This is a genomic window from Microbacterium sp. NPDC089190 (assembly GCF_040701795.1).
In the GTDB taxonomy this organism is placed as follows: Bacteria; Actinomycetota; Actinomycetes; order Actinomycetales; family Microbacteriaceae; genus Microbacterium; species Microbacterium galbum.
In genome coordinates, this window is sequence record NZ_JBFBHF010000004.1 from 56,876 (window position 1) to 172,218 (window position 115,343).

Genomic DNA, 115,343 nt, shown 5'->3' on the forward strand with positions numbered 1-115,343 from the left:
GTGTCCGGCCGCGAGTCGGGCGGAGGCGTCGAGTCCGCGGGCGCGCGCGGCGAGGTAGCCCCCGGCGAAGGCGTCACCGGCCCCGACCGCATCGAGCACCTCGACGCGCAGCGCGGGTACGAAGGTGCGCCGCTCCGACTCGAAGACAGTGGCCCCGACGTCACCGTCTTTGACGACGAGTTCGGCCACCGCGGGCAGGAGGGCGCGCACGTCACCGTCGGTCGGGGTCGCCCACAGCGTCTCGGCCTCATCGCGACCGACGAAGACGACGTCGGCGCGGGCCGCGAGGGCGGCGAGCACGGCACCCGCCTCCGCCGCGGGCCACAGCGCCGCCCGGTGGTTCACGTCGAAGCTCACCGCGACGCCGACCGCGCGGGCGCGCGTGATGGCCACGTCGAGGAAGGCGCGCGCCGAGGCGGAGAGGGCGGCGGTGATGCCCGAGACGTGCAGCACGTCGACGTCGTCGAGCGCGAGGGAATCGGCATCCGTCGGGGCGAGATGCGAGGCGGCGGACCCGGCCCGGTAGTACCGCACCCCCCGTCCGGGGTCCTTGATGTAGAGCCCGGTCGGATGCCGCGCATCGCGCACCACGCCCGTGGTGTCGACCCCGCGCGCCGAGACCTGCCGCAGCACACGGTCGCCGAGGGCGTCGCGTCCGAGGCGGCTCGCCCATCGCGCCGTCATCCCGAGCGCCGCCGCGTGGGCGGCGACGTTGGACTCCGCGCCTCCCGCGTCGACGAGGAAGGTCGCGGCATCCACGACCCCTCCCCCGTCGGAGGGCGCGAGCATCGCCATCGTCTCGCCGACGGCGAGGAGCACGGGCGAGGGCGTGGGCGAGGGGGCGACCATCACCGCAGGTCGGTGATGGGGGCGGCATCCATGTCGTCGAAGGACTGGTTCTCACCCGCCATGGCCCACACGAAGGAGTAGGCGGCCGTACCGACGCCCGAGTGCAGCGACCAGCTCGGCGAGATCACGGCCTGGTCGTCGCCCACGATGAGGTGCCGCGTCTCGTCGCGCTCGCCCATCAGGTGCACGACGCGCGCGTCGGCGGGGAGGTCGAAGTACAGGTAGCACTCGGTGCGGCGGTCGTGGGTGTGCGCGGGCATGGTGTTCCACATCGACCCGGGATGCAGCTGCGTCACGCCCATGACGATCTGGCAGCTCTTCACACCGTTCTCGTGGATGTACTGGTTGAGGGTGCGGCGGTTGCTGGTGACCTGGTCGCCGAGCTCGCGCACCGTGCCCTCGCCGGGGGAGACGAGCGCCGACGGGTACGCCGTGTGCGCGGGGGCCGAGAACAGGTAGAACCGCGCCCCCTCGCCCGTCGCGGCGTCGGCGAAGACCACGTCGCGAACGCCTCGGCCGAGATACAGGCACGCGCCCGTGACGAGCTCGTACGCCTCTCCGTCGGCTGTGACCGTGCCGGGCGCACCGACGTTGACGATGCCGATCTCGCGGTGCTCGAGGAAGTACTCGCTGCGGATCTCGGGGTAGCCGGTGAGCGCGAGCTCCGAGCCCGCGGGCACGGCGCCGCCGAGAACGATGCGGTCGTGGTGCGTGTAGGTCAGCCGCACCTCTCCGGCGACGAACACGTCGTCGATGAGGAAACGCTCGCGCAGCTGCGCGGTGGTCATGCCCGGGATCTGCTCGGGGTGGGTGGCGTAGCGCTGGGGGATGGAGGCGGTCATGCGGTTCTCCTGGGGTCGAGCCCGGCGAGCCGGGCGGGTCGGGGGCCGGCCGGGCGTTGCCGGATGCGGCGGGGCGGGGCGCTCGGGTCGAGCGCGGGGCGGGGTGTCGCGCGGGGGAACGGCTGCTCAGGTCACCGCACGAGCCACCCGCCGTCGACGGGGATCACGGCCCCGGTGACGTAGGCGGCCGCGTCGGAGGCCAGGAACACGAACGCCCCCTGCAGGTCGGCGGGCGTGCCCCAGCGGCCGGCCGGGATGCGGCCGAGGATCGAGGCCTCGCGGTCCGCGTCGGCGCGGATGGGGGCGGTGTTGTCGGTGGCCATGTAGCCCGGCGCGATCGCGTTGACGGTGACGCCGGAGGCCGCCCACTCGTTCGCGAGCGCCTTCGTGAGTCCCGCCACGGCGTGCTTGCTGGCGGCATAACCCGGAACGAGGATGCCGCCCTGGAACGACAGCATCGACGCCACGTTGACGATGCGGCCCCACCCTTGCGCGATCATGCGTCGTCCGGCGGCCTGCGAGAGGTGGAAGACCGCGTCGAGGTTGACCGCGAGCACGTCGTCCCAGTCCTGCGCGCCGTGCTCGGCGGCGGGGGCGCGACGGATCGTCCCGGCGTTGTTCACGAGGATGTCGATGCGCCCGAGCACCTCGGCGGCCTCGTCGATCGCGGCGGCGAGTTCGTCGCGCGAGGCGGAGACGAAGTCGCGGTGGATCGTGTGCACACGTCGCCCGAGCCCGCGGACCAGCTCGGCGGTGTGCGCGGCGTCGCCCCGGTCGATGAGCACGAGGTCGGCGCCGGCCTCGGCGAGCGCGAGGGCGGCGCCCTGCCCGAGCCCGCGGCTCGAGCCGGTGACGACGGCGACGCGGCCGTCGAGGCGGAAGGTGTCGAGGATCATGCGGGCTCTCCCGGGGGTGCGATGAAACGGGTGGTGAGGTCGCCGAGGCCGCCCACGCGCACGGTCACCGCGTCGCCGGGGGCGAGGGGGCGGTGCGCCGCCTGCGCGGCGGGGAGCTTCTGCGGCGTGCCGGTGGAGATGACGTCACCCGGCTCGAGGGTCAGCACCTGGCTGAGGTGATGGACGACGAAGGCGACCGAGAAGATCGTCGTCGCCGTGGACTGCGAGACGGTGACCTCGCCGTCGCGCACGACCTCGACGAGCAGGTTCTGCGGGTCGACCTCGTCGGCCGTGACGATCCACGGCCCCAGCGGGGCGAAGCCGTCGAAGCATTTGCCCAGCGCCCACTGGCTCTGCTTGCGCTGCCACGATCGGTCGGAGACGTCGTTGAGCAGCGTGTACCCGGCGACGTACGACAGGGCGTCGTCGACGCTCACCGCGTGCGCGCGCCGACCGATCACGACGGCGATCTCGCCCTCGTAGTCGACGTCGTCGGCGACGGCGGGGATCACCACGGGGTCGTTGGGACCGCCGAAGGTGTTCGCCGTCTTGACGAAGACGTCGGGACTGGCCGGGTCGTCGGCGGTGGGGTCGACGCCGTCGGGCACGTGCCCGCGGTAGTTGTAGCCGAGGCAGAGCATCGTCCGCGGCGCCACCGGCGCCTGCAGCGTCGAGGGATCCAGCCGCGGCAGGGTCGCGGCATCCGTCCGCTGCACGAGGGAACGGATGCCGTCGAGCTCGGCGAACAGCTCGGGGACGGGGCGCGGGCCGAGGTCGAGCACGTGGTCGCCCGAAGGGCCCGGCACGATGGCCGCCGAGCGATCGTCGACGCGCGCGAGCCTCACCACACGGGCCGCCACTCGGGTCGGGCCGCGCGGGCGAGCGCCTCGAGGTAGAAGTAGTCGCCCCACAGGGTGCCCTCGTCGACGCCGACGTTCTTCGGCAGGTCGTACACGCTGTGCAGCAGCACCGTGTCGGCGTCCTCGGCCCGCTCCGGGGTGTACCGCGCGATGAGGGAGGCCAGGATCCTCTCCGCTGCGGCGCGCCAGCGCTCGGCACCCTCGGGATCGACCGCGGCGAGCTCGAACAGCCCGCACACGGCGATCGCGCCCGAGGAGCTGTCGCGCGGCGCATCGGCGTCGTCGCCGTAGACGAGGTCCCAGTAGGGCACGTCGTCGGCGGGGAGGTGGGCGAGGAAGTACTCGGCGCAGGTGCGCGAGGCGTCGAGGAGCGCGGCGTCGCCGGTCGCCCGGTGGTTCATCGCGAACCCGTAGATGCCCCACGCCTGTCCGCGCGCCCAGCACGAGTCGTCGAAGGCGCCCTGCTCGGTGGCGCCGCGCAGGGGCTCGCCGGTCTCGGCATCCCAGTAGAAGGTGTGGAAGGTCGAGCCGTCGGGACGCAGGATGCGCTGCCGCAGCTCGGCCGTGTGGCGGGCGACGACGTCGCTGTAGCGCGCGTCGCCGGTCTGCTCGGCCGCCCACGTCAGCAGCGGCATGTTCATGAGGCTGTCGATGATCGTGCGCCCCCGCTGCGCGGGATCGGCGAGGTCGCCCCACGCCTGGATGATCCCCGCCGACGGCAGGTAGCGGGTCATGAGGTGGTCGGCCGCGGCGAGAGCGCTCGCGCGGGCCTCGTCGTCGCCGAGCAGGCGCCAGGGCGCGACGCACGACAGCGTGTAGAGGAAGCCCAGGTCGTGCGTGTCGAGGTCGCGTTCCCCGCGCACGCGGCGTCCGAAGTCGGCGGCGTGCGCCAGGGCGGCGTCGCGGAACGCCTCGTCGCGGGTCAGCTCCCACGCGATCCACTGCATGCCGGGCCAGAAGCTGGTCGTCCAGCCGCGGTTCTCCCCCTCGGCGAAGCCGGGGACGGCCGGACGCAGCGGATAGCGGTTGGCGCGGGTGGTGTCGTCGGGGTAACGGATGCCGAACGCCTCGATGTTCGCACGGACGGTGTCGAACACCTGCGCGAGGGCGCGGTCGACGGCGGCTCGAGGGGTGTCGACGCGCGCGGCGGCCGCAGCGGTCGGAGGGGAAGTGGTCATGCGGGGGAAAGTCCTTCGGTTCAGACGGCGGCGACCGAGGAGTCGGCCGGAAGCACGGGGCGGAGGCTGAAGCGGGCGTTCGCCCACACGAGGTAGAGGGCGGGCGCGGCGGTCAGGCCCAGCGCCAACGCGGGCGAGGTGGTGAACAGCACGGCCTGACCCGCCAGCACCAGCACGCTGACCAGGCTCAGGTACCAGCGACGGACGGCCAGCACGGCAGCCGTGGACAGCAGGACTCGCAGCGGCGTCCCCGGAGCCTCGACCAGCGCGGTGAGCGCGACCGGCGCGGTGGCCACGACCAGCAGCGCGACCGTGCCGCACAGCGGCACGACGACGACGGCCCAGGATGCCGCCGACACGGCGCGCACGTCGACGAGCACGATCGCGAGGACGGCCGACGCCAGCGCACCGACGACGAGCGCCTTGCGCAGCGTCCGCCGCCAGCCGGCGAAGAAGGCGCGGACGACCCGCCCCTCGCCCATCCCGTGCGCACGGAAAGCGGTGAGGGCGCCGGCGAGCGCGGGGGCGCACAGCGGCAGGGCGATGAGCAGGAGCGGCCACGTCTGCGCGGGATCGGTGGTGAGCAGCAGGAGCACCAGCGGCGCGCAGGTGACGAGCAGGAGCACGTTCACCATGAGCCCGAGGTAGACCGTCGAGAACACGCTCGCGTAGGTGTCGTGGGGGATGCGGCGCATGATCAGCCCTTCATCCCGCTCGTCGCGATGCCCTCGACGAAGTACTTCTGTCCGAAGAGGAACACGATCGCGATCGGCACGACCGACATCGTCAGACCCGCGAACAGCAGGGCGTAGTTGGCGTCGTACAGCGTGCTGACGAAGCTCTGCAGCCCCAGCTGGATGGTCCAGAGGTCGGGGTTGCGCAGATAGATGAGGGGTCCGAGGTAGTCGTTCCAGGTGTTCACGAACGTCAGCAGCGTGAGGCTCGCGATCGCGGGGACCGACAGCGGCAGCATGATCCGCGCCCAGATCCCGTACTCGCTGAGCCCGTCGAGGCGGGCGGCTTCGGAGAGGTCTTCGGGGATCGTGTCGTAGTACTGCTTCATCAGGAACACCCCGAACGCGCCGAAGGCCTGAATGAGGATGATCGCCCAGAGGGTGTTCGACACCTTCAAGTTCGACAGCAGGATGAACTGCGGGATCATGTACGACTGCCACGGGACGGCGATGGTCCCGATGTAGACGAGGAACAGCACATCGCGGCCCGGGAAGCGCATCCGCGAGAACCCGTACGCGGCGAAGGAGCCGGTGAGCACCTGCAGGAAAGTGACCACCACGGCCAGGAGCAGCGTGTTGCGGATCCACGTGAGCATGCCGGACTGCGTCCAGATGTCGATGTAGTTGCTCCACACCCACGTCTCGGGGAACCACTTCACGGGGGCGCTGAAGACGTCGTTCGGCGTCTTGAGCGAGCTCATGATCATCCAGAAGAACGGCAGCAGGAGGGCCGCGGCCGCGACGATCATCACGGCGTAGCCGACGATGCGTCCCACGCGGCGGGCGGGGTGGGCACCGGCGACGGGTCGACGGCGCGGCGGCGTGGCCCCCGCGGTGACGAGCGTGCGGGTGGCGTCGGGAACGAGGAGATCGGTCATCAGGCGTCCCGCTTCTTGTTGATGAAGAACTGCACGAGCGTCACGACGATGCACAGGAGGAACAGCACGATGGATGCCGCCGAGGCGTAGCCGAACTGGTTCTCCTGGAAGCCCTTCTGGTAGATGAACTGCGACAGCACGAGCGTCGACTGCCCGGGGCCGCCCTGCGTCATGACGAGGATGAGGTCGAAGATCTTGAACGAGTTGATCGTGAGCATCACGGTCACGAAGAACGTGGTCGGACGCAGGCACGGCAGGGTGACGTTCACGAAGCGCTGCCAGACGTTGGCACCGTCGACGCGGGCCGCCTCATGCAGCTCGCGGGGCACGGTCTGGAGCCCGGCGAGGAACAGGATCATGTAGTAGCCCATGTCGCGCCACGTGCTGATGATGACGACGGCGGGCATCGCCCATTCCGAGGAGGTGAGCCATCCCGGCGGGTTCTGCAGGCCGAAGAAGCGAAGGATCTCGTTGATGGGCCCGTACTCGGGGCTGAAGAGCAGGTTCCACACCACCGCGATCGCCACGATCGAGGTGATGTAGGGGAAGAAGGCCGCGGTGCGGAAGAACGCCACCCCGCGCAGCTTGTTGTTCAGCAGCAGGGCGAGGCCCAACGCGACGATCATCGTCAGCGGGATGTGCAGCGCCGCGTAGTAGAGCGTGTTCAGCAGAGCGATGCGGAAGCTGCCGTCGCCGATGAGCCGTTGGAAGTTGGCGATGCCGACGAACGCCGACGAACCGAAGACGTTCCAGTTCGTCATCGACATGTAGAACAGCACGACGACGGGGACGAGCGTCAGGGCCGCGAAGCCCAGGAAGTTGGGGAGGATGAAGCTCCACCCGATGAGGGTGCTGCGCAGCGTCAGACGCGAGCGGCGGCGGGGCCGGCTCGGCTCGGTCTTCGACGCCCGGGGGCGCGTGTCGGCGATGGTCGCCATGGTGTCTCCAGATCGTGAGGGGTGACCGGCCCGGAGGGATCCGGGCCGGTCACCGACCTGCGGGGTCAGCCGACGCCGACCTCGCTCTTGACGCGGTTCTCGGCGGTGGTGATGGCGTCGTCGATCGAGGTCGATCCCGACATCACGGCGGTGTGCAGGTCGAGCAGGATGTTCTGCACAGCGGCGGTCTTCGCCGAGGTGGGGTTCTCCGGCTTGGTCTCGTGCGTCGACCAGGCGAACTTCGACAGCTCGTCGGTGGGCGCCCCGGCGACGGCGAAGTACGTGTCGGCGACGCTCGAGCTCGTCAGCGCCGGCGTGATGCCCAGGCCCGCGAGCACCTGCGCGCCTTCCTCGCCGGCGGCGAAGGCGAGGAACTTCTTCGCGGCGGCGAGCTTCGTGGCATCCGCCGCCTTGTTGATCGCGAAGCCGGTGGGGTCGCCGAACGTGACGGGGGTCTCCGACTCGCCCGTGGTGGAGGAGTCGTACTGCGGGATCGGGGCGAAGCCCCACGAGAACGGGTCCGCCTCGCCCTTGGCCTGCTGAGCGATGAGGGTCGCGACGTACCAGGTGCCCATGGGCATCATCGCGGCCTGCTGCTTGCCGAACTCGGCCTGGTAGGTGAGCTTGTTGGCGGTGACGGTGTTGTACTCCACCTGCGCGCCGGCCGACTGCAGGCCGAGCGAACGCTCGTAGTACGGCTTCAGGTAGCCGTAGTCGCCCGAGAGGATGTCGACATCGGGCGACTGCGCGTTCGCGAAGCCCTGGACGGTCGACTGCCAGCTGTGCTGGTAGGTGCCGAGGGCGGCGGAGCCGGCGGCGCCGAGCTTCGAGGTCAGCTGCTCGGCGGCCTTCTCGTAGTCGTCCCACGTCCACGAGCCGTCGGGCTCGGCGACGCCCGCCTGGGTGAAGAGGTCCTTGTTGTAGAACAGCACCCACGAGTCCTGGCGGTAGGGCACGGCCCAGGTCGCGCCGTCGACCTCAAACGCCTGCGCCCCGCCGATGTCACCGGGCAGCTCGACGTCGGAGACGTCGGCGAGCTGTCCACCGGCCTGGTAGGTGATGAAGGTCTTGAGGTTCTTCTGGGTGACGATGTCGGGACCCGAACCGGCGGCGAGGTCGGCCGTCATCAGCGTGTCGTAGTTGGCGGAGTCGTACTCCTTGACCTCGACGGTGATGTCGGGGTTCTCTTCGTGGAACTTGTCGGCGAGGGCCTGGAACTCGGGCGTCGTGCTGAGGCTCCACCCCGACATCGACAGCGTGACGGGGCCGCTCTGGGCGGGGGCCTCCGACGATCCGCCGCTGCAGGCGGTCAACGACAGAGCGGCGACGATGCCCACCCCGGTCGCGACGACGATCTTGCGCTTCATGCGTGCTGCTCCTTTGCGATTGCGTGCCGGGCACCGCTTCGGGCCCGGGAGTGCCGGTGCGCCCCGCGCGGGGCTCCGGAGTCTGTGAGAGGGGTGCGCGTGCGCCGGCCGTCGGGCCAGGTCACGTCGACGACGGTGTCCTCGCCCGCGCCTTCGATCGCGAGCCGCGGCTCGGCCGCCTCGGCGGTCGTGTCGCCCCTCAGGGTCACGAGCGCCGCGAACGGCACCCCGACCGCGGCGTCCCAGGTCAGGACGGGGATGGCGGCCGTCTCCCCGAGCGGGCTGGCCCCACGACGGACCGTCACGCGCGAGGTGGCCTCGGGGGTGAGGGCCCGGATGCCGGACACCCGGCCGTCCGCGTGCGCCTCGGCCGCGCCCGTCGAGGTCGCGTGCGCGGGCTCGGCACCCGCGAGCGCCCACCCGCCCATCCGCACGCGCAGCGCGTCGAGGTCGACGCCCGGAGCGACGTGATCGAGTCGCGCGATGCGCACCTCCCACGCGCCCCGCGCGAGCGAGGTCACCGTCATCCGCCCGAGGGACTGCGCCGCGCCCGCGAGGCCGGCACCGTGGCGGTGCGTCGTGGGGGTGACGTCGATGAGGTGCACGTCGGATGCCGACGCGGCGACGCCGACGCCCTCGTGCACCGTCGCGCCGAGCGGCTCGAGGGCGGTGCGATGCGTGGCGCGTCCCGCGGCGTCGACGAGGACGACGGCCTGCTCGAGCGGGTCGCTCCACGCGAGGTCGTCGAGCAGCGGGGCCGTTGCCGTGGAGTAGCCGATGCGCGCATAGAGCGGGGAGTCCGCCGTGCGCGTTCCGGGGCGTGCCTTGTCGGTGCCGTGGTTGATGACGCGCACGATGCCGTCGGCGCGCGTGGCCGACACGATCCAGCCCGCGGCGACGACGGCGCGGAGGTCGTCGGCCTCAGAGATCGGCAGGGGCTCGTCGGGAGCCGCCCAGACGTCGTGATCGGCGGGGAGCATGATGCCCATCAGTCCCTTGACCGCCCAGTAGGGCGATCCGGGACCGGAGTACGACTGAGCGAGAGCCGGCCACTCGTGGTGCCATCCGAGCGTCAGCAGGTGGTCGCCGTCGGGTGCGCCACGGGCGACGAAGTGGTCGACGATCGCACCGGCCGCGTGACGCAGACGCCCCGCGCCGAGCGACGGGACGCCCGCGACGGCCCCCGCCCAGAACGGCGCTGCGGCGGCGAAGCGGTAGATGAGGCTGCGGCCCTGCAGCAGGGGCGATCCGTCGCTTCCGACGAGGTGCACCGCATCGAGGAGGAACCGGTCCAGCCGTGCGACGTCGAGCGCCCGACGCTCGCCGGCCAGGTCGGCCGCCCCCGTCATGCGGGGCCAGAGCACGGGGTAGACGTGCAACGCCCAGCCGACATAGTGGTCGAAGGCGCGCTCGTCGCCGTCGGAGAGCCATCCGTCCTCGCGGACGAAGGAATCGTGGCGGGCGAGATCCGCGACGATGTCGGCGGCCGACCAGGGCCCGCCGACCGAGCGGAGGAACGTCTGCACGACGATGCGGAACCACACCCAGTTCGTCTGCGGGTAGGTCTCGTCGCCCACGACCGGGGCCAGGTAGGCGATGACTCGATCTCTCGTGCGTGCGTCGAGGGTGTCCCAGATCCACTCCCGCGTCAGATCGAGGGCGAGGGCGAGCGACGCGGCTTCCACCTTGGCCTGCGCGTGCTCGTCCATCCGCACCCATCGGTCGGCCGCGTCGGGGTCGACCCCTGTCCGCACGCCCTCGGCGAAGAAGGCGATCAGCTCGTCGACGTCCTGCCCGCGCGCCCCGGCGATGCGGAACCCGGCGAGGAGGAAGACGCGGGCGAAGCCCTCGAGGCCGTCGACGGCCGCACCGTAGCCCCCCTCGGCGCCCGGGAACACGATGCGCCCGCGCCCGGGGCTCGCGTGCCGCAACGCCGCGTCGAGCAGGGCGTCGGCGACGGCGAGCCAGTCGCTGCGCTGCCCACCGGCGAGGCGGGGAAGAGCGGAAGTCGCCACGGGTTCTCCTTCGAAGGCCGTCCGTCCACCCGAGCCATGGGGTGAACGAGTGCGAGCGTATCAATCAGAAAACAACACAGCAACATCTTTTCTGAATCCTAATGATCGTTTATGATCGTTTAAGCGATGCACCCCGTTCAAAGGAGACCGATGCCGTTCCCCACCGCCGCGTTCCGCGGCCCGCTCGCCGCGGTCGTCGAGAGCGCCGAACTGGTCACCCCCGATGACGCCCTCCCCGTCCCGCCGGCATACGTCCGCGCCGTCTGGGACCGCGAGCGCGGCACGGTCGACGGGGCCGCCGCGGACCGGGTCCTGACCCGCGCCCACGCCGAGCGCGCCACGCCCTGGCCGCAGCCCCGCGCGAGCGACGCGGCGCGCGTCCACCGAGACGGCGACCGCACCGCATGGGAGGACGCCGCCTTCGCGCGCCAACGGCGCCTCAGCCGCGCCGCGGTGGCCGCGGCGGTCACCCTCGACGACGACGCGATCGACGAGGTCGTGGACGGCGTGGTGCTGCTGTGCGAGCAGAGCTCGTGGTGCTGGCCCGCCCACGACGACACCCGACGGGTGCACGGGTCGGTCCTCGCGACCGTGACGGACCCGTTCGTCGACCTCGGCGCGGGCGAGGCCGTGGCTCAACTCGCGTGGATCGACCACCTCCTCGGAGCCGCCCTCGACGACCGTGCCCCCGGCATCCGCGCCCGGATCCGCCACGAGGCGCGCGTGCGCGTCTTCGAGCCGTTCCAGCGACGACGCGACTGGCACTGGATCGGCCTCGACGGCGACGTCCACAACTGGAACCCCTGGATCCACGGCAACGTCGTCGTCGCCGCCCTGCGCCTGCTCGACGCCCCCGCCGAGACCGAGGAGCGCGACCGGGTCGTCGGCCTCGCCGTCGAGGGACTCGACCGGTACGTCGCCGCCCTGCCCGCCGACGGCGCGATCGACGAGGGGTACGCGTACTGGTGGAACGGAGCGTGCCGCGCTCTCGAGGCACTCGACGTGCTCGCCCACGCGACGGCCGGTGCCGTCGACGCGACGGGCATCGCCTCGCTGCGCGAGACCGTGGCCTTCCCCCACCGCTCGCACCTCGGCGGCGACTGGTTCGTCAACCACGCCGACGGCCAGGCCCGGCCGCCCGCCGATCAGCCCTGGCACGCCCTGCAGCGGGCCGCCCGACGCTACGGCGATGACGACGCCGCCGCCCTGGCCGGAAGCCACCGGCATCCGGGATCACCCGCCGCGACGGAGCGCGAGGGCCTCGGCCGGCTGCTGCGCGGTCTCACCGATGCCGCCTGGGTGACGGCCTCCGCCGGCGCCCCTCCCCTTCCGCGCGACGTGTGGCTGCCCTCGACCGAAGTGGTGCTCGCGCGCGAGGCGGAAGGCTCCTCCGCCGGCCTCGCGCTGGTCGCGAAGGGCGGTCACAACGCCGAGCACCACAACCACAACGACGTCGGCTCGTTCCTCGTCGCCGTCGACGGCGTGCCGGTGATCGTCGACGCCGGTCGACCCACCTACACCGCCGCCACCTTCGGCCCCGACCGCTACGACATCTGGACCATGCAGAGCGGATGGCACAACGTGCCCGTCGTGCGCGGGCGCACGCAACCGGCGGGGAGGGATGCCGCTGCGCGCGGTGCCGCGGCCGAGATCGGCGACGCGCGGACGACGTTCTCGCTCGAGCTCGCGGACGCCTACCCCGAAGCCGGCCTCGCGTCGTGGCGGCGGCGCGCGACGCTCGATCGCACGCAGCATCGCGTCGAGATCGCCGACGCATGGGTCTTCGCCGACGGCGCTCCCACCGGCACCGACACGGTGCTCCACGTGCTCGTCGCGGGCGCTGTCCGGCTCGAATCGGGCGGTGCGCGCGTCACTCCGATCGGGGGAGCACGCCCGGTCCGTCTGCGATGGCCGAGTGACGTCGAGGCGACCGAGGAGGTGCGGGACCTCGACGATCCGATGCTCACCGAGGTGTGGGGCGAGCGACTCACGCGCCTCGCCCTTCCCCTGGCATCCCGCACACAGCTCCGGCTCACGGTAGAACTGGACACACCGATCGAGGACCTCCCATGACCGACACCACCGGGCATCAGCCCCTGGCCGCGGAACGCCGCGCCCACATCCTGAGCACGCTGCACAGCGACGGCGCCGTGCGCATCTCACAGCTCACCGAAGACCTGGGGGTCGCCACGGTGACGTTGCGCCGCGACCTCGCCCAGCTCGAGAAGGAGGGGGTGCTGCGTCGGGTGCACGGCGGGGCCGTGGCCGGAGAGAGCACACCGGCGCGCCCCGAGCCCTCCGCCGACGAGACGCAGGCCGGATCGATCGCCGTCCTCGTCCCCTCTCTCGCCTACTACTGGCCGGGGGTCGTGCGGGGGATGGAGACGGCGGCGCAACGCCTCGGCTACACGACGCTGCTGCGCGGAGCCTCGTACGAGCTGCAGGACGAACGTCCCGTGCTCGACCGCCTCGTCGCGAGCGGCGACGTCCGCGGGCTGATCGTCGCGCCGAACACCGACACCGCCCACGCCGGCGACGTCATGCGCTGGCTGGCCGACTGCCCCGTGCCGAGCGTCCTCGTCGAACGCGACGCCGTGCCCGGGGCGGGCGGCATCCCGATGGAGTCGGTGACGACCGACCACGCGCTCGGGGCCCTGCTCGCGGCCCGGCACCTCGCGACCCTCGGCCACCGCAAGGTCGGGCTGATCCTCTCGCGTCATTCCCCCACCTCCCGCAAGATCGCGGCGGGCTGGCAGACCGCGTGCGAGGAGCTCGCCCTCACCCCCGCCGACCACTTCGAGCAGACACTGCCCGACCGCACGAGCCCCGACTTCTCCGATGTGGTCAACGCGACCCTCGACTCGGCGCTCGCCACCGGCGTCACGGCCCTGCTCGTGCACTCCGACCCCGAAGCGATGGCCTTCGTCGATCTCGCGTTGACACGGGGGATCTCGGTGCCCGACGACCTGTCGATCATCGCGTACGACGACGAGGTCGCCCAGCTGTTCACCCCCGCCCTCACCGCCGTCAGTCCACCGCGCGCGAGCGTCGGCGAAGCCGCAGTCGAACTGCTCGCCCGGCGCATCGCCCAGCCCGACCGGCCGGTGCATCGCGTGCAGCTCAGCCCGCGCCTGAATGTGCGCGCCTCGACGGCCGCCCCGCGATCGTGAGCACGCCCTCGGCGCGCGACTTCTCGCCGTGGACGTTCGCGACCGAGGCCCCTCCCGAGGAGCGGGAGCGCGCTCGGACGCACCTCGCCGCGCTGAAGTCCGCGCATCCCGACTGGCTCATCGGCGACGACGTCTTCCTCTCGGAGCACGCCGGCCTCGATCCCGAGGCCTTCGCGATCGGCGACCGCTCCTACGTCGCCGCCGGCGCGTACCTCACCGGCACGGTCGCCATCGGGGCGGACTGCTCGATCAACCCGTACGCCGTCGTGCGCGGTGACGTACGTCTCGGCGACGCGGTCCGGGTCGGCGCCCACACCTCGATCATCGGCTTCAACCACTCGTTCGAACCGGGCACCGAGGTGTTCCGCCAGCCCCTGACCTCTCGGGGCGTGCGCATCGGGTCCGACGTGTGGATCGGCTCGCACGTCGTCGTTCTCGACGGCGTCACGGTCGGCGATCACGCGGTGCTGGCGGCGGGAGCCGTGGTGACGAAGGACGTCGCCGCCGGAGCGATCGTGGGCGGCAACCCGGCCCGCCTCCTGCGCTGGCGCGTCCCGCCCGAGCGGGCCGGCGACTCGCGGCGCGACGACCTCACCGCCTTCGCCGATCGCGCGCGCGACGAACTTCCCGCGGTGCTGGGCCGCGTCGCGGTCGACGGGGGCTTCCGCGATCGCCCCGACGCCGCCCCGACCCTGCGCGCAGTGTGCGACGCCGTCGAGCTCTCCGCCCTGCTGCACGACGCGCCTCCCCCGGGCGACGACCGCGCCGGATGGATCGAGGTGATCGCCGCGCAGCAGCGCCCCGCGACCGGTCTCACGACCGACGCGGCCACGCTGTGGGATGACCCCGACGCGGCGTACGGCGTGCTCAGCGCCGGGTACGCCCTCGACCTCCTGGGCGGCCGGTTCGCCCACCCCCTCGCCGACGTCGTCGACGCGGACGCGGCGGGCCTGATCGCACGGCTCGACGCCCTGCCGTGGGACACCGACCCCTGGCGCGCGGGACACCACGTCGACGCGATCGGCACGGCCCTGCACTGGAGCGGCCGACGGCAGGATGCCATTCCCCCGGGGGTCGCCGAGGCGCTGTTCGGGTGGCTCGCCCTCCGCGCCGACCCGGGCACGGGCATGTGGGGCCGCCCCGGCGTCGGGGGCGACCTCCGATTGCTCGTCAACGGCTTCTACCGTGCCGCCCGCGGCACGCTCGCCCAGGTCGGGCTCGACGTCCCGCACCCCGAGGCCGTGATCGACACGGTGCTGCGGCACGCGCGCGATGACAGGTGGATGCGCCGCGACCGTCGCAACGCCTGCACCGTGCTCGACATCGCGCACCCGCTGTGGCTCACCCGCTCGACCGGCTACCGCCGCGACGAGGTGCGCACCCTCGCCGACGATCTGCTGCGGCACGCCCTCACCGGATGGCACGCGGGTGCGGGCCTCTCCTTCCAGCTGGATGCCGGCGAACCCTGCCTGCAGGGCACCGAGATGTGGCTAGCGATCGTCTGGTACCTCGCCGATCTGCTCGAGTGCTCGGATGCGCTGCGCTATCGCCCGCGGGGCGTGCACCGCCCGGGGCCCGCTCCACGCTGACCGCGTCCCATCCCGAGGCCGGGTGACCAGCGTGGGAATGGCGCGGCCGCGCCGCTCGCTCGAGGGCGAACGACGCGGCCGCGTGTTCTCGGGGTCAGCTCTCGGTGGAGCCGGCTCCGCGACGGCGGCGCCACAGCAGCACCCCGCCGAGCAGGAGCAGCAGCACCGCACCCGCACCCGTGACGGCGACGCCCTCGGCGTGCATGCCCGTGTTCGCGAGCCCGCTCGAGGAGCCACCCGCCGTCGAGCCGGAACCCGACGACGAGCCGGAGCCGGCGGGCGAACCGGAACCGCCACCGGCACCCGTTCCGGAACCGCCACCGGCACCCGTTCCGGGATCGGTACCGGCACCCGGGCCGGTCCCCGTGCCCGGGTCGGTACCCGTGCCCGGGTCGACCGGTGCCGCCTCCGGCACGATCGACGCCGAGCGCGCGGACGCGGCGGTGAAGCCCTGCGCGGAGGCCGTGACCTCCACGGAGATCTCGCGGCCCTCGTCGGCGGCGGTCAGTACGTACGCGTCGGCCGTGGCCCCGTCGATCACCGCACCGTCGCGCAGCCAGGCGAACGAGAGCACGGCATCCGCCGGATCGGTCGCGGCCGTGGCCCGGACGGTCGAGCCGACGCGCGCCTCGCCGGTCACGACGGGGGTGCCGATGCCGACGGCGCGGTTGACGGTCACCGTGTACGAGCGCGTGGTCCCGTCGGGTGCGGTCACCCGAACGGTGCCCACGCCATCGGCGTCACCGGGCGGGGTGATCTCGACCGATGCATCCTGGTCGACGGCCAGGGCGTGCAGGGTCGGCCACGCCGCTCCGGTGGACGAAACGGTGTAGGCGAGGGTGCCGGGCGCGAAGCCCTCCACCGGAGCGTCACCGACGGTGAGGCGTGCGAGATCGGCGACACCGGCGGGCGACGCCGAGACGGCGTTGATCTCGACCTCCGAGACGATCATGTGCGTCTGCGGGCGCGCGTTCAGGATGACGCGTACCTCGTCGGCCGCACCCGTGACGGGAACGTCGACCTTCGGGGCGCCACTGGACGGGCTCGGAACGGCGACCTCGTCACCCTGCACCCACTCGCCTCCGCTCACGCGGTGGTCGACGCGCAGGGTCGTGGGCCAGCTGAGGGTCGTGCCGTCCTTGAAGAACTGCACCGACACCCGGCTGAGGGTCTCGCGCTGGGCGAGGACGTAGCTCAGGGTGTCCTGCGTGTTCTTCGAACCGCCGCGCCAGTTCGACCAGCCCTTGTCGGTCGTGATGCCGTTGATGGTGTTGGCGACGGGGTAGCCCGACTCGGTGTACGTCGCCGAGGGCGCGCTCTGCGGGGCGACGTTGCGCTCCGACGCGGCGGTGACGATCACCGTCAGCGTCGCCTCCAGACGCTCGCCCGCCGGGCCGGTCGCCACACCCGGCACCGTGACGGTGCCCGGCTGCGCGAGCGCGGAATCCGTCACGCCGTCCCAGTCCCACTCGACAGGGAGTGCGAAGCCGGAGCCCGAGGGATGCAGTTCCGCCTCGACCGTGGTGTCGGTCAGGCTCCGCACCGCCGAGACCGCGCTGCCCGCCGCCACGGTGACCGATGCCGGACGAGTGGCCGTGTAGGGACCGACCTCGACGGTGGCCGTCGCCTCGAACGCGCCGCCGAACAGGTCGGTGCCGGTTCCCCGGACCGACACGGTTCCGGGCTTCGACACGTCGACGTCGTCGAGCTGCCAGGTGACCGCGGCGGTGCGCTGGATGCCGCCGGCGTAGCGGACCGTCACGGTCGCGGGAAGCGTCGGGGTCACGCCCACCGCCGTGGCCGCCGACACCGGGTCGGTGCCGACGACGGTGGTACCGGCGATCTTCCACTGCTGATTGCCGCCGCCGTTGCTCGTCCACAGACCCACGGTCGCCCCGGGGGTGGTGCTGGCCTGGTTGACGTCGAGCACGCGTTCGCTCGCGACGTTCAGCAGCGAGTAGTACTGGCCGTCGGTCGTCGAGGCCATCCACTGCGTCGAAGGATCGCCCGCGGCTGCGGCCGGGTCGGAGTCGACGAGGGCGGTGCCGCCGGTGCGGGAGGCGAGGAACTTCCCGGTTCCGTTCTGGAGGGTGAAGCGGTGGCGGTTCGTGCCCTCGCCGTCGATGGTGCGCACGGTCCAGGACTGCGCCCGCGCCGCTTCGGCCGTGGTCGCGGTGGCGCGGATCGCGAGACCCGAGGACGCGTCCAGGGCGAGGCCGCTCTGCAGGCCCGTGATCTGCACCGTCTGGCCGCCGCGGAACGCCGCCGCATCGGCGGAGACGCCGGAGACACCGTCGATGACGAAGGTCGTGACCGACTTCGCCGGCACCGTGACGGTCGCCGTGCGCGTGGTCGGGTCGACGGCCACCTTCGCGCCCTCCTTCAGCGCGTTGACGGTGGGCTGCGCCGCCGTCGACTGCGTCGTCACGACGGGGGTGACCGTGGCGCCGGGAGCGATCGTCGCGAAGTCGCTCAGGTCGATCTGCACGGTCTTCTCCGATGCGTCGGAGTTGACGTGCACGATCGTCGCCCCCTGCCCGTCGGCGTCGATCGCCGCGGTGGACTGCGCGTTGTCGGTCGACATCAGGCGATCGCCCGGGTGGATGTAGTGGGTGAAGTTGCGGACGGTGTTGTACTTCTCGTTGGTCAGGACCTTGCACGACGGGTCCGCCTCGCCGTCGGCGATGCGGCGGAGCGACTTGCCCTCGGCGTTGCAGTCGAAGTCGATGTAGACGCTCCCCCAGTTGAGGTTCTCGACCTTCTGCATGTTGTAGAGGTCTTCGACCGGCTGCCAGAACACCCACGCGCTCGGCTCGAGCTCGCGGAGGTCACCGACGATGTGCTCGGCCATGCCGATGCCGTTGGTGATGTCGTTGGTCGTGAATCCCCCGGCGGTCCAGTTGCCCTCGACCTCGCTCATCCACAGGGGCTTGTCCGCGGCCTTGGCGATGTCACGCACCACCTGGCGCCCGCTCGTGCCGTAGGTGTGCACGTTGAGCTGGTCGACGAGGCTCTTCGACTGCGCCGACCAGGCGTTCCAGTTCGACGCGAAGATCCCGGGGTTGGTCTCGTCCATCGCCGAGATGACGGCATCCGTCGTCGTGCTCGGCTGAGCGAGCCGCGCGGAGAGCGCCTTCACCATGGCGTCCTGCGCCTGGGGGCCGATGTGCGCGCCCTCCTGGCGACCACCGGTGGGCCATTTCGCCCCGTTCGGGATCTGGGTCTGCCAGTAGTTCGTGTTGGGCTCGTTGAACGGGTCGATCGTGTCGAAGTGGATGCCGTGGGTCTTCTCGAGCTCGTCGACGACGTTGACGAGATAGCCGGCGAACTTGTCCATGTCGGCCGGAGCGAGCTGCTCGCTGGTGGCGTCGTTGATGCCGCCGGAGACGTAGCCGCTCTGCGTGAGGAAGTACGGCGGAGAGTTGCTGAAGGCCTCCCAGTGGGTGACCTTGTCCTTGAGCGCGTCGAGCCACCAGCGCTGCGCGGAGTCCGCGTCGAAGTCGTAGGCGTTCGGGTCGTCGGGGTTCCACGCGGCCTTGTACCGCGCGCGGTCGGCGTAGTCGGAGGTGATGGCCCCCTGGGCGTCGCTCGCCGTCAGGTCGGGGTTCCAGAACCCGGGCACGGCGCCTCCGGGGCGCAGGTACGCGGGCACGTCGGAGGCGTTGCCGCCCCCGATGTTGTACCGGGCGATGTTGAGGTTCAGGCCGTCCTCGCCGAACACCGCGTCGAAGAGCTTCTGGCGCACATCGGCCGGGTAGTTGCCGGTGGCGTTCGCGAACCACACCAGGCTCGTGCCCCAGCCCTCGAACGGCTCCGCCGCGGACGCGGGGTTGGGCGTGATCCGCACGGCGGAGGGGGGCGCGGCAGCGGCCGAGGCGGCGGGGGCCACGGTGGTGGCCGCGATCCCGCCGGCAGCCAGGGCGACAGCGCAGGTCATCGACAACAGTCGAGCTGACTTCATCGTCATTTCCGATCCGGCCGCCACAGTGCGGCCTCGCAGGTGGTGATGTTGACGTCAACATGTTGACGTCAACACCCAACCTAGCCGACGACCCGGAGTGGCACAACGCCTCCGGCGTGCGCTCAGCGAGCGGGGCCGGACGAGGCGCGCCGCACCAACGACGTCGGCACGAGCGTGCGCGCGTGCTCGCCGCCGGTGCCCTCGATGTCGGCGATGAGCGCCGTCATCGCCTCCTCCCCCACGCGCTCGAAGCGCTGGCGGACGGTGGTGAGCGGAGGCCAGAAGTTCGCCGATTCGGGCATGTCGTCGAAGCCGACGACGCTGACGTCGCCGGGCACGGCGCGCCCGGTCTCGTGGAGAGCGCGGATGACGCCGAGCGCCATCTGGTCGTTCGCCGCGAACACGGCCGTCACCTCGGGCATCGTGGCCAGCGCGAGGCCGATGCGGTGCCCCGACTCGGCCGTCCAGTCGCCGATCTGCACGTCGGGCACGCGGCATCCGCGCTGCTCGAGGGCCTCGCGCCAGGCGTCGCGCCGGCGCTCGGCCGCGAAGGACTCCGGCGGCCCCGACACGTGCCACACCGTCTCGTGGCCGAGGTCGAGCAGGTGCTCGGTCGCGAGCTTCGCCCCCTGCGCCTGATCGTTGTCGACGACCGCGTACGGGTAGTCGGCGCTGGAGTCGACGACCACGACGGGCAGCCCCGACGGGATCGACAGCTCGTTCTCGCCCAGGCGGTGCGTCTCGATCAGGATGACGATGCCGTCGACGGCGTGCTCGCGCAGACGGAGGAAGGCGCCCGACACGTCGGACTGCGACGCCGACTGCACGGTGATGAGGGTGATGGAGTACCCGGATGCCGCCGCCATCGAGGCGAGGGCGTCGAGGGTGCGGGTGTTGCCGTAGGAGCTCAGCGAGAACATGATCACGCCGATGCTGCGGAACCGCCCGGAGCGCAGGGCGCGCGCCGCGCTGTTGGGGCGGTACCCCAGGGCCGACATCGCGTCGAGCACGCGCTGACGCGTCTCGGGATCGACGTTCGCACGCTCGTTCGCCACGCGCGAGACCGTCTGGCCCGACACCCCCGCCGCCGCGGCAACGTCGGCCATCGACACCTCTCTCCGACGCTCGCGCGTCGGGATCGCGGTCGACGTCGTCGTCGTTTCGCTCATGCCTGCCCCCTCGGGATGTTGACGTTGACACCCTAGCGCGCGGGGGTTATGTTTACGTCAACATCTCGACGACCCGGCCGGGATGCGCACCAACGAAGAGGCACCGGACGATGACGACCACTGCGGCACCCCCGCCCGCCCTGCGTTCCCCGCGGCGCAAGCGACGCACCCGAATCGACGATCGAGGCTGGCTGTTCGTCGCCCCCTTCGCTCTCGTCTTCGCGCTCGTGTTCCTGGCGCCCCTGGCCTACAGCGTCTACCTCAGCCTGTTCCGCGACCAGCTGATCGGCGGCAACGCATTCGTCGGCTTCGAGAACTACATCACCGCCTTCGGCGACCCCAAATTCTGGGACGGCTTCGGGCGGGTGGCGGTGTTCCTCGTCGTGCAGGTGCCGGTCATGCTGCTGCTGGCTCTGGCCGCCGCGCTCGCGATCGACAGCGCCCGACTGCACGCGGCGGGCTTCTACCGCATCGTCATCTTCCTGCCCTACGCCGTGCCCGCGGTCGTCGCCGTGCTCATGTGGGGCTACATCTACGGCGACCAGTTCGGCCTGACCCGCAACCTCAACGACCTGTTGGGCGGACAGGTCGTCCAGCCCTTCCTCCCCGAGTGGATGCTGCTGTCGATCGGCAACATCGTCACCTGGCAGTTCGTGGGTTACAACATGCTCATCTTCTACTCCTCGCTGAAGACCATCCCCAGCGAGCTCTACGAGGCGGCGTCCATCGACGGCGCGGGCGCGTGGCGCACGATCTTCTCCATCAAGATCCCCGCGGTGCGCGGCGCCATCGTCATCGCCACGATCTTCTCGATCATCGGCAGCTTCCAGCTGTTCAACGAGCCCAACATCCTCAAGCCTCTGGCGCCGAACACGATCTCGACGTTCTTCACGCCGAACATGTACGCCTACAACCTCTCGTTCGCCGGCCAGCAGTACAACTACGCCGCCACGATCGCCATCATCATGGGCGTCATCACCGCGGTGATCGCCTACGTCGTGCAGCTGCGCGGCTCACGTCAGGAGACGCGATGACCACCGCGACCGCACCCCGCACCGACACCGTCGCCGTGACCACGCCCCGCAGCGGCCGGGCCGGCACGCGCTTCGCGCGCACCTCTCCCACGCACGGCAAGAAGTCGATCGTGCTGAGCATCGTCATGGGCCTGTACCTGCTGTACACGCTCGTCCCGCTGTTCTGGCTCGTCATCAACGCCACCAAGACGCAGCCCGACCTGTTCACGACCTTCGGCCTCGGGCCCGGCAACACCTTCGCGCTGTTCGACAACATCGCGCAGACGCTGACCTATCGCGACGGCATCTTCGTCCGCTGGCTCGGCAACACCCTGCTCTACGTCGTGGTCGGTGCGGGCGGCGCGACGCTGCTCGCCACTCTCGCCGGTTACGGTCTGGCGAAGTACAACTTCCGTGGCCGCAAGGCGGTCTTCGCCGTCGTCCTCGGCGCGATCGCGGTGCCGGGAACCGCCCTCGCGGTGCCGACGTTCCTGCTGTTCAGCCAGCTCGGGATCACCAACACCCCGTGGGCGATCATCATCCCCTCGCTCATCAGCCCCTTCGGTCTGTACCTCATCTGGGTGTACGCCACCGACGCCATCCCCACCGAGCTGCTCGAGGCCGCGCGCATGGACGGCGCGGGCGAGTTCCGCACGTTCTTCACCATCTCGATCCGCCTGCTCACACCGGGCATCGTGACGGTGCTGCTGTTCGCGGTCGTGGCGACCTGGAACAACTACTTCCTGCCGTTGATCATGCTCAGCGACCCCACCTGGTACCCGCTCACCGTCGGGCTCAACCAGTGGAACGCGCAGGCCATCGGCGTGGGCGCCCAGCCCATCTACAACCTCGTGATCACCGGGGCACTGCTGTCGATCCTCCCGATCGTCGCCGCGTTCCTCGTGCTGCAGCGCTTCTGGCAGTCGGGCCTGAGCGCGGGCAGCGTCAAGCAGTGATCCGCTGACCCCCCACCGCGCATCGCCCCTCCGCGGGACGTCGCACCTGCATCCGCAACACCATCCACAACAACGAAGTAGAGGAAACCGATGACATTCATGCGCAAGGGCTCCGCCATGCGGCGGACCGTCTTCGCCGTCGCCGCCACCGCCCTGTCGGTCGGCGCGCTCACCGCGTGCTCGGGCGGCAACGCCGGCGGCGCAGCCGCCGGTTCGGCCGACGACATCGAGAAGGCCCTCGAGGCCGGTGGCGAGCTCACGTACTGGTCGTGGACCCCGTCGGCCGAGGCGCAGGTCGCCGCCTTCGAGAAGAAGTACCCCAACGTCAAGGTGAACTACGTCAACGCGGGCACCAACACCGAGGAGTACACCAAGCTCCAGAACGCGATCAAGGCCGGCTCGGGCGCCCCCGACGTCGTGCAGATCGAGTACTACGCCTTCCCGCAGTTCGCGCTCTCGGACTCGCTGCTGGACCTGTCGTCGTACGGCTTCGCCGACCTCGAGGGCGACTACGCCACGGGCCCCTGGGGCTCGGTCGACTTCGACGGCAAGATCTACGGCCTCCCGCAGGACTCGGGCCCCATGGCCCTGTTCTACAACAAGAGCGTCTTCGACCAGTACGGCATCGCCGTGCCCACCACGTGGGACGAGTACTACGCCGCCGCCCAGAAGCTGCACGCGGCCGACCCCACCAAGTACATCACCGCCGACACCGGTGACTCCGGCTTCACCACCAGCATGATCTGGCAGGCCGGCGGCACCCCCTTCACGACCACCGGCGACGCGGGCACCGACGTCACCATCGACCTGCAGGACGCGGGCTCGAAGAAGTTCGCCCAGAACTGGAACCGCCTGATCGAGGGCGACCTGCTCTCGAGCACGCCCAGCTGGAGCGACGAGTGGTTCAAGGGCCTCGGAGACGGCTCGATCGCCTCGCTCGTCATCGGAGCCTGGATGCCCGGCGTCCTGGAGTCTTCGGTGAAGGACGGCGCCGGCAAGTGGGCGGTCGCCCCGATCCCGACTTACGACGGCAAGCCTGCGACGGCGGAGAACGGTGGCGGCGGCCAGGCCGTGACCAAGCAGAGCAAGAACCCCGCCCTGGCGGCCGGCTTCCTGAAGTGGCTGAACAACGACGAGGAGAGCCTGAAGATCTTCGCGGAGTCGGGCGGCTTCCCCTCCACCACCGCGCAGCTGAGCGACTCGTCGTTCGTCGACCAGAAGTCGGACTACTTCGGTGGCCAGCAGATCAACCAGGTGCTGACGCAGGCGTCGAGCGACGTGGTCAAGGGCTTCAGCTACCTGCCCTTCCAGGTCTACGCCAACAGCATCTACAGCGACACCGTCGGCCAGGCGTACGCCAACAAGAGCGATCTGAACGCCGGCCTCACGACGTGGCAGGACCAGCTCGTCCAGTACGGCAACGACCAGGGCTTCTCGGTCAACAAGTAAGAAGCAACTCCGGGGCGGGCCGCAGCGAAGGCATGCGGCCCGCCCCCTCCCTTTCCCTCCCGAGGAGAGCCATGAGCACCCCCACCCGCATCCGTGTCGACCGCGCCGCAGTCGGCTCCGAGGTCCCCCGCCGCCTGTTCGGCTCGTTCGTCGAGCACATGGGCCGCTGCGTGTACGACGGCATCCACTCCCCCGGCCACGACACCGCGGACGCCGCAGGCTTCCGTGCGGACGTGCTCGAGCTCGTCCGTGAGCTCGGTGCCACGGTCGTGCGCTACCCCGGCGGCAACTTCGTCTCGGGCTACCGCTGGGAAGACGGGGTGGGCCCGCGTGACGAGCGCCCCGTGCGCCTGGATGCCGCGTGGCACAGCACCGAGACCAATCAGGTGGGGCTCCACGAGTTCGCCGAGTGGGCGGATGCCGCCGGCCTCGAGGTCATGGAGGCGGTCAACCTCGGCACGCGCGGTGTCGCCGAAGCCGCCGACCTGCTCGAATACACGAACCATCCCTCCGGCACGGCGCTCAGCGACCGGCGCCGCACGAACGGACGCGAGGAACCGTTCGGCATCCGCCTGTGGTGCCTCGGCAACGAGATGGACGGGCCCTGGCAGATCGGCCACAAGACCGCCGACGAATACGGCCGCCTCGCCGCCGAGACCGCGCGCATGATGCGCTTCATCGATCCGACCGTCGAGCTCGTCGCCGCCGGCAGCTCGAACCACGAGATGCCCACGTTCGGGGAGTGGGAGCGCACGGTGCTCCGTCACACCGCCGGCCTCGTCGATCACATCTCGGTGCATGCGTACTACGAAGAAGACCCGGTCGACCCGGCGAGCTTCCTCGCGAGCGGCGCCGCCCTCGACCGCTACATCTCCGACGTCGTCGACATCATCGACGAGGTCGGCGCCACCACCCCCGACGGCGGGACGATCGGCATCAGCGTCGACGAGTGGAACGTGTGGAACCAGACCCGTTGGAACGAGGTCGACAAGCCCCGCGTCTTCACCGGTGACTGGCCCGTCGCCCCGCGCCTGATCGAAGACGACTACACCGTCACCGACGCCGTCGTCGTCGGCTCCCTGCTCATCACGCTCATCCGCCGCTCCGACCGGGTCTCGATGGCCAACCTCGCGCAGTTGGTGAACGTCATCGCCCCGATCCGCACCGAGCCCGGCGGGGGCGCGGCCTGGCGCCAGAGCACGTTCCACCCGTTCGCGCTGACCGCGCGGGCGGCATCCGGTCGCGTCGTGCACCCCGTCGTCGAGGGCGCCACGATCGACACCGCGCGGCACGGGTCCGTCGACGCGGTCGATGCCGTCGCCACCGTCGACGGCGATGCCGTCTCGGTCTTCCTCGCCCACCGCGACCTCGACGCCCCCACCCCGGTCGAGCTCGACCTGGGGGCGGTGGCCGAGGTCGACGCGGTCGTGATCACGGTCCCCGAGGGCGGCGATCGCCACACCACCAACTCCGCCGCCGGCGAGCCCGTCGCCCCGCAGCCCCTGTCCGTCGACGTGGGGGCCGACGGCATCCTGCGCTTCACCCTCCCCGCCCTCGCCTGGGTGCGCCTGACGGCGCGCCTCACCGACTGACCCGAAAGACACCGTGACGACCTTCACCATCGGCGAGACCGACTTCCTGCTCGACGGGCGACCGCACCAGGTCATCTCGGGCACGCTGCACTACTTCCGCATCCACCCCGAGCACTGGGCCGACCGCATCCGCACAGCCAAGGCGATGGGGCTCAACACCATCGAGACCTACGTCGCGTGGAACGCGCACGAGCCCGTGAAGGGCGAATGGGATGCCACCGGCTGGAACGACCTGGGCCGCTTCCTCGACCTCATCGCCGCCGAGGGGCTGCACGCGATCGTGCGTCCGGGACCGTACATCTGCGCCGAGTGGCACAACGGGGGGCTGCCGGTGTGGCTGACCTCGACGCCGGGGATCGGCATCCGTCGCTCCGAACCGCAGTTCGTGGAGGCCGTGACCGAGTACCTGCGTCGGGTGTACGAGATCGTCGCCCCGCGCCAGATCGATCGCGGCGGCAACGTCGTGCTCGTGCAGATCGAGAACGAGTACGGCGCGTACGGCTCCGACAAGGAGTACCTGCGCGAGCTCGTGCGCGTGACGAAGGACGCCGGCATCACCGTGCCGCTGACCACCGTCGACCAGCCCATGCCGTGGATGCTCGAGGCGGGGAGCCTGCCCGAACTGCACCTCACGGGTTCGTTCGGTTCGCGGTCGGAGGAGCGCCTCGCGACCCTCCGCGAGCACCAGCCCACGGGACCGCTGATGTGCAGCGAGTTCTGGGACGGGTGGTTCGACTGGTGGGGCAGCATCCACCACACGACCGACCCCGCGGCATCCGCCCACGACCTTGACGTGCTGCTCGCGGCCGGGGCCTCGGTGAACATCTACATGGTGCACGGCGGCACCAACTTCGGCACCACGAACGGCGCGAACGACAAGGGCCGGTTCGACCCCATCGTGACCTCGTACGACTACGACGCACCCATCGACGAGTCGGGCCATCCGACGGCGAAGTTCCACGCGTTCCGCGAGGTCATCGCGAAGTACGCGCCCGTGTCGGCGGAGGTTCCCGCGCCGCGGCCCACGGCCCCGTCGTTCGAGGTGACGCTGTCGGGCGAAGGCGAGTGGATGCCGGCAGCCGCCGATACGGCCCCGATCGACTCCCCCGCCACCTTCGAGCAGCTCGGGCACCTCGGTCCTCTCGTGCGGTACGACGTCGAGCTGCCGTCGTTCACCGGTCGCGCGGCTCTCGTGTTCGACGAGGTGCGCGACCTCGCCTGGGTGCACGTGGACGGGATCGCGGTGGGACGGCTGTCGCGGTCGCTGCGCGAGCGCGCGCTGATGATCCCCGCGGGCGCGCGACTGACGGTGCTCGTCGAGGACCAGGGACGCGTGAACTACGCCGATCGTCTCGGCGAGCCGAAGGGGCTCATCGGCGCGGTGACGCTGGACGGCGCCCCGCTCACCGGCTGGACCGCGACGCCGATCGACCTCGACACCGTCGAGGGCTCGGGCTCGGGCTCGGGCTCGGCGGGTCGGGCGTTCCTGCGCGGGACGTTCGAGCTCGACGCGCCCGTCGACCTGTTCCTCGACACCGGCTCGTGGGGCAAGGGCTTCGCCTTCGTCAACGGCTTCTTCCTCGGTCGGTACTGGAACAACGCGCCGCAGAACACGCTCTACGTGCCCGGACCGGCGACCCGCGCCGGCGCGAACGAGATCGTCGTGCTCGAGCTCGAGCACGCGGTGGATCCGGTCGCGCGCTTCGTCGCGGAGCCGTCGCTGGGGCAGCTCGAGGAGTAGGCCGGCCGTCCCTCCGGAACAGGCGATCCGTCGCGTGCAGGACCACCCGCGGGAGGGCGGTCCTGTTCGGCGGATCGCCTGTTTCCGCGTGTGCGCAGACGCGCGTCGCGCGCGGGAGGAGCAGGATGGGGTCATGACGATGGCCGCCTGGCTCCGCTCGCTCCCCTCGCTCACCGGGGTGGCCCCCGAGCCGGATGCCGCGCCCCTGCCCGATACGCCGGAGCCGCTGTTCGAGCGATGGATCCGCGGGGCGGTGGAGGCGGGTGTCGCCGAAGCGCACGGTGCCACCCTCTCGACGGTGGATGCCCGCGGCATCCCGGACGCCCGCGTGCTGATCCTCAAGGACCTCGATCCGGGAGGCTGGGCCTTCGCGGGCCCGCGCGACTCGGCGAAGGCGGAGCAGCTGGCCGCGCAGCCCGTCGCGGCCCTGACCTTCTGGTGGCCGTCCGTCGTGCGGTCCGTCCGCGCGCGCGGCCGGGTGGTCGAGGCATCGGCGGAGGAGTCCGCGGCCGATCTCGCTGCGCGATCCGCCGCCGCCCGCGACGGGATCGCGCCGGGCGGGTGGGTGCTGTGGCGGCTCGTTCCCGACCAGGTCGAGTTCTGGCAGGGCTCCCCCGATCGCCGTCACCGGCGCACGATCTATCGTCGCGTCGGCGACGGCTGGCGGGTATCCGGCCCCGAGGCGGAGAGCGAGCGACGATGAGCGGCTACGAGATCACCGACATCGGCACGATGGCCGCGTGGCGCGAGCACTTCGGCGGGTTCGTGCCGGAGCGCTCGCGCGACGGTCGACGCGTCGTCGACCACGAGCTGACCATGCAGTTCATCGGGATGACGGCGAACGCCCTCCTCCCCGGCGAGGACGCGGGGTACTGGCACACGCACAGCCGGGTCGAGGAGCTCTACGTCTTCCTCGAGGGGCGCGGACAGATGGGCTTGGGAGACGACGTCGTCGACGTCGGCGCGGGGAGCGTCGTCCGTGTCGGTCAGGGCGTGTGGCGCGTCTGGCGCGCTCTCCCCGACAGCCCGGGCGAGCTGCGCTGGCTGTGCATCCGCGCGGGCGGGGAGGCCCTGCCCCACATCCCGGACGACAGTTCGCGCGACGCCGATCGCCCGATGCCGTGGGCCGCCGCCGGCTGACCCCTCCGCGCTAGGCCGATCCGCGCCAGACGACCGGAGCGTCGAGCAGGATGCCGTCGGCATCCGCCACTCCGCCCGAGAGCTGCAGCAGCACCGCCTCGGCGGCCGCCGCCCCCAACCCTTCCGCGGGCTGATCGACCGTGCTGAGCGGGGGGTCGGTGCGCAGCGCCCAGGCGCTGTCGTCGAAGCCCACGACGCCCACGTCGTCGGGCACGCGTCGCCCCGCCGCGCGCAGAGCCTGCACGGCGCCGGCCGCCACGGCATCCGACGCTCCGAAGACGGCGTCGAGGTCGGGCGCGCGCTCGATCAGACGCCGCATGCCCGCCTCGCCGTCGGCGAAGGCGTACAGCGGGACGGGTTCGACGAGATCCTCGTCGAAGTCGGCGCCCAAGGCCTCGCGGAAGCCCGCCAGGCGGTCGCTGCCGGAGTCGCGGTCGAGAGCCGCGGCGATCATGCCGATGCGTCGACGACCGGTCGCGCGCAGCTTCTCGGTGATCGCGCGCGCCGCTCCGAGATTGTCGATGCCCACCCACGGGCGGGAGATGCCCGGGGGGTGGCCGACATAGGCGACGGGCAGCCCCAGGCGCTCCACGACGTCGGTGATGGGGTCGTGATGCCGTGCCGAGACGATCACCGCGCCGTCGACGAAGCCTCCGCTGAGGTAGCGCGCGACGCGGTCGGTGTCGCGCTCGGTGTCGACGACCACGCACACCATCTGGTAGTCGGCCTTCGACAGCGCCGTGTTGGCACCGAGCATGATGCCGCCGATGTTCGGGTCTTCCAGGAACAGCGAGTGCGGCTCGTGCACGATGAAGCCGACCGCCTGCGTGCGCTGGCGGACGAGGTTGCGGGCGGCTGTGTTGGGGACGTACCCGACCTCGCGGATCGCGGTCTGGATCGCCTCGCGCGCTTGATCGGAGACGTATCCGCCGTTGAGGACACGGCTCACCGTGCCCCGCGACACCCCCGCGGCCTTCGCCACGTCATGCACCGTGCTGCGCCGGCGCCCGGGCGGAGGAGGCGTCATGAGGGTCAGCCTAGCGGGACGCGGGAGTTGACGACGGCGGTACGGCGTGTCAGTATGTGCACGTTCACACATCCTCGTTCGATGTTCTGCATCTCCGGTGTGTGCACGTTCACAGAACCCCGCAAAGGAGCGCCCACCGGATGCTTGCCGTCGATCATCTGGCCCCGCTCGATCGCGACAGCGACCGAGCGACCGACCCGACCCGCGCGGGCGCCGCGCTGGACGCCCTGACCCGCGAGGGCCTCGTGTTCGGATGCGACTACAACCCCGAGCAGTGGGACCGCGCGGTGTGGGACGACGACATGCGCCTCATGAGCGAAGCGGGCGTGGGGCTCGTGGCCGTGAACATCTTCGGCTGGTCCTGGATCAACCCCGACCACGGCATCTGGAACTTCGACGAGCTCGACGAGGTCATGGACCTCGCCCACGCGCACGGCATCCGGGTCAACCTCGGAACCGCGACCGCCTCGCCCGCCCCCTGGGTGACCACTCGGCATCCCGAGATCCTGCCCGTGGCCGAGGACGGGACACGGCGTTTCCCCGGCGGCCGCCAGGCGTACTGCCCGAGCTCCCCGGTCTTCCGCGGCTACGCGGCCGAGCTGAGCCGGCGCGTCGTGGAGCGCTACGCCGAGCACCCCGCCCTGGCCATGTGGCACGTCTCGAACGAGCTCGGATGCCACAACGCCCTGTGCTACTGCGAGGCCAGCGCCGCGGCGTTCCGCGACTGGCTGCGCGCCCGGTACGGCACCGTCGCAGCCGTCAACACCGCCTGGGGCACCTCGTTCTGGAGCCAGCGCTACAGCGACTGGGGGCAGATCCTCCCGCCGATGGCCGCGCTGTCGCTGCGCAACCCCGGGCAGCTGCTCGACTTCCAGCGCTTCTCCTCCGACCAGCAGCTCGAGCTGTACCGCGCCGAAGCCGAGATCATCCGCGCGCGCAGCGCAGCCCCGGTCACCACCAACTTCATGGTCACCGCGCACATCCGGGCGCTCGACTACTTCTCCTGGGCCGGCGAGATGGACGTCATCGCCAACGACCACTACCTCGACCGGCGACTCGCCGACCCGATCGCGGAGCTCTCGTTCGCGGCCGATCTCACGCGCGGCATCGCCGCGGGCACCCCGTGGCTGCTGATGGAGACCTCGACCGGCGCGGTGAACTGGCAGCCGCACAACCTCGCCAAGGGCGAGGGTGAGCTGCTCCGCAACGTCGTCTCGCACGTGGCGCGCGGCGCCGACGGCATCTGCTTCTTCCAGTGGCGCGCCTCGGCCCAGGGCGCCGAGAAGTTCCACTCCGCCCTCCTCCCCCACGCCGGCACCGACACCGCGCAGTGGCGCAGCGTCCTCGAGGTCGGCCGTACCCTGCGTGCGCTGCAGCCCGTCGCCGGGACGCGCGTCGCGTCCGACGCGGCCGTGCTGTTCGACTGGGAGAGCTGGTGGGCGCTCGAGAACGAGGGCCGCCCGAGCGAAGACCTGCGCTACCTCGACCAGGTGCACGCCGCGCACGGGGCCCTCGCCGCCGCCGGGATCTCGACCGACGTCGTCTCGGCGGGCGCCGACCTCTCCGCCTACCGTCTCATCGTCGTCCCGGCCCTCCATCTCGTGCGGGATGCCGACGTCGATCGCCTGTCGCGATTCGTCGAGGCCGGCGGCACCGTCGTCATCACCTTCGCCAGCGGCATCGTCGACGAGCAGGACCGGGTGCGGCTCGGCGGGTACCCGGGCGCCTTCCGCGACCTGCTCGGGATCGTGTCGGAGGAGTTCGCCCCGCTGGGGCCCGCGCAGGTCGTCACGCTCGACGACGGCAGCACCGGCTCGGTGTGGTCGGAGCGTCTGCGCACGGTCGACGCCGAGATCGACGCGCTCTTCGTCGACGGTCCCGCGGCGGGGCTCCCCGCACGCACCCGCCGCGCGGTCGGCGACGGTTCGGCGTGGTACCTGGCGACGCTCCCGTCGGCCGACGCCTACCGCGACCTCCTCCTGCGCATCGCCGCGGCATCCGGCATCCGCACCCTCGACGCCGTCACCGGGGTCGAGGTCGTGCGCCGGGCGGGCGGGGACCGCGCCTTCACGTTCGTCATCAACCACACCACCGAGTCGGTCGAGATCGCGGCGCACGGACGCGACGCGCTCACCGGCGAGCGCGTCGACGGTCTCGTCACCGTCGCCGCCGGTGCCGTCCGCATCATCGAGGAGGCCTCGTGACCACCACCGCTCCCGCTCCCGCGCGGGCCGAACGCGCGAGCGCCCCGAGGCCGCGCCGACCGCGCGTGCCCTTCAAGAGCGCGATCGTCATCCTGCTGGCGCCGTTCGCGGTGCTGTTCGTCCTCTTCTACGTCCTGCCGATCGTCTTCGCCATCGTGCAGTCCCTTCTGGTGGTGCGCCGCGAGGGCACGTTCGGCAAGGCCGAACTCGTCTTCGGCGGGCTCCAGCAGTACGCGCTCGTCTTCCAGAACGAAGCGTTCTGGGCGTCGATGCTGCGCATGCTCGCGTTCGGCGTCGTGCAGGTGCCCGTGATGCTCGGCCTCGCGCTGATCTTCGCGCTGCTGCTGGACTCGCCGCTGCTGAAGGGCAAGCGGTTCTTCCGTCTCGCCTTCTTCGTGCCGTACGCGGTCCCCGGTGTGATCGCGGCGATCATGTGGGGCTCGCTGTTCTCGCCCAACCTCTCGCCGTTCACCGCGTTGACGAGGAACGTCGACTTCCTCGGCGCCGACCTCGTGCTGTGGTCGATCGCGAACGTCGTCACGTGGGTCTACGTCGGCTACAACATGCTGATCATCTACTCGTCGCTGCTGTCGATCCCCAGTGAGATCTACGAGGCGGCCCGCCTCGACGGTGCGGGGCAGTTCCGCATCGCGTGGTCGATCAAGATCCCGCTCGTGCGGCCCGCGATCGTCATGACCGCGATCTTCTCGATCATCGGCACGCTGCAGCTGCTCGCCGAGCCGCAGGTCTTCCGCTCGTTCAGCTCCGCGGTCACCAGCACCTTCACTCCCAACATGACCGTCTACGCCACGGCATCCATCCCCAACGCCAATCTCGCGGCGGCGTTCTCGGTCGTGCTGGCCGTGACCACCTTCGTGCTGTCGTTCGGCTTCATGAAGTGGATGCAGAAGAAGGGCAACGCATGAGCGCCGTCACCACCTCCCGACGCCCCCTCGGCCCCCGCGCGGGCGGCCCCCGCTCCGGCGCGACCCGTTCGGGCGCGGTGCGCGAGCCCCTCGTCTCGCGCACCTCGGCGATGCTCGTCATGGCCGTCTTCACGGTCTACTTCCTGCTGCCGCTGTGGTGGCTGCTGGTGGCCTCGAGCAAGAGCACGGGCGACATCCTCACCACCAACCCCCTGTGGTTCGCCGACATGCGGCTGTTGTCGAACATCGGCGATCTGTTCGCCTACCGCGACGGCATCTTCCTGCGCTGGCTCGGCAACTCGCTGCTGTACGCCGGCCTCGGCGGAGCGGTCGCGACGCTCCTGGCCGCGATGGCCGGGTACGCGCTGGCGAAGTACCGCTTCCCGGGCCGCGAGCTCGTGTTCGACGTCGTGCTCGGCGGTGTCCTGGTGCCGGCCACCGCGCTCGCCCTGCCGCTGTTCCTCATCTTCAGCCAGGTGCAGCTCACGAACACCTTCTGGGCCGTGTTCCTGCCCTCGCTCGTCAGCCCGTTCGGGGTGTACCTCGCGCGCATCTTCGCGGCATCCTCTGTGCCCGACGAGCTGCTCGAGGCCAGCCGACTGGACGGCGCCGGAGAGATCCGCACGTTCTTCACCGTCAGCCTGCGGCTGATGAGTCCGGCACTGGTCACGATGTTCCTCTTCCAGTTCGTCGCGATCTGGAACAACTTCTTCCTGCCGCTGATCATGCTGCGTAGCGAGGAGCTGTTCCCCGTGGTGTTCGGGCTCTACGGCTGGAACAACCAGCTCAACCAGATCCCCGAACTGCGCGGGCTCGTCCTGATCGGCGCCCTGCTGTCGGTCATCCCCCTCATCGTCATCTTCCTGCTCCTCCAGCGCTTCTGGCGCAACGGTCTCGGGACCGGCGCGCTGAAGTGATCCGTTCGGCGGCTGCGGCCGCCCCCACCCCGGGCGCAAACGGCGCGTCCGGGCACCCAGAGAAAGAGGCATCCCCATGAAGCACAGAATCCTCGCGGCGACATCCGGCGTCGCCCTGTCGGCTCTGCTCCTCGCCGGTTGCGCCGGAAGCGGGAGCGGCGACGGCGCCGCGGCCGCCGACTGCGCCCCCGCCGACGGTCCCGTGACCCTCGAGTTCACCTCGTGGATCCCGGGCATCGAGAAGGCCGTCGACCTGTGGAACACCGAGAACCCCGATATCCAGGTCAAGGTGCAGACCGGCCCCAACGGCAACAACGGCACGTACCAGAACTTCTTCAACCAGATCGCCGCGGGCAACGCCCCCGACCTCGGCCAGATCGAGTACGACGCCCTCCCCAACTTCCTCGTGCAGGACGGCGTCGAGAACATCGCCGCCTGCTCCGACGTCGTCGCGGCGAAGGACCAGTTCGTGGGCTGGGCGTGGAACCAGGTCGCCCTCGGCGAGGACGGCGCCGTGTACGGCATCCCGCAGGACATCGGCCCGATGGCGCTGTTCTACCGCAAGGACCTCTTCGCGGCGAACGGCATCGCGATCCCCACCACGTGGGACGAATACACCGAGGCCGCCAAGAAGATCCGCGCGCTCGGCGGGTACATCACCAACTTCTCGCAGTCCGACATCAACCAGTTCGCCGGCTTCGTCTGGCAGGCCGGTGGGCAGTGGTTCGGCAACGACGCGGACGGCTGGACCGTCTCGCTCACGGACCCGGCGTCGGAGAAGGTCGCCGATTACTGGCAGTCGCTCATCGACCAGGACCTCGTCTCGACCTACCCCGCGTGGACCGACGAGTGGAACAACGCCTACAACTCCAGCCAGGTCTGGACGTGGAACTCCGCCGTCTGGGGCGCGAACTCGATCTCGAGCGGCGCTCCCGACACCGCGGGTGGATGGGCCGTGGCCGACCTGCCGCAGTGGAACGCCGGTGACGCCGTGTCGGGCAACTGGGGCGGATCGTCGATCGCCGTCCTCAAGGGCAGCGAGCACCCCTACGAGGCGACGACGTTCGCTCTGTGGCTGAACACCTCCGAGGAGGCGCTGACGGTGCTCAACGAAGAGGCCAACATCTACCCCGCCACGACCGAGGGCCTGAAGCTCCCCTCGCTCACGCAGGGCGTCGAATTCTACGGCGGACAGAAGATCTACGACGTCTTCGCCAAGGCCGCGACCGAGGTGACGCCCGACTTCGTGTGGGGCCCGACCATGACGAAGACCTACGCCGACGTCTCCGACGGCTTCAAGGCCGCGGTCAGCGGCAGCGGCACGCTCGCCGACGCCCTCCAGAAGGGCCAGGATGCCACCATCGGCGCCCTGGAGTCGCAGTCCATCCCCGTGAAGAAGTAACGCTTCCTTCTTCCGGCGACGCCCGTGGATGCTCCGGCATCCGCGGGCGTCCTGCGTTTCCGGATCCCGCCGCGGTGGGGCGGGGTGAGGGGTGAGAGCGGAGCGGGGAGGAAAGCGGCGTGGGGGATCAGGACGCCGCCGCGGCCTCGGCTCGCCGCGCCGCCTCGACCAGGGCCGCGCGAAGGGCGGCCGGGCGGGCGTCGGCGATCGGCCGGTCGAACCGGAGGCATTCCGCGGCGAGGGCACCCCACGACCACGAGCCCAGCGACACGCGGGTGCGGCCGTCATCGGTGGCGAGGAGACTGCCGTCCCCCACGTAGGGCGCGAGATCGGCGCGTTCCGCGGCGACCACGATCTCGCCCCGGCAGGGCCAGCGTCCCGTCTCGTCGCCCCCGCGGAACCGCCCCTCGAGGTAGCGCACCGGATCTCCGCCGGGCAGCGCGCGTCGGGGGAACGGGCGGCCGCGATGGGTCTTCAGCGTCATCCGATCGACGCGGTAGATGCGCCAGTCGTCGCGCTCGGGGGTGAAGCCGATGAGGTACCACCGTCCCGAGGACCACACCAGATGGTGCGGCTCGGTCACTCGCGCAGGCCCCTCCGAGCCGGAGTAGTCGAAGCGCACCTCCTCCGCTGCCTCCATGGCCGCCTCGATCGCGCCGAGCACGGAAGGGTCGACGCCGACCGCACCCGCCGGCGCGATCACCTCGACCGCGAAGCGCTGCGCACGACGCCCCAGCGGCGCCGGCAACAGGCGCGAGAGGACGCTCAGCGCCTCATCGGCGGCGTCGGCGAGGGGACCGCCCGCGGACGCCGCGACCCGCAGCGCGACAGCGACGGCGACGGCCTGATCCGCGTCGAAGGCCACGGGCGGCAGATGCGCCCCCGCGCGCAAGCGGTAGCCGCCCGCGGGCCCGCGCGTCGCATCGATGTCGTACCCGAGTTCACGGAGGCGGTCGACGTCCCGGCGGATCGTGCGCTCGCTCACGTCGAGACGACCGGCGAGCGCGGCCGCCGACCAGTCGCGGCGGGACTGCAGAACGGTCAGCAGCGACAGCAGCCGCCGCGAGGTCGAGGGAGCGGAGGTCTCCGGCATGGCATCCATTCTGCGTCGCATTGCGGACCATCCCTGTCCGCAATGCGCGGGAGAGTCAGGGCATCCGGAACCTCCCGGCGTCAGACAGGAATCGACATGACCCTCACCACCACCCTCCACGTCAACTTCGACGGCCACGCGGCCGACGCCCTCGCCTTCTACGCGGAGGTGTTCGGCGGAACCGTCACGGCGGTCCCTTACGGCGACACGGCCGAAGTTCCCGAGCAGCGCGAGCAGATCGTGTGGGGCGAGATGGTCGCGCCCAGCGGCGTGCACGTGATGGCGTACGACATCCAGCGCTCGCTCGCCTACGACCGGGGCGCGAACCCCTTCTACCTCGCGCTGCGCGGGTACGACGCCGACGAGGTGCGCGCCGCATGGGAAGGACTGAGCCAGGATGCCGAGATCCTGGCCCCGTTCGGACCGTCGGCGTTCTCGCCGCTGTACGGCAAGCTCGTGGACCGCTTCGGCGTCGTGTGGATCATCGACGTGATCGCCCCCTGGAACGGCTGAGCCATCGCCGGCAGGGCTCGGTAGGACCAGCCCCGCGGCTCGGATGTCGCTGCGTCGGGCACTCTCCGACGCAGCGACACCTGAGCGGCGGCTCGACACCCCGCACGCGACGGATGACGGGTCGGCTCACTCCGCGATCGGCACCGGCACGACGGCATCCGCCGTCGCCCGCAGCGACGGACTCGCGAAGCGCGCCTTCGCGACCACCGCGGCGGCGGCGATCATGAGCGCCGCGCCCAGGACGTACGGTGCCGCGTGGGCGACGTGGGCGTAGAGCAGTCCCGCCATCAGCGGCGCGACCGTCCCGACCGCGGCATTGAGAGATTGCGCGGCACCCGCGATCCAGCCCTGCTCGTCGTCGCCGACGGCGTTGGAGAGCAATCCGTCCATGGTGGCCTGCGCCGCCCCCTGGCCCGCGGCGAGCGTCAGGGCGCCCACGACGAACAGCCACGGTTGCGCCAGGAGCGACGCGACCCCGGCGAGGGCGACGAGTCCGACCGCCTGCGCGACGATCCCGCTGACCACGACGCCGCGCTCGCCGATGCGCGGCAGCAGGAAGCCCAGCAGCACCCCTTGGATCGCGATGTCGATGATGCCGACGCACGCGGTGAGCAGGCCGATCGCGGTGGGGCTCCAGGAGATCGCATCGAGGGCGAGCACGCTGAAGTTGTTGACGAAGAAGCCGAACGGAAGGCCCACGAGGATGAGGCCGACCATGAGCCCGCGGAGCTCGGGTCGACGGAAGACGCCGCGGAAGACCGCGAAGGGGTGCACCGCGCGCAGGTCGAGAGAGGCGATCCGCCGGTCGGGGGCGAGGCTCTCGGGCAGCAGGAAGATGCTCAGGATCGCCACCGTCAGCGCGAGACCCGCGGTGACGAACACCGGCAGGTCGACGTCGATCGCGGCGAGGGTGCCGCCGAGGGCGGGCCCGACCATCGTGCCGATGCCGGCCGTCGCCCCGAGGATGCCGAAGCGGCGAGCGCGCTTCTCGGGCGGGGTGATGTCGGCGAGGTAGGCGAAGAGAGCGGGGAGGTCGCCGGCGGTCACGCCCTGCACGATGCGTCCGAGCAGCAGCACCCAGAGGGCGCCCCCGATACCGAAGAGCAGGAAGCCGAGGGCTGCCCCGAACCCGGCGACGATGATGACGGGGCGACGCCCGAAGCGGTCGGAGATGCGGCCGAGGAAAGGCGCGACGAGGAACGCGCAGAGCGCGTTGACGGTCTCGAGGATGCCGACCCATACGGCGAGGTCGGCGGGGTTCGACACGTACCGGAGGACGACGAAGGGCAGTACCGGCAGCACGACGGTCATGCCGGCGGTGGTGAGCGTCGTGATGACGACGAGCATCACCCAGGCGCGGCGGCCGGGGACGGGGGAGGAGGAAAGCGAAGTCACGCCGTAACTGTACTCGTACCAGTTTTGTTGTCAATACAGTTATGGACCCATCCCGGTAGACTGCCCGCATGAGCACCGACGTCGGGCGCCGCGAGCGCAAGAAAGCCGCCACCCGCAAGGCCATCTCCGACGCCGCGACCGCGCTCTTCGTGGAGCGGGGGTTCGACGAGGTCAGCATCCGCGAGGTCGCCGACGCCGCAGACGTCTCCCCGACGACCGTGTTCGCGCACTTCCCGCAGAAGGAGGCGCTCGTCTTCGACGAGGACGACGCGCAGCGCGATCTGCTCGTCGCCGCCGTGCGCGACCGCACCCCCGGCACGACCGTGTCCGAGGCGCTGCGCGACCTCTACCGCCGCGAGCTCATCGGCCTCGCCTTCGACCCGACCGGCGAGCACCGCCGCCAGTTCATGCAGCTCATCACCGGCACCCCCGCCCTGCGCGACTACGCCTCCCGCATGTGGCTGCGTCACGAGGACGCCCTCGCCGCGGCGATCGCCGCGACGACCGGGCAGAGCGAGCCGGATGCCGAGACCCGCGTCTACGCGAGGATGGTGCTGCAACTGCAGATCCTCGCGTTCGAGCACGACGACGCCGCGGCGACGATCGAGGCGGGCTTCCACCTCCTGGAGCAGGGCTGGCGCGAGCCGCGCTGACGGTGCACACCCCGGGGAGCACACCCGGGGCCCCCGACCCCGGCGCGCGTCAGGCCTGGGCGGTGCTCCGGCGCACGACCACCGACGCGGGAACCGTCTCGGCGATCGGCTCCCCTCCCTCGATCGCACCGACGAGCGCCGTGACGGCGCGCCGACCGAGGGCGTCGAAGTCTTGGCGCACCGTGGTCAGGGGTGGACGGAACTCGGCGGCATCCGCGATGTCGTCGAAGCCGACGACGGAGACGTCTTCGGGAACGCGCCGCCCCGCATCGGCGAGGGCCCGCAGCGCGCCGAGCGCCATCTGATCGTTGGCGACGAAGATCGCCGTCGCCTCGAGCAGGTGCGACACCGCCCGATGACCGGACGCCGAGGTCCAATCGCCGCGGACCGGCTCGGGGGTGACGAGCCCGGCGTCGGCGAGCGCGAAGCGCCACCCTCGTTCGCGCTCGGCCGCGGCGAACGAGCCGCGCGGCCCTCCGAGGTGGTGCACCGTGTCGTGGCCGAGCGCCAGCAGATGCGCGGTCGCGGCGCGGGCGCCGGCGGCGTGGTCGGTCTGCACGATCGAGAAACGCGCGTCGGGCGGCGAATCGACCACGACCACGTGGAGGTCGGCGGGCGGGTCGACGTCGCGGGCGAGCTCGGTCGCCTCGTTCAGCACCACCGCCCCGTCGACGCCCTGCGATCGCAGCCGCGCGAAGGCGTCGCGGATACCGCGCTCGCCCACCGTCACCACGGCGAGCGCATAGTCACGGGCGGCGGCGGCCTCGGAGATGGCCTGGAGCATGCGGGAGTTGCCGACGGATGCGAGGGTCGACACGACGAGACCGATGGTGGAGGTCTGACCCGTGCGCAACGCACGGGCGGCGCGGTGCATGCGGTACCCGAGGTCGGCCATCGCCTTCTCGACGCGGGCACGCGTGGCCGGGTCGACGCGGGGGCTGCCGTTGGCCACGCGCGACACGGTCTGCGCCGAGACTCCGGCCCTCTCGGCCACATCGGCCATGGATACGCGCATCACGCCCCCTCGATGTTGACGATATCACGGCCCGGATGTAGCGTGTTATCGTGAACACGGACAGCCTCACCGCGGAGCCCCTGGGCGCCGGCGTCGTCAAGCGGCCCACCCGCCTCGCCGACGGACGCGAGCTCATCTACTTCGACGACCCCGACACGACGCTCGGCGCCGAGCGCGCGGTCGACGCCCGCACCCTCGACCCGCGGCCGACGACGGCGACCATGCGGCAGGACGTGCTGACCGGTGACTGGATCACCGTGGCATCCAATCGGCAGAACCGAGCGTTCCTGCCCCCCGCCCACCTCGACCCGCTGTCTCCGCAGACGCCGACGAACCCCTCGGAGATCCCGTCGCTCTATGACGTGGCGGTGTTCGAGAACAAGTCCCCGTCGTTCGGCCCCGCCCTCGACGCGGCCGTCGGCGACGCCCCTACCGCCGTCGACCCGCCGCGCGGCGACGACGACCTCGAGCACCTCGGCCTCGGCCGCACGCGCACCTCGGTCGGCCGGTGCGAGGTCGTGTGCTTCAGCCCCGCGCACGAGGGGTCGTTCGGCTCGCTCTCGCGCACCCGCGCCCGCACCGTCATCGAGGCATGGGCGGACCGCACCGCGGCGCTGTCGGCTCTGCCCGGCATCCGTCAGGTGTTCCCGTTCGAGAACCGCGGAGAGCAGATCGGGGTCACGCTCCCCCACCCGCACGGGCAGATCTACGCCTACCCGTACGTGACCCCGCGCACGCACCGCCTGCTCGACACGATCTCGCGCACCTCGATCGACCTGTTCGCGCGCATCCTGGAGTTCGAGCAGGGCGGCGAGCGCGTCGTGCTGCGCGGAGAGCACTGGACCGCGTTCGTCCCCTTCGCCGCGCGCTGGCCCATCGAGGTGCACGTGCTCCCGCACCGCCACGTCGCCGACCTCGCCGAGACGACCGACGCCGAGCGCGACGAGCTCGCCCCGTTCTACCTGCGACTGCTGCGCGGCATCGACGCGCTCTACGACACCCCCACCCCCTACATCGCCGCCTGGCATCAGGCGCCGGTCGGACGGGGCCGGGATGCCGTGCGCCTCAACCTGCAGATCACCTCCCCCCGTCGCGCCGCCGACAAGCTGAAGTACCTCGCCGGATCCGAGGCCGCCATGGGCGCCTGGATCGGCGACGTGACCCCCGAATCGCAGGCCGAGCGCCTGCGCGCCGCCCTCGACACCGTTCCGGAGGTGACGGTATGACCGCCGTCGACGACGCCCGCACCCTTCTCACCACCCTCACCGACGCCCCGGAGGCCGGGGTGTGGTCGGCTCCCGGTCGCGCCAACCTCATCGGCGAGCACACCGACTACAACGAGGGCTTCGTCTTCCCCTTCGCGATCGCGCAGCGCACCGCCGCGGCCGTCGCGGTACGCTCCGACGACGTCATCCGCGTGACCTCGACGTTCGCCCCCGATCCGGTGGAGGTCTCGCTCGCCGACCTCGACGCCCGGATCGCCGCCGGCGGCCTCGACTGGGCAGGCTACCCGCTGGGCGTGGCGTGGGCGCTGCGTCGGGAGGCCCCGGATGCCGTGCCGCGCGGTGTCGACATCGCCCTCGCCTCCGACGTGCCCGTGGGTGCCGGCCTGTCGTCGTCGGCCGCGATCGAGGGGGCCGTGGCATCCGCCCTCAACGATGTGTGGAACGCGGGTCTCGACAAGGTCGCGCTCGCCCGGGTGGGACGCACCGCCGAGAACGACGCCGTCGGCGCCCCCACCGGGATCATGGACCAGATGGCCTCGATGCTCGGCGTCGCCGACGCGGCAACCTTCCTCGACTGCCGCACGCTCGAGACGCGTCCCGTCGCGCTCGGCTTCTCCGACGCGGGCCTGGCGATCCTCGTGGTCGACACGCTCGTCGAGCACGCGCACTCCACGGGGGGCTACCGCGAGCGTCGCGAGGCGTGCGAGCGCGGGGCGGCCGCGTTCGGAGTCGACTCCCTGCGCGATCTCACGGTCGACGACCTGCCCCGCGCGGCGGAGATCCTCGACGACGTCACCTTCCGCCGGGTCCGCCATGTCGTGACCGAGAACCAGCGCGTGCTCGACACCGTCGCCGCCCTCGACGCCGACGGTCCCGCCGCGATCGGCGACCTGCTCGTCGCCTCGCACGCCTCGATGCGGGACGACTTCGAGATCTCGGTGCCCGAGCTCGATCTCGCGGTCGAGACGACGCTCGCTTCGGGTGCGCTCGGCGCGCGGATGACCGGCGGCGGCTTCGGCGGCGCGGCGATCGCACTGATGCCCGTCGGCCTGATCCCAGTGGCGACGGATGCCGTGCGGGCCGCGTTCGCGGCATCCGGGTTCCGCGCCCCGAACGTGTTCACGGTGACCCCCTCGGAGGGTGCGCGCCGCGACGCGTGACGCGCGCGGGCCACGCGGCGTCGAGGCAGGCCGGGCCGCGGGGCACGCGCGGCGGCGCGTGCACAACTCCTGCGATTCGGGCGCGAACCCGCCCACCGAGGCCGAAACAGGCACGAATCTCCGGAGTTGTGCGCCGCCGCCGCGCACGCGGACCAACCGTATCCGCCCGAGGGGCGCGAGTGGTTCCCGGTCGATGTTCCGGCGGGCGAGCCAGACGTTCCTCGCGCTGAACGGATGGGACCGCGGTCGGGGGTGAGCCCGGACCGGCAGGATGGGGGAATGGATGCCGCCGTGCTCGCCACCACCTCGAAGGGACGCCTGCGGGGGTTCCGCCGTGATTGGACCGCCGTGTTCCTCGGCATCCCGTTCGCCCAGCCTCCGATCGGGCCGTTGCGCTTCGCGGCCCCCGTCCCCGTCGAGCCCTGGGACGGCGAGCGCGACGCGATCGCCTACGGAGCGACCGCGCAGCGGGGTGACGCCGGCATCACCCTCATCCCCGAGCCGAGCGTCCCGGGCGACGCCACCCTGAACGTCAACGTCTTCGCGCCCGCGGATCGAGAGCCGGATGCCACCCTCCCGGTGCTTGTGTGGATCCACGGCGGGGGCTACACCTCGGGATCGCCCGCGAGCCGGTGGTACGACGGCGACGCGTTCGCGCGCGACGGCGTGATCACGGTCGTGATCTCGTACCGGATCGGCTTCGACGGCTTCGGCCTCATCGAGGGGGCACCCGCGAACCGCGGCCTCCGTGATCAAATCGCCGCCCTCGAGTGGGTACGCGACGAGATCGGCGCCTTCGGCGGCGACCCGACGCGCGTGACGGTGGCGGGCCAGTCGGCGGGCGGCGGCTCGGTGCTCGCGCTGATGGCGAGCCCCGCGGCATCCGGACTCTTCCGCGGCGCGATGGCGATCTCGCCGGCGATCGGGGCCGTCGCCGTCGATTCCGCCCGGCGCTTCACCGAACGCGTGGCGTCGCTGGCCGGGGTCACCGCCGACCGCGAGGGGCTCGCGACCGTGCCGGAGGAACGGCTGATCGCGCTGCAGAAAGCCGCCGGGAAGCCGCCGCGCGGACGCGCCCTCGCGGCGCTGACGGCGCTGTTCGATGAGGGGCTTCCGCTCGGGCCGGTGATCGACGGTGATGTGCTGCCGCGGCATCCGCTCGACGCTCTCGCCGAGGAGCCCGGCGTGCCCCTGGTCATCGGCTCGACCGACGACGAGTTCACGATGTTGACCTCTCGCTACCGGGCCGCGCTGCGGGTCGTGCCCGTGTCGCTGGCGCTGGCCGTGCTCGGTCTCGGGCGCTCGCGGCGGCGCGCCTACCTCGAGCGCACGCGGCGTCGGGGCGCCGCGGCGGTCCTCGGCGGATACGCGACGGACCGGGTGATCCGGGCGACGGTGCTGCGGGTGGCGCGGGCGCGGGCGGCCTCCGCGAGGATCGCTGCCGACGCTCCTTCGGCCTCGGGGTCGACACCGGCGACCTGGGTCTACCGCTTCGCCTGGCCGTCGCCGATGTTCGGTGGGGCGTGCCACTGCCTCGACGTGCCGTTCTGGTTCGACCACCTCGACGGCGACGGCGTTGCGGCGATCGCCGGGGATGCCCCTCCGCGAGCACTCGGCGCCCAGGTGCACGGCGCGGCGGTCGCGTTCGTGCGCGACGGCGATCCCGGCTGGCCGGCGTGGGATGCCGCGCGTCGGCGTGCGCGGGTGTTCGACGTCACGGCATCCGTCCCGCCCATCGAGGTCGCCGCCTACGCCGACGTGGATCCGCTCGTCTGACGCGCGGTGCGTCGGGGCGGGTGGGACGGAGCGTGGAGACCGCCGGCAGGCGTGGCGGGCCGCGGAAACCGTCGGCGGGCGCGGCGCGGCGCGGCACGGACACCGGAGCATCGGGGCGGCTGCTCTCGGGCACAACAGCCGCCCGACGGGCGCTCCTAGAGAGCGGGGATCACCTCGCGCTCGAACAGCGAGATGCCGGAGGTGTCGTACGCGGCCTCGGGGAAGTAGTGGATCGCGTAGCCGAGGCCGTGGTCGGCGCGCTCGCGCAGGCGCTCGACGATCTGCTCCGGAGTGCCGAAACCGTCGGAGGAGCGGTAGTCGGCCTCGATGGCATCCGCCCGCTCGTCCCCCACGTGCGGGCGCAGACGCGCCACGACCGCGGCCAGGCGCTCGTCGGCCTCGGCCTCGGTCTCGGCGACGATCGTGTTGAAGTTCGTCGAGCGCGTGATCTCGCCCGCGTCACGACCGAGGGTCTCGCAGTGCCCGCGCAGAACTTCGGACTTGTGGTCGAACTCCTCGAGAGAGCCGCCGAAGTTCGTGTACGAGGCGTACTTCGCCGCGATCTTGAGGGTGACCTTCTCGCCGCCGCCGGCGATCCACAGCGGGATGCCGCCGGGCTGGAGCGGCTTCGGCTGCACGATCGCGCCGTCGACCTCGTAGTACTTCCCCGACAGGGTGGCTTCCCCTGTCGTCCACGCCTGATGCATGATCTCGACGCCCTCGCGGAGGCGCCCGAGACGCTCGGCGATGGGCGGGAAGCCGTAGCCGTACGCCTTCCACTCGTGCTCGTACCAGCCACCGCCGATACCCATCTCGGCGCGGCCTCCCGAGATCGCGTCGACGGTCGCCGCGACCTTCGCGAGGTAGGCCGGGTTGCGGTAGCCCATGCACGTGCACATCTGGCCGAGGCGCACGCGGTCGGTCGCCGCGGCGAAGGCGGCCATGAGCGTCCACGCCTCGTGCGTGGCCTCGGCGCTGGGGACGGGCGTGGTGTGGAAGTGGTCGTAGACCCACAGCGAGGCCCAGGGGCCGTCGTCGGCGCTCTGGGCGAGGGCGTTCATGACGCGCCAGTGGTCGGAGGGATCGATGCCGACGAGGTCGAAACGCCAGCCCTGGGGGACGAAGATGCCGAATTCCATGCGCTCACCCTAGGCGCGGGCGGCGACGTCGGGGGCGGCCGAGCCGGAACCCGGCGTGGCGGGCCGCGATGCGCGGGACTGCCGGGGCGTGCGACGAGCGGAGGGCTTCGACGAGGCCGCGGCGCGTCAGCCCGAGGGTCCGGCGCGTCAGCCCGCGAACGGCTCCAGGCGCGTGTGCATGACGGACACGGCATCCGCGTTGTCGTCGATGAGCACGGCGTCACGACCGAGCGGAGCCGCGACCGCCCCGAGCGTGCCGCTGCCGGCGAACATGTCGAGGACGCGGTCGCCGGGGCGGCTCGACGCCTGCACCATGCGCCGCAGCACGCCCTCGGGCTTCTGCGTGGGGTACCCCGTCTTCTCGCGTCCGGTCGTCGGCACGATCGTGTGCCACCAGACGTCGGTGGGCATCTTGCCGCGGGCGGCCTTCTCGGCGGTCACGAGGCCCGGGGCCATGTACGGCTCGCGGTCCACGGCATCCGAATCGAAGAAGTAGGTCGCGGGGTTCTTCACGTACACGAGGATCGTCTCGTGCTTCGTGGGCCAGCGGCGCTTGGTCTTCGCGCCGTAGTCGTACGCCCAGATGAGCTCGTTGAGGAACTTGTCCCGCCCGAACAGCGCGTCGCACATCACCTTCGCGTAGTGCACCTCGCGGTAGTCGAGGTGCAGGTACAGCGTGCCGTCGTCGGCGAGCAGGCGCCACGCCTCGATGAGCCGCGGCTCGAGGAAGCCCCAGTAGTCGTCGAAGCGGTCGTCGTAGGTGCGCAGGTCACCGCGCAGGCGCGCGTACTCACGCCCGTGGAAGCCGCGCTGCACCACCGGCGGCGGGGGCGGTTCGTCTTCGGGGAACGTCAGCATGTTCGGATCGTCGACGGATCCCGCGGGCTCCGGCTCGGCGGCATCCTGAGGCTCTTCGACCGGCGCCGTCCAGGTCGCCGACTCGACCGCCTTCGAGCGGGTACGCCCCGTGTTGAAAGGAGGGTCGAGGTAGACGAGGGCGAACGAGCCGTCGGTGTAGGCCGGAGTGACGGTCAGGTTGTCGGCGTGGTGGATCTCGACGCGGCCGGGTTCGGGGGCGTCAGGCAGGGCGTCGATGCTCACGGGACGCGCTGCAGCCACGCGTCGGTGGCGAACTTCGTCTCGACCAGGGCCTCGGCCTCGGCGTACTCCTCGTCGGTGATGCGTCCCTCGGTCGCGCCGTAGAGCGTCGTGAAGGTCTGGATGAAGCGGTCGATGACCTGGTCCCGCGGCAGGCCGGTCTGACTGCGCAGGGGGTCGACGCGCTTGGCCGCCGACACGGTGCCCTTGTCGCTGAGCTTCTCGCGGCCGATGCGCAGCACCTCGGTGAGCACCTGGCCGTCCATGTCGTAGCTGAGCGTCGCGTGGTGCAGCACGCCGCCGTTGGCGAGGCGCTTCTGCGCGGCGCCGCCGATCTTGCCGTGGGGACCGGCGATGTCGTTCAGCGGCTGGTACACCGCGTCGATGCCGAGCGACCGCAGCGCCTGCAGCACCCAGTCGTCGAGGAAGGCGTACGAGTCGGCGAAGGTCATGCCGGCCACGAGGGATGCCGGGACGTACAGCGAGTACGTCACGATCGAGTTCGCGGCCATGAGCATCGCACCGCCGCCCGAGATGCGGCGCACGACGTCGAAGCCGTGCTTCTCGGCGCCCTCGGGGTCGACCTCGTTGCGCAGCGACTGGAACGAGCCGATCACGACGGCGTTCTCGTTCCACTCCCACAGGCGCAGCGTGGGCTTGCGGAGCCCCGCGCCCACGCGGGCGGTCAGCACCTCGTCGAGCGCGAGGTTCATGCGCGGCGACACCGGAGCGTCGTGCACGACCTCCCACTCGAAGTCGGCCCAGCCGGGAGCCGTCACGAGCGCGCGGCGGATGGCCGTGGCGACCGACTCGGGCGTGAAGCCGAGCAGCTGCGCACCCTCGGGCAGGGCGGCGCGGATGGCCGCCGCGATCGTGGGCACGTCGGACTCGACGGGCAGGCCGTTCACGGCCGCGTCGATGTCGTCGAGGGCGTCGTCGGGCTCGAGGAAGAAGTCGCCCGCGAGGTGGAAGCCGTGGATGCGGCCCTCGCGCTCCTCGAGGTCGACGACGACCAGCTTTCCCCCCGGGACCTTGTACTCGCCGTGCATGCGTCCAGCCTACGACCGCACCGGCTCACCCCGATCGTGCACGTGCTCGGCGCCGGGCCGGACGACGGGGACGGATGCCGTGTCGTCGGACGACGACCGCCGGGCCGACCGCCCGCCGGGCCACCAGTTCGCGCGACCGAGGAGGGTCATGAGAGCCGGAAGCAGCAGCCCGCGTACGAGTGTGACGTCGAGGATCACGGCCACCACCATCCCGATGCCGATCTCCTTCATCGCCACGAGCCCGCCGAAGGCGAAGCCGAGGAACACGATGCAGATCGCCGCAGCAGCGAGGGTCACGACCGGCCCGGTGCGGCCGATGCCGTGGCGGACGGCCTCGGCGTTGGCGACGCGGGGGTCGGCGGCGCGATCCCGCGAGCGCCAGCGTTCGGTGATGCGCGCGAGCAGGAACACCTCGTAGTCCATGGTCAGACCGAACGCCAGCAGACCGATGAGCAGAGGGGTCGTGACATCGAGCGTGCCGGTGGGCGCGAAGCCGAGTACCGGTGCGCCCCAGCCCCAGCCGAAGACAGCGGTCAAGACCCCGAGGGTCGAGGCCACGGTGAGCGCGGCGAGCACGAGCGCCTTCACCGGGATCACCACCGACCGGGTGAGCGCGAACAGCAGCCCGAAGCTCGCCGCGGCGACGACGAGGGCGGCCCACGGCAGCCGATCGAGGAGGTGGTCGCGGGAGTCGATCAACGCCGCGGCGGGGCCGGTCACGGCGAGCGGCACCGCGGCATCGATCGCCCGCACGGCCTCGACGAGGCGCTGCGCGGCGGGTCCTGTCGCGGTGTCGCCGACGGGGGTGAATGCGACCGCCGTCACCTCCGCGGGCAGGCCCTGCACCAGGTCGGCGTCGGCGACCTCGGGCAAGGCGGCGATCTGGTCGAGGACACCCGTGACCTCGGCCTGCTGCACCGCCCCCTCGAGCACCACCGTGACGGGCTCGACGCCGATCCCGGTGAACCCGGTCGTGCTGGCCTCGTACGCGCGGCGCTCTTCGCCGGAGGCGGGGAGGGAGCGGATGTCGGAGTCGTCGAGGGAGAGGGATGCCACGGGCGCGGCGAGCGCGAGGAGGATCGCTGTCGCGGCCAGGGCGACGACCGTCGGGCGGCGTTGCGCCAGCGCGGTCGATCGTGCGAGCAGGCTCGCGCGCGGTGCGCGCGGTCGACGGGCCCACGGGCGTGCCCAGGTGCGCTGCCCCGCCGCGGGGAGCGCCCGGAGCGCGAGTGAAAGGCAGGCGGGGACGAGGGTGAGTCCCGCGAGGGTCGCGAACCCGACGACCACCGCGCCACCGAGGGCCATGCCGGAGAGCAGGGGGTCACCGAGCACGAGGATGCCGATGAGGGCGATGCCCACCGCGAGCCCCGAGACGAGCACGGCCCGTCCCGCGCCGGCGAGGGTGCGGCCGACGAGATCGTCGACCGCGGCATCCGGGTTTCCCGCGCGCTCATCGCGCAGACGGAGAACGATGAGGAGGCTGTAGTCCACCGCGAGCCCGAGCCCGAGGATCGTGACGACGTTGACCGCGAACTCGTTCACATCGGTGACGCGGGCGACACCGCCGAGGACCGCGAGGGTCGGCGCGATCGCGGCGAGAGCGGCGACCACGGGGACGAGGGCGATGCGGATCGAGCCGAGCGCGACCGTGAGCAGGACGATGAGGAGGATGACCGCGATGCCCTCGCCGAGGGCGGCGTCGGTGGTGGCGCGGTCGACGAACGCCTGCTCCGCCAGCAGCGGACCTCCCACGAGCACCTCGGGTACGGCGATCGCATGCAGGAGAGCAGAGACCTCGGATGCCGTGGCGACCGCCGCCTCCCCGGTGAGAGCGCGATCGAGCTCGACCACGATCAGCGACGAGCGGCCGTCGTCGCCGATGGCGCCGCCCGCTGTGTAGGCGTCGGTCACGTCGACGACGCCGGGGACGGCGCGGATCGCTCCCACGACCGCGGTCGCGCTGTCGCGCACCGTCGGGGAGAAGAAGTCCTCTCCGCGCAGGACGGCGGTGACGAGTTCACCCTCGGGGTCGAGGGCGTCGAGACGCTCGCTCGCGCGGAGCGATTCGCTTCCCGCGGGGGCGTCGGCGACCGAGACGGTGCGGTCGAACACATCGCCGGCCAGCGTCGCGCCCATGACGACCAGAAGGGCCCACGCGGCGACGACGAGGAGGCGATGGCGGCTGACGCGGCGGCCGAGGCGGGAGAGCATCACTCTGCTTTCGGGAGAAGGGGGAGCGCCCTCGGTGGCGGACACGGAGTCCGCCACCGAGGGTGCCGGGGGGATCAGCCGCAGCTCTTGGCCGCGAAGGCGGCCGTCGCCGAGCCGATGCGACCGTCGCCGGTCGCGCTGACGGTCGTCTCTCCGGCGGGGACCGCGGCCAGACGCGTCGTGAAGGTGTGGAACACCGTCGCCCCGGGCTGCACGCCCGTCACGACCTTCTCGCCCCACGCCGTCTTCAGCGTCACGTCGACAGGCACCGTGTCGGTGTTCGTCGCGCGAGCGGTGACCGACGCCTTCTTGGCGACGCACTTGACCTCGGCCGACGCCGTCACCGCGAGGGGCGCCGGCTCGTCGATGTCCTTCACCCGGACGTTGCGGTAGGACACCGCTTCGCCCCCGCCGTGGTTCTGCAGGCCGACGAAGCCCTGCGACAGATCGCGAGCGGGATCCGTGCTGGTGAAGTCGTTCACGAGCGTGCCGTTGAGGAAGATCTGGATGTTCTTCCCCTTCACGACGATCTCGTACGCGTTCCACTGACCGACCGGCTTGAGCGAGGCCTCGACGGCCGCGGCATCCGCACCCTGGAAGGTGTAGATCGCGCCGGTGGTGCGGTCGGCGGCGTCGGTCGCGTCGATCTGGATCTCGTAGCCCTGGTTGACCGCGACCCACGGGTCGTTCTTCGGGTCGGGGAACCCGACGAAGACGCCCCCGTTGTGGTCGGCGATGAGCTTCCAGTCGAGCTTCAGGCTGTACTCCGTCAGCTTCTCGGCTGTGTACCAGAGCAGGCCCAGACCGCCCTGACCGCGGATGCTGCAGTCGTCCTGGCGCCCGAATCCGCCCGGGCCGGCCATGCGCCACCCGGCTTCGAGGCTGGCGAGGGTGCCGTCGAAGAGCGAGCGGTAGCCGTCCTCCACCTGTGCCGGAGCGCAGCGGTCGATGGTACCGATCGAGAGCACGTCGACGTTGATGTTGCCCTTGTTGCCTGTGTCGAACCTCAGCGCGATGGTGTTCGCGCCGGCCACGAGGGGCATGTCGCGCGTGGCAGTCGCCCACGTCTTCCAATCACCCGTCGAGGGGAAGTCCCATTTGCCGAGGTTCTGGCCGTTGACGTAGAGGTTCACGTCCTTCGTCCCCGGCGCCGGGTTCGGGCCGTTGGAGTAGCGGACGTTGACGGGAACGGTGCCCGCGGTCTCGGCGGAGACCGTGAACTCGAACGCGGAACCCGCCTGCCACATGCCGCCCGCGAAACCCGCCCCCGAGTAGCCGCTGTGCTCGTTGTCGAACTTGGCGCCACCGATCAGACGCGCCTCCTCGGCTTCGTACCAGCCCTCATCGGCGGGAGAGACGTAGCCCGGCAGCGAGTTCACCGTGTACCAGGCCTCGGTGCTCCAGAGTTTCTGGCCGTCCTCGGCGGCGAAAGGCTGCGGCGAGCGCACGTGCACGACGCGTCCCTCCTTGAGCCCGTCGAACGAAAGCGTCACCGTCTTCCGGTCTTCGGATGCCCTGGCACCGGTGAGCGAGAGGATCTCCTCATCGATCTTGGGGCCGCCGTAGGTCGAAGTGGGCAGGTAGCGCCACTGCTCGGCCGTGTACGCGGAGGCGAGGTTCGCGACCGTCTCGTCGGAGAGGGGCTGGGTGTACTCGATCTCGAACCCGCCCTCGACGACCTTCATGGACGTCATGTCGAAGGTGCTGCGCTGTGCCTTCGGGACGAGCTTCTGCAGCCCGTAGGTGAGCTTGCCCGCCTCGCCCCAGTTGCCGCCCTCACCGGTTCCGCCGATGTACAGCGACTTGTCCGGGCCCTCGATGACGCGGTTGACGCCCACCTCGAAGCCCGCGGAGTGGCGGAACACCGCGCCTTGGAACTCTCCGTCGACCTTCTCGAGGAAGGCGCGCTGCAGACCGCCGTAGGTCACATCGCCGAACATCATCTGACCCGCGAAGGGCCCGTCCTTCAGCATGATGGGCGTGCTGGGCGAGTTGCCGATCTCGTTCTGCGGGATCCACACCACGGGAGGGGTCACGGGGTTCTGATCGAAGGGGCCCGCGGGGTTCGTGTAGTGGTTGAAGAAGCGGTCCTGCTTGATGTTGACGAGCTTGTTCGCGGGGAGCCAGGCGCCCTGATTGTCCATTGCGAAGAGCTCGCCCTCGGGACCGAAGGCCACGCCGTTCGGGGTGCGCAGACCGCCCGCGACATAGCTGATGGCGCCGGTGGCCCTATCGATCTTCACCGAGGTGCCGCGGTTCCTCGCCGGCTGCGGATCGGTCGTGGCGCCGCCGTTGTCGATCGCGACGGAGAGGTTGACGTAGAAGTTCTGCTCGTCGTGGATCAGGCCGAAGGCGAACTCGTGAAAGTTGTTGCCCGAGGGGTATTCGGCGACCTTCCGCTTCGTCTCGTAGGAGCCGTCGCCGTCGCCGTCGCTGAGTTCGGAGAGCTGGTAGCGCTCGGACACGTAGATCTTGTCGTCGATCACGTCGATGCCCATGGGGTTGAGCAGGCCGTCGGCCGCCTCGACGACCGTGACGTCCTCGGGACCGTCGGCTTGCTGCGCGCCCTTGAGCACGTAGACCTTGCCGGGGGTCGAGGTGTCCCAGCCCCCGGAGTTGACGGATCCGGTGGTCAGCACCGCGAGGTCGCCGTCACCGAGGAACGCCAGACCGGAGACCTTCGGGGTGAATCCCTCGGGCCGCAGGTCGACGAGCGTGTAATCGGGATTGACCGCGTCGAGGCGCAGGCCGTCGCCCGCGGAATCGCTGCTGCCTTCGCAATACTTGGTGCCGGGGGCCGTCACGCGCACGACGCCGGCTTCGGTGCTGAGCACGCTCTCGGGGACGACGGCGAAGGCCGTGTCTCCGGGCGTCTTCCACTCGAGCGTGAGCTGCTGACCGTTGGTCGCCTCGAACATCTCCACGAAGAGGTCGTGCACGCCCACGTCGAGTGTCGCGGTCGCCTCCACCGACTCGGCGCCGTGCAAGCCGTCGTTGTCGATGAGCAGGGTTCCGTCGAGCGTGAGGCGCGAGCCGTCGTCGCTCGTGAGGCGGAAGGTGTAGTCACCCGGCCGATCGACCGTGAGATTGGCCAACGCGTGGGTGATGAAGTTGTCCGCAGCGCCGAACTGCTCGTCGGTGAGCCAGTCGATCGACGACATCTTCTTGTCGACGTTGGGGGTCTGGCCCGACTTGAGCGTGCAGAGCTCGCCCAGCGGCGGGGTGATGTAGGTGCGCAGGGTGACACCCGGTTCTTGCAGGGGGAGGTCCGCCGGCGTGTTGACGGCGGGGGCGACGGCGGCACTGGCGGGCAGGATCGCTCCTGTTGCCACGAGTGCTCCGCCCAGGAGACCGGCCGCGAGGGTCCTCGCGACGCGGGTGCTGCGCCGGCGGGGGCCGGTCGATACAGCGGGTACGGGCATCATTGCTCCTTCGGATCGTCGTCGGAGGGCGACGACGACCGCTCAGATCGCACGGGTCATCCTCGACGGTGGTCATCGTAGGAGCCTTATGCCGGCACGTCTACAAAACTTGACAGATTTGTGTTCTAAAATGCTGACAGGTTTCCCGACAGCGCAACCCGGGTCGTATTGATCAGGACGCATCGGAGGATAATCTCGCGAGAATCCGCGCCTTGACAGTCCTCCTGAGATTGTTCTCTCGCTCGACACCTTTTGCTTGACGCTGACAGAAGAGCGCACTACTGTCGCATCGACCCCGCCGAACCGAGTCGTGACAGCGTCGCCACGAGACTCTCCTGGGCTTCCCGCGACGTGCCCGATCGCGCACCTCACCCGCCGGCGACCGCCGACGATCCACCGCTGCGCGGTGTCAGAACGGAGTACTCATGACCTCTCTCTCGCGTGGCGGGCTCTCGGCCCGCATCGGCGTCGCCGCGCTCGGCATCGGCATCCTCGCCGTCGCCGGGGGCGGCACCGCTTTCGCCGCCGGAGAAGACACCGTCGACGTCCAGGTCGACATCGCCCCCGACGCGGAGCCCGGGGTGCTCGCCCTCACCGTCGCGAACGGCAGCACCTCGCTCACGGAGGGCCCGTCGTCGGGAACGCACCGTACCTTCGCCGGCACCCTCCCCACCGTGACGGTCACCGACACCCGCGAGCCCGAAGACGTCGACCCCGACTCCTACTGGTACGTCATGGGAGCCATCACCGACTTCACCGGCGACGCGGACCAGCCCGACATCGTCGCGGCCGACGCGTTCGGGTGGTTCCCCAAGATCCTCTCCGGCAACCCCGACGGCGGCACGCAGCTCGTCGCCGAAGGCGACCCCGTCGCCCCCGGTACGGGCGGCTTCGTCGACGCCGAGCTGCTCTCGATCGCCGACCGCTCACAGGCCGCCGCAGGCGGCTCGTACTCCGCCAGTGCAGACCTGCTGTTGAAGACACCGTCGACCGTCGCCCCGGGCGCGTACGCGGCCACCATCACCCTGACGCTGCTCGAGGAGTGAGGCCATCCATGAGCGCCGCGGCCGTGCGAGGGGTGTCCGCCTTGTTGGGGGGACTCCTCGTAGCTGCCGCGGCGGTCGTGTCGAGCAGCCCCGCCGCCGCCGCCACGACCGATGCCGCCACGACCGCGCCCGATGCCCCCGTCACCTGGTCGGTGACGCCGTCGGCGGCCGACGGACCCGACGGACGACGGGTGGTCGAGGTCGAACTCGATCCTGGGCAACGCGTCACCCAACACCTCGCGGTGAAGAATTTCAGCGAGCGCGAAGCCACCTTCGCCCTCACCGCCGCCGACGGGTACTACACCGACACCGGCCGTTTCACGATGCTGCCCGCCGATCGCGCGTCCGCGGACGCGGGCACGTGGATCGCCGTCCAGCCCACCGTCACCCTCGCCCCGAACGAGACCCGCATCGTTGCGTTCGACATCGTCGTGCCGGAGAACGCCACCCCCGGCGATCACGCGGCCGGGGTGGCGGCATCCGTCCGCTCCTCCTCGCCCGGCGCCGACGGAACCCGCGTGGGCGTCGACAGCCGGGTCGGCTTCCGGGTCTCCACCCGCGTCACGGGCGATCTCGCACCCGCGCTCACGGTCGACGGCCTGCGCGCGGACTACACCCCCTCGTGGAACCTCTTCGCTCCCGGGACGATGACCTACGACTACACGGTGCGCAACAGCGGGAACACCGCACTCGCCCTCACCGACACGGTCGACGCCATCGCCTCCGACCGCGGCACGCTGCTCCCCGGCGAATCCCGCGCGGTGCGCAGCGAAGCGCGACCGGCGTGGCCGCTCGGCCTGCTGTTCGTCGAGGTCGCGGTGAGCGCGGGCGTACCCGATTCGTCTCTCGTCGTCGCGCCCGCGACCCAGACTCTCGTGGTGTGGGCCGTGCCGTGGTTGCACCTGCTCGCGATCCTGGGTCTGGTCTTGATCGGGCTCGCCGCATCGACCGGCCGCCGGCGGTCGCGGCGCCGGGTCGACGACCTCATCGCCCGCGCCCGGGAAGAGGGCCGCCGCGAGACGGTCGAGGCGTCATGAGCGCGCTCGCGCCGCCGTCGACGTGGTCCGCGGAGCTCTCAGGCGGCGAAGGCGAGATGCTCCTCACCGTCGAGATCACGCACGCCCCCGACGCGGCGTGCGTCACGGGGTGCGCGATCCCGGCCGGCCCGGTCGACGATCTCGCCCTCACGGGCGGCGACGTCGCCTCGATCGGGCTGGCGATCGTTCTCGTGGTCGTGGGAATCAGCGCGACCGCGAGATCGTGGGTGCGCCCCTCGGCGGCACCGCGCTCCTGACCGGTCGCGGGGCCTCGGCGACCAGGGCGCGGCGGTGTCGGCGCTCGATCGCCTGCCCCGCGTACGAGGCTCCGATGATGAGCGCGGCCCCCACGCACCCGGGCAGGCCCACGGCCTCTCCGCCGAGGATGACGCCGACGGCCAGCGCCCACACGGGCTCGGTGCCCATGAGGATGCTGGCTCGCGTCGCCGACGTGCGCCGCACGGCCCACAACTGCACGACGAAAGCGAACACCGAGCACACGAGACCCAGGAACAGGACGTCGACCCATCCGGATGCCGAGAGCCCGCCGATCGCACGCGGGAGGTCGGCCCCGGCGATCGCCGACGACAGCGCGGCGCACACGGCGAGCTGCACGCAGACCACTGCCGCGGTGCTGTCGCCTCGACCGCGGGTGAGCCGGGCGCTGGCGGTGACGTGCACGGCCCGGACGACGGCGGCGCAGATGACGAGCAGGTCGCCCCAGGAGGGTGAGCGCAGCCCCCCACCCGAGACGAGAAGGGCGACCCCCGCCACGGCGGCGACCGCGGCGACGAAGTACGACCGGGGCAGCCACGAGCGCGCGGCGACACTTTCGAGCACGGGAGTGAAGACGAGGGCGAGACTGATCAGCAGTCCCGCGTTGGTGGCCGAGGTGAGGTGCACACCCCAGGTCTCGAAGCCGATCACCGCGGCCTGGGTGCAGCCGAGAAGAGAGGCGACCGCGAGGCCTCGGCCGCGCGGCATCCGCTCGCGCCGCACGAGGCAGACGACCGCCAACGCGAGTGCGGCGACCAGGAAGCGGAGGGCGACGGCGGAGGCGACCCCCGCCTGATCGGTCAGGTCCTTCGCCGCGAGGAAGCTCGCCCCCCATGCGGCCGCGACGGCGAGAAGGAGGAGATCGACGAGGAGTTCGGGAGCACGGCGGGCCACCCGCCCAGCTTCGTGAAGGTGAAGTTGAAGAACAACGGGATCTTTTTTAATCGTCAAATAAGTTGAGGCTTATGGATGTCGTTCACCTCCGTGTTCTCCGTGAACTGCGCGACCGCGGCAGCGTCGTCGCGGTCGCCGCCGCACTGCACGTGTCGGCGTCGGCGGTGTCGCAACAGCTCGCCACCCTTCAGTCGCACGTCCCGGTTCCCCTCACCGTGCGGCGCGGACGGGTGCTCGTACTGACGCCCGCGGGCGAGGCCCTGGCCGCGGCCGGCGCTCGGGTCGATGAGGCGCTCACCGATGCGCGCGAGGCCGTGGGGGCGTTCCTCGACAGCGAGCGGCGCCCCGTGCGCATCTCTGCGTTCCATAGCGCAGGTCTGGCGCTGTTCGGTCCGCTCCTGCGGGAGGTCGGCAGCACACCTCCCCTGCGGCTCGCCGACGCCGACGTCGCGCACCGCGACTTCCCGGGCCTCACCGCCGACCACGACATCGTGATCGCCCATCGCCTACCGCATGACGCACCCTGGCCGACCGACCGGGTCGTGGCGACCCCGCTGCTCACGGAGCCACTCGACATCGCCCTCCCCGCGGGGCACCCCCTGGCGAGCCGGGAGCAGCTGCGGGCGGCCGACGTGGCCGGTGAGACCTGGGTATCGGTGCAGGAGGGCTTCCCCCTCGCCGGCATCCTCGAGCACCTCGCGGCCCACGCGGGCCGCCCCGTGCAGGTCGCCCACCGCATCAACGAGTTCTCGGTCACAGCCGAGGTGGTCAGATCCGGCGCGGCCATCGCGATCCTGCCTCGCACGACGTCGGCCTCTCTCGCCGTCGACGGCCTCGCGCTGCGACCACTGTCCGACCTCGAGCTCGTGCGGCACATCGACGCCCTCGCCCGCCCCGATGCGCTGGCCTACGCCGCGGTGCGCACGGTCCTCGGTGCGCTTCGACGGGTGTCAGCCGGAGCGGGCACCGCTCGCACTCACTCCCCTGGCGAGGGAGGCGTCGCGGGAACGCGCTGACCCGTGGCGGCGGGGACCGGAGCCTCGGTCCCACCGGCGTGATCCGTCGCGGACGACGGCGGAGCCGAGCTCGCGGCGGGTACGTCGGGCTCTGCGAACAGGGCCTCTCGCACGATGCGACGAGGATCGTAACGACGCGGGTCGAGACGCTGCCAGTCGACGTCGCTCACCTCGGGCCCGAGCTCATCCCGCACGTGTTCCTGCGCGGAACGTGCGAGACGGCGCGCCTGCGTGAGGAAGGCGCGCAGAGACTCGGCCGCCGCGGGAAGCCGCTCGGGGCCGATGATCACCGCGGCTATCACGCCGATGAGCAGGAGCTTCTCGATCGTGAGACCGAAGGTCATGGGAAGCGGTCCCCTCGGCGGGCGCGCATGGATGCTCAGCTGCGAGCGGGCGGCTCGAGCAGCGTCTCCCGGGGAAGGCGCTCGTCGCGCACCGCGGCCGCCGGCGGCTCAGAAGGCGCGGCACCCTCGTCCTTCATCGCCTTGATCTCTCCGCGGAAGACGCGAGCGGACTGGCCCACACTCTTGGCGAGAGCGGGCAGTCTGGCCGCGCCGAACAGCAGAACCACCACCGCGAGCACGATCAGAAGATGCCATCCGGTCAGTCCGTGCAACATGGGGCCTCCTCGGCCGTGCCGGCGTCGTCGTCGGCGAGTGGGATCGTTCGGCGATGCTAGCCCTCATCGGCGGCGCATCACAAGACCCAGGACCATCGTCCTTTTGTTGGTCGTTACGTACGCAACTTTTGATTGACCTATGGACAAACATCGGTCAAGATGACGACCAGAGCAATCGCCCACCCCCTGGGGCGCTCATCCCCCCGAGGCTCGCCCAACCACCGCCGCACCGAGCGGTGCTCGGCGTCCCATCCGAACTCGACGAAGAGCGGAGGAGCAGATCGCGCGTGGCCGACCGCCACCGCTGAAGAGCCCGGGCCGCCACAGACGTCGTTGCAGCGACGCGTGGCGACCCGGTGAAAACAACTCGAACGCATTCACAGGAGCTGTTTCACGATGAACTCTACTTCTCGGCATCCGGCTGTCCGGTCCCGGTTGACGGCGGCCCTCGCGGCCACCGCACTGGGACTGGGCGTCTTCGCCGCTGTGCCCGCCCCCGCCTTCGCGCATGAGGGGGAAGACCACGGAACCACCGACCCGGGCGGCGATCACGGCGATCCCACCGATCCCGGAACGCCCGACCCCGGCGACACGGGCGAGGGCGAAGGCGCCCTCGACTGGAGCAATTACGAGCGCGTGCTGCTGACGAAGGACGTCGGCGAGCCGATCGACCTCGCCGTCCTCCCCGACAAGCGCGTGCTCCACACCGCGCGAAACGGCGACGTGCGCCTGACGGACCCCGCCACGGGCGTCACGCGGGTCACCAACACGCTCGACGTCTACGCGAACTCGGAAGACGGCCTGCAGACGGTGGCCCTCGACCCGGACTTCGCCGAGAACAACTGGGTCTACCTCGTGTACTCGCCCCGCGACGCGGACGGCGACGGCGTGGCCGACACCCCGGCGGGAAACTCCCCCAACACGCTGCCCGCGGGCGCCGACGAGTCGTACTGGGACCAGTGGGTCGGTGTGAACCGTCTCGCCCGCTTCCAGTGGGACGGCGACCAGCTCGATCTGTCCACCGAGCAGACCATCCTCGACATCGAAGTCCAGCGCGGACAGTGCTGCCACGTCGGCGCCGACATCGGCTTCGACGGCGAGGGCAACCTCTACCTGAGCACTGGCGACAACACCCCGGCATCCACCCCGGGAGCCAACGGTTTCGCGCCCAACAACGACGCCCCCGGCTACAACCCCGGCTTCGACTCGCGGCGCGGTGCCGGCAACACCAACGACCTTCGCGGCAAGATCCTGCGCATCCACGTCGAGGACGACGGCTCGTACACGATCCCCGAGGGCAACCTCTTCGCCCCCGGGACCGAGCTGACCCGCCCGGAGATCTTCGTCATGGGTGTGCGCAACCCGTTCCGCATCGAGGTCGACGTCGAGACCAACTCGCTGTCGTGGGGCGACTACGGCCCCGACGCGACGAAGGCCGTCGCCGAAACCGCGGGGCGCGGACCCATGGGTCTGGTGGAGTGGAACGCCATCAGCCTCGACGAGCCGCAGAACGCCGGCTGGCCCTACGTGCACGCCGACAACCAGGCGTACAACGACTGGGACTTCGCCACGGCGACGCCGGGTGCGTTCTTCGACCCGACCGACCTCAAGAACGAGTCGCGCTGGAACACCGGCCTCACCGACCTGCCCCCCGCGCAGCCCGCGACCCTCTGGTACGGCGACAACCCCGGCGACCAGCCGTGGGACGAACTGGTGGACTTCGGCGCCGGCAACGGCCAGGGCCCCATGGGCGGACCCGTCTACCACTACGACGAGAACAACCCCTCGCCCACGAAGCTCCCCCCGCACTGGGATCGCAAGGCGTTCATGGGTGAGTTCTCGCAGGACTACATCGCCGCGTTCACACTGGACTGGGACACCTTCGAGGTCAGCGGGATCGAGGACTTCCTGCCCAACGCCGCCCTGAGCACCCTCGGTCAGCCGCCGCACGACAACCCCATGGACATGGAGATCGGGCCCGACGGCTCGATGTACGTGCTCGACTACGGCGACGGCTTCTTCCGCGCCAACCCCGATGCCGGTCTGTATCGCATCGACTACGTCGCCGGGAACAAGTCGCCCCAGGCGCGTTTCACCGCGACGCCCACCTCGTCGTCGCAAGCCCCCCTGACCGTCGAGTTCGACGCGTCGCCCTCGACCGACCCCGACGGAGACACCCTCACCTACGAGTGGGACTTCGACGGTGACGGCACCTACGACGCGACCGGCGCGACCGCCTCGTACACGTACACCGAACTGGGCACGTACAGTGCCCGCCTGCGCGTGTCCGACCCGGGTGGACGCTTCGGCCTGACCTCGCGCACCATGTCGGTGGGCAACCAGGCGCCCGAGGTGACCGTGGCCTTCCCCGGCGACGGCGCGTTCTTCGACTGGGGTCAAGCGATCCCGTTCCAGGTCACGACGACGGATGCCGAAGACGGCGACGCCACGGAATGCTCGCGCGTGAGCTGGACCTATGGTCTCGGTCACGACGAGCACGCCCACCCTGAGGTCTCGGGCACGGGCTGCACGGGTGTCTTCCGCACCGACCCGAACTCGCCCGAGCACGGCCCCGGTGCCCTGCTCTACGGCGCGGTCGTGGTCACCTACACGGATGCGGGCGCCAACGGTCTGCCCGCGGCCACGGGCGAGGCGACCGTTCGCCTGAATCCGAAGCAGCAGCAGGCCGAGCACGCGATCCGTCGTGAGGGCGTCACCACGTACGCCGACGCCGACGCCTCGGGTGGCAACGCCGTGAGCGGACTCGGAGCAGGCGACTACCTCGCCTACGACCCGGTGAACTTCGCCGGAATCGACGGTGCCGTGGTCCGCGCCACCGGCGCGGGGGAGGTCCAGCTGCGCTGGGGCGCCGCCGACGCCGAGCCCTTCGCGACCGCCACCATCCCCGCGGGCGCCGGCTGGCAGGACGTCGAAATCGCCTTCGAGGCCCCCGAGGGCACCGGAGCGCTCTACGTCACCTCGGCCGACGAGTTGGCCGTCGATGCGCTGACGATGGTCGGCGACGGCGTCGGAGACGTCACACCGCCGACGGTCGCGCACACGCTGGACCCCGCCACCCCGACAGGTGCGGGCGGCGTGTTCAACGAGCCCGTGCGCTTCTCGGTGCAGGCCGCCGACAACGGCACGCTCGCGAGCGTCCAGTACTCGCGCGACAACGGCGCGACCTGGGAGAACCTGGCGGCGAACCAGCAGTACGGGGTGACGTTCGATCAGGACGGCGCCTACGACATCCGCTACCGGGCCACCGACACCGGCGGCAACGTGTCGGAGCTCGGTTCGGTGTCGTTCACGATCGACCTCGATGCTCCCGACGAGCCGACAGTCGACACCCGCACGCTCGTCTCGCTCGGCTCCCCGCGCGTCACCTATGGCGCCCCGGGCGACGTGACGGTGTCGGTGCGCGGAGAGGGCGGCGCCCCCACGGGCGAGGTCGCGCTCACGGTCGGCGACACCGAGCTCGGTCGCGCGACTCTGGACGCCGAGGGCAACGCCGTCGTCGCCCTCCCGGCGGACCTGCCGGTCGGCACGCACACCCTGCGGGCCACCTACGGGGCCGACGAGACCTTCAAGGGATCGGCCGGCATCGGTCGTCTCACGGTGTCGCAGGCGAAGTCGGCGACCTCGGTCGCCGTCTCGCCGACGCCGGTCAAGCCCGCCGTGGCGGCCACCGCCACGGTCCAGGTGGCCTCGTCGACGGGCATCGTCCCGACCGGCGACGCCACGGTGACCATCCGTCGCAACAACACGGTCGTCGCCACCCTCACCGGCACGCTCGGCGCCGATGGCACCGCCCAGATGACCCTGCCCAAGCTCAGCGCGGAGGGCGCCTACCAGGTGCAGGCGTCGTACACCGGTTCGACCGGGATCGCGAAGAGCAGCGGCAGCGCGAACCTGACCGTCAAGAAGTAACACCCGGGTGGGGGTCGCGCACCGCGGCCCCCACCACCCTCACGGTCGTCCCCGGCCCGGGGCGGACCCACCTCGAAGGAGAGTCATGAGTCACCACCACGACCACGCGCACCCCACGGTGCCGGATCGGCCCATGAGCCGGCGCACCCTGCTCAAGGCCCTGGCGGCGTCGTCCGTCGCCGTCGGCATCGGCGCCGCCGCCATGCCCGCGGCAGCCTCGGCATCCACCGCCTTCGGCGCCCGCGCCGCGGCGGCCGCTCCCCCGGTCAGCGCCGGGAAGCGTCTCGTCCCCGTCAACCGCATCGGCATCCAGCTCTACACCGTCCGCGACAAGGTCAGCTCGCTGGGCTTCCGCGCGGTATTCGAGGAGCTCGCCCGCATCGGCTACTCGGAGATCGAGTTCGCGGGCTACACCCAGGGCAACCTCGGCGCCATCACGCCGCAGGAGATCCGACAGCTGCTCGACGACAACGGCCTGCGGGCGACCGGCGCGCACGTCAACCTCACCCCGGCCAACATCGACCAGCAGCTCGAGATCGCGCACGTGCTGGGCATGCCGCACCTCGGCCAGGGCGGACCGATCGCCGGCGGGTACGGCGGACCTCTCGCAAAAGATCCCTGGATGCAGGCCATCGGCACGTGGAACCAGATGGGCGAGAAGGGGCGGGCGGCCGGCATCAAGCTCTATCTGCACAACCACGCTCAGGAGTGGGGCTTCACCACCGACACGAACGAGCGCGTCTACGACCTCTACTGGGCGAATCTCGACCCCGAGACGGTGTTCTTCGAGATGGACGTCTACTGGGCGCACGTCGGAAAGCACCTGTACCCCGGGTTCGAGCCGATCGACTACATCAAACGTGATCCCCGGCGGTTCCCGATCCTCCATCTGAAGGACGGCAAGCTCAACCCGAACAGCGCCAACGGCTACGACATCGTCGAGTTCGGCGCCGGGAACATCGACTACACGGCGTTCCTGTCGCAGTTGCGCGACCGCGGCCAGCGCTTCGGCATGTTCGAGCAGGACAACGCCTCCACGGTGCCGGTCAATCCCGGCGACTCCCTGGCGAACGCCGACCGCAGCTACGACAACATCGCAGCCCTGCGCGGCTGAGCGACGAGGAAGAACAGATGAACAGAATCACGAAACTCACCACCGTCGGGCTCCTCGTCATCGGGGGCAGCGTCGTGGCCGTCCCCGCTTACGCCGCCGATCTGACGTGCGCGGAGGATCTCGGCAGCCAGACCATCTCGGGGAACCTCGTCGTTCCCGGGGGCGCTGACTGCGTGCTCGGCGGCGCGACCGTCGAGGGCGACGTCATCGTCGAAGCCGGCGGGTGGTTGGATGCGACCTCGGTCACCGTGACCGGCGACGTCGTCGCCACCGACGCGTACGGCGTCTCGCTCGACGGCACGACCGTCGCAGGAGACGTCAGCGCCTACTCCGTCGACACGACCGTGGGCTTCCTCTACGTCAACGACCTGCGGGTCGGCGGCTCGGTCGAAGCCGGCGGGATCGACGTCGAGGTCGTCGACAGCTCGATCACCGGTTCGCTGAGCACCCGGCAGGCGAATTACGTCGACATCGTGCGCACCTCCGTCGGCGCCGATGTGAGCGTCGACGGCTCGGCCTGGGGCGTCTCGGTCTCGGGCGCGATCGTGAAGGGCGACGTCACCGTTGCGGGCAGCGGCCGCGATGTGCTCATCGGCGCGACCGCCGACGGCGGCGTGGACGCGTTCGCCAACACCATCGGAGGCGGCCTGTCGCTCACCGGCAACAACGCGAACCTCCGTGTCGCCGCCACCACCGTGTACGGGGCACTCGCTCTCGACGGCAACAGCCCGGCTGCGGCGTTCGGCGAAGGCGTACGGGCGGGCACGACGTCCGGCGACTACACCGGGACCGCCCCGGCCGAGCCGCCGGCGGGCGACCAGTCGATCGCCGTCACCGTGCCGGAGCAGGGCTCGGGTGAGCTGACGTGGTCGATCGAGGGCACCTCCGCCCTCGTCGACCTGGGCGTGGCGAGCGAGGCGCTCGACCACTACGCCGCGAGCGGCGCCATCGTGCCGATCCGTATCCAGGACACCCGCGCCGGCAACCCGGGATGGTCGCTGACCGCACAGGTGTCGAACTTCACCGCCGGCGGCCAGGAGGTGTCGAGCAAGTACCTCGGCTGGACGCCCGAGATCGTGGAGACGCAGGGAGGTGCCGTCGCGGGCGCCCCCGTGGCATCCGGTTTCGACGAAGGTCGCGGCCTGTCCGTCGCGCGCACCCTCGCACAGGCGAACGACGGCCACGAGCGCGGTTCCTCGCTCGTGGGCGCCGACCTGGATCTCAAGCTCCCGCTCGAGACCCCCCGCGGCACCTATACCGCGACCGTGACGCTGACCGCCCTCAGCTGATCCCCACCCGTCGGGGTCGCGGCCGTCTGACCGCCGCGACCCCGACGGTCCCTCCCTTCTCACAGGAAGCCCCGCCCATGTCCCAGGCGATGTCCCCCCGTCCGTTCCGTCTCCTCCTGTCGCTCATCACGGGCCTCGCGCTCGCGCTGGGCACGCCCGTCGCCGCGTCGGCCGCGGCCGCGCCCGACACCACCGTGACGTGGAGCGTGAAACCCGCCGACACCGCGCAAGGGCGCGACCGGCCCAACTACGCCTACGACCTGGCCCCCGGGGGCACGGTCGGGGATGCGCTGTACGTCGCCAACCGCAGCGCGGAGCCGATCACGCTCCAGGTATACGCCGCCGACGGCTTCCTCACCGAGGACGGCGCGCTCGACATCCTCGCGGGAGGCTCCGCGTCGACCGACCTGGGCAGTTGGGTCTCGATCGAGACCACGGAGCTGACACTCGACAGCGGCGCGGACGCCGAGGTGCCGTTCACCGTCGCTGTGCCCTCGGACACCCCACCCGGCGACTACGCCGCGGGGATCGTGGCATCCATGTCGGTTACCTCCGACACCGGGACCGTCACCGAGCGCCGTCTCGGCTCGCGCATGCACCTGCGTGTGCTCGGCGATCTCGCCCCCGCGCTCACCGTCGACGGCGTCTCGGTCGACTATCACGGCACCGCCAACCCGCTCGAGGCGGGTTCCGCGACCGTTCGCTACACGTTGACCAACGCCGGAAACGCGCGCCTCGACCCCGACGTCGACGTCGCCCTGAGCGGCCCGCTCGGCTGGGCCCGCGTCACCGCCGCCGACGACGCACCCGAACTCCTTCCCGGCAGCTCGCTCGAACGCACGGTCGAGGTCGCGGGCGTCGCTCCTCTGGGTCTGCTGGCGGCCGAGGTGACCGCCACCTCGCAGGTCGTCACGCGGACGCTCGCCGGTACGGAGCCGTCGACCTTCGATCCCCTCGTGTCGCAGGCGACCGCCGCGACCGCCGCGATGCCGTGGACGGCGATGGCGATCCTCGCCGTCCTCGCCCTGATCGTGGTCTGGCGCATCGTCGCCGCCCGCCGCCGCAAGGCGGCCCACGCCCGAGAGATCGCATCCGCCGTGGCCGCGGCGACGGCCCAGGCGGGCGGGACCAGCGCGCTCGTCGCGGCCGGCGCAGTGGAGTCTCCCTCCGCGCCCGGGCTCGACGACCCGTCGACGCGGTCCGCGCGCCGCGCCCCGTGAGACCGCCCGCGGCGCGGGGAGGGACACCCTGCGCCGCGGGTGATGATCACGAACGCCCGCCATCGAGATGGCGGGCGTTCTGCGCGATGGCGTAGGGGTCTGCGCGAGTCGACGCTCGCACGCGCAGCCCACCGATCCGACGCGTGCTCCGGAGGGGAAAGGATGCGCTACGGATACGACCCCAAGAGAGCGGCAGGGGTGTTCGCCGGCCCGTCACCGAAGGCCGGGCCAGCCGCTCGGACGGACCCCGCGAGCCCTCTCAGCGCGACAGCGGGAGGATCTTCTCCCCGGTCCCCGAGCACTCGGGGCGGCGGAGCGCGTATGGCTTCAGACGCGCAGGAATGCCGCGTTGAGCGACTCGGGCGCGAGCGCGTGCTCGACGGCGAGCATGCTCGCGCCGAGCACGGCGGCCTTCTCCGCCGCCATGGACTGCACGATCGACAGATACTCGGTCGCCAGCGGCGTCGACCGCGTGTAGACGACCTCGCGTACTCCGGCGATGAGATGCTCGCCGACGCGCGCCATCGACCCGCCGATCGCGATGACCGAGGGGTTCATGAGGCTCACGCAGGTGGTGAGCACCTCGCCGATGTCGCGTCCGGCCTGACGCACGGCCTGGATCGCGTCGATGTTGCCGCGCTTGACGAGGTCGACGACGTCGGAACCGGTGTGGGCGTCGATGCCCTGCGCCCGGAGGGCGCGGGCGATTGCCGGACCGGATGCCAGAGCCTCGAGGCACCCGCGGTTGCCGCACTGGCAGGGGATGTCCGCGCCCCGGGCGACTTGGACGTGACCGATGTCGCCGGCGATGCCCTGAGCGCCCCGCTGGAGGCGACCGTCGGAGATGATGCCGGTGCCGATACCGGTGGCCACCTTGACGAACATGAAGTGGTCGACGCTGGGCCACGCGACGCTGCGCTCGCCCAGGGCCATGATGTTCACGTCGTTGTCGACGAGGACGGGCACGGGCATGTGCTCGTAGATCCAGCCGGGGATGTCGAAGCGGTCCCAGCCCGGCATGATCGGGGGGTTCACCGGTTGGCCGGTGGAGTGCTCGACGGGACCGGGGACGCCGATTCCCATCGCCGCCACGTCGGAGACCGAGCGGCCCGATTCCGTCAGCAGTGCGGAGGCGGTCTCGACCAGCCAGGTCAGCACGGGCTCGGGGCCCTGCGCGATGTCGATGTCGCCGGTCCGCTCGGAAAGGACCTTGCCGGTGAGGTCGGCGATGGCGACCGTTCCGTGCGAGGCGCCGAGGTCGACGGCCACGACGACCTTGGCCGCCGGATTGATCGCGAACTGCGAGGGCGGGCGACCGCCCGTCGACACGGCATCCGCCACGGGGGTGATGAGACCCATGCGCATCAGCTCGTCCACGCGCATCGCGACCGTGGATCGAGCCAGGCCGGTCGACTTCGCCAGCTCCGCGCGGGTGCGCGGAACGCCGTCTCGCAGCAGCTGGAACAACTGGCTCACGCCGTTGACCGACTGCATCGAATCTGTCGTCATCCTCTTCACGCCCTCAGTACACCACTAGTTGTCTTCTGTTCCATCCACGTGGCGACGGCGGCTACGCGGATCACGCAGCCGCCGTCGGCAGGGGAAGTCGTCAGCCCCGCCCGGGTGGGCGGGAGAAGCGCTGCTGGAGAAGCACCGCGACCACGATGATGACACCTTTCGCCACGGCTTGAACCGAAGACGACAGATTGTTCTGAATGAACACGTTCGTCAGCGTCGCAAAGATGAGCACTCCGAAGACGGTGCCGGCGATCGTGCCGCGGCCGCCGACGAGCAGGGTCCCCCCGACCACGACGGCCGCGATGACATCGAGTTCGAGGAGCTGGCCGTTCGTGGAGCTTCCAGCCGTGGTGCGACCCAGGAACATCACGCCGGCGATACCGGAGGCCAGACCGGCGAGAACGTAGAGCCACATGACATGGCGCTTGACGTTGATGCCCGCCAGCCGCGCCGCCTCGCGGTTGCCGCCGATCGCGACCGTGCGACGACCGAACGTGGTGCGGTTCAGCAGCACCCATCCGAGCACCGCGACGATCAGGAAGATCCAGATGAGCATGTTCACGCCCAGGATGTCGGCGTTCATGAAGGTGATGAAGCTGCGGTCCTCGACCACGAGCGTGCGACGCTCGGCCAGGATCTCCGCGAGACCGCGCGCACCCACGAGCATCGCGAGGGTCGCCATGAACGCCACGACGTTGCCGTACGCGATCACGATGCCGTTGACGAGGCCCGCGGCCGCACCGACGGCGAGGGCGAAGACGACGAACACGATCCAGTGCATGGAATCGGCGAGGTCCTGCACGACGGCGAGGGTGCCGACGACGGAGGCGAGGCCCACGACCGATCCGACCGAGAGGTCGATTCCACCGGCGATGATGACGAGCGTCATGGCGATGGCCACGACCCCCGTGATCGATGCCTGTCGGAGGATCACGAAGATGTTGTCGACCGTGAGGAATGTCCCCGGAGCGGTGATGGCGCCGACGATGAGCATCACCACGAGGGCGACGACGAGGCCGACGTTGCGCCCGGCGGAGCCGGAGAAGAAGGCCTTCACGGGCGACGCCGCGGTGGAGGTGACCGGGGCCGTGCCGGCCTCGGTCGGAACCGTGCGCGCACGGGTCGGGGTGGTCGGCTCGCTCACGCGGCGGATCCTTTCATGACGAGGTCGAGCACACCGTGCTCGTCGATCTGGTGGGAGGGGAGCGTACGGAGGATCTGGCCGTCGGACACGACGAGCACGACGTCCGCCAGGCCCAGCACTTCTTCGATCTCACTGGAGACCACGACGACCGCGTTCCCGGCGGCGGCCAGGTCGCGGATGAGGGTGTAGATCTCCGCGCGGGCGCCGACGTCGACGCCGCGGGTGGGTTCGTCGAGCAACAGCACCTCGGTGCCGTGGATGAGCCATCGGGCGAGGAGGATCTTCTGCTGATTGCCGCCGGAGAGCGTCCGGGCCGCACGGTCGGGGTCGGCGGGCCGCAGTTCGAGAGCCTCGATCTGCTCCTGCGCCACCCGGCGCGCAGAGCGATCGTCGAGGAAGCCGCCTCTGGCGAAGCGTGACATCGACGCCATCGTCGCGTTGACGAAGATCGGCTCGTCCAGCACGAGACCCTGGCTCTTGCGCTCCTCCGGCGAGAGTCCGACGCCGGCGCGGACGGCGGCGAACACCGACCCGCGGGGAAGCGCCACACCTCTGACGCTGACGCTGCCGCCCGACGAGCGACGAGCGCCGTAGACGGTCTCGAGGATCTCCGACCGGCCGGAGCCGACGAGCCCGGCGAGGCCGACCACCTCTCCTGCACGCACGGAGAACGACACATCCGAGAAGACACCGGTGAGGGAGAGGTCCGTCACCTCGAGGACGACCGGGGCGTCGGGCGCGACCGGGACGCGCTCGGGGAAGACGTTGGTGATCTCGCGTCCGGTCATGAGCCGGATCAGCTCCGGCGTGGGGGTCTCGGCGGCCGGCAGACCCACCGCGGTGGTACGACCGTCCTTGAGCACCGTGATGCGGTCGCCAATCTGCCGGATCTCCTCGAGGCGGTGCGTGATGTAGACGACCGCGATGCCTTCGGCGGTGAGTTCCCGGACGACGGCGAACAGGTTCTTGACCTCCTCGCTGTCGAGCACGGCGCTGGGCTCGTCCATGATGATGAGCTTGATGTCGTGCGAGAGCGCGCGCGCCATGCTGACGATCTGCTTGTTGGCGGCGCTGAGCGTGCCGACCTCGGCGTGCGGGGAGAGGCCCGCGTGACCGAGGCGGCGGAGCAGCTCCGTGGTCTGTCGCGCCGCCGCGGACCTCTTCGTGAAGCCGCCACGGGCGAGCTCGTGCCCGAGGAAGATGTTCTCCGCGATGGTCAGCCCGTCCACGACATCGAGCTCCTGGTACATCGTGGCGATGCCGAGGTCGATGGCGGCCTGGGGACCGGCGATCTCCACGGTCTCCCCCTGCCAGCTGATCTCACCCCCGTCGGGGCGGTGGACCCCGGCGAGCGTCTTGATCAGGGTGGATTTGCCCGCCCCGTTCTGGCCGAGCACGCAGTGGACCTCGCCGGCCCGCACCTCGAGGTCGACGCCGCGAAGGGCCTGCACGCCGGCGAAGGACTTGGTCACTCCGCGGACGTCGAGTAATGACGATGCATGGTCAACTTTGATCACGTGGCGAACATAACACGCCGCCCGCTTGGCGCGCGACACTCGATAATGCGGAGATCGCGCAAAACCCCCGCCCCGACACGTGCCCTGCTGGACCGGCTATCGGGCGCTTCGGAGAGGCGTCGCTCACTTTTATCGGTCTGTTATCAAAAGTTGACTACCGCACTGCCACTTCTGCTAGCGTGAGCGGCGTCAGAGCGGACCCTTCCTTCGGGATGACCCGGGGCTGCCATGACCCCAGCTGCATCACATTCAAGGAGGAAGTACATGCGCTCACAGATGAAGACGCGCTCCCGTTTGGTTCTCACGGGGGTCGCCGTCCTCGCGTCGGTCGGCCTGCTCGCCGGCTGCACCGGTTCGAACGACGACGCCCAGAATGTCGTCGATCAGGGCACCAGCGCCGAAGAGAACGCCGCCACCGGCGACACCGTCACCATCGGCTTCTCCGGTCCCGCCGCCGACCACGGGTGGCTCGGCGCCATCAACTCCGGCGCCCTGGCCGCGGCCGAGAGCTTCCCCGACGTCGATCTGCAGGTCGCCGAGGGAACCAACGACGTCAGCGCGCAGATCGCCGCCGTCGAGACCTTCATCAACAACAAGGTCGACGCCATCGTGCTGCTGCCCAGCGACGGCGCGGCCCTCACAGAGGTCGCGATCAAGGCGATGAACGCCGGCATCCCGGTCATCAACGTCGACCGCGAGTTCTCCAGCCCCTTCGCCGCACGCTCGACCGTTCTCGGCGACAACTACGGGATGGGCGTCAGCGCCGGAACCTACGTCTGCGACCAGCTCGAGGGCAACAGCAGCGCTGTCGTCGCCGAGATCGCCGGCATCGACTCCCTCCCGCTCACGCAGGATCGTTCGGCGGGCTTCGCCGACGCGCTGTCGGACTGCGGCCTCGAGGTCGGTCCCCGCGTGGCCGCGGACTTCACCGTCCAGGGCGGGGAGTCGGCGACATCGCAGCTGCTCTCGGCCAACCCGAAGATCGACGCCATCTGGAACCACGACGACGACCAGGGCATCGGCGTGCTCGCCGCCATCACGGCCTCGGGCCGTGACGAGTTCTTCATGGTCGGCGGCGCCGGGAGCCGCAACGCCATGGAGGCGATCGAGGCCGGCGACACTCCCCTGCAGGCGACCGTCATCTACCCGTCGACGCAGGCGGCCGACGGCATCGCGCTCGCGCGCCTGATCGCGCAGGGCAAGACCGCGGGTGACCTCATCACCCCCAGCGTGCCCAACCGCATCGTGCTCGACGCCCCGGTCGTGACGAAGGACAACGTGGCGTCCTTCATCGATCTGTCGTTCGAGTCCTGATCGGTTCGGGGCGTCCACGGTCGCCGTGGGCGCCCCGTCCTCCATCTCCCACAGAAAGACCCTCATCGTGACCCAGCACCTCCGCATCGCCATGATCGGCGCGGGATTCATGGGCGCCGCGCACTCCCAGGGATGGCGCGTCGCACCCCGCTTCTTCGATCTCCCCCTCGCCCCCGAGATGAGCGTCCTCGTCGGACGCGACGCCGCCCGCACCCGGGCCGCGGCCGACACCTGGGGGTGGGCCGAGAGCTCGACCGACTGGCGCGAGGTGCTCGAACGCGACGACATCGACGCCGTCGACATCGTCACCCCCGGCGACTCCCACGCCGAGATCGCCATCGCCGCGCTTGCGGCGGGAAAGCACGTCCTGTGCGAGAAGCCCCTCGCCAACACCGTCGACGAAGCCCGCCGCATGGCCGAGGCCGCGGCATCCGCTCAGCGATACGGCATCCGCTCGATGGTCGGCTTCACCTACCGACGCCTGCCTGCGACCACCTTCGCCCGCGATCTCATCGCCACCGGCCGCCTCGGCGACATCCGTCAGGTGCGCGCCGAGTACCTGCAAGACTGGCTCAGCGACGCCGACGCGCCGCTGACGTGGCGCCTGCAGAAGGATCGCGCCGGCTCCGGGTCGCTCGGCGACATCGGCGCCCATGCCGTCGACATCACCGAGTTCATGACCGGCTTGCGGGTGACGCGGGTGGCGGGTCTGCTCGAGACGATCGTGTCGGAGCGCCCCGTGCTGGGCTCCGCCTCCGGCCTCTCCGGCTCGGCCGGCGCCGGGCGCGGCGCCGTCACGGTCGACGACCTCGCCCTCTTCACGGGTCGGCTGGAGAACGGCGCCCTCGCCTCGTTCGAGGCCTCGCGATTCCGTCTCGGCCGCAAGAACGCCCTGCGCGTCGAGATCTCCGGCTCCCTCGGCTCGCTGTCGTTCGACCTCGAGAGTCCCAACGAGCTGCAGTTCTACGACGCCACGCTGCCCGCGACGGAGCAGGGGTTCCGCCGCATCCTCGTCACCGAACCCGAGCACCCCTACGTCGGCGCCTGGTGGCCCACCGGTCACATGCTCGGCTACGAGCACGGCTTCTCGCACCAGGCGAAGGACTTCGTCGAGGCGGTCGCCGCCGACGAGGATCCGCGCCCGTCCTTCGCGGACGGTCTCCACGTGCAGGAGGTCCTGGATGCCGTGGCCCGCAGCTCCGACGCGGACGGGGTCTGGACGGGCGTCGAACCCTCCCTCGCACCGTCGACCCTTTCCGACCGCGCGTACGCGGCATCCTGAAACATTCCCCGTTCCCTTCCGATGAGAGGTTCCCCGCGATGACGCGACCGATCACCCTGTTCACGGGCCAATGGGCCGACCTGCCGTTCGAGGAGGTGGCCCGACTCGCCGGCGAGTGGGGCTACGACGGCCTCGAGATCGCCTGCTGGGGCGATCACCTCGACCCCTGGCGCTGGGACGACGAGCAGTACGTCCAGGGCAAGCTCGACGTGCTTCAGCGCCACGGCCTGAAGGTGTGGACGATCTCCAACCACCTCAAGGGCCAGGTCGTCTGCGACGACCCCATCGACCAGCGCCATCGCGACATCGTGTCCGACCGGGTGTGGGGCGACGGCGACCCCGAGGGCGTCCGCCGGCGCGCCGCCGAGGAGCTGAAGAACACCGCCCGCCTGGCTTCCGCGCTGGGGGTGAAGACGGTCACCGGCTTCACCGGGTCGAGCATCTGGAAGTACGTCGCGATGTTCCCGCCCGCCACCGAGGAGATGGTGGATGCCGGGTACCAGGACTTCGCGGACCGGTGGAACCCGATCCTCGACGTCTTCGACGAGGTCGGCGTGCGCTTCGCCCACGAGGTGCATCCCTCGGAGATCGCCTACGACTACTGGACGACGAAGCGGGCGCTCGAGGCCATCGGGCACCGCGAGGCGTTCGGGCTGAACTGGGACCCCTCGCACATGGTGTGGCAGGACATTGATCCGGTCGCGTTCCTGTGGGACTTCCAGGACAAGATCTTCCACGTGCACTGCAAGGACACGAAGAAGCGTCTGTCGAACGGCCGCAACGGCCGCCTGTCGTCGCACCTGCCGTGGGCGGACCCCCGTCGCGGCTGGGACTTCATCTCCACCGGCCACGGCGACGTCCCGTGGGAGGACGCCTTCCGCATGCTGAACGCGATCGGCTACGACGGTCCACTGTCGGTCGAGTGGGAGGACGCCGGCATGGACCGCCTGGTCGGAGCGCCCGAGGCGCTCGGCTTCGTGCGGAAGCTGTCGTCGTACGAACCGTCGGGGGCGGCGTTCGACGCGGCGTTCAGCCGGCGCTGATCGGGGCGAGCAGCCGGAAGCGAAGAGGAGGGCCGGGCGCGTGAGGCGTCCGGCCCTCCGTGCGTCCGCGGCCGCCGCGGAGGAGGGATGCCATCGGGTGGGGTCGTCTCCGCTGCGAACAGCCCGCCCCGCGGCATGCCTGTTCTGGACGCGTGCCCCGCGTCAGACGCGCAGGCCGCGGAGCACCAGATCACGGACACCCGCGGCGGGCAGCGACTCGACATCGGGAAGCAGCGCGGGATCGCTGCTGATGATCATCGGGGCGTCCGCGCGCGAGGAGGGCAGGCGCCCGTGGGTCCCGCGCACGCACGTGGGATCGAGTGGTACGGTGCTCATCGCATAGCGCAAGCCGAGCTTCTTCTTCACGAGGTTCGCTCCCGCCTTGGCCTTCGCGAGGCGGTCGGCGGGGTCGAAGAACAGCTCGGCGGGGTCGTAGCCGGGCTTGCGATGGATATCGACGCCCCGGGCGTACTCGGGCGCGCGAGCGTCGTCGAGCCAGAAATAGTAGGTGAACCACGCCCCCGGCTCGGCCACCACGACGAGCTCGCCGGCGCGCTCGTGATCGAGGCCGTAGCGGGCCTGCGCCTCACGGTCCAGCACGTCGTCGACCCCGTCGAGCCCCTGTAGCAGTGAGCGGACGCGCGGAAGGTCGCCGGCATCCGGAACGTAGACGTGCGCGACCTGGTGGTCGGCGACGGCGAACGCACGTGAGGTCCAGGGGTCCAGGTGCTCCCGCCCGTCCTGCACATACACCTCGAGCAAACCCTCACGGCGCAGCGCACGGTTGATGTCGACCGGTCGCGAGGCCTCCTCGATGCCGTACTCCGACACGGCCAGCACCGAGTAGCCGCGGTCGACGGCGTCGGTCAGCAGCGGCGCGATGGCGTCGTCCAGCTCCCGCGCGGCGCGGTCGGCCTCCGGCGCGTTCGGGCCGAAGCGTTGGAGGTCGTAGTCGAGGTGCGGGAGGTAGGCCATGGCGAGATCGGGGGACGGCCCCCAGCGCCCGGTGACGAGGCCGCGCGTCGCCTCGGCCAGCCACGCGCTGCTGCGGATCGTGGCGGTGGGCCCCCAGTACTGGAACAGCGGGAACTCCCCCAGCGCCCCCACGAGCTGGTCGTGCAGGACCGCGGGGCGGACGTACGCGTCGGGGCTCTTCCGCCCGTCGGCGTGGTAGATCGGCCGTGGGGTGACGGTGACGTCGGTCGTCGCCCCCATCGCGAACCACCAACCGAGGTTGGCGACGGTGAGCCCGGGTCGCGCGCGGCGCGCGGTGTCCCACACTTTCTCACCCGCGACCAGCTTGTTGTGCTGGCGCCAGAGCAGGGGGTCGCCGAGACCGCGGAAGTACCAGCCGTTGCCGACGATTCCGTGTTCGCGCGGCGCCAGCCCGGTGAGCATGGTCGACTGAACGCTGCATGTGACCGCCGGGAGGATGGTGTCGAGCCCCATCTGCCCGCCGACGCGTCCGATCGCGCTCAAGCGGGGCATCGAGGCGAGTGCGCGCGGAGTGAGGCCCACGATGTCGAGGAGGAGGACTTTGCTCATGCGCGGCTTCCATCCGCGGCGGTGGCGGCCGCGGCCCCGGCGAGTGCGCGCGGGAGGTTCTCGAGCGCCCAACGTAGTTCGGCGGCGATGCCCTCCACGAGGGTGCCGGGTCGCATCTGCTCGGGGAGCACCGACCACGTGTACGTCTCGACGTCGAGGTGCGCCCGGTCGCCGTCGGGGGTGGACAGCACCGCCTCGACGGCAGCTTCCAGGACCTCAGTGGTCGCGCGCAGGGGCGGCGCGGGACGGGCGTGCAGGGGGATGTGGACGTGCACCCGCCACGCGCGATCCCTCGGCCACGCCTCGGCGGCGTCGAGGACCTCGGGCAGGTCGTCGGCTGCGCGGGTGCCCCCGGCCTCGCGCACCTGATGCACGTAGCGTTCCTCGGCGAAGGGACGGAGAGCGGCTTCCGTGCGGGGATCCGAGGGGTCGGGCACCTCGAGGGCCACGGAGGCCTGCACCTTGACCACCCTGATGCCGGCCGCCACCGCGGCGGCGACGGCCTCGGCGGGAGGGGCGAACGAAACGGCCAGGTGGCACGTGTCGAGACACAGGCCGATCCGGCCGTCGGCGATGAGGCGCGGACGCGCGCTCAGCCAGGCGACGATGTCGGCGACGTCGTCGAGGATGCAGCCGGGCTCGGGCTCGATGGCCACGCGCACCGTGCGCCCCGTCTCGCGCTCGAGCGCGGCGAGTCCGTCGACGAGTCGGACGAGCGAGGCCTCGGCGGCGTCGTCGTCGGCGGAGCCCCACCCATCCCGCCATCCTAGCGGGAGCGTGGAGATACTGCCGTCCGCGCCGTCGGGCAGGAGCGCGGCGAGCACGTGTGCGCAGTCGAGCGTGTAGTCCAGGCGTTCTCTCGTGGTCCAGTCGGGGCGGTAGACCGCGAGCTTGACGACGTCGTCGTGGAACCCGCGGTAGGGGAAGGCGTTGATCGTGCGCAGCTCGAGGCCGTTGCGCTCGAGTGCGGCGGCGAGCGTCGCCCGGGCCTCGCCGTCGCGCGCGAGGAGCGACGCCGTGCCGACGGGTAGCCACAATCCCACGCCGAGACGGTCGAGACCCGCCTCTCGCCGCACCGGGCCGGCATTCTCGTCGAGCTGGCGGACGATGCCGGGCAGGTCTTCCGCCGGGTGGACATTGGTGCAGTACGAGAGGTGCATCACGCCCCCTGACGCGTGGCCGTGCCGCGCAGAACCGAATTGCCCTCGAACACGTCGGGGCCCTGGTTCGCCGGGGCGAACCCCTCGATCGGGTCGGTGTTCACCCGACCGCTCTGCGCGTAGAAGTCGCGCGGGTTACGCCACAGGATGCGGTCGACGTCGTCGTCGCTGAAGCCGGCGTCGAGCATCGCGAGGCCCGTCTTGGCCGTCTTGAGCGGGTCGGATCGGCCCCAGTCGGCCGCGGAGTTGACGATCACGCGGTCGAGGCCGATGCGCTGCATGATCGCGACCACACGCCGCTCGTCCATCTTCGTGTCGGGGTAGATCGAGAAGCCCATCCACGCCCCGCTGTCGGCGACGGCATCGACGCAGGTCTCGTTGAGGTGATCGACGAGGACGCGCTCGATCGGGATGCCGGACTCGGCGACGACGTCGAGGGTACGCTGCGTGCCCACCGCCTTGTCACGGTGTGGGGTGTGCACGAGGACCGGCAGGTCGAACTCCATGCCGAGGGCGAGATGTCCGCGCAGGATCTCGTCCTCCTCGGGGGTCATCGAGTCGTATCCGGTCTCGCCGACGGCGACCACGCCGTCTTTGGCGAGGTAGGTCGGCAGCTCGGCCATGACCTCGCGGCACCGTGGATCGTTCGCTTCTTTGGGGTTCAGCGCGATCGTGCAGTGGTGGCGGATACCGAACTGCGCGGCGCGGAATCTCTCCCAGCCGATCAGGGCGTCGAAGTAGTCGAGGAATGACCCCACGCTGGTTCGGGGCTGACCGAGCCAGAACGCCGGTTCGACGAGGGCGCGGACGCCCGCGTCGTACATCGCCTCGTAATCGTCGGTCGTGCGGGCGGACATGTGGATGTGGGGGTCGAAGATGCGCATGTCAGGCCCTTTCGGCGAGGAGGTGATCGGTGGAGCGTGAGAGGAGAGCGAGGTCGGCCGGCACGGAGCGGCCCGCCGCCCGGCGTTCCTCGGCGAAGCGCGCACCCATGGCGGCGAGCTCGTCGTCGGCGCGTTCGGCGAGGCCGGCGACGACGACGAGCGGGATGCCGAGGAACACGCACTTGAGCACGCCGTGGCGCCACGCGTGGTCGTCGAGGTGCGCGGCGGCGAACCGGCCCAGGGCGGCGGCGACGAGACGGGTGTCGTTGGCGCGGAGGGCGTCGACGACGAGTTCGAGGCCCGCTTCGCGCCAGCCCGGGGACGGCGCGGCGAGCGCGTCGAGACCGCGCAGCACTCCGCGGCGCTCCGCATCGTCACCCCGGCGGTACAGAGCGCGGACCACATCGGGGTCGGCTCCGGAGTCGGCGAGTGCCGCGACGATCGCGGCCCGCGACACGTCGTCGGCGGTGGGGGCGAACGGCTCCGGTGACAGCGGCTCTCGCCCCACCTCGCGTCCGGCCGAGGCGAACAGGCGTGCCGCGCGGGCGGCATCCGTCTGCACCGCCTCGACGGCGCGGGTGGTCCAGGGGTGGGGCACGGGCGTCGGAAGAGCGGAGGGTCGCCCCGGAGCGACGGCTCCTCCCTCGTTCGGACCTGCGGCGACCGTGGGACGCGGTGTCTCGGACGCCGCGAGCAGCGCCGCCATGCTCGCACGGGCGAGCTCGGGGGCCGCGTGGGCGTGACGAGGCAGTTCGACGGCCACCACACCGCGGTAACCGATCTCGCGGAGGACGGCGAGGGCCGCGGGCAGGTCGAGCTCGCCGTCGCCGAAAGGGAGGTGCTCGTGGGCACTGGGGAGCATGTCGTCGGCCTGGACGTTGCACAGCAGCGATCCTGCGGCGCGGAGGGCGCCGACGACGCCGTCGGGTTCGACGACGACGCAGTGACCGAGGTCGACGGTCACGCCGAGGGCCGTGGGATGACCGAGGCGAGCGCGCACGGCCAGGGCATCGGCGACGGTCTCGACGAGCATCCCGGGTTCGGGCTCCAGCGCGAGGGTCACCCCCGCTGCCACGGCATCCGCGGTCAAAGCGAGGAGGCGCTCGTCGAGCAGGACGCGCGCCGCCTCGGTCGAGACGTCGTCGGGCACCACGCCGCTCCACAGCGACACGCAGTCGGCGTCGAGGATCGCCGCGATCTCGATCGCCCGACGGAGGAAGTCCATGCGCGGCCCCGCCTCGCGGTCGACGAGGGTCGGACGGTGCTTGCGGAACGCGTCGAGCAGATAGCGCGTCCCGGTCTCGACGACGACGCGCAGCCCCCGGCGGCGCAGATCGACCGCGAGGGCCTCGGTCTGCTCACGCCAGTCGGCGGCGAAGGGGTCGAGATGGGGATGCCCGAGCGTGAGGGCGACGGCACGATAGCCGTGGTGCTGGAGCACATCGAGCGCCGAGGGAAGCGGGTGGTCGGTGAAACCGTTCGTGCCGTAGCCCCAGGTCCAGTCCACGCTCATGTGATGTCTCCTCCGGATCGGCGGCGTCCGAGGAGGCGGCCCGCCCCCTCGACGCCGAGAAGCGCTGCCGTGGCGAGGGGCGCACTCGCGCGAGCCGCGAGGGCCGACTGCAGGGGCACGACGGAACGGATGCCGGCCCTGGTCGCATCACGGGCCTCGGCCGCGCCGGGTCGGCGGGCGACGGCGATCTGCCCGGGGAGCACCGCGGCGAGGTAGCGGGTCGCCCCCAGCAGCGCGGCGGGGCGATTCGAGCGCCCGACGAGAGTGGACACCGCGACGGCGACGCTGGCCCCGACCGCGGCGACGCCGGTGCCACGCGTGGAACCCGAGACCTCGCCCCGCGAGACGGCGGTGACGGCCACCGTGTGCACGGCCACCGCTCCCGCGGGAAGCAGCGCCGCACGCCAGCCGGGCCCCGCGGCGCCCAGGACCACGTCGAGTCCGCGGCACACGGCCATGGCCACCGGCCCCGCGGCCGTGGGCTTGAGCACCACGTCGTAGGCCCAGAGCGTGGCCGCGAGGGCGAGCGACACCATGCCCGACGCGCGGCCCGCCGCGAACGCTGCCCCCACCCCGGTCACCGTCAGCCCCGCCCCGACGGCGAGCGCGCGCCGACGACTGAGACGCCCCGAGGGGATGGGGCGCTCCGGCCGCTCGAGCGCATCGAGGTCGGCATCCGCCCAGTCGTTCACGGCCATGCCCGCGCTGTACAGGCAGACCGACGAGGCCGCGAGCGCCGCCCCGCGCGCCGCTCCGCCGGCGCCCGGACCGCGCGCGGCGAGCGCCCCGATGAGCGCGTCGCCCAGCACGGTGAGCGACGCGGGGGCGCGGACCAGGTCGAGGTAGTCCGCGACGCGCGTCACGGCGCGGCGACCCGGGCCGCCGCGACGGCGGCGGCGGTCTCGTGCACCCAGGCGACGAACTGCGCGGTCTGGTCACCGAAACCATGCACGTCGCTGCCCCACGGGTCTTTGAAGAAGCAGCCCAGGGCGGGCACGACCCCCGCGTGGCCGGCGCGGGTGGCGAGCGAGAGCGAACGGACCAGGTCGATCACGAGCGGGGCGGCGAGGGCGGAGTCGTATGCGCTCCAGGTCGTCTGCAAGGTCACGCGACTGCCGAGGAAGCCGGTGGCGTTGACGTGGTCCCACGCGGTCTTGACGTCGCCGAGGTCGGGGACATTGTCGATGTGCAGAGGGGCCACGACGTCGTCGCCGACGAGGGCGTGCAGTCCGCGGTTCTTCGACACGAGCTTGGAACGCACCGCCTCGGGGTCGGCCAGGGTGGCCCCGTCACCTCCGCCGAGGAGGTTGGTACCGGCCCAGGACTGCACACGGAACCCGCGCGCCGCGAACATCGGAGCGAGCACCGTGCGCAGCAGCGTCTCGCCGGTCTTCCCGTCCTGACCGGCGTAGGCGATGCCGGCGCGGTCGGCGCGCTCGCGCAGCACGGGGAGCGTGAGCGACGCGGAGGGGGTGAAGGCGGCATAGGCGGCGCCGGCCGCGATCGCGGCCAGGGCCGCGCGCGAGCTCGGCGGCAGAACCCGCACGCCGGGCGTGGTGAGGGCGGTCTGCAGCAGATCGTCGTCGTCGAAGCAGGGGTGGTAGGGCGGCAGCGGCTCGGTCGACGAGACGTCGATGACGACGACTTCGCGCAGGTCGTGCCGGTCGCGGAAGTCGATGATGTCGGCCGCGAGCAGATCGATCTCCTCCTGCTGCGTGGTGGTGAGGGTCGGCACGGGGCGCAGGTTCTCCTCCGTCTCGCGCAGGCGGCCACGCGTCGCTTCGACGAGGGCGGCGGGGAACATTCCGCCCGCGGCGAGTTGGGCCGCCCGCTCCTCGAGCGGGGTCGTCGAGATGTCGTGGCCGCCGACGACGATCCCGCCGATCGCGGGGAACTCCTCGACCCGCACGGCGTCGGTCTCGGTGGTGAGCCCCACCGGCGCCGCCGCACCGAGGGCGAGAGCGTGGATGCCGAGGGTCGCGGTGGTGGCGAGGGAGCCGCGCGCGCCGATGAACCAGGCGCCGACCTCCGGGGCGTGGGGGGTATCCGAAGTGTTCACTCGTGTGGTCCGTTCTTCGTTGAGGGACGTGATGGCCGGGCGCACACGACGGCACGGCCCCGGGGTGAGGGGCCGTTCGAGCGGGGCGCTCCGAGGGGGATGGAGGGCGACCCGGGGTGGTGAGGGGGTACTCGTCGTCGAGGTGTCCTGGCTCTTCCGACAGTATCCGGGCTTTTGCGGAATGGCAACCAAAAGATGCTTCGTGCGTATGCAGAAATCGCTCAGCGAACAGCAGGTGCGCCGCGTCGCCCGGAACGCCCGTCGTCCGAGCCGGTGAGCGCTCAGCCGCGGCGGGCGAGCTCCCTCAGCACTGCCGCCTCGACGGCACGCGACGACTCGACCCCCGCCGAACGGCCCTCGCCGTTCATCCGTCGTCCGTGAGGGGGCGCGGTTCAGCCCCGCGCCGGCAGCCGCCGGTCGAGCCACGCGAGGAGGTCGGCGCGGACGGCATCCTGCTCCCGTTCCGCGAAGATCTCGTGCCGCGCGCCCGGATAGACCAGCGTCGTGACGTCGGTGAGACCCGACCGGTCGCGGTAGGCGTCCGCCAGCCGGTGGACGCTGCGCGGACCGCCCACGGTGTCGTCGCGACCGACCATGAGCAGTATCGGCACGTCGTGGCCGAGATCGCGCCGCGGCCGACCGAAGAGCTTGGCCGCCTCGAGGGGTCCGAAGAGCTTCATCAGCGGCTCCGAGGTCGTCAGGGGGTCGGCGACGAAGTCGCGGCCCACCTGCTCGTCGCTCGAGAGCCACTCCATCCCCGACCCGCGCACGTGCTTCCACGGGGCGTTGAGGTCGCCGGCGTTCAGCGCCCCCGGCCAGCGGAGGGCGGACCCGCTCAGCACGACGGCGTCGTAGGCGTCCGGATGCCGGTCCAGCAGCATCTGCGCGAGGAACGACCCCCACGAGTGGCCGAGGAGGACCAGCGGCAGGTCGGGATGCGCCTCGCGGATGAGCTGCGTGAGGGTCCACACCGCGTCGCGCGCGGCACCGAGACCGCCGGGGCCGAGCCGTCCGAGCCGCCGGTGGTCGCCGCCCCACTGGCGGAGCCCGGTGCGCCCGTGTCCTCGATGGTCGTCGGCGTAGACCGTGTAGCCGTCGGCGACGAGGGCGTCGATGAGAGCGCCGTAGCGACCCGCGTGTTCACCGACGCCGTGCAGCAGCTGCACCACGGCCCGCGGCTCGGCGGCCTCGTGGACGTCATAGACGATCGGGATGCCGTAGGCGTCGACGAACTCGGGCATGCGCCGAGTTTAGGGGCGACGCGTGCTCGAGGTGCGGCCGGAACGCGCGGCCGCGCGGCCGCGAAGCGCGGCATCCATTCCGTTAGCAAGACTAATGAGCTACCCTCGAAGGCAGGAACATGAATGATCGCGTCGACGAATCCCCCCTTCCCGACCTGAGTCATGACTTCAGCGCCGCGGCCTCCGAGCTGCGCATGGCCACGTTCCGTCTGGCCCGCCGCCTCCGGGCGCAGCGGGCCGTCGACACCATGAGCGACGGGCAGTTCGCCGTCCTCGCCGCCCTCACGGTGCACGGTGCGCACACGCTCGGCCAGCTGGCCGATCGTGAGCGCGTCACCGCCCCGTCGATGAACCGGACGGTGTCGTTGCTCGAGGAGGCGGGCTACATCAGCCGCATCCCCGACGAGGTCGATCGTCGCCGCGTGACGATCGACCTCACCGACTTCGGGCGCACGATCGTCGACGAGACCGTCCGACGCCGTGACGCCTTCGTGGAGGAGGCCCTCGCCGAGCTCTCCCCCGAGGAACGCGACACGTTGGCCCGCGCCGCGGTGATCATGAGGAAGGTGGCCGACAGATGAGCTCGTCGATGTTCCGGTCGCTGTCGATCTTCAACTACCGCGTCTGGTTCATCGGCGCCCTCGTCTCCAACGTCGGGGCCTGGATGCAGGCGACGGCCCAGAACTGGGTCGTGCTCACCCAGCTGACCGACAACGACGCGGCCGCCATGGGCGTGACCATGGCGCTGCAGTTCGCGCCACCGCTCCTGCTCGTGAGCGTGACGGGGTGGGTGGCCGACCGCTTCGACCGCCGCAAGCTCATCATGTGCACGCAGTCGGCGCTGCTGCTGCTGGCCGTGACCCTCGGCATCCTGTTGCTGACCGGGGTGATGACCCTGCCCATGATGTTCGGCTTCGCCCTCGCGCTCGGCGTCGTGACCGCGTTCGACAACCCCGCCCGGCAGGCGTTCGTGTCCGACGTCGTCGCCCAGGAGAACGCCTCGAACGCCGTCGCCCTGAACGCGGCGTCGTTCAACACCGCACGCCTGATCGGTCCGGCGGTCGCGGGCGTCATGATCGTCGCGATCGGCACCGGGTGGGTGTTCCTCGTCAACGCGTTCACGTTCCTGGCCATGATCACCGCACTGCTGATCATGCGACCCCACGAGCTCGTGGTGCACCACCGCCGGGGCGGGCCCGCGCGGCTCGCCGACGGCTTCCGCTACGTCGCCCACCGGGCCGACCTCGTCGTGATCTTCATCATGGTGTTCCTGCTCGGCGCGTTCGGCATGAACTTCCCGATCTTCGCCTCCACGATGGCCCTCGCCTTCGGGCGCGGCGCCGACGGCTTCGGCCTGCTGAGCTCGTTCGTCGCGATCGGCTCCCTGACCGGCGCCCTCCTGGCAGCGCGCCGTGAACGCGCCCGTATGCGCGTGGTGATCCTGGGCGCGGGCGGGTTCGCCGTGGCATCCGCCCTCTCGGTCTTCGCCCCCTCGTACGAGACGTACGCGGCGACCCTCGTGCTGACCGGCTTCTGCGTGGTGACCACCCTGACGACGGCCAACGGCTACGTGCAGACGACGACCGACCCCGCCCTGCGCGGGCGGGTGCTCGCGCTGTACATGGCGATCCTCCTCGGCGGCACCCCCGTCGGCGCGCCCATCGTCGGCGCCGTCGCCGCCGAGTTCGGCCCGCGTGCCGCCATCGCGCTCGCGGCCGGCGTCGCCCTCGTCGCGTGCGGCATCGGTGTCACGTGGACCCTCGCCTCGGGGCGCGTGCACCGGCACGACACGAAGCGCTTCCGCCTCACCGTCGACGAGACACGGCCCATCGCCGTCGTGAACCCCGAGCCCGAGGACTTCAGCGACGAGATCGCCGGGACCACGCCCATCCCGCTCCCGCCGGGCGAACGATCGGCCCTCCGCCCGCGCCACGGCGCCTGATCCGCTGAGCCGCGCGCTCCCCTGCCCCCGCTCGCCGAAGGCGATCCTGTCCGCCCCGGTCGGCTGCACCCGACGGCGCGGACAGGGACAGGGGATCCACCGACCCGCGAGGGACACCCGCCGGCGAGGCTCGAACGGATCGGAGCAAGCCCTTTCCCTCGATAATCTAGCTAGATAATCTAGCTACATGAACGGAAACCCGGACGGGCGCCGCTGGGCGGGCCTCGTCTTCATCAGCATCGCCGTCTCGCTGATCATCGTCGACTCGACGATCGTCAACGTCGCCGTGCCCTCGATCGTGGAGGAACTGAAGATCTCCTCGACCGAGGTGCAGTGGGTCCAAGAGGCCTACACCCTCGTCTTCGCCTCGCTGCTGCTGGTCTTCGGCAGCCTCGCCGACCGGTTCGGTCGACGACGGCTCATGCTCCTGGGCGTCGTCGTCTTCGCCGTCGCGTCGATCGCCGCCGCCCTCGCGCCGACCGGCGGTCTGCTCATCCTCGCCCGCCTCATCCAGGGCGTGGGCGGGTCGATGATCCTCCCGACGACGCTGTCGATCATCAACGCCACCTTCCGCGGGCGCGAGCGCGGCATCGCCTTCGCCGTGTGGGGTTCCACGATCGGCGGCATGGCGGCCGTCGGCCCGCTGCTGGGCGGCTGGCTCACCACCGCGTTCTCGTGGCGGTGGGCGTTCGGCATCAACATCCCGCTCGGACTGCTCATCGTCATCGGCGTGCTGTTCACCGTCGCCGAGTCGCGCAGCGATCGCGTCGAGCGCATCGACGGTGTGGGTGCGCTGCTGTCGGTGCTGACGATGGCCCCGCTCGTCTTCGGGCTCATCGAGGGGCGCACCTACGGATGGTGGACGCTCGATTCCGCACCGACGATCGGCGACTGGACCTGGCCGCTCGCCCTGTCACCGGTTCCTCTGGCCTTCGGACTGGCCCTCGTCGCCCTCGTGGCGTTCATCGCGTGGGGCCTGCGGCGACAGCGCCGCGGAGAGCCGACCCTGCTGGCCTTCGGGCTGTTCCGCATCGCCTCGTTCCGCAACGGCAACATCGCCGCAGCCGTCGTCTCGCTCGGCGAGTTCGGCATCATCCTCGCCCTCCCGCTCTGGCTGCAGTTCGTCGTGGGCTTCGACGCGCTGCAGACGGGCCTGCTGCTGCTCTCCCTCGCGATCGGCTCGTTCGTCGCGAGCGGCATAGCCGGGGCGTTGAGCGGGCGCGTCGCCCCGGTCTGGATCGTGCGCGGAGGCCTGCTGGCGGAGATCATCGGCGTCGCCGGGGTGGCGTTCACGATCGGCCCGGATGCCACCTGGGGCCCGCTCATCCCCTTCCTCTTCGTGTACGGGGTCGGTGTCGGCCTCGCCACCGCGCAGTTGACCGGTGTCGTGCTCGCGGAGGTGCCCCCGTCGGCCAGCGGGCAGGCGTCGGGCACCCAATCGACCTCGAGGCAGCTCGGGGCGGCCCTGGGCGTCGCCGTGCTCGGGACCGTGCTCTTCTCGACCACGGCGGGGGTGCTGGCATCCACCCTCGACGATCGCGGCATCCCCGCCGCCCAACGCGACCAGGTCGTGTCGCAGGTGGTCGACAGCGCCGGCGCGGCGATCGCGGGCCTGGCCGCGTCGCCCGAGACGCAGGACCTCGCGATCAATGCCCGCGCCGCGTTCAGCGACGGCACCCGCGCGGCCGCCTTCACGGCGGCGGGCTTCCTCGTGCTCGGGCTCGCCTCGACGGCGACGCTCGGGGCGGGCGCGCGGCGTCGCGAGGGCGCGGAGGAGAGGATCGACGAGAGGGCGTGAGCGCGTGGCGAGCTCGCCCGGCGCTCGCGGATCAGGCGTCGACGCCGGCGATCTCACGGAGGACGGCGAGGTGACTCCGCCACGCCGTGCGACCCTCCGCGGTCATGGTCAGGGAGGTGCGCGGCATCTTGCCCGCGAACGACTTCCCGACCGAGAGGTATCCCCCCGCCTCGAGCGCCGACACCTGCTTGCTCAGCGCGGAATCGGTGATCTCCACGGCATCGCGCACTTCCTTGAAGCTCAGGGTCGTCGCGCGGTCCAGGGCGGCCATGATCGAGAGGCGCACGGAGTTCTGGAGCAGGTCGTCGAGACGGTGCCGTGGATGCCGGGCAGCCGTGGTCATGAGCGAGCCTCGCGCGCCGCGCAGACGAGGGAGACGAGCAGGACGACTCCGGATGCCACGCCCGCGAGCAGCACGGACCCGTGCGCCCAGATGACGACGGCCAGGGCGATCGCGTAGGAGGCGAACCACGCGGCGATGTACGCGGTCCACCGACGACTGCGGGCGAACGCGGCACGCCCCTGGATGCTGATGACGAAGAAGAGCAGCAGTGCGAACGTCACGGCCAGGGTGCCGACGTAGGCGAGACCGAACGCATCGCCCGTCGCGAGGGCCATGGCGAAGGTCCCCATGGACGTCGCCACGCCCAGCGCCACGATGAAGGTGATGTAGGGCCAGCGGGTCGCGTCGTGAGCGGACCTGCTGAGGCGCTCCGCGCGGGCGAGGAGGGTTCGGGCTTCGGAAGCGGTGACCGCGGGGTGGGCGTCCATGGGAGTCCTTTCGACTCCTTCAGTCTTGCAAGTACTTTCCTTTATGGCAAGTACTTTCTCCCGATTCGTCGGCGATGCGGGGGAGGAGGCGAACTCCGCCCCCGCATCGCTCTCGGCTCGGACGTCGCGCGGTCGGTCAGACGCGCGCGTCGACCGCCTGGTCGCCGACCGGGACCAGGCGCGTGAGCTGCGTCACGTGGCGCGGCTCGAGCTCCTCGAGCGACGAGACGCCGAGCAACGTCATGGTGCGCTCGATCTCGCTCCGCAGGATCGCGATGGTGCGGTCGACGCCCTGACGTCCACCGGCCATCAGGCCGTAAAGGTACGCGCGCCCGATGAGGGTGAACTTGGCCCCCAGGGCGATGGATGCCACGATGTCGGCGCCGTTCATGATGCCGGTGTCGACCATGACCGTGGCATCCTTCCCGACCTCGCGCACGACCTTCGGCAGCAGGTGGAACGGGATCGGCGCGCGGTCGAGCTGGCGACCGCCGTGGTTGGAGAGCACGATGCCGTCGACACCGAGGTCGACCAGGCGCGCGGCGTCCTGGACGTTCTGCACGCCCTTGACGACGATCTTGCCCGGCCACATGCCACGGATGACGTCGAGGTCGTCGTAGCTGATCGTCGGGTCCATGGCGGCGTTCAGCAACTCGCCGACGGTGCCACCGGTGGTGCTGAGCGAGGCGAATTCGAGCTTGGGCGTCGTGAGGAAGTCGATCCACCACCACGGGCGCGGGATGGCGTTGACGATCGTGCCGACGGTGAGCTGCGGCGGGATCGAGAAGCCGTTGCGCTTGTCACGCAGGCGGGCGCCGGCGATGGGGGTGTCGACGGTGAACTGCAGGGTGTCGAAGCCGGCCTTGGCGGCGCGCTCGACGAGGCCGTACGAGATGTCGCGCTGCTTCATGACGTAGAGCTGGAACCAGTTGCGCCCGACGGGGTTGGCCGCCTTGACGCCCTCGATCGAGGTGGTGCCGAGCGTCGACAGGGTGAACGGGATGCCGGCGGCCGCCGCAGCCGACGCCCCCGCCGTCTCGCCCTCGGTCTGCATCAGGCGCGTGAAGCCGGTGGGCGCGATGCCGAAGGGCAGCGCCGAGGGGCCGCCGAGGATTTTGCACGAGGTGTCGACGTCCGCCGCGGGACGCAGGATGTCGGGGTGGAACTCGACGTCCTCGAACGCGCGGCGCGCCCGGTCGAGCGAGAGCTCGCCTTCGGCGGCGCCGTCGGTGTAATCGAAGGCCGCCTTCGGGGTGCGACGCTTCGCGATCGTGCGGAGGTCGGCGATCGTCAGCGCCGCGTCGAGGCGGCGCTTGCGCGCGTCGAGCTCGGGCTTCTTGAACTGCATGAGCTCGAGGAGCTCGCCGACTTTGGGGAGCTGTCGCTGCACCATGGAGATCTCTCTTTCGTGTGGTCTGACCACATAGTACGCCCCACCCTCGCGGGCGGGAAGGGGGCTCAGGAGCGGGGAGCGAACCGCCGCGGAGGGAAGGCGTCGGCGACGCGCTGACGCAGGTCCTCGAGCGAGGCGTCACCGCCGAAGCAGCCCAGGGCGCGCGCCTGCACGAGCACGTTGCCCAGTGCGGTCGCCTCGACCGGACCGGCCAGAACCGGAAGGCCGCTGCGGTCGGCCGTCGCCTGGCAGAGGAGCGCGTTGAGCGCACCCCCGCCGACGAGGTGGATGACGTCGACCTCGCGTCCGGCCAGATCGCCCGCGGTGCGCACGGCGCGGGCGAAGGCATCGGCGATGCTCTCGACGATGACCCGCGCGAACGCCGCGCGCGCCTCGGCGCGGGGCTCCGGCATCCAGAGCAGGGCCGCGATGCGCGCCGGCATGTCACCCGGGGCGGCGAGCGAGGGGTCGTCGGCGTCGAACAGGTGCGCGGGCGTCGAGACGGTCGCCGCCTCGGCGAGCAGGTCCGGCAGGTCGACCGGGGCGCCGTCGCGCTCCGACCAGGCCCGCACCGTCTCGCTCAGGAGCCACAGCCCCGTGACGTTGTGGAGGAACCGCACGCGAGAGTCGACCCCGCCCTCGTTCGTGAAGTTCGCCGCGCGGGCGGCATCCGTCACGATCGGCGCGGAGAGCTCCAGACCGACGAGCCCCCAGGTGCCGCACGAGATGTAGGCGGCGTGCGGCGTCGACAGCGGCACGGCGACGATCGCCGAAGCCGTGTCGTGCGATCCGACGGCGACCACGGGCAGGCCCGGCGCTCCCGAGCCGGCGACCCCGATGGTCTCACCCGGGTCCACGAGCGGAGGTAGAACGGACGACGGGATGCCGAGCGCCTCGGCGAGCGCGAGATCCCACTCCCCCGTGCGCACGTCGAGCAGTCCGGTCGTCGAGGCGTTCGTGCGCTCCGCGACGCGTCGGCCGGTGAGCCGCGCGGCGAGGAGATCGGGGATGAGCAGGCTCGCCTCGGCGTCGACGACGCGGGGGTCGGCGGCGTACTGGTAGAGCGTGTTGAACGGCAGGAACTGCAGACCGTTGCGTCGATAGAGCTCCTCGAACGGAACGACCGCGTGCACGGCATCCACCCCGCGTGCGGTGCGCTCGTCGCGGTAGTGGAAGGGCTCCGCGAGCAATCCGTCCGGGCCGAGCAGGCCGTAGTCCACCGCCCAGGAGTCGATGCCGACGCTCTCGATCGACGGCTCTCGGCGCCGCGCTTCGGCGAGCCCCTCGCGCACGTGACCCCACAGGGCCTCGACGTCCCAGTGCCAGCCGTCGGCGCGCTGCACCGGACCGTTCGGGAAGCGCGCGACCTGCTCGAGCTCGAGCACGCCGTCGCCGACCCGGCCGATCATCACGCGACCGCTCGTCGCGCCGAGATCGACGGCCGCGACGGCGCGGATGCCGCCGCGCGCCGGGGAGCCCGCGGTCTCCCCGCTCATCGCAGGAAGGCCGCGGCGACGCCCGAGTCGACGGGCACGTGCAGGCCGGTCGTGCGCGAGAGCTCGGGTCCGGTGAGCACGAACACCGCGTCGGCGACGTTCTCGGGGACGACCTCGCGCTTGAGGATCGTGCGGTTGGCGTAGAACTGACCGAGGTCCTTCTCGTCGACGCCGTAGGTGGCGGCGCGGTTGGCGCCCCAGCCGGCGGCGAAGATGCCCGAGCCGCGCACGACGCCGTCGGGGTTGATGCCGTTCACGCGCACGCCGTGCTCGCCGAGTTCGACCGCGAGGAGTCGCACCTGGTGCGCCTGGTCGGCCTTCGTCGCGGAGTAGGCGATGTTATTCGGGCCGGCGAAGACGCTGTTCTTCGACGAGATGTAGATGACGTCTCCGCCCATCTTCTGCTCGATGAGGGCCTTGGCCGCCGCCTTCGACACGAGGAACGACCCCTTGGCCATGACGTCGTGCTGCAGGTCCCAGTCCTTCTCGGTGGTCTCCAGCAGCGGCTTCGACAGCGAGAGCCCCGCGTTGTTCACGACGAGGTCGATACCACCGAAGGCGAGGACCGTGGCGTCGATCGCGGCCTGCACGCCCTCGGCATCCGCCACGTTCGCGGCGACCCCGATGGCGACGTCGGTCGATCCGAGCTCGGCCGCGACGGCCCGGGCCTTCTCGAGGTCGAGGTCGGCGACGACGACGCACGCGCCCTCGGCGGCGAGGCGGGTCGCGATGGCCTTGCCGATTCCGGATGCCGCTCCCGTGACGAAGGCGATGCGCCCCTGGTGCGTCTTCGGCTTCGGCATGCGCTGGAGCTTGGCCTCTTCCAGCGCCCAGTACTCGATGCGGAACTTCTCGGCATCCGAGATCGGAGCGTAGGTCGACAGCGCTTCCGCGCCGCGCATGACGTTGATCGCGTTGACGTAGAACTCGCCCGCCACGCGCGCGGTCTGCTTGTTCGCGCCGTACGAGAACATGCCCACGCCCGGCACGAGCACGATGAGCGGGTCCGCACCGCGGATCGCGGGGCTGTCGGCATCCGCGTGCGCGTCGTAGTACGCCTGGTAGTCCTCGCGGTACGCGACGTGCAACTCCTTCAGGCGCGCGATCGAATCCTCGACCGAGGCGTCGGCCGGCAGATCGAGGATCAGCGGCTTGACCTTGGTGCGCAGGAAGTGATCGGGGCAGCTCGTGCCGAGCGCGGCGAGGGCGGGAGCCTTCTCGGATGCCAGGAAGTCGAGCACCACGTCGGAGTCGGTGACGTGACCGACCATCGGCTTGTCGGTCGAGGCGAGACCGCGGATGGTGGGGGCCAGGGCCGCGGCCTTCGCGCGGCGCTCGGCCTCGGGCAGGGCGGCGAAGCCCGCGCGCACCCCGCCGAACGGCTCGGCCGCACCGTGCTCGTCGATGTAGGCCTGCGCGGTGTCGATGATCCACAGGCTGTTGCGCTCGGCCTCCTCGGAGGTGTCGCCCCACGCCGTGATGCCGTGACCGCCCAAGATGGTGCCGATCGCCTGGGGGTTCTTCTCCTTGATCGCGGCGATGTCGAGACCCAGCTGGAAGCCCGGGCGACGCCACGGCACCCACACGACCTTGTCGCCGAAGATGGTCGAGGTCAGCGCCTCGCCGTCGGCCGCGGTCGCGATCGCGATGCCCGCGTCGGGGTGCAGGTGGTCGACGTGGGCGGCATCTACGAGTCCGTGCATCGCGGTGTCGATCGAGGGGGCGGCGCCCCCCTTGCCGTGCAGGCAGTAGTCGAAGGCCGCGACCATCTCGTCTTCGCGCTCGATGCCGGGGTAGACGTCGACGAGCGCGCGCATGCGGTCGAGCCGCAGCACCGCGAGGCCCTTCTCGGTGAGCGTGCCGAGGTCTCCCCCGGAACCCTTGACCCACAGCAGCTCGACCGGCTCCCCGGTGACGGGGTCGATGTCGGTGCCCTTGGCGGAGGTGTTTCCGCCGGCGTAGTTGGTGACCTTCGGGTCGGAGCCGAGGCGGTTGCTGCGCGCGACGAGGTCGGCGGCGGTGGAGCTGGTCATGACGTTCCTCACGGGTGAGAGCGACGGGAAGGAGAACCGGGGGCGGCGGTGATTCAGGGCCCACCGCCCCGGTGGTCGAAGGACCGTCGGCGGGCCGACGGTGGGAGGAGGGTCGAGACGGTGGTGAGGCCGCCTCGAGGCCCGGGGCAGCGGGTGACGCGCCGCCCCGGGAGTCGATCAGGCGCCCCAGCCGGCCTGGGTGCCGCCGACGCGCTCCTCGGCGATGCGGGGCAGGTAGCCGGATGCCGCGAACGCGGCCATCGGGTCGGCGGGAAGCCCGCGCGACTCACGCCACTCGGCGAGGGCCGGGCGCACGTCGGTGTAGAAGGCGTCCATGAGCACCGCGTTGGCGCCGAGCACGTCGTTCGCCTGCTGCGCGGCATCCAGAGCGGCACGGTCGATGAGGAGCGCGCGCGCCGTCATCTCCTGCACGTTCAGCACCGAGCGGATCTGCCCGGGGATCTTGTCCTCGATGTTGTGGCACTGGTCGAGCATGAAGGCCACGTCGGGGTTGTTCAGGCCCCCGCCGCGCACGACCTCGGTGAGGATGCGGAACAGCTGGAACGGGTCGGCCGCGCCCACGATGAGGTCGTCGTCGGCGTAGAAGCGCGAGTTGAAGTCGAACGAACCGAGCTTTCCGAGGCGCAGGAGCTGCATGACGATGAACTCGATGTTCGTGCCCGGCGCGTGGTGACCGGTGTCGAGGCACACCATCGCCTTGTCGCCGAGCGAGGCGACCTGGGCGTAGGAGGTCCCCCAGTCGGGAACATCGGTGTGGTAGAACGACGGCTCGAAGAACTTGTACTCCAGCACGAGACGCTGGTCGTCGCCGAGGCGCGCGTAGATCTGCTGCAGCGAGTCCTGCAGGCGGTCCTGGCGGCCGCGCATGTCGTTCTGGCCGGGGTAGTTCGAGCCCTCGGCGAGCCAGATCTTCAGGTCGCGCGAGCCCGTGGCATCCATCACGTCGATGCAGGCGAGGTGGTGGTCGATGGCTTTGCGGCGGATGCGCTCGTCGTGGTGGGTGAGGGCGCCGAACTTGTAGTCCTCGTCCTGGAAGGTGTTCGAGTTCACCGTGCCGAGCTTCACGCCGAGGTCCTCGGCGTGGCGGCGGAGGGCCGAGAAGTCGTCGACGAGATCCCACGGGATGTGCAGGGCCACCGAGGGGGCGAGCGCCGTCAGGCGGTTGACCTCTGCGGCATCCGCGATCTTCTCGAACGGATCGCGGGGCGTCCCGGCGGTGGGGAACACGCGGAAGCGCGTGCCGGAGTTGCCGAACGCCCACGAGGGCAGCTCGATGGCCTGGCCTTCGAGGGTGGAGAGGATCTCGGGAGACAGCGTCGTCATGGGCGGGTGCTTTCGGTCGGGGCGGATGCCGAGGACTCGGCGTTGACGGAGGGAACGGATGCCGCGGGCGCGGCCGCGGCGAGCTGGTCGGCGAGGTGGAACACCTCGGTGAGCGTGGCCGCCGCCTGGTCGGGGCGCCCGTCGAGGCCGAGGAAGAAGGGGGCCATCTCGGCCTCCCATGCGGCTGCGACCGGGGACGCGGCGAGATAGGCCTGCGCGGCCGCGTCGTCGTCGGTCTCGTAGTAGCCGATGAGGCGTCCGCCCGCACCGAGGAAGAGGGAGTAGTTGCGACGACCGGCTGCGGCGATCTCGGCGAGCATGTCGGCGCGGACCGGGGTGTGGCGGGCGACGTACTCGTCGACCCGCTCCGGGTGGACACGGAGTTCGAAGCAGACGCGCGTGGTCTGTGCGGACATGGGGTGGGTCTTCTCTCCCTCGAGAATGAATCGTTTCATCGCACGATACCACAGCGCGTCGGACGGTGCGATATCGTCAACGGATCATGGCGGTGAAGATCAAGGACGTCGCGGCGCACGCGGGTGTCTCGGTGGGGACCGTCTCGAACGTGCTGAACGGTCGCGCGACCGTCTCGCCCGCCGCCGTAGAGCGCGTCCGCGCCGCGATCGACGCCCTCGGCTACGTCCGCAACGACGCCGCCCGGCAGTTGCGGGCGGGACGCAGCCGGTCGCTCGCGCTCATCGTGCTCGACGTCGGCAACCCCTTCTTCGCCGCGGTGGCGCGCGGGGCCGAGGCCCGCGCCGCGGCCGACGGGTACATCGTGCTGCTCGGCTCGAGCGGTGCGGACGGCGACCACGAGCGCCTCTACCTCGACCAGTTCCGCGAGCAGCGCGTCGCGGGCGTGCTGCTCACCCCGGCCGACGCCGACGGCGACGTCGTGGAGCACCTGGCGTCGGCCGGCGTCCCGGTCGTACTCGTCGACGAACAGGCCGCCGCGGGCGAGGTGTGCACCGTCTCGGTCGACGACGTCGAGGGCGGCCACCTCGCCGTCGCCCACCTGCTCGCGCAGGGGCGGCGACGCATCGCCTTCGTCGCCGGCCCCCTCGCCACCCGCCAGGTCGCCGACCGCCTCACCGGCGCGCGCCGCGCGGTCGCGGAGGTCGAGGGCGCCACGCTGGAGATCATCGAGACGGCCGCCATGACGGTCCTCGCCGGCCGCGCGGCCGGTGAGGGGCTGCGCGAGCGCTCCGACCGCCCCGACGCCGTCTTCGCCGCCAACGACCTGCTCGCCGTGGGGGTGCTACAGGCGCTCACGATGCTCGGCGACATCCGCGTGCCCGACGACATCGCCCTCGTCGGATACGACGACATCGACTTCGCCGCCGCCACCGTCGTGCCGCTCACCTCGGTGCGTCAGCCCGCCGAGGAGATCGGCTCGACCGCCGTCGATCTGCTGCTGCGCCAGCTCGACGGCGAGCTCGACCCCGCCGAGCGCCAGGTGCGCTTCCGACCCGAGCTCGTCGTGCGGGCGTCGAGCCGCTAGCGCCGTCGCGCGGGCCGGGTGCGTTCCCGCGAGCCGGTCCGTCCGTCCCGTCGCGCGGCCAGGTGTGCTCCCGCGAGCCGGTCGGCCCGCCCCGTCAGGCGCCTCCGCTCCCACCGTTGAGTGTCCAGAACACGCCGTGCACCGCCCCGCGGACGCGGCGTGTTCTGGACGCTCAACGGGAAGCCCCCCCGGTCGAGTGTCTGAGACACCCGGAGACCGCCTCCACAGCATCCGGGATTCGTGGACGCTCGCGGGGCCGGCCGCCGCGGGGCGGGGAAGCCGCGGAACCGCCGAGGCCCGGGGCCGACCGCGGACCCGGAACGCCGACGTCCCGGAACACCGACACCCCGGAACACCGACGCCCCCGGAACGCCGAAGCCCCCGGAACGCCGAAGCCCCGACCGCCACGAGGGCGGCCGGGGCCGATGCGGGGCGTCGACTCAGAAGTCGAAGTCCGCGATGTTCGAGGAGTCGAACACGTAGGGGTCACCGAGGAGGACCGTGGCGTCGGCGCCGACGGTGAACTCGCCGAGCTTGCCCGCCTCGAAGGAGTCGCCCTCCTTACCCGTGATGGTGCCGTCGATCAGCGCCTTGGTCGCGTACGCCGACAGGTAGCCGAGGTCGGCGGGGTTCCACAGGGCGAACGCGGTGATGGTGCCGTCCTGCACGTACTCGCGGAGCTGGTTGGGCGTGCCGAGACCGGTCAGCGCGACCTTGCCCTTGTACTCCGAGGTCGAGAGGTAGCGACCGGCGGCGGCGATGCCGACGGTGGTCGGCGAGACGATGCCCTTGAGGTTCGGGTACGTCTGCAGCAGGGCCGCGGTGCGGTCGAACGAGGTCTGGTCGTCATCGTCGCCGTAGACGACGTCGACGAGCTCGATGTTCGGGTGGTTGGCGGCGAAGTCCGCCTTCATGAGCTCGATCCAGGCGTTCTGGTTCGTCGCGTTGGCCGCGGCCGACAGGATCGCCACCTGACCGGCGTCGCCGATCTGCTTCGCGACGAGGTCGACCTGCACCTTGGCGATGCCCTCGGCGGTCGCCTGGTTGATGAAGAGGTCGCGGCACTTCGCGTCGGTGTCGGAGTCGAACGTGACGACCTTGACGCCGGCGCTGCGTGCCTCGTCGAGCGCGTCGCAGATGGCCGAGGGGTCGTTCGCCGAGATGACGAGGCCGCCCACGCCCTGCTGAGCCGCGGTCTGGATGTACTGCACCTGCGACGTGGGCGTCGCCTCGCTCGGACCGACCTGCTCGAAGGTGCCGCCGAACTCGCCGATGGCCTCCTCGCCGCCCTTGTTCGAGGTCTCGAAGTACGGGTTGCCGAGGTTCTTCGGCAGGAAGGTGATCGCGAGATTGCCCCCGTCGCCCCCAGAACCGGAGCCTCCGCCGGAGCCGCCGGAGCAGCCGGTGGCGACGAGGGTGACCGCCAGGGCGAGAGCGGCGGCAGCGGTGCCGACGCGGGTCTTGCGCGTGAATGCGAACATCGTTGTTTCCTTTCGTGATGCGGGTGTGGTGAGCAGGTCAGACGGTGGCGGCGGGGGCGGAGGCACGCGCGTTCCTGCGCTTGCCGAGGGCGGCCGCTCGGCGGGATTGCACCCAGGCGAGCAGGCTGGCCGACACGACGGAGAGCACGAGGAGCACGCCGGTGATGACGTTGATGATGTCGCTCGTCACCCCCGCGAGCCGCAGCGCGCTGCCGAGGGTGCCGATGAGCAGCACGCCGGCGATCACGCCGTGGAGGGCGCCGCGGCCGCCGAAGATCGACACGCCGCCCAGCAGCACTGCGGCGATGATCTGCAGCTCCATGCCCATGGCGTTCTCGCCGCGGGCGTTGCTGTAGAGCAGGGTGAAGTAGACCCCCGCGAAGCCCGAGACCGTGCCGCTGAGCACGAACAGGACGAACTTCGTGCGGGCCACGTCGATGCCGGAGAACTGCGCGGCCTCCTTGTTGAGGCCGATCGCGTACAGCGACCGCCCGAACGGGGTGAGGTGCAGCAGCACGGCGAACACGATCGCGAGCACCGCGAACGGGATCATGATCAGCGGCAGGGGCGTTCCGGGGATGTTCGCCTTGGCGAGGTCGGTCCAGGTTTCGGGGAACTCCGTGACCGCCTCGGTGCCGAGGAGGCCCACGGCGATGCCGCGGAAGAGCGCGAGCGTCCCGATCGTGACGGCGAGCGAGGGCAGTCCCACGACCGTCACGAGGAAGCCGTTGATCGCCCCGGCCACCAGGCCCACGACGATCGCCGCGAGGGCGGCGACCTCGAACGGCCAGCCCGCCTGCGTGAGGACGCCGACGGTGACGCTGGAGAGACCGACGATGCTCGCGACCGAGAGGTCGATCTCCTCGGTGATGATGATGAGCGTCATCGGCAGCGCGATCAACAGGATCGGTGCGATGTCGCGCAGCAGGTACGTGACGGTGAGCGGGCTGTCGAAGTTGCGCACCGTCGCCAGCGAGACGACGATCACGAGCAGCAGGATGCCGATGATGGCGGCCTCGCGCGTGAGCAGGGCGCGACGCCAGAACGGGCGTCCGTGCGCGCGGTAGGTGCGGGCGCGTTCGTCGACGGTGGTGGAGGTCATCGACCCGTCTCCCTCTCTGCGGTGAGCTTGCGGGACTGCCGGACGGCCAGCACGCGGTCGAGCACGATGGCGCCGAGGATGAGCGCGCCGACCACGGCGCGCTGCCAGAAGTCGTCGATGCCGAGGATCGGCAGCGCGCGGTTGATCGTGAGGAGCAGGTAGGCGCCGATGGCCGCACCCCAGACGGTGCCGACGCCGCCCGAGATCGCGACGCCGCCGATGACGGCCGCCCCGATCGCCTGGAGCTCCCAGCCGAAACCGGCGTTGGAGGCGACGGTGCCGTACCGGGCGGCGTAGAGCACGCCCGCGAGACCGGCGAGGGCGCCGCTGGTGACGAACGCGCCGATGATGCGGCGGTTCACCTTGAGGCCGTACAGGTGGGCGGCGGCCGGGTCGGACCCGATCGCGTACAGCTCGCGCCCGCTGCGGAGGTTGCGCAGGTACCAGGCCGCGACGATCAGCACCACGACGGCGAGGATCGTCAGGATCGGGATGCCGAGGATCTGGCCCGTCCCGAGCCCGCGGAAGTCGGCGGGCAGGTCGGAGGCGTTGACGCGGTTGCTCCCCGCCCACGCGACGTTGATCCCGCGGTAGATGTACATCGTGCCGAGGGTGATGACCAGCGCGGGCACCTTCGCGTAGGCGACGAGCGCGCCGTTGACGAAGCCCAGGATGCCGCCGACCACGATGCCCGCGAGGAAGACGACCACCAGCGGCAGCCCGGGCACGTCGATGAAGAGGCGTCCGGTGAGATAGGCGGTCAGCCCCACGACCGAGCCGACCGACAGGTCGACGTTGCGCGTGATGATGACGATCGCCTGCCCGACGGCGACGAGCAGCAGCAGCGACGGCGTGAGCAGCAGGTCGCGGAAGCCGTCGGGCGAGAAGAGGAACGTCGGGTTGTTCAGCGTCGCCACGACGATGATCAGCACGAGCGCGAGGACGATGCCGCTCTCGCGCGCCGTGGCGACGTGCGAGACGAGCTTCGCCGCGGGGCTGGTGCCCGGACGGACGGGGGTGGCGGTGCTCATCGGAGGCTCTCCGCTTCAGGGGTGGTCGGGACGGGGAGGAAGGATGCCGCGCTCACAGCGATGCCCCCGCCTCGGCGGTCGCGGCGAACATGACGGCCTCGGGGGTGGCATCCGCTCGCGCGAACTCCCCCGTCAGTCGTCCTTCGCGCATGACGAGGACGCGGTCGGCCATGCCGAGGACCTCGGGCAGTTCGCTCGAGATCATGAGGATCGCGAGGCCCTGCTGCGCGAGCTCGGAGAGGAGGCGATGCACCTCGCTCTTGGTTCCGACGTCGATGCCGCGGGTGGGCTCGTCGACGATCAGCACCTTGGGCTGCGTCGCGAGCCACTTGCCGATGACGACCTTCTGCTGGTTGCCGCCGCTGAGCGTTCCCGTCGTGGCATCCAGGGCCGCCGTCTTGACCTCGAGGCGGCTCGCCCATTCGCGCGCCGCGCGGTTCTCATCGGAGCTGCGCAGGAGTCCCCAGCGCGAGAGCTTCTGTCGGATCGCGAGGGTGATGTTGCGCGAGACGCCCTCGTCGAGGACGAGCCCCTGCTTGCGGCGGTCTTCGGGCACGAGCGCGAGGCCGCGTGCCGTCGCCTGACGCACGGCGTTCTTCGGCAGCATGCTGCCCGCGAGGCGCACGGTGCCCGATTCGTAGGGGTCGACGCCGAAGATCGCGCGGGCGACCTCGCTGCGCCCGGCGCCGACGAGTCCGGCGAGACCGACGATCTCGCCGGCGCGCAGCGTGAACGAGATGTCGCGGAAGACGCCCTTGCGGGTGAGCCCCTCGACCTCGAGCACGACCTCGCCGGGGGTGGACGGCAGCTTCGGGAAGAGCTCGGTCACGTCGCGGCCGACCATCTGCCGCACGAGGTCGTCGACCGTCGTGTCGGCCAGGGGCGTCGTGTGGACGTATGCCCCGTCGCGCATGACGGTCACGGTGTCGCACAGGGCGAAGACCTCGTCGAAGCGGTGCGAGATGAACAGCAGGGCGCGGCCCTCGTCGCGCAGGCTCCGCGCCACCGCGAACAACCGCTCGACCTCGACGCCGCTGAGCGCCGCGGTGGGCTCGTCCATGATCAGCACCCGAGCGTCGAGCGAGATGGCCTTGGCGATCTCGATGATCTGCTGGTCGGCGATCGAGAGCCCCTCGGTCACCCGATCGGGATCGAGGGCGACGCCCAGGCGGGCGAAGATCTGCGTCGCCTCCTCGCGCATCGCGGCGCGGTCGATGCGTCCGAGACGGCCGGTGGGCTGGCGGCCCATGAAGATGTTCTCGGTGACCGACAGGTCGGGGAACAGCGTCGGCTCCTGGTAGATGACCGCGATCCCCGCGGCCTTCGACTGGGCGGTGCTGACGAAATCGACGCTCTCGCCGTCGAGCAGGAAGTCGCCGTCGTCGCGACGGTAGAGGCCCGCGATGATCTTCACGAGCGTCGACTTGCCCGCGCCGTTCTCGCCGATCAGCGCGTGGATCGAACCACGGTCGAGCACGAGGCTCCCCGACCGCAGGGCCACCACGGGGCCGAAGGACTTCATCACGCGGCGCAGCTCGAGGGCGTGGTCGGACGGGGCGTGGGTCGCGTCCATCGCGTCAGCCATGCGGCCTCCTCATTGAGGGTCGGTCCGGTTTCCCGGGTCGAATCTGAAACGTTTCAGATCGGATGCCAGTCACTGTAGGGTGAGCCCGACGACGTGGTCAAGTCGGGATCGCGTCGAGACCGGATCGTGACGTGAGGAGGCGCCGTGTCGGTGAGCATCCGCGATGTCGCGACCCTGGCGGGCGTGTCGGTCGGGACCGTCTCGAACGTGCTCAACCGCCCCGACGCCGTCTCCGCCTCGTCGGTCGAACGCGTCAACAGTGCGATCGAGCAGCTCGGCTACGTGCGCAACGACGCGGCGCGCCAACTGCGCGCGGGAGTGAGCACGACCGTCGGCTTCGTGGCACTCGACGGCCGCAACCCCTTCTTCGCCGACGTCGTGGGCGGCGCCGAACACGAGGCCACCGCGCGCGGTCTCGCCGTCCTGCACGGCAACAGCGACGAGGACGCCGCCCGGGAGACGCTGTACATCGACCTGTTCGAGCAGCAGATGGTGCGGGGCCTGCTCATCGCGCCGTTCGGCGACGTCACCGCGCGACTCACGCGGCTTCGCGCCCGCGGCATCCCGTCGGTGCTGATCGACCGCTTCTCCGGCGACGGACGCTTCTCGTCGGTCTCGGTCGACAGCGTGGCCGGTGGACGACTTGCGGCCGAGCACCTGCTCTCGCGCGGTCGTCGCCGGATCGCCTTCGTCGGCGGCTCCTTCGACATCCGTCAGGTCACGGACCGTCTCGCCGGAGCCCGCAGCGCGGTCGAGAACAGCGCCCACCCCGCCACGCTCGAGGTCGTCCCCACCCACGCGCTCACGGTCGACGAAGGAGTGGCCGCCGGGCGGCGGCTCCTGGCCCGCGACCGCGCCGATCGCCCCGACGCGGTCTTCGCCGCCAACGACCTCCTCGCCCTCGGACTCCTCCAGGGCCTGGTCGTCGACGGCCGCATGCTGGTGCCGGACGAGATCGCCGTCGTCGGCTTCGACGACATCCCCTTCGCCGCCGCGGCGGCCGTGCCGCTCACCTCCGTCCGCCAGCCGAGCGCGCTCATCGGGGGGACGGCGATGCGCATCCTGCTCGACGAGGCCGACGATCCCGGGCGCCCGACGCGGCAGACGGTGTTCGCGCCGGAGCTCGTCGCCCGAGCGTCCACGGGGGCGCCGTAGCCCGACGCCCCCGCGCCGGCGTCAGTGCGCCGGCATCCCCTCCACGGCCTCGGCCTGCTTCGGCGTCCGCACGAACGCCGCGAGCACGACCACCGCGATCGACAGGCACGCCGCGACGAAGAAGGCGGTGTGGATGCCGGAGGCCGTCGCATCCACGGCCCCCGCTCCCCCGCCGGCCGCCGACGCGGCGCCGACGGTCATGAGGGTCACGAACACCGCGGTGCCCGCCGCTCCCGCGAGTTGCTGCACGGTGGACACGATCGCGGAGCCGTGCGGGTAGAGCGCACGCGGCAGCGAGCCGAGCGCCGAGGTCATGAGCGGGGTGAACATGAGCGCCAGGCCCAGGCTGAGGACGCAGTGCACGGCGATGACGAAGCCGATCGGCGTCGTGGCCGAGAGCGTCGCGAAGCCCCACAGCGCGACGCTCGCGACGACCGCGCCCGGGAGCACCAGCGGGCGCGCGCCGAAGCGGTCGAAGAGGTTGCCGACGATCGGCGCCATGAGACCCATGAGCAGTCCGCCCGGCAGCAGCATGAGGCCGGTGGGGAGGGTTCCCAGGCCCAGGACGTTCTGCAGGTACAGCGGCAGCAGGATGAGCACGCCGAAGAGGGTGGTCATGGCGACGACGACCAGGATCACGGCCACGGTGAAGGTCGAGTGGCGGAAGACGGCGAGGTTCAGCAGGACGCGTTCGGTCGCGCCGAGCCGCACCTGCCGGACGACGAAGGCGGCCAGCGCGACCGCACCGACCACGAGGGGGATCCACACGGGCACGAGGGCGTGTCCGCCGGCGGCCTCGCCGATGCTGGAGAGTCCGAAGATGATGCCGCCGAAGGCGAGGGCCGACAGCGCCACCGAGAGCACGTCGAGGGCGACGCGCCGGGTCTCGGTGAGGTTCTGCACCCAGCGGGCGCCGAGCGCGATCGCGACGAGGGCGATCGGCACCATGACGACGAACATCGCACGCCAGGGGAAGACCGACAGGATGAGTCCCGACACGGTGGGCCCCACGGCCGGGGCCACCGAGATGACGATCGAGATGAGGCCCATCATGCGCCCGCGCCGGTGGGCGGGGACGACGTTGAGCACCGTCGTGAACAGCAGCGGGATCATGATCGCCGTGCCCGACGCCTGGACGATGCGCCCGAGCAGCAGCACACCGAAGCCCGGCGCGACGGCGGCGACGACCGTGCCGAGGGTGAATAGCCCCATCGCGGTGAAGAAGAGCGTGCGGAGCGGGAAGCGCTGGATGAGGAACCCGGTGGTGGGGATGACCACGGCCATCGTGAGCAGGAAGGCCGTGGTGAGCCACTGCGCGGTGGCGGCGGCGATGTCGAGCTCGCGCATCAGTTCGGGCAGGGCGACGCCCATGATCGTCTCGTTCAGGATGACGACGAAGGCGGCGACCACGAGGAGGGCGATGACCGCACCGGGGCGGACGTCGCTCCTGCCGGGCGGCGTGGCGGTGGTGGGGACGGTTCCGGTGGAGACCATGGGCGACCAATCTGAGCAGGTTCCGACAAGTTGGCAGTTACTGCCAATAAGACATGGACTACTGTATCGGACATGAGCACTCCCGCGGCCCCCGTCGAGGGCCTGCGCGACCGCCGCCGCCGCGAGACCGCCGTCGAGATCTGCGCCGCCGCTCTCGACCTCTTCGAACAGAAGGGGGTGCAGGGCACGACGGTCGACGAGATCGCCGCGCGCGCGGGCGTCTCCGCACGCACGTTCTTCCGCCTCGCCGGCACGAAGGAAGACGCGGTCTTCATCGACGACGGCCGCTTCGCCGACGCCCTCGCGGGGGTCGGCGACACCGGCGACGGCATCCGCGCCCTCCTCTCGGCTCTGCGCGACGTCTTCGCCCGTGAACTCCAGCTCCTGGATGCCGACGCCCAGGCGCGCGAACGGTACCTGCGCGTGCGGCGACTCATCGCCCACGAGCCCGCCCTGCTCGGCGCCGCCGTGCGCCGGGAGGTCACCTCGGCCGATCGCTTCGTCCCCGAGATCGCCGAACGGGTCGGGCTCGCCGAGCTCGACGTGCGCACGGCCCTCGGAGTGGCCGGCCTCGAGATGCGGACGACCCTCGACGAGTGGGCGCGCCGCTACGACCGCGGCGAGGCGAGCACGCTCGAAGGTCTGCACCGCGAGGTGCGGGCCCGGCTGGCGGACGCCGTCTGACTCGCCGACACGACCGCGGCGGTCAGGTCTCGCGCGTGATCGTGACCTTCACCTTGAGGTTGCTCTTGCCGGGGCCGGCGTAGACGCCGCGCAGCGGAGGGACGTCGTTGTAGTCGCGGCCGCGACCGACGAGCACGTGACGGTCGCCGATCTCGATGTTGTTCGTGGGGTCGAAGCCCTGCCAGTCGCCCGCGAACCACTCGACCCACGCGTGCGACTCGCCCGTGACCGCCTCGCCGACCTCCGCGGACGGCTTCGGGTGCAGGTAGCCCGAGACGTAGCGGGCCGGGATGCCGACCTCGCGCAGCGCTCCGATGGCGACGTGCGCGATGTCCTGGCACACGCCCTTACGGGCCTCCCACGCGTCGATCGCCGTGGAGGTCACGCCCGTGACGCCCTGCATGTACTCGATCGCGTTCCCGATCGCCTCGGCGATGGCGTGCGCGGCCGGGCCGGGACGGTCGTGTTGGGCGGCGATGGACCGCGCCAGTTCGGCCACCTCGGCGTGCGGGGTGGTGCGGCGGGTCTGCGACAACTGCTCCACCGTCGAGATCGATCGGTCCGCCTCGGCGGCGAGCTGCTCCCACGTGATGTCGGCGTGCTCGATCGGTCGAGGGCGCACCTCGACCAAGGAGCGCGCCGTGATCGTGAGCGCGGCATGCGGCGAGAGGACGTCGAACGCCGCGACCCGCGTGCCGAAGTAGTCGACGTACTGGTTGACCGAGGTGGAGGGCTCGATGTCGAGCGACGAGCTCAGCACGAACTGGCTGTCGGTGGAGTGCGGGAGCATGCGCGCCTCATTGTACGAGGCGACGACGTCGCCCGGGTACACGAAGCCGGTCTGGTGCTCGATGCGCAGGCGCTTCATCGCAGACCCCCCGGGGTTGTCGCGATCGCCGCGGTCATGGCATCCATCATGAGATCTCCCCGATCCAGCTCGGCTCGGCCTGCGTCGGGAAGAACCGCGAGCGGATCGCCTCCGACGCCTCGCGCGTGACCGTCTGCACGCGCTGCATGTGCTCCGGCAGGTCGGTGAGCACGTCGCTGACCGGCCGGTACTCGAGGTCGTTGCGGATCTGACCGAGGGCCCGCAGCACGGTGTTGGAGTGCCCGACACGGTCGGCGCGCGGGTCGATCGCGCTCATGCAGTCCTCGGCCCGCTGGATCGAGTAGATGATCGAGCGCGGGAACAGGCGGTCGAGCAGCAGGAACTCCGCCGCGTTGCGGGCGCTCGGCATGCCTCGATAGGTGCGCAGGTAGGCCTCGTAGGCGCCGCACGACCGAAGGATCGTGGTCCACGACGGCCCCGACACCTCGGTGAGCGACCGGGTCGCGAGCAGGCGGGCCGTCATGTCGGTGCGCTCGATGCTGCGGCCGAGGGTGAAGAACTGCCACGCCTCGTCGCGGTTGGTGGACGAGTCGACGATGCCGATCGCCAGGGCGGCGCGTTCGCGCACCCACTGGAAGAACTCGTGCACCTTGTCGGTCTGCAGCCGCCGCGGCATCCGCGAATTCGTGGTGTTGAGGATCTCCCACAGCTCGGTCGAGACGATCTCGCGCGCGCGGCGGGCGTTCTCGCGGGCCGCGGTGAGCGAGTAGGCGATGCTCGACGGGTTCATGCGGTCGACCGCGAGGCGGGCCAGCACGTCGTCGCGGCGCACCGAGTCGACGTTCTCGGGCCAGGCCGAGCCCATCACGCTCAACAGCGACCGGCACGCGGTGTCCTCGTCGATCCAGGGATCCTCGAGCAGCAGCTGCAGGTGCACGTCGAGGATGCGCGCGGTGCCGTCGCTGCGCTCGATGTAGCGCCCGATCCAGAACAGGCTCTCCGCGATGCGGCTCAGCATGATCCCCGCTCCCCTCCGTCACCAGCGGGCGCGGCCGAGCGCACAGAGGACCCTGGGCGCACCGAGCACCCTGAGCGTGTCGAGGGGTCCGGTACCCCCTCGCGCGCCTGCTGCTGCTGCTCCGCCTGCGGGCCGTGCTGCACCCCGGCATCCTGCTGCTGCTGTTCCTGCTGCTCCTTGCCGGAGCCCGGGCGCGGGTCGCGCGGGGAGGTGGTGGGCGCGGGCTGACCGTCGTAGATGATCGGGATCGCCTCGGTCACCGCCGCCTGGTCGGCGACGAGACCCGAGACGCCGTTGCCCTGGCCGTACTCGACGTGAGACGGCGCGGATCCGCCGACCACCCACGTGTCCTTCGAGCCACCGCCCTGGCTCGAGTTGACCACGAGCTGACCCTCGGGGAGGGCCACGCGGGTCAGGCCGCCGGGCAGCACCCAGATGTCGTCGCCGTCGTTGACGGCGAAGGGACGCAGGTCGGCGTGCCGCGGTCGCATCCCGTCCTCCACCAGCGTCGGGATGGTCGAGAGCATGACGACCGGCTGCGCGATCCAGCCGCGGGGATCGGCGAGCAGGCGTTTGCGCAGCGCGTCGAGCTCGGCCGGCGAGGCGTCGGGGCCCACGACGAGCCCCTTGCCGCCGGAGCCGTCGACCGGCTTGACGACGAGCTCGGGCAGGCGATCGAGCACCTCTTCGAGCGCGCCCGGGTCTTCGAGCCGCCAGGTGTCGACGTTCTTGAGGATCGGCTCCTCCGCGAGGTAGTAGCGGATGAGATCCGGCACGTACGTGTAGAGCAGCTTGTCGTCGGCGACGCCGTTGCCCACGGCATTGGCGATGGTGACATTGCCCAGGCGCGCCGCGAGCATGAGGCCGGGGGCGCCGAGCATCGAGTCGGCGCGGAACTGCAGCGGGTCGAGGAAGTCGTCGTCGACGCGGCGGTAGATGACGTCGACGCGCTGCGGTCCGCGCGTGGTGCGCATGAAGACCTTGCCGCCGATGCACAGCAGGTCGCGTCCCTCGACGAGCTCGACGCCCATCAGACGCGCGAGCAGCGTGTGCTCGAAGTACGCCGAGTTGTAGACACCCGGGGTGAGCACGACGATGTTCGGGTCGTCGATCCCGGGCGGGGCCGACGCCTTGAGCGCGGCGAGGAGCTTGTTGGGGTAGTCGCCGACGGGGCGGACGCGCATCGACACGAACAGCTCGGGCAGCGTCTGCGCCATGACCCGACGGTTCGAGATGACGTACGAGACACCCGAGGGCACGCGCACGTTGTCTTCGAGCACGCGCATCTCGCCGTGCTCGTCGCGGATGAGGTCGATGCCCGACACCTGGATGCGCACGCCGTTGGCACTGCGGATGCCGGCGGCCTGGCGGTAGAAGTACTGCGACGACGAGATGAGACCCGCGGGCAGGATGCCGTCGCGCACGCAGTGCTGATTGCCGTAGGCGTCGTCGAGGAAGGCCTCGAGGGCGCGCACCCGCTGCTTCACGCCCGCCTCGATGCGCGACCACTCGTCGTAGGCGATGACCCGGGGCACGGCATCCAGGGGGAAGGGCCGCTCCTCGCCCGCGAAGTCGAACGTGACGCCCTGCGCCAGGTACGAGCTCGCCAGAGACTCGGTGCGGCCGCGCAGCTCCTCCTGGGTCATCTGCGCGAGCGTCTGGTAGAGCTCCCGGTACGCCTCGCGAGAGGGGGCGGCGTCTCCGGGCGAGGCCGGGACGCCGAACATCTCGTCGTACGCCGGGATGCCGGATGCGGTCTTGCGCGGCGCCAGCGTGGAGCCGTAACCGTCGAACAGGTCACCCATGCTGAGACTCTACTCAGCACCGTGTTGCGGGAACGTTTCCCCCACACCTCTCCCACGTCCGCACAGCCGATGGATAGAGTGACGCCCACCGTCCGCCGCAACGACCAGGGGTGCCTCCATGCGCGTGCTCGTCACCAGTTCCCGTAACACCTTCGCCCTCGACCTGATCCGCAAGCTCGGCAGCGTCGGGCACACGGTGTTCGCAAGCGACACCTACGACGGCGCCGTGGGCAACCACTCGCGCTTCCTCTCCGGACACCTCGCCACCCCGTCGCCGCGGTTCGAGACCGACGCCTTCATCGCCGCGGTGAGCGACTACGTCGAGAAGCACGACATCGACGTGATCATCCCCACGTTCGAGGAGGTCTTCTACCTCGCCGCCCGCGTGGCCGACCTTCCCGCGCGCGTGCGCCTGTACGCCGGCAGTTTCGCCGATCTGGCGCGCCTGCACGACAAGGCGAGCTTCCAGCGCCTGGCTCAGGATGCCGGGGTGCCCATCCCCGAGACGGTGGTCGTCATCTCGCCCGAGGAGCTGCGCGAGGCGATCGCCTCGTTCCCGCGCTACTTCGCCCGCGCGGCGTTCTCGCGCGGCGGCGTCGGCCTGCTGACCAACACCGGTCCGCTCGCGGGCAAGATCCCGGTCGACGAGTGCGTCCCCACGCCCGAGCAGCCGTGGCTCGTGCAGCCCTTCGTCGATGGACCGATGGTGTGCACCTACAGCGTCGTCGTCGACGGCAAGGTCCAGGCGCACACCACGTACAAGGCCGCCGAGCAGTGGGCGCATTCCACCGCGATCGCGTTCATCGCCGTCGACAGCACCGACACGCTCCGCTACACGCAGCAGCTCGTCGACACCCTCGACCCGGGCTTCACCGGACAGATCTCGTTCGACTTCGTCGACCACGGCAGCGCCGCGGCCCCCGACTACAAGATCATCGAGTGCAACCCGCGGCCGACGAACGGCGTCATCCTGCTCGAGGCCGACGACGTGTCGAAGGCCATCCAGGGCGAGCTCGCCGAGCCGGTCGTGGCCGTGCCCGGCACGGAGCGGCAGATCACCCTCGCCGTGCTCGCCGACGCGTTCACGGAGCCGCTGAAGCACCTGCCGAAGACGCTGCACGACCTGCTGCACGTCCGTGACGTGGGCGCGGGGTGGTGGGACGACGCCGCGATGCTGTGGAGTCCCGCGACCATCGTGCACGGCGCCAAGATCTCGCACGGCGATCGCAAGGAGATCCTCGCGGCCCTCGGCGACGACATCGTGTGGAACGGCGAGCCGATCGAGGGGATGACCCCGGCGGACGCCGAGGCGCTCGAGGCGGTGCACGCCGGTCGGGTCTGACCCTCCGGCATCCGCGATACGTACACGCGAGTCGGGAATCGTCGCTTCCGGTGCGTTCAGGGCGACAGATCCTGGCGACTCGCGCGCCCGGGATCAGGGGCGGAGCACCACCTTGATGCAGCCGTCCTCCTTCTTCTGGAACGTCTCGTAGAGACCGGGAGCGTCCTCCAGCGGGGCGTGGTGGGTGACCAGATCCATCACGCCGAGGGGGTCGGCGGAGTCCTCGACGAGCGGCAGCAGGTCATCGATCCAGCGCTTGACGTTGCACTGGCCCATGCGCAGGTTCAGCTGCTTGTCGAACATCGTCTTCATGGGCAGGATGTCGGCCTCGCCGGCGTACACCCCGCTCAGCGACACCGTGCCGCCGCGGCGCACCAGGTCGATCGAGGCGTAGACCGCGGCGAGGCGGTCGAGGCCGGCCTTGTCCATGAGCTTCTGCGCGAGGGCGTCGGGGAGCAGCCCGACGGCGTTCTGCGCGAGCTTGACGCCGCCGTTGCCGTGGGCCTCCATGCCGACGGCATCCACCACGCCGTCCGCCCCGCGTCCCTCGGTGAGGTCGATGAGCTCGTCGACGACGGTGTCGGTCAGGTCGTAGGTCAGGATGCCGTGGCGCTCGGCCATCGCGCGGCGCTCCGGCTCGGGCTCGATCGCGAGCACCCGGTAGCCCAGATGCACGCCGATGCGTGCGGCGAACTGCCCCACCGGGCCGAGACCCATCACCGCGAGCGTGCCGCCCTCGGGGACGTTCGCGTACTTCACGCCCTGCCAGGCGGTGGGCACGATGTCGCTGAGGAACAGGTAGCGGTCGTCGGGCAGGTCGTCGCCGACGCGGATGTGGTTGTAGTCGGCCAGCGGCACGCGCAGGTACTCGGCCTGACCGCCGGGGACCTGCCCGTAGAGCTTGGTGTAGCCGAAGAGCGCCGCGCCGCTGCCGTACTCGCGCACCTGCGTGGTCTCGCACTGCGACTGCAGACCGCGGCGGCACATGAAGCAGTGCCCGCACGAGATGTTGAAGGGGACGACGATGCGGTCGCCGACCGCGAGGTTCGTCACGGCCGAGCCGACCTCGACGACGACGCCCATGGGCTCGTGGCCGAGCACGTCTCCCTTGTCGATGAAGGGGCCGAAGAGCTCGTAGAGGTGCAGGTCGGAGCCGCAGATCGCCGTGGAGGTGATCTTCACGATCGCGTCGGTCGGCTCGAGGATCTCGGGGTCGGGGACCTCCTCGACGCTCACGTTGCGGGTGCCCTGCCAGGTCAGTGCCTTCATGATGATGCCTCTCGTTCCGGGGGACGGCCAGTCTGCAGCGAGACCGGAAGACCGCCGAGGTGGTTGACGAACCCCCGCCTCGTGGGTCAGGCGCCGGTCTCGGCCAGTGGTGGGGAGTCCACCCACGCGTGCACGCGGCGCAGGAACGCGGCGTATCCCGCCGGGGTGCGTCCCGTGAACCGCCCCGACGTCTCGACCTCGTGGGTGTCGCTCGCGCGCACCGTCGCCCCGATGGCCCGCACCGCGCGGACCAGGGCGACGTCCTCGTGCTCGGCCAGATCGGGGATCCCGCCGGCCCGCGCATAGACGCTCGCGCGCACGCCGAGGTTGGCGCCGTGCACGTTGCCGGCGGGTTCACCGCGCCGGTGCGTCGCACGCCAGTACGCCGCATGCCGCGCGCTGAGATCGGCGAAGTCGGGACGCACCGTGCCCAGGATGAGATCGACACCGGCATCCATCAGCTCGAGCTGGTGCGTGATCCAGTCGCGGGGCACCGTGGTATCGGCATCCGTCATCGCGATCCAGGTGTGCGCCGGGTCGCTCCCGAGAAGGCTCAGAGCCCGCTCGACGCCGAGGCGGCGGGCGGTGCCCACGCGCCGCGCCGTGAGCTCGACCGCCTCGATCCCGCGGCGCCGCACCTGCGCCGCCGTGGTGTCGGTGCAGGCGTCCAGGGCGACCACGACCACCGCCGACAGCCCGAAGTCCCGCTCGCGCGCGTGCGCCACCGCCCGCTCGACCGAGGCCAGGCACCGACCGATCAGCGCCTCCTCGTCGTGGGCCGGGATGACCACCGCCAGCGCCGTCACGCGAGCAGGCCCGCCTCGGCCGCGACCGATCGGGCACCCGCTCGCCCGAACACCTCGAGCAGGAAGTCCTCTTCCTCGTGCCGCACGAGGCGCACGAGGTCGGGTCGGGCGCCGATCGCGGCGTGCACCTCGTCGCCGCTCCGCGGGTATTCGGCGACCGGATGCCGCCAGTGGCAGGCGACGAGGTGCCCGTCGGCGCTCAGCGTCGACACGGCCGCCGCGAGCCCCCGCTCGAGGTCGTCGCCCGCCCAGTAGTACGCCACCTCCGACAGCACGATGAGCTCGAACGCCCCCTCCGGCCAGTCGGCGGGCAGCGTCGCTCTCCGCAGCTCGACGTTCCGACGGTCGGCGAGGCGCGCGCGAGCGCGCTCGAGCGCAGCGGAGGCGAGGTCGACGGCGATGACGCGGTCCGCGCGATCGGCGAGCTCGGCGGTGAGCGCGCCCGTCGCGCAGCCGGCCTCGAACACCGCCCGGTAGCGCCGGCGCGGAAGTGCCGCGAGCAGCGCTGCGCGCTTGCGGTGCTCGTACCAGCGCGAATCGAACCCCCACGGATCGTCGTGGCGTGCGTACATGTCGTCGAAGTAGTCCTGCCCGACGGAGGGCGCGGCGGGCATCGCCACCGCGTCCCGCGCGGTCGGTTCCGCGACGGGCTCCGGGGCGAAGAACACCTCGCCGTCGCGCTCGAAGTGCGCGCGCATGCCCGCGTGCACCATCGGCTCGTCGCCGGGCGCGGGCGACAACGCCTGGAGCTGACTCGCGTGCGTGTCGAGGGCGCGGGTCTTGGCATCCCGAGCCGCCGCGTCGAGGGCGAGGCGCTCCGCGCGCTCCCACGGCACGTCGTCGACGCCGCCCCAGTGCCAGAGCCAGATCGGGAAGGAGCGCGAACGCACCCCGCGCGCCGCGCACACGTCCTCCACGATCTCGCCGACCACCCGGTGGTCGCGGTGTCCGTCCCCGCGCCACGGCGAGAGCACGAGCACCCGGTCGGAGGGCTCACGGTCGACCGCGCGCAGCACCGCCGCGGCGATGGCGTCGCGGTGGTCGTCGGTGCCGCCGTCGGGGAGTCCGAGGAACACCGGCTCGCTCTCGATCCCCACGATCGACGCGGCCTCCCGCAGTTCGCGGCGGCGGGCCAGGGCGAGGGTCGCGGGGCTGTGCGTGGGCGAGTCGGGGTGCGACCCCTCGCCGTCGGTCACGACGAGGAGGTCGACCGGGATGCCGCGGGCGGCGGCCGTCGCGATCACGCCGGCGGCGCCGAGGGTCTCGTCGTCGGGATGCGCGGCCACGACGATGAGCCGGTCAACGTCGAGGGCGAGCGCCGGGAGCTCGCGCCGCAGGGCGGGGCTCCACACGCTCTCGGCGGTCCCCGGATCGCGGTGGTCGAAGCTCACCACCCTCCGTCCCCCGCGGCGACGTCGGACCCGATGCGGGCGAGGTCCCGCTCGGCGTGATGCTGACGCACGTACACCTGGAGGTCGGCCACCCGCCGGGCGTGCGCCTCGTCGGCGACGAGCGGCGCCGGTCCGAGGGCGTGCGCGGCCGCGGCGATCGTCTGCTCGACGGCGTCGACGACGACCGTGCGCGCGCGGGTGGCGCGCAGACCCGGGGATGCCGACCCGCCGCCGTCGAACACCGTCGCCGTCTCCACCAGGACGGCGCGCGCCGCCCACAGGGCCGCATCGGCGCGTCCCAGGTGCACGCGCGAGAGCTGATCGGCCCGCTCCCCCGCGGCGGCCGCGGCGAGCGCGTCGCGCAGGGGCATCGCCCCGCCCCACCAGCACGCCGCGACACCGACCCCGCCGTGCGCGAATCCGGGTCGGCGCAGGTACCAGCCCGGATCGCCGACGGGGACGGCGATCGCGCCGTCGACGTCGATCGGGGCGCTCACGACCCGGTCGAGGCCCCGGGCGTGCCACGGTCCCGAGCGCGCCGACACGGCCGGGCCGCGCAGGTCGAGCGCGAAGAGCTGCCGGTGGTCGTCGTCGACCCAGGCCGTGACGAGCGCGTGGTCGAGGTCGGCGGCAAGGGAGCACCAGGGCTTCGTCCCGTGCAGGGTCCAGGTGCCGGCATCCCGTCGCGCCTCGAGGCGCGCGCCCGGCCCCTCGGCCGCGAAGACCCCCCACGAACCGTCCGTTTCGGTGTCGAGCACGATCCCGTCGGCGGCCGCCTCGTCGAGGATGGCGAGGGCATCGAGATGCGGCTCGAGCATGCGGGCCGCGGCGACGTCGCGGGCGGCGACCCCGGCGAGCAGCTCCCAGGTCGCCGCGAGCGACCGCGGCCGGGGGACCCCGGTCGCCCAGGCGAGCGTGGCGGCGAGATCGGTGCCGAGGGTCTCCACGGCATCCGCCCGCTCGAGAGCCTCACGGACGCCGTCGAGATCGACCGCGCCGGGCGCGAGGAGCAGGGGGAAGCGGGGATGGTCGCCGTCTGTCACCGACCCACCCTCGGCGCGGGGAACGTTTCACGACAGAGCCTTGACACCGACCCGCCGACGGACAGCGGATGCCGCTCGTCGGCGCCGCGGCTCAGCGGCGGCGGAGCACGCGGCGGCGGACCAGGGCGTCCAGCCGCGCGATCTGCACGAGAAGCGACGGGAACGACGCCGACACACCGGTGCGCGGCAGCCGGTCGAGCGCCGGCTCATCGCCGGGGAGAGCCGCCTGCTGCCCGCGCACGAGCCGCCGGATGGCGTTCAGGAGTGCCATCGGATGGGTGTCGAGGGCGCTGTGACCGTTGTGGAGGCGCACGAGGGTGGCATCCGGAGCCGACGCGACCACCCGCTCGGCGATCGCGGCCGGGGTGCGCAGGTCGCGATCGCCTGAGAGCACGACGAGCGGCCAGTCGAACCCGCGCACGGCCTCGAGCAGGTCGTACGGCTCTCCCGCGAAGGCGGGGTAGCGCGAGGCGAGGGGCAGGTAGGTGCGCACCGGGTCCAGCGGATGCCCGTCGAGGGTGCCCCCGTAGCCCAACTCGCGGAAGGCGATCGTGCCCACGAGGTCGAACTCGTAGATGCGCGGGATGTCGGCGATCTCCGCGTCGCGCGTGGCGTAGGCGGTCAGCGCCCGCCACGCGAGACCGGGCTCGTGACGCACGAGCGGGTGGACGAGGTCGGTCCCGCCGAGCTCGTACGCGGCGCGGACGACGTCGAGCACGATGCGCTCCGAGACCCCCGCCGTCACGAGACGCCGCACCCCGCGGGCCATGTCGTCGTCGGCATCCCAGAACAATCCTCGAACGGCAGCGCGCTCGATGTCGATGTCGTGGGCCGACTGCAGAGCGGAGTCGAGCAGCATCGACGCGACCCGTTCCGGATGCCGCGCCCCGAACGCCATCGCGAGGTAGCTGCCGTAGGAGGAGCCGACGATCACCGCCCGATCGACGCCCTCCGCGTCGAGCACCGCCGCGACGTCGTCGAGCACGGCGGTGATGCGCATCGCCGCGGGAGGGAGCGGGCGGGCGTCGAGGTCGCGGCGGGAGCGCCCGATGCCGCGGTGCTCGATCATGATCACATCGAGCCCGCCGCCGGCCGCCCGTCGCCGCAGGCCGCGGTACGGCAGGACCGACGCCAGTCCCGGGCCCCCGGGGACGATCACGACAGGGGTCGCGCCGCGCGGTCCCGTCCGTACGTACGCCAGGTCGAAGGCGGGCGTGCCCTCGGCCGCCGGGCGCCGGACGTGCCGCAGGCTCTCACGCATGGGGGAACGCTACCGCTGCGGAGCGTGGGTGGGCCCGGATGCGCGCGGACGGTTCCGGTTGGCTGTGAGTTCCGCCCCCGGCGGCACCGGCGCGGTCGGCGCTCCCTAGGCTCCGAAGGTGACCCCCGCTCCCTCCCGCCTGCGCGATCTCCCGGCCGTCGTCGCGGGGATCGCCGCGACCGTGCTCGGGGCGGGTCTCGGCGAGCTCGCCGCGGCGCTCGTCGCCCCTTCCGCGAGTCCCTTCGCGGTCATCGGGGGCGCGATGATCGATCTCGCCCCCGCGTGGGCGAAGGACCTGGCCATCGACCTGTTCGGCACGGGCGACAAGGCCGCGCTGCTGGTCGGCATCGCCGTCCTGCTGCTGGTGGTCGCCGGGGTGGCCGGCGCGCTCGAGAACCGTCGTCCGCCGTGGGGCCGGGTGGTGCTCGCGGGTCTCGGCGCGCTCGGCGCCGTCGTGTCGCTGACGCGCGCCGATGCGGGGCTGCTGTCTCCGGTGCCGTCGCTCATCGCGGGAGCGGGGGCGGCGGTCGTGGGCGCCCTGCTGGTCGGCCGCCTCCGTCGTCCGCCCCGGCGGCCCGTCGCCGATCCGCGCGCGGACGAGGGGGTCACCCGTCGCGGCGTGCTCGCCCTCTCGGGCGTCGCCGTCATGGCCGGCGCCCTCGCCGCCTTCGGTTCGGTGGCGCTGAGCGGCGGCGCGCGGGCGATCAGCGCCGTGCGTTCCGCCCTGCGCCTGCCGCAGCCCGCGACCACGACCACGGTTCCGGATGCCGCCGACCTCGGCATCGACGGCCTCTCCCCCGTCATCACGCCGTCGGCGGACTTCTACCGCATCGACACCGCCCTCGTCGTGCCCCAGGTCGATCCCGCGACCTGGACGCTGCGCGTGCACGGCCTCGTCGAGCAGGAGGTGGTGCTGCGCTGGGACGACCTCGTCGCCCTCCCCCAGAAGGAGACCGTGGCCACCCTGGTCTGCGTCTCGAACGAGGTCGGCGGCTCTCTCATCGGCACCGCGCGGTGGCTCGGCGTGCCGATCCGCGACATCCTCGCGCGGGCGAAGCCGACCGCCGAGGCCGACATGGTTCTCTCGCGCTCCGTCGACGGGTTCACGGCATCCAGTCCCCTGGAGGCGCTCACCGACGACCGCGACGCGCTGCTCGCGATCGGCATGAGCGGCGAACCGCTGCCGATCGAGCACGGCTTCCCGGTGCGCATGGTCGTGCCAGGACTCTACGGCTACGTCTCCGCGACGAAATGGGTGAGCGAGCTCGAGGTCACGCGCTTCGACCGCGCCGAGGGGTACTGGACCCCGCGCGGATGGTCGGAGCGCGGACCGGTGAAGCTGCAGTCGCGCATCGACGTCCCCCGCGCGGGTGCACGCGTGGAGCCCGGCTCGACCGTCATCGCCGGGGTCGCCTGGCACAACCACGTCGGCGTCGCCGGTGTCGAGGTGCAGGTCGACGACGGCCCGTGGCAGCCGGCGACGCTGGCGACGGCCATCTCCGCCGACACGTGGGTGCAGTGGAGCCTGCCGTGGGAGGCGACGAGCGGCCTGCACACCGCGCGCTGCCGCGCCATCTCGGCCGACGGCAGCACGCAGACGTCCGACCAGGCCCCTCCCGCCCCCGACGGCGCGACCGGCTGGGACGAGGCGACGATCTCGGTCGCGTGACGCTCACGCGCGAGATTCCGGGATTCGTCGCCGGAGCGGACTCCGAAGAGACGAAATCCGACACCTCACGCGAGAGCGGGTGCGGTCAGGCCGCCAGCACGTGCTTGAGCTGCTCGACGGCCCAATCGAGTTCGGTCGCGCGGATCGTGAGCGGCGGCGCGATGCGGATCGTCTGGCCGTGCGTGTCCTTCACCAGGACGCCGCGGGCCAGCAACTTCTCCGCGATCTCGCGACCGGTGCCCACGGCGGGGTCGATGTCGACACCGGCCCACAGCCCCGCGATGCGCACGGCCGTGACGCCCTGGCCCACGAGCGTCCGCAGGTTCTGCTCGAGGTGCGCGCCCAGCGCCTTCGCGCGGGTCTGGAACTCCCCGGATGCCAGCATCTCGACCACGCGCAAGCCGACGGCCGCGGCCAGCGGATTTCCGCCGAACGTCGAGCCGTGTTCGCCGGGACGGATGACGCCGAGGACGTCCTCGTTCGCGACGACCGCAGACACCGGCAGGATGCCGCCGCCCAGCGCCTTTCCGAGGAGGTACACGTCGGGCACGACGCCCTCTCGGTCGCACGCGAACGTCTCTCCGACGCGGCCGAGACCCGACTGGATCTCGTCGGCGATGAAGAGCACGTCGTTCTCCGTGCAGATCTCGCGCACGCGACGGAGGAAGCCTTCCGGCGGGACGACGACGCCGGCCTCGCCCTGGATGGGCTCGAGGAGCACCGCGGCTGTGTTCTCGTCGATCGCGGCGGCGATGGCATCCGCGTCTCCGTAGGGCACGTGCACGAAACCGGGCGCGTACGGGCCGAAGTCGTCGTGCGCGGTGGGGTCGTCGCTGAAACCGACGATCGTCGTGGTGCGACCGTGGAAGTTGCCGG

The 115,343-nt window shown here is 71.3% G+C and carries 93 protein-coding genes (2 of these 93 running past the window's edge); 38 read left to right on the forward strand and 55 right to left on the reverse strand.

Annotation, left to right across the window (positions count from 1 at the left end; genetic code table 11):
* The 10 genes from AB0230_RS13745 to AB0230_RS13790 form a co-directional block, all read right to left on the reverse strand.
* Positions 1-849 carry the 5' portion of a sugar kinase gene (locus AB0230_RS13745; RefSeq protein ID WP_366376303.1) on the reverse strand. Its footprint begins 93 nt before the window's first position, so the window shows 849 of its 942 coding nt (coding positions 1-849); its start codon is at positions 847-849; the stop codon falls past the left edge of the window.
* Entirely contained in the window at positions 849-1,691 is an 843-nt protein-coding gene (kduI, locus tag AB0230_RS13750) for a 5-dehydro-4-deoxy-D-glucuronate isomerase (RefSeq protein ID WP_366376305.1), read from the reverse strand. Before kduI ends, AB0230_RS13745 begins: the two co-directional genes overlap by 1 nt.
* 131 nt (positions 1,692-1,822) lie before the next feature.
* Complete coding sequence (gene kduD / locus AB0230_RS13755; protein WP_315994496.1) at positions 1,823-2,587, reverse strand: 2-dehydro-3-deoxy-D-gluconate 5-dehydrogenase KduD; 765 nt, start codon at positions 2,585-2,587, stop codon at positions 1,823-1,825.
* A complete protein-coding gene (locus AB0230_RS13760) occupies positions 2,584-3,432 on the reverse strand; it encodes a fumarylacetoacetate hydrolase family protein (protein WP_366376307.1) in 849 nt (282 codons plus the stop codon). The genes kduD and AB0230_RS13760 overlap by 4 nt, the downstream gene beginning before the upstream one ends.
* The gene (locus AB0230_RS13765) at positions 3,429-4,625 is read right to left on the reverse strand and encodes a glycoside hydrolase family 88 protein (RefSeq protein ID WP_366376309.1); all 1,197 of its coding nucleotides are present in this window, start codon (positions 4,623-4,625) and stop codon (positions 3,429-3,431) included. The genes AB0230_RS13760 and AB0230_RS13765 overlap by 4 nt, the downstream gene beginning before the upstream one ends.
* A 20-nt stretch (positions 4,626-4,645) precedes the next feature.
* Positions 4,646-5,320, reverse strand: a complete 675-nt coding sequence (locus AB0230_RS13770) for a DUF624 domain-containing protein (protein ID WP_366376311.1) — start codon at positions 5,318-5,320, stop codon at positions 4,646-4,648.
* A 2-nt stretch (positions 5,321-5,322) separates the two neighbouring features.
* Entirely contained in the window at positions 5,323-6,237 is a 915-nt protein-coding gene (locus tag AB0230_RS13775; protein ID WP_315994492.1) for a carbohydrate ABC transporter permease, read from the reverse strand.
* Entirely contained in the window at positions 6,237-7,175 is a 939-nt protein-coding gene (locus AB0230_RS13780) for a sugar ABC transporter permease (RefSeq protein WP_315994491.1), read from the reverse strand. Before AB0230_RS13780 ends, AB0230_RS13775 begins: the two co-directional genes overlap by 1 nt.
* Positions 7,176-7,240: 65 nt before the next feature.
* Positions 7,241-8,542 carry an extracellular solute-binding protein gene (locus AB0230_RS13785; protein ID WP_363576881.1) on the reverse strand — a complete coding sequence of 434 codons (1,302 nt, stop codon included), beginning with the start codon at positions 8,540-8,542 and terminating at the stop codon, positions 7,241-7,243.
* Entirely contained in the window at positions 8,539-10,557 is a 2,019-nt protein-coding gene (locus tag AB0230_RS13790) for a DUF2264 domain-containing protein (RefSeq protein ID WP_366376314.1), read from the reverse strand. Before AB0230_RS13790 ends, AB0230_RS13785 begins: the two co-directional genes overlap by 4 nt.
* 150 nt (positions 10,558-10,707) lie before the next feature.
* Here AB0230_RS13790 and AB0230_RS13795 point away from each other — a divergent pair, with 150 nt between their 5' ends.
* The 3 genes from AB0230_RS13795 to AB0230_RS13805 are packed head-to-tail and all read left to right on the forward strand — an operon-like array spanning position 10,708 to position 15,316.
* A complete protein-coding gene (locus tag AB0230_RS13795) occupies positions 10,708-12,630 on the forward strand; it encodes a heparinase II/III family protein (protein WP_366376316.1) in 1,923 nt (640 codons plus the stop codon).
* The gene (locus tag AB0230_RS13800; RefSeq protein ID WP_315994487.1) at positions 12,627-13,727 is read left to right on the forward strand and encodes a substrate-binding domain-containing protein; all 1,101 of its coding nucleotides are present in this window, start codon (positions 12,627-12,629) and stop codon (positions 13,725-13,727) included. Before AB0230_RS13795 ends, AB0230_RS13800 begins: the two co-directional genes overlap by 4 nt.
* Positions 13,724-15,316: an acyltransferase gene (locus AB0230_RS13805; protein WP_366376318.1), complete on the forward strand. Its 1,593-nt coding sequence runs from the start codon at positions 13,724-13,726 to the stop codon at positions 15,314-15,316. The genes AB0230_RS13800 and AB0230_RS13805 overlap by 4 nt, the downstream gene beginning before the upstream one ends.
* 94 nt (positions 15,317-15,410) lie before the next feature.
* Here the strand turns inward: AB0230_RS13805 and AB0230_RS13810 are convergent, their stop codons facing one another.
* Both AB0230_RS13810 and AB0230_RS13815 read right to left on the reverse strand, forming a co-directional pair.
* On the reverse strand, positions 15,411-19,253 hold the full coding sequence (locus tag AB0230_RS13810; protein WP_366376320.1) for a glycoside hydrolase: 3,843 nt from the start codon (positions 19,251-19,253) through the stop codon (positions 15,411-15,413).
* Positions 19,254-19,399: 146 nt separating this feature from the next.
* Positions 19,400-20,446 carry a LacI family DNA-binding transcriptional regulator gene (locus AB0230_RS13815; protein WP_315994484.1) on the reverse strand — a complete coding sequence of 349 codons (1,047 nt, stop codon included), beginning with the start codon at positions 20,444-20,446 and terminating at the stop codon, positions 19,400-19,402.
* 110 nt (positions 20,447-20,556) lie between these two features.
* Here AB0230_RS13815 and AB0230_RS13820 point away from each other — a divergent pair, with 110 nt between their 5' ends.
* The 7 genes from AB0230_RS13820 (at position 20,557) to AB0230_RS13850 (ending at position 28,337) form a co-directional block, all read left to right on the forward strand.
* Positions 20,557-21,480, forward strand: coding sequence for a sugar ABC transporter permease (locus AB0230_RS13820; RefSeq protein WP_315994483.1), 924 nt, complete (start codon positions 20,557-20,559; stop codon positions 21,478-21,480).
* Between the two features lie 125 nt (positions 21,481-21,605).
* Complete coding sequence (locus tag AB0230_RS13825) at positions 21,606-22,415, forward strand: carbohydrate ABC transporter permease (RefSeq protein WP_315994608.1); 810 nt, start codon at positions 21,606-21,608, stop codon at positions 22,413-22,415.
* A 90-nt stretch (positions 22,416-22,505) separates the two neighbouring features.
* Entirely contained in the window at positions 22,506-23,864 is a 1,359-nt protein-coding gene (locus tag AB0230_RS13830; RefSeq protein ID WP_315994482.1) for a sugar ABC transporter substrate-binding protein, read from the forward strand.
* A gap of 71 nt (positions 23,865-23,935) precedes the next feature.
* Positions 23,936-25,456 carry an alpha-L-arabinofuranosidase C-terminal domain-containing protein gene (locus AB0230_RS13835; protein ID WP_363576892.1) on the forward strand — a complete coding sequence of 507 codons (1,521 nt, stop codon included), beginning with the start codon at positions 23,936-23,938 and terminating at the stop codon, positions 25,454-25,456.
* 13 nt (positions 25,457-25,469) lie between these two features.
* Positions 25,470-27,197, forward strand: a complete 1,728-nt coding sequence (locus AB0230_RS13840) for a glycoside hydrolase family 35 protein (RefSeq protein WP_366376324.1) — start codon at positions 25,470-25,472, stop codon at positions 27,195-27,197.
* A gap of 133 nt (positions 27,198-27,330) precedes the next feature.
* A complete protein-coding gene (locus AB0230_RS13845) occupies positions 27,331-27,900 on the forward strand; it encodes a pyridoxamine 5'-phosphate oxidase family protein (RefSeq protein ID WP_366376326.1) in 570 nt (189 codons plus the stop codon).
* Entirely contained in the window at positions 27,897-28,337 is a 441-nt protein-coding gene (locus AB0230_RS13850; RefSeq protein WP_366376328.1) for a cupin domain-containing protein, read from the forward strand. Before AB0230_RS13845 ends, AB0230_RS13850 begins: the two co-directional genes overlap by 4 nt.
* Positions 28,338-28,347: 10 nt before the next feature.
* Here AB0230_RS13850 and AB0230_RS13855 read toward each other — a convergent pair whose 3' ends face one another.
* Complete coding sequence (locus AB0230_RS13855; protein WP_315994477.1) at positions 28,348-29,364, reverse strand: LacI family DNA-binding transcriptional regulator; 1,017 nt, start codon at positions 29,362-29,364, stop codon at positions 28,348-28,350.
* 140 nt (positions 29,365-29,504) lie between these two features.
* On the opposite strand from AB0230_RS13855, the gene AB0230_RS13860 reads away from it, so the two are divergent.
* From AB0230_RS13860 to AB0230_RS13875, 4 genes are all read left to right on the forward strand, one after another.
* A complete protein-coding gene (locus AB0230_RS13860) occupies positions 29,505-31,568 on the forward strand; it encodes a beta-galactosidase (protein ID WP_366376330.1) in 2,064 nt (687 codons plus the stop codon).
* The gene (locus AB0230_RS13865; RefSeq protein ID WP_366376332.1) at positions 31,565-32,494 is read left to right on the forward strand and encodes a sugar ABC transporter permease; all 930 of its coding nucleotides are present in this window, start codon (positions 31,565-31,567) and stop codon (positions 32,492-32,494) included. The genes AB0230_RS13860 and AB0230_RS13865 overlap by 4 nt, the downstream gene beginning before the upstream one ends.
* Positions 32,491-33,411, forward strand: a complete 921-nt coding sequence (locus tag AB0230_RS13870) for a carbohydrate ABC transporter permease (protein WP_315994474.1) — start codon at positions 32,491-32,493, stop codon at positions 33,409-33,411. Before AB0230_RS13865 ends, AB0230_RS13870 begins: the two co-directional genes overlap by 4 nt.
* Positions 33,412-33,487: 76 nt before the next feature.
* Entirely contained in the window at positions 33,488-34,813 is a 1,326-nt protein-coding gene (locus AB0230_RS13875) for an extracellular solute-binding protein (protein WP_315994473.1), read from the forward strand.
* A gap of 127 nt (positions 34,814-34,940) precedes the next feature.
* Here the strand turns inward: AB0230_RS13875 and AB0230_RS13880 are convergent, their stop codons facing one another.
* Positions 34,941-35,906, reverse strand: coding sequence for a WYL domain-containing protein (locus AB0230_RS13880; protein ID WP_366376335.1), 966 nt, complete (start codon positions 35,904-35,906; stop codon positions 34,941-34,943).
* 96 nt (positions 35,907-36,002) lie between these two features.
* Here AB0230_RS13880 and AB0230_RS13885 point away from each other — a divergent pair, with 96 nt between their 5' ends.
* Positions 36,003-36,419 (forward strand): VOC family protein, encoded by a 417-nt coding sequence (locus tag AB0230_RS13885; RefSeq protein WP_366376337.1) that lies wholly within the window; start codon positions 36,003-36,005, stop codon positions 36,417-36,419.
* 126 nt (positions 36,420-36,545) lie between these two features.
* On the opposite strand, the gene AB0230_RS13890 is transcribed toward AB0230_RS13885, so the two are convergent.
* The gene (locus tag AB0230_RS13890) at positions 36,546-37,814 is read right to left on the reverse strand and encodes an MFS transporter (protein WP_366376339.1); all 1,269 of its coding nucleotides are present in this window, start codon (positions 37,812-37,814) and stop codon (positions 36,546-36,548) included.
* Positions 37,815-37,882: 68 nt separating this feature from the next.
* On the opposite strand from AB0230_RS13890, the gene AB0230_RS13895 reads away from it, so the two are divergent.
* Complete coding sequence (locus AB0230_RS13895) at positions 37,883-38,467, forward strand: helix-turn-helix domain-containing protein (RefSeq protein WP_315994469.1); 585 nt, start codon at positions 37,883-37,885, stop codon at positions 38,465-38,467.
* 49 nt (positions 38,468-38,516) lie between these two features.
* On the opposite strand, the gene AB0230_RS13900 is transcribed toward AB0230_RS13895, so the two are convergent.
* Positions 38,517-39,482: a LacI family DNA-binding transcriptional regulator gene (locus AB0230_RS13900; protein WP_363389165.1), complete on the reverse strand. Its 966-nt coding sequence runs from the start codon at positions 39,480-39,482 to the stop codon at positions 38,517-38,519.
* 50 nt (positions 39,483-39,532) lie between these two features.
* On the opposite strand from AB0230_RS13900, the gene galT reads away from it, so the two are divergent.
* The 3 genes from galT (at position 39,533) to AB0230_RS13915 (ending at position 43,644) form a co-directional block, all read left to right on the forward strand.
* Complete coding sequence (gene galT, locus AB0230_RS13905) at positions 39,533-40,708, forward strand: galactose-1-phosphate uridylyltransferase (protein WP_366376342.1); 1,176 nt, start codon at positions 39,533-39,535, stop codon at positions 40,706-40,708.
* Positions 40,705-41,868 (forward strand): galactokinase, encoded by a 1,164-nt coding sequence (gene galK, locus AB0230_RS13910; protein WP_315994467.1) that lies wholly within the window; start codon positions 40,705-40,707, stop codon positions 41,866-41,868. Before galT ends, galK begins: the two co-directional genes overlap by 4 nt.
* Positions 41,869-42,147: 279 nt before the next feature.
* The gene (locus tag AB0230_RS13915) at positions 42,148-43,644 is read left to right on the forward strand and encodes a carboxylesterase family protein (RefSeq protein ID WP_366376344.1); all 1,497 of its coding nucleotides are present in this window, start codon (positions 42,148-42,150) and stop codon (positions 43,642-43,644) included.
* Between the two features lie 155 nt (positions 43,645-43,799).
* Here the strand turns inward: AB0230_RS13915 and AB0230_RS13920 are convergent, their stop codons facing one another.
* The 5 genes from AB0230_RS13920 to AB0230_RS13940 form a co-directional block, all read right to left on the reverse strand.
* On the reverse strand, positions 43,800-44,783 hold the full coding sequence (locus tag AB0230_RS13920) for an LLM class F420-dependent oxidoreductase (protein ID WP_366376346.1): 984 nt from the start codon (positions 44,781-44,783) through the stop codon (positions 43,800-43,802).
* Between the two features lie 147 nt (positions 44,784-44,930).
* A complete protein-coding gene (locus AB0230_RS13925) occupies positions 44,931-45,884 on the reverse strand; it encodes a site-specific DNA-methyltransferase (protein ID WP_366376348.1) in 954 nt (317 codons plus the stop codon).
* The gene (locus AB0230_RS13930) at positions 45,881-46,930 is read right to left on the reverse strand and encodes a biotin/lipoate A/B protein ligase family protein (RefSeq protein ID WP_315994463.1); all 1,050 of its coding nucleotides are present in this window, start codon (positions 46,928-46,930) and stop codon (positions 45,881-45,883) included. The genes AB0230_RS13925 and AB0230_RS13930 overlap by 4 nt, the downstream gene beginning before the upstream one ends.
* 9 nt (positions 46,931-46,939) lie before the next feature.
* A complete protein-coding gene (locus AB0230_RS13935; protein ID WP_366376350.1) occupies positions 46,940-49,141 on the reverse strand; it encodes an MMPL family transporter in 2,202 nt (733 codons plus the stop codon).
* A 74-nt stretch (positions 49,142-49,215) separates the two neighbouring features.
* Entirely contained in the window at positions 49,216-52,563 is a 3,348-nt protein-coding gene (locus AB0230_RS13940) for a family 16 glycoside hydrolase (RefSeq protein ID WP_366376352.1), read from the reverse strand.
* Between the two features lie 425 nt (positions 52,564-52,988).
* Here AB0230_RS13940 and AB0230_RS13945 point away from each other — a divergent pair, with 425 nt between their 5' ends.
* The 3 genes from AB0230_RS13945 to AB0230_RS13955 are packed head-to-tail and all read left to right on the forward strand — an operon-like array spanning position 52,989 to position 54,903.
* Positions 52,989-53,609 (forward strand): hypothetical protein, encoded by a 621-nt coding sequence (locus AB0230_RS13945; RefSeq protein ID WP_315994460.1) that lies wholly within the window; start codon positions 52,989-52,991, stop codon positions 53,607-53,609.
* A gap of 8 nt (positions 53,610-53,617) precedes the next feature.
* Positions 53,618-54,646: a DUF916 domain-containing protein gene (locus tag AB0230_RS13950; protein ID WP_366376354.1), complete on the forward strand. Its 1,029-nt coding sequence runs from the start codon at positions 53,618-53,620 to the stop codon at positions 54,644-54,646.
* The gene (locus AB0230_RS13955; protein ID WP_366376356.1) at positions 54,643-54,903 is read left to right on the forward strand and encodes a hypothetical protein; all 261 of its coding nucleotides are present in this window, start codon (positions 54,643-54,645) and stop codon (positions 54,901-54,903) included. The genes AB0230_RS13950 and AB0230_RS13955 overlap by 4 nt, the downstream gene beginning before the upstream one ends.
* Here AB0230_RS13955 and AB0230_RS13960 read toward each other — a convergent pair.
* On the reverse strand, positions 54,851-55,816 hold the full coding sequence (locus tag AB0230_RS13960) for a DMT family transporter (protein WP_366376358.1): 966 nt from the start codon (positions 55,814-55,816) through the stop codon (positions 54,851-54,853). The two genes, AB0230_RS13955 and AB0230_RS13960, sit on opposite strands and share 53 nt — an antisense overlap.
* Before the next feature lie 71 nt (positions 55,817-55,887).
* Here AB0230_RS13960 and AB0230_RS13965 point away from each other — a divergent pair, with 71 nt between their 5' ends.
* A complete protein-coding gene (locus tag AB0230_RS13965; RefSeq protein ID WP_315994456.1) occupies positions 55,888-56,832 on the forward strand; it encodes a LysR family transcriptional regulator in 945 nt (314 codons plus the stop codon).
* Here the strand turns inward: AB0230_RS13965 and AB0230_RS13970 are convergent.
* A complete protein-coding gene (locus AB0230_RS13970) occupies positions 56,793-57,176 on the reverse strand; it encodes a twin-arginine translocase TatA/TatE family subunit (RefSeq protein ID WP_315994455.1) in 384 nt (127 codons plus the stop codon). The two genes, AB0230_RS13965 and AB0230_RS13970, sit on opposite strands and share 40 nt — an antisense overlap.
* A 35-nt stretch (positions 57,177-57,211) precedes the next feature.
* Positions 57,212-57,451: a twin-arginine translocase TatA/TatE family subunit gene (locus AB0230_RS13975; protein ID WP_315994454.1), complete on the reverse strand. Its 240-nt coding sequence runs from the start codon at positions 57,449-57,451 to the stop codon at positions 57,212-57,214.
* A gap of 396 nt (positions 57,452-57,847) precedes the next feature.
* Here AB0230_RS13975 and AB0230_RS13980 point away from each other — a divergent pair, with 396 nt between their 5' ends.
* The 4 genes from AB0230_RS13980 to AB0230_RS13995 all read left to right on the forward strand — a co-directional run bounded on the left by AB0230_RS13980 (position 57,848) and on the right by AB0230_RS13995 (position 65,004).
* Complete coding sequence (locus AB0230_RS13980) at positions 57,848-61,381, forward strand: PQQ-dependent sugar dehydrogenase (protein ID WP_366376361.1); 3,534 nt, start codon at positions 57,848-57,850, stop codon at positions 61,379-61,381.
* 85 nt (positions 61,382-61,466) lie between these two features.
* Positions 61,467-62,495: a TIM barrel protein gene (locus tag AB0230_RS13985; protein ID WP_315994452.1), complete on the forward strand. Its 1,029-nt coding sequence runs from the start codon at positions 61,467-61,469 to the stop codon at positions 62,493-62,495.
* Positions 62,496-62,512: 17 nt separating this feature from the next.
* On the forward strand, positions 62,513-63,784 hold the full coding sequence (locus tag AB0230_RS13990) for a hypothetical protein (protein ID WP_315994451.1): 1,272 nt from the start codon (positions 62,513-62,515) through the stop codon (positions 63,782-63,784).
* 77 nt (positions 63,785-63,861) lie between these two features.
* A complete protein-coding gene (locus tag AB0230_RS13995; RefSeq protein ID WP_315994450.1) occupies positions 63,862-65,004 on the forward strand; it encodes an NEW3 domain-containing protein in 1,143 nt (380 codons plus the stop codon).
* Positions 65,005-65,331: 327 nt separating this feature from the next.
* Here AB0230_RS13995 and AB0230_RS14000 read toward each other — a convergent pair whose 3' ends face one another.
* From AB0230_RS14000 to AB0230_RS14010, 3 genes are all read right to left on the reverse strand, one after another.
* On the reverse strand, positions 65,332-66,513 hold the full coding sequence (locus AB0230_RS14000; RefSeq protein WP_315994449.1) for an ROK family transcriptional regulator: 1,182 nt from the start codon (positions 66,511-66,513) through the stop codon (positions 65,332-65,334).
* 100 nt (positions 66,514-66,613) lie between these two features.
* Positions 66,614-67,666, reverse strand: coding sequence for an ABC transporter permease (locus tag AB0230_RS14005; RefSeq protein WP_315994448.1), 1,053 nt, complete (start codon positions 67,664-67,666; stop codon positions 66,614-66,616).
* The gene (locus AB0230_RS14010) at positions 67,663-69,138 is read right to left on the reverse strand and encodes a sugar ABC transporter ATP-binding protein (protein WP_315994606.1); all 1,476 of its coding nucleotides are present in this window, start codon (positions 69,136-69,138) and stop codon (positions 67,663-67,665) included. Before AB0230_RS14010 ends, AB0230_RS14005 begins: the two co-directional genes overlap by 4 nt.
* Before the next feature lie 309 nt (positions 69,139-69,447).
* Between AB0230_RS14010 and AB0230_RS14015 the strand changes: the two genes are divergently transcribed.
* The 3 genes from AB0230_RS14015 to AB0230_RS14025 all read left to right on the forward strand — a co-directional run bounded on the left by AB0230_RS14015 (position 69,448) and on the right by AB0230_RS14025 (position 72,822).
* Entirely contained in the window at positions 69,448-70,497 is a 1,050-nt protein-coding gene (locus AB0230_RS14015) for a substrate-binding domain-containing protein (protein WP_315994447.1), read from the forward strand.
* Positions 70,498-70,588: 91 nt separating this feature from the next.
* Positions 70,589-71,779: a Gfo/Idh/MocA family oxidoreductase gene (locus AB0230_RS14020; RefSeq protein WP_366376771.1), complete on the forward strand. Its 1,191-nt coding sequence runs from the start codon at positions 70,589-70,591 to the stop codon at positions 71,777-71,779.
* A 38-nt stretch (positions 71,780-71,817) separates the two neighbouring features.
* Complete coding sequence (locus tag AB0230_RS14025; protein WP_315994446.1) at positions 71,818-72,822, forward strand: sugar phosphate isomerase/epimerase family protein; 1,005 nt, start codon at positions 71,818-71,820, stop codon at positions 72,820-72,822.
* 162 nt (positions 72,823-72,984) lie between these two features.
* Here AB0230_RS14025 and AB0230_RS14030 read toward each other — a convergent pair whose 3' ends face one another.
* From AB0230_RS14030 to AB0230_RS14060, 7 genes are all read right to left on the reverse strand, one after another.
* Entirely contained in the window at positions 72,985-74,367 is a 1,383-nt protein-coding gene (locus AB0230_RS14030; protein ID WP_366376365.1) for a nucleotide pyrophosphatase/phosphodiesterase family protein, read from the reverse strand.
* The gene (gene eboE, locus AB0230_RS14035) at positions 74,364-75,527 is read right to left on the reverse strand and encodes a metabolite traffic protein EboE (RefSeq protein ID WP_366376367.1); all 1,164 of its coding nucleotides are present in this window, start codon (positions 75,525-75,527) and stop codon (positions 74,364-74,366) included. Before eboE ends, AB0230_RS14030 begins: the two co-directional genes overlap by 4 nt.
* On the reverse strand, positions 75,527-76,411 hold the full coding sequence (locus AB0230_RS14040; RefSeq protein ID WP_315994443.1) for a TatD family hydrolase: 885 nt from the start codon (positions 76,409-76,411) through the stop codon (positions 75,527-75,529). The genes eboE and AB0230_RS14040 overlap by 1 nt, the downstream gene beginning before the upstream one ends.
* A 1-nt stretch (position 76,412) precedes the next feature.
* Positions 76,413-77,924, reverse strand: a complete 1,512-nt coding sequence (locus tag AB0230_RS14045; protein ID WP_366376369.1) for an EboA domain-containing protein — start codon at positions 77,922-77,924, stop codon at positions 76,413-76,415.
* Complete coding sequence (locus AB0230_RS14050; protein ID WP_366376371.1) at positions 77,921-78,787, reverse strand: SCO3242 family prenyltransferase; 867 nt, start codon at positions 78,785-78,787, stop codon at positions 77,921-77,923. The genes AB0230_RS14045 and AB0230_RS14050 overlap by 4 nt, the downstream gene beginning before the upstream one ends.
* The gene (locus tag AB0230_RS14055) at positions 78,784-79,983 is read right to left on the reverse strand and encodes an inositol-3-phosphate synthase (RefSeq protein ID WP_363576937.1); all 1,200 of its coding nucleotides are present in this window, start codon (positions 79,981-79,983) and stop codon (positions 78,784-78,786) included. Before AB0230_RS14055 ends, AB0230_RS14050 begins: the two co-directional genes overlap by 4 nt.
* 392 nt (positions 79,984-80,375) lie before the next feature.
* The gene (locus AB0230_RS14060; protein WP_315994439.1) at positions 80,376-81,224 is read right to left on the reverse strand and encodes an alpha/beta fold hydrolase; all 849 of its coding nucleotides are present in this window, start codon (positions 81,222-81,224) and stop codon (positions 80,376-80,378) included.
* Positions 81,225-81,343: 119 nt separating this feature from the next.
* Here AB0230_RS14060 and AB0230_RS14065 point away from each other — a divergent pair, with 119 nt between their 5' ends.
* From AB0230_RS14065 to AB0230_RS14075, 3 genes are all read left to right on the forward strand, one after another.
* Entirely contained in the window at positions 81,344-81,805 is a 462-nt protein-coding gene (locus tag AB0230_RS14065; protein WP_315994438.1) for a MarR family transcriptional regulator, read from the forward strand.
* On the forward strand, positions 81,802-83,166 hold the full coding sequence (locus AB0230_RS14070) for an MFS transporter (RefSeq protein ID WP_315994437.1): 1,365 nt from the start codon (positions 81,802-81,804) through the stop codon (positions 83,164-83,166). Before AB0230_RS14065 ends, AB0230_RS14070 begins: the two co-directional genes overlap by 4 nt.
* A gap of 187 nt (positions 83,167-83,353) precedes the next feature.
* A complete protein-coding gene (locus AB0230_RS14075; RefSeq protein ID WP_363389090.1) occupies positions 83,354-84,964 on the forward strand; it encodes a DHA2 family efflux MFS transporter permease subunit in 1,611 nt (536 codons plus the stop codon).
* A 31-nt stretch (positions 84,965-84,995) separates the two neighbouring features.
* On the opposite strand, the gene AB0230_RS14080 is transcribed toward AB0230_RS14075, so the two are convergent.
* The 7 genes from AB0230_RS14080 to AB0230_RS14110 form a co-directional block, all read right to left on the reverse strand.
* Positions 84,996-85,307 (reverse strand): transcriptional regulator, encoded by a 312-nt coding sequence (locus AB0230_RS14080; RefSeq protein WP_366376375.1) that lies wholly within the window; start codon positions 85,305-85,307, stop codon positions 84,996-84,998.
* Positions 85,304-85,735, reverse strand: coding sequence for a chemotaxis protein CheY (locus AB0230_RS14085; protein WP_315994434.1), 432 nt, complete (start codon positions 85,733-85,735; stop codon positions 85,304-85,306). Before AB0230_RS14085 ends, AB0230_RS14080 begins: the two co-directional genes overlap by 4 nt.
* A gap of 136 nt (positions 85,736-85,871) precedes the next feature.
* Complete coding sequence (locus AB0230_RS14090; protein ID WP_366376377.1) at positions 85,872-87,128, reverse strand: alpha-hydroxy acid oxidase; 1,257 nt, start codon at positions 87,126-87,128, stop codon at positions 85,872-85,874.
* A 65-nt stretch (positions 87,129-87,193) separates the two neighbouring features.
* Complete coding sequence (locus tag AB0230_RS14095; protein ID WP_366376379.1) at positions 87,194-88,624, reverse strand: rhamnulokinase family protein; 1,431 nt, start codon at positions 88,622-88,624, stop codon at positions 87,194-87,196.
* A complete protein-coding gene (locus AB0230_RS14100; protein ID WP_363576948.1) occupies positions 88,621-90,657 on the reverse strand; it encodes a bifunctional aldolase/short-chain dehydrogenase in 2,037 nt (678 codons plus the stop codon). The genes AB0230_RS14095 and AB0230_RS14100 overlap by 4 nt, the downstream gene beginning before the upstream one ends.
* 177 nt (positions 90,658-90,834) lie before the next feature.
* The gene (gene rhaI, locus AB0230_RS14105) at positions 90,835-92,001 is read right to left on the reverse strand and encodes an L-rhamnose isomerase (RefSeq protein WP_363389079.1); all 1,167 of its coding nucleotides are present in this window, start codon (positions 91,999-92,001) and stop codon (positions 90,835-90,837) included.
* Positions 91,998-92,417, reverse strand: a complete 420-nt coding sequence (locus tag AB0230_RS14110; RefSeq protein ID WP_363389076.1) for an L-rhamnose mutarotase — start codon at positions 92,415-92,417, stop codon at positions 91,998-92,000. The genes rhaI and AB0230_RS14110 overlap by 4 nt, the downstream gene beginning before the upstream one ends.
* 86 nt (positions 92,418-92,503) lie before the next feature.
* Here AB0230_RS14110 and AB0230_RS14115 point away from each other — a divergent pair, with 86 nt between their 5' ends.
* Complete coding sequence (locus AB0230_RS14115) at positions 92,504-93,502, forward strand: LacI family DNA-binding transcriptional regulator (RefSeq protein ID WP_315994428.1); 999 nt, start codon at positions 92,504-92,506, stop codon at positions 93,500-93,502.
* 440 nt (positions 93,503-93,942) lie between these two features.
* Here the strand turns inward: AB0230_RS14115 and rhaS are convergent, their stop codons facing one another.
* The 4 genes from rhaS to AB0230_RS14135 are packed head-to-tail and all read right to left on the reverse strand — an operon-like array spanning position 93,943 to position 98,701.
* The gene (rhaS, locus tag AB0230_RS14120; RefSeq protein ID WP_315994427.1) at positions 93,943-94,983 is read right to left on the reverse strand and encodes a rhamnose ABC transporter substrate-binding protein; all 1,041 of its coding nucleotides are present in this window, start codon (positions 94,981-94,983) and stop codon (positions 93,943-93,945) included.
* A 37-nt stretch (positions 94,984-95,020) separates the two neighbouring features.
* Positions 95,021-96,085, reverse strand: a complete 1,065-nt coding sequence (locus tag AB0230_RS14125; protein WP_315994426.1) for an ABC transporter permease — start codon at positions 96,083-96,085, stop codon at positions 95,021-95,023.
* Positions 96,082-97,116, reverse strand: coding sequence for an ABC transporter permease (locus AB0230_RS14130; protein WP_315994425.1), 1,035 nt, complete (start codon positions 97,114-97,116; stop codon positions 96,082-96,084). Before AB0230_RS14130 ends, AB0230_RS14125 begins: the two co-directional genes overlap by 4 nt.
* 52 nt (positions 97,117-97,168) lie before the next feature.
* Positions 97,169-98,701, reverse strand: a complete 1,533-nt coding sequence (locus AB0230_RS14135) for a sugar ABC transporter ATP-binding protein (protein ID WP_315994424.1) — start codon at positions 98,699-98,701, stop codon at positions 97,169-97,171.
* Positions 98,702-98,845: 144 nt separating this feature from the next.
* On the opposite strand from AB0230_RS14135, the gene AB0230_RS14140 reads away from it, so the two are divergent.
* Entirely contained in the window at positions 98,846-99,856 is a 1,011-nt protein-coding gene (locus tag AB0230_RS14140) for a LacI family DNA-binding transcriptional regulator (RefSeq protein ID WP_363389065.1), read from the forward strand.
* Positions 99,857-99,877: 21 nt separating this feature from the next.
* Here AB0230_RS14140 and AB0230_RS14145 read toward each other — a convergent pair whose 3' ends face one another.
* Positions 99,878-101,350, reverse strand: a complete 1,473-nt coding sequence (locus tag AB0230_RS14145; RefSeq protein WP_366376384.1) for an MDR family MFS transporter — start codon at positions 101,348-101,350, stop codon at positions 99,878-99,880.
* A gap of 72 nt (positions 101,351-101,422) precedes the next feature.
* Between AB0230_RS14145 and AB0230_RS14150 the strand changes: the two genes are divergently transcribed.
* Positions 101,423-102,034, forward strand: a complete 612-nt coding sequence (locus tag AB0230_RS14150; RefSeq protein WP_366376386.1) for a helix-turn-helix domain-containing protein — start codon at positions 101,423-101,425, stop codon at positions 102,032-102,034.
* Positions 102,035-102,056: 22 nt separating this feature from the next.
* Here the strand turns inward: AB0230_RS14150 and AB0230_RS14155 are convergent, their stop codons facing one another.
* The 3 genes from AB0230_RS14155 to AB0230_RS14165 are packed head-to-tail and all read right to left on the reverse strand — an operon-like array spanning position 102,057 to position 105,686.
* Positions 102,057-102,902, reverse strand: coding sequence for a transglutaminase family protein (locus AB0230_RS14155; RefSeq protein WP_315994420.1), 846 nt, complete (start codon positions 102,900-102,902; stop codon positions 102,057-102,059).
* Positions 102,903-102,948: 46 nt separating this feature from the next.
* A complete protein-coding gene (locus AB0230_RS14160; protein ID WP_315994419.1) occupies positions 102,949-103,881 on the reverse strand; it encodes an alpha-E domain-containing protein in 933 nt (310 codons plus the stop codon).
* Positions 103,875-105,686: a circularly permuted type 2 ATP-grasp protein gene (locus tag AB0230_RS14165; protein ID WP_363389055.1), complete on the reverse strand. Its 1,812-nt coding sequence runs from the start codon at positions 105,684-105,686 to the stop codon at positions 103,875-103,877. The genes AB0230_RS14160 and AB0230_RS14165 overlap by 7 nt, the downstream gene beginning before the upstream one ends.
* 118 nt (positions 105,687-105,804) lie before the next feature.
* Between AB0230_RS14165 and AB0230_RS14170 the strand changes: the two genes are divergently transcribed.
* Positions 105,805-107,028 (forward strand): carbamoyl-phosphate synthase large subunit, encoded by a 1,224-nt coding sequence (locus AB0230_RS14170; protein ID WP_366376389.1) that lies wholly within the window; start codon positions 105,805-105,807, stop codon positions 107,026-107,028.
* Between the two features lie 93 nt (positions 107,029-107,121).
* On the opposite strand, the gene AB0230_RS14175 is transcribed toward AB0230_RS14170, so the two are convergent.
* The 5 genes from AB0230_RS14175 to AB0230_RS14195 all read right to left on the reverse strand — a co-directional run bounded on the left by AB0230_RS14175 (position 107,122) and on the right by AB0230_RS14195 (position 112,798).
* Complete coding sequence (locus AB0230_RS14175) at positions 107,122-108,297, reverse strand: zinc-dependent alcohol dehydrogenase (RefSeq protein WP_366376391.1); 1,176 nt, start codon at positions 108,295-108,297, stop codon at positions 107,122-107,124.
* A gap of 86 nt (positions 108,298-108,383) precedes the next feature.
* Entirely contained in the window at positions 108,384-109,103 is a 720-nt protein-coding gene (locus tag AB0230_RS14180; protein WP_366376393.1) for a glycosyltransferase, read from the reverse strand.
* Positions 109,100-110,494 (reverse strand): bifunctional PIG-L family deacetylase/class I SAM-dependent methyltransferase, encoded by a 1,395-nt coding sequence (locus tag AB0230_RS14185; RefSeq protein ID WP_366376395.1) that lies wholly within the window; start codon positions 110,492-110,494, stop codon positions 109,100-109,102. Before AB0230_RS14185 ends, AB0230_RS14180 begins: the two co-directional genes overlap by 4 nt.
* On the reverse strand, positions 110,491-111,537 hold the full coding sequence (locus AB0230_RS14190; protein ID WP_363576966.1) for an acyl-CoA dehydrogenase: 1,047 nt from the start codon (positions 111,535-111,537) through the stop codon (positions 110,491-110,493). Before AB0230_RS14190 ends, AB0230_RS14185 begins: the two co-directional genes overlap by 4 nt.
* Positions 111,538-111,628: 91 nt before the next feature.
* The gene (locus AB0230_RS14195) at positions 111,629-112,798 is read right to left on the reverse strand and encodes an alpha/beta fold hydrolase (protein ID WP_366376397.1); all 1,170 of its coding nucleotides are present in this window, start codon (positions 112,796-112,798) and stop codon (positions 111,629-111,631) included.
* A gap of 118 nt (positions 112,799-112,916) precedes the next feature.
* On the opposite strand from AB0230_RS14195, the gene AB0230_RS14200 reads away from it, so the two are divergent.
* The gene (locus AB0230_RS14200) at positions 112,917-114,467 is read left to right on the forward strand and encodes a molybdopterin-dependent oxidoreductase (RefSeq protein ID WP_366376399.1); all 1,551 of its coding nucleotides are present in this window, start codon (positions 112,917-112,919) and stop codon (positions 114,465-114,467) included.
* 85 nt (positions 114,468-114,552) lie between these two features.
* On the opposite strand, the gene rocD is transcribed toward AB0230_RS14200, so the two are convergent.
* Positions 114,553-115,343, reverse strand: the 3' portion of a protein-coding gene (rocD, locus tag AB0230_RS14205; protein ID WP_315994410.1) for an ornithine--oxo-acid transaminase. Its footprint extends 427 nt past the window's final position; the window shows 791 of its 1,218 coding nt (coding positions 428-1,218); the start codon falls outside the window, past its right edge; its stop codon occupies positions 114,553-114,555.

Bases quoted from the DNA above. Each gene is read 5' to 3' on its own strand.
- AB0230_RS13990 (WP_315994451.1), top strand. From the start codon at position 62,513: ATGAACAGAATCACGAAACTCACCACCGTCGGGCTCCTCGTCATCGGG.
- AB0230_RS14000 (WP_315994449.1), bottom strand. From the start codon at position 66,513: ATGACGACAGATTCGATGCAGTCGGTCAACGGCGTGAGCCAGTTGTTC.
- AB0230_RS14040 (WP_315994443.1), bottom strand. From the start codon at position 76,411: ATGCGCATCTTCGACCCCCACATCCACATGTCCGCCCGCACGACCGAC.
- AB0230_RS13855 (WP_315994477.1), bottom strand. From the start codon at position 29,364: ATGACGCCTCCTCCGCCCGGGCGCCGGCGCAGCACGGTGCATGACGTG.
- AB0230_RS13870 (WP_315994474.1), top strand. From the start codon at position 32,491: ATGAGCGCCGTCACCACCTCCCGACGCCCCCTCGGCCCCCGCGCGGGC.
- kduD (WP_315994496.1), bottom strand. From the start codon at position 2,587: ATGATCCTCGACACCTTCCGCCTCGACGGCCGCGTCGCCGTCGTCACC.
- rhaS (WP_315994427.1), bottom strand. From the start codon at position 94,983: ATGTTCGCATTCACGCGCAAGACCCGCGTCGGCACCGCTGCCGCCGCT.
- AB0230_RS14100 (WP_363576948.1), bottom strand. From the start codon at position 90,657: ATGACCAGCTCCACCGCCGCCGACCTCGTCGCGCGCAGCAACCGCCTC.
- AB0230_RS13920 (WP_366376346.1), bottom strand. From the start codon at position 44,783: ATGGAATTCGGCATCTTCGTCCCCCAGGGCTGGCGTTTCGACCTCGTC.
- AB0230_RS14075 (WP_363389090.1), top strand. From the start codon at position 83,354: ATGAACGGAAACCCGGACGGGCGCCGCTGGGCGGGCCTCGTCTTCATC.
- AB0230_RS14030 (WP_366376365.1), bottom strand. From the start codon at position 74,367: ATGAGCAAAGTCCTCCTCCTCGACATCGTGGGCCTCACTCCGCGCGCA.
- AB0230_RS13945 (WP_315994460.1), top strand. From the start codon at position 52,989: ATGACCTCTCTCTCGCGTGGCGGGCTCTCGGCCCGCATCGGCGTCGCC.
- AB0230_RS14135 (WP_315994424.1), bottom strand. From the start codon at position 98,701: ATGGCTGACGCGATGGACGCGACCCACGCCCCGTCCGACCACGCCCTC.
- AB0230_RS14110 (WP_363389076.1), bottom strand. From the start codon at position 92,417: ATGTCCGCACAGACCACGCGCGTCTGCTTCGAACTCCGTGTCCACCCG.
- AB0230_RS13975 (WP_315994454.1), bottom strand. From the start codon at position 57,451: ATGTTGCACGGACTGACCGGATGGCATCTTCTGATCGTGCTCGCGGTG.
- kduI (WP_366376305.1), bottom strand. From the start codon at position 1,691: ATGACCGCCTCCATCCCCCAGCGCTACGCCACCCACCCCGAGCAGATC.
- AB0230_RS14160 (WP_315994419.1), bottom strand. From the start codon at position 103,881: ATGCTGAGCCGCATCGCGGAGAGCCTGTTCTGGATCGGGCGCTACATC.
- AB0230_RS14150 (WP_366376386.1), top strand. From the start codon at position 101,423: ATGAGCACTCCCGCGGCCCCCGTCGAGGGCCTGCGCGACCGCCGCCGC.
- AB0230_RS13845 (WP_366376326.1), top strand. From the start codon at position 27,331: ATGACGATGGCCGCCTGGCTCCGCTCGCTCCCCTCGCTCACCGGGGTG.
- AB0230_RS14015 (WP_315994447.1), top strand. From the start codon at position 69,448: ATGCGCTCACAGATGAAGACGCGCTCCCGTTTGGTTCTCACGGGGGTC.
- AB0230_RS14145 (WP_366376384.1), bottom strand. From the start codon at position 101,350: ATGGTCTCCACCGGAACCGTCCCCACCACCGCCACGCCGCCCGGCAGG.
- AB0230_RS13895 (WP_315994469.1), top strand. From the start codon at position 37,883: ATGAGCACCGACGTCGGGCGCCGCGAGCGCAAGAAAGCCGCCACCCGC.
- AB0230_RS13950 (WP_366376354.1), top strand. From the start codon at position 53,618: ATGAGCGCCGCGGCCGTGCGAGGGGTGTCCGCCTTGTTGGGGGGACTC.
- AB0230_RS14130 (WP_315994425.1), bottom strand. From the start codon at position 97,116: ATGAGCACCGCCACCCCCGTCCGTCCGGGCACCAGCCCCGCGGCGAAG.
- rhaI (WP_363389079.1), bottom strand. From the start codon at position 92,001: ATGACGACGCTGTCTCCCGAGATCCTCTCCACCCTCGAAGGCCAGGCC.
- AB0230_RS14170 (WP_366376389.1), top strand. From the start codon at position 105,805: ATGCGCGTGCTCGTCACCAGTTCCCGTAACACCTTCGCCCTCGACCTG.
- AB0230_RS13935 (WP_366376350.1), bottom strand. From the start codon at position 49,141: ATGCTCTCCCGCCTCGGCCGCCGCGTCAGCCGCCATCGCCTCCTCGTC.
- AB0230_RS13815 (WP_315994484.1), bottom strand. From the start codon at position 20,446: ATGAGCGAAACGACGACGACGTCGACCGCGATCCCGACGCGCGAGCGT.
- AB0230_RS13965 (WP_315994456.1), top strand. From the start codon at position 55,888: ATGGATGTCGTTCACCTCCGTGTTCTCCGTGAACTGCGCGACCGCGGC.
- AB0230_RS14025 (WP_315994446.1), top strand. From the start codon at position 71,818: ATGACGCGACCGATCACCCTGTTCACGGGCCAATGGGCCGACCTGCCG.
- AB0230_RS13780 (WP_315994491.1), bottom strand. From the start codon at position 7,175: ATGGCGACCATCGCCGACACGCGCCCCCGGGCGTCGAAGACCGAGCCG.
- AB0230_RS13825 (WP_315994608.1), top strand. From the start codon at position 21,606: ATGGGCCTGTACCTGCTGTACACGCTCGTCCCGCTGTTCTGGCTCGTC.
- AB0230_RS13880 (WP_366376335.1), bottom strand. From the start codon at position 35,906: ATGCCGGAGACCTCCGCTCCCTCGACCTCGCGGCGGCTGCTGTCGCTG.
- galK (WP_315994467.1), top strand. From the start codon at position 40,705: ATGACCGCCGTCGACGACGCCCGCACCCTTCTCACCACCCTCACCGAC.
- AB0230_RS13800 (WP_315994487.1), top strand. From the start codon at position 12,627: ATGACCGACACCACCGGGCATCAGCCCCTGGCCGCGGAACGCCGCGCC.
- AB0230_RS13860 (WP_366376330.1), top strand. From the start codon at position 29,505: ATGCTTGCCGTCGATCATCTGGCCCCGCTCGATCGCGACAGCGACCGA.
- eboE (WP_366376367.1), bottom strand. From the start codon at position 75,527: ATGCACCTCTCGTACTGCACCAATGTCCACCCGGCGGAAGACCTGCCC.
- AB0230_RS14175 (WP_366376391.1), bottom strand. From the start codon at position 108,297: ATGAAGGCACTGACCTGGCAGGGCACCCGCAACGTGAGCGTCGAGGAG.
- AB0230_RS13875 (WP_315994473.1), top strand. From the start codon at position 33,488: ATGAAGCACAGAATCCTCGCGGCGACATCCGGCGTCGCCCTGTCGGCT.
- AB0230_RS14165 (WP_363389055.1), bottom strand. From the start codon at position 105,686: ATGGGTGACCTGTTCGACGGTTACGGCTCCACGCTGGCGCCGCGCAAG.
- AB0230_RS14085 (WP_315994434.1), bottom strand. From the start codon at position 85,735: ATGGACGCCCACCCCGCGGTCACCGCTTCCGAAGCCCGAACCCTCCTC.
- AB0230_RS14080 (WP_366376375.1), bottom strand. From the start codon at position 85,307: ATGACCACGGCTGCCCGGCATCCACGGCACCGTCTCGACGACCTGCTC.
- AB0230_RS13765 (WP_366376309.1), bottom strand. From the start codon at position 4,625: ATGACCACTTCCCCTCCGACCGCTGCGGCCGCCGCGCGCGTCGACACC.
- AB0230_RS13900 (WP_363389165.1), bottom strand. From the start codon at position 39,482: ATGCGCGTATCCATGGCCGATGTGGCCGAGAGGGCCGGAGTCTCGGCG.
- AB0230_RS13940 (WP_366376352.1), bottom strand. From the start codon at position 52,563: ATGCCCGTACCCGCTGTATCGACCGGCCCCCGCCGGCGCAGCACCCGC.
- AB0230_RS13985 (WP_315994452.1), top strand. From the start codon at position 61,467: ATGAGTCACCACCACGACCACGCGCACCCCACGGTGCCGGATCGGCCC.
- AB0230_RS13820 (WP_315994483.1), top strand. From the start codon at position 20,557: ATGACGACCACTGCGGCACCCCCGCCCGCCCTGCGTTCCCCGCGGCGC.
- AB0230_RS13970 (WP_315994455.1), bottom strand. From the start codon at position 57,176: ATGACCTTCGGTCTCACGATCGAGAAGCTCCTGCTCATCGGCGTGATA.
- AB0230_RS13770 (WP_366376311.1), bottom strand. From the start codon at position 5,320: ATGCGCCGCATCCCCCACGACACCTACGCGAGCGTGTTCTCGACGGTC.
- AB0230_RS14045 (WP_366376369.1), bottom strand. From the start codon at position 77,924: ATGAGCGTGGACTGGACCTGGGGCTACGGCACGAACGGTTTCACCGAC.
- AB0230_RS14125 (WP_315994426.1), bottom strand. From the start codon at position 96,085: ATGACCTCCACCACCGTCGACGAACGCGCCCGCACCTACCGCGCGCAC.
- AB0230_RS13830 (WP_315994482.1), top strand. From the start codon at position 22,506: ATGACATTCATGCGCAAGGGCTCCGCCATGCGGCGGACCGTCTTCGCC.
- AB0230_RS13775 (WP_315994492.1), bottom strand. From the start codon at position 6,237: ATGACCGATCTCCTCGTTCCCGACGCCACCCGCACGCTCGTCACCGCG.
- AB0230_RS13850 (WP_366376328.1), top strand. From the start codon at position 27,897: ATGAGCGGCTACGAGATCACCGACATCGGCACGATGGCCGCGTGGCGC.
- AB0230_RS14065 (WP_315994438.1), top strand. From the start codon at position 81,344: ATGAATGATCGCGTCGACGAATCCCCCCTTCCCGACCTGAGTCATGAC.
- AB0230_RS14070 (WP_315994437.1), top strand. From the start codon at position 81,802: ATGAGCTCGTCGATGTTCCGGTCGCTGTCGATCTTCAACTACCGCGTC.
- AB0230_RS13995 (WP_315994450.1), top strand. From the start codon at position 63,862: ATGTCCCAGGCGATGTCCCCCCGTCCGTTCCGTCTCCTCCTGTCGCTC.
- AB0230_RS14060 (WP_315994439.1), bottom strand. From the start codon at position 81,224: ATGCCCGAGTTCGTCGACGCCTACGGCATCCCGATCGTCTATGACGTC.
- AB0230_RS13810 (WP_366376320.1), bottom strand. From the start codon at position 19,253: ATGACCTGCGCTGTCGCCCTGGCTGCCGGCGGGATCGCGGCCACCACC.
- AB0230_RS13930 (WP_315994463.1), bottom strand. From the start codon at position 46,930: ATGCACGGCGAGTACAAGGTCCCGGGGGGAAAGCTGGTCGTCGTCGAC.
- AB0230_RS14195 (WP_366376397.1), bottom strand. From the start codon at position 112,798: ATGCGTGAGAGCCTGCGGCACGTCCGGCGCCCGGCGGCCGAGGGCACG.
- AB0230_RS13980 (WP_366376361.1), top strand. From the start codon at position 57,848: ATGAACTCTACTTCTCGGCATCCGGCTGTCCGGTCCCGGTTGACGGCG.
- AB0230_RS13885 (WP_366376337.1), top strand. From the start codon at position 36,003: ATGACCCTCACCACCACCCTCCACGTCAACTTCGACGGCCACGCGGCC.
- AB0230_RS13835 (WP_363576892.1), top strand. From the start codon at position 23,936: ATGAGCACCCCCACCCGCATCCGTGTCGACCGCGCCGCAGTCGGCTCC.
- AB0230_RS13795 (WP_366376316.1), top strand. From the start codon at position 10,708: ATGCCGTTCCCCACCGCCGCGTTCCGCGGCCCGCTCGCCGCGGTCGTC.
- AB0230_RS13915 (WP_366376344.1), top strand. From the start codon at position 42,148: ATGGATGCCGCCGTGCTCGCCACCACCTCGAAGGGACGCCTGCGGGGG.
- AB0230_RS14020 (WP_366376771.1), top strand. From the start codon at position 70,589: ATGATCGGCGCGGGATTCATGGGCGCCGCGCACTCCCAGGGATGGCGC.
- AB0230_RS13955 (WP_366376356.1), top strand. From the start codon at position 54,643: ATGAGCGCGCTCGCGCCGCCGTCGACGTGGTCCGCGGAGCTCTCAGGC.
- AB0230_RS13785 (WP_363576881.1), bottom strand. From the start codon at position 8,542: ATGAAGCGCAAGATCGTCGTCGCGACCGGGGTGGGCATCGTCGCCGCT.
- AB0230_RS14115 (WP_315994428.1), top strand. From the start codon at position 92,504: ATGGCGGTGAAGATCAAGGACGTCGCGGCGCACGCGGGTGTCTCGGTG.
- AB0230_RS14095 (WP_366376379.1), bottom strand. From the start codon at position 88,624: ATGAGCGGGGAGACCGCGGGCTCCCCGGCGCGCGGCGGCATCCGCGCC.
- AB0230_RS14155 (WP_315994420.1), bottom strand. From the start codon at position 102,902: ATGAAGCGCCTGCGCATCGAGCACCAGACCGGCTTCGTGTACCCGGGC.
- AB0230_RS14090 (WP_366376377.1), bottom strand. From the start codon at position 87,128: ATGGTGCAGCGACAGCTCCCCAAAGTCGGCGAGCTCCTCGAGCTCATG.